Consider the following 115,343-nt stretch of genomic DNA (forward strand, 5'->3'; position numbering starts at 1 on the left):
CGGTGCAAGGACCATTGACGACCTCTGGAGGGCCATTGGAAACATATGCGACCTCTACGACCAAGACGAATGCTGGAACTACTTCAAGGCCGCAGGATATGCGTCCGATTAAAAGCACGTTGCTCTAGCCCGGATTATGCACCGGTGTCGTGTTGAGGGTTGGCGGGTGTAGCACAAGTCATTGATTGGGTTTAGGATTCAGTCGCCAAACACAAATCCGCCCGATCCAAGGACGCTGCACCCGCCATGCGAGAGAATACGCCGCTGCTGCCCGGCCTGTCACCCGTTTCAGGCAAGTCGGTGGAGGCCTGTTTCGATGGAGGCAGCCTGTCGTCCGATGCCGGTGTGCTGGCACTGCGCGAGATCGATATCCGGTTGAATGTGGCGGCGCGGCTAGCCGCCTGTATCGCCGATACACGTCAGCCTGATCGGGTCCGGCACAGTCTGGCCGACATCATCCGTTTTCGCCTGCTGATGATCGCCTGCGGCTATGAGGATGGCATCGACGCCGACAGTCTCCGCGGCGATCCAGCTTTCAAGATGGCGCTCGGCCGGTTGCCCTCGGCGGCGGATCTCTGTTCGCAATCCACCATCTCGCGTCTGGAGAACCGACCGGACACCCGCGCCCTGCTGCGCATGGGCCGGACCGTGGTCGAGCTTTACTGCACCAGTTTCCGCCAGGTGCCGCAGCGCATCGTGCTGGATATCGACGATACGTTCGACGCCACCCATGGCCACCAGCAGTTACGGCTGTTCAACGCCCATTACGATGAGTACGGCTTCCAGCCCATCATCGTGTTCGATGGCGAGGGCCGGTTCGTCGCAGCCTGCTGCGTCCCGCCCGCCGCCCCAGCGGTCGGGAGATAGCTTCCCACCTGCGCCGCCTGATCCGGACGATCCGGGCCCACTGGCCCCGGGTGGAGATCCTGGTTCGGGCCGACAGCCACCATGCAGCGCCGGAGGTGTTCAACCTCTGCCGGGCCAGGGGCGTGGATTTCATCCGCGGGCTGGCCACCAACGCCGCCCTGCGTGCCCATGTCATCCCGCTGGAGGCCAGCACCAGGGCACGGGCGACGGGACCGGACAAGGTCCGCCGCTTCAGCGAATTCCATGATGCCGCCCGCAGCTGGTGTCGGGTCGAGCGTATCATCGCCCGCGTCGAGGCGGGGCCCCAGGGCGTGGACACCCGCTTCATCGTCACCAGCCTGACCGGTGGGCGGGGCAAGTGGCTCTATGAACAGGTCTATTGCCGCCGGGGCGTGGCGGAAAACCATATCAAAAGCTGGAAAACCCATCTGGCCGCCGACCGCACCAGTTGCACCCGCGCCACCGCCAACCAGATGCGCCTGATGCTGCACGCCGGTGCCTATTGGCTGATGTGGGGCCTGCGCTCCCTCATGCCACGTCGATCCCCCTGGCGAACCGCACAGTTCGACACGCTGCGCCTGCGTCTGCTGAAAATCGCCGCCCGCATCGTCGAGATGAAGACCAGGCTGCGCGTCCATCTGCCAACCGCATGCACCGTCCAGCCCGTGCTCGCCATGGTCCTGACAAGGACAACCCGCCTCGTCACCTGAAACGCAGGGCAGCGTGCCCAGCCCAAACCCGTCCCGCCAACCCCAAAACCAGCATCCGGAAACTCGCCAAGCGGCGCGAACAAGGCGCTGTGACCGCACAACCCTGCCCAGAACAAACACTACCACGTGGCGGAACTATCACCTCCTCGGTGCATAATCCGAGTTAGCTTTCGTCAATCTTCGAAAGAAATTGAGCAAATTGGCGAGGAGTTGCGAGAGGGACCTTGCGTGGTCATATATATGGACGGCGAATTAGAGATGGATGCTATTTTGAGATTTGATGAAGGAATCGGACATTGGGTGGGTGTGCCAATTCCTAACACTATAAGATATATGAGAGCTGGTCCCCAATGACCGGACAGTTTTTGTTCGGCGTTAAGCATGGCCCTGTTCAGTTCACGCCGCCAAACACAGTTTGTCCGCCCTTTGCCTGTATGCCTCGTCGGGTGTTTGTCCCCCGAGCGCGGAATGAGGGCGTTGGGTATTGTAGTCATCGATCCAGCGTCCGATCCCGGCCCTGGCCTCGCCGCCGGTCTCGAAAGCGTGGAGATAGACGCGTTCGTATTTCAGTGACCGCCAGAGCCGTTCGATGAACACATTGTCCATCCAGCGGCCCCTCCCATTCATGGAAACCTTGATACTGGCATCGGTCAAGATGCCGGTGAACCTCGGGCTGGTGAATTGGCCGCCCCCTCCACTGAACACCGACACATAAATTTAGAAAGCGTGGAGCGTGCGGAGCTGGGAGGGAATTTGGTAGGGGGGGGGGAGGGGGGAGGGCAGATGGTTCTGGAGACGGGGGGATGAAGAAAAATTTCCCCGAATCGGTAGCCCCACCACATAACCGTAACCCGCCGAAAATGGAGCGCTGCAGTCTGCAAAAATGACCCGCAAAGATGCCAGATCAACAATCACACCAGCCGCCGTAACACCGCCCAGTCCGGAAATCCCCCCCGCAATAACCACCCTAACCCCAACCCCACCCGCAACCCGTACAGCCGCACAGATGTTGCGGCGGGCCGTGCCCGCGAAAAATGCCTTCATCTGATCAACGGAATAAAGCGCATGCATATAGGTTCATCCTGCTCGGCTGCGTCCCGTCGCCCGGCGCGACAGGAGGTGGTTGACAGCTGCGGAGGCCTGGACATGCGCGTGCCCGGTGCCAGAGGCGCCCAACCCCCGGCGCCATAGACCCTCCAGGCCTATGGCCTTTCGACCATATGCAAAAGGATAGGGGCGAATCAACCCCCTTCCTCCATAATTTTCATTGCATATTCCTTCATGCACTCTTCGCCGCAGGGGGGGCCATCAGGTTATGCAAATCTGCCACATTCTTATCATAAGTATTTAATATCATTGCACTTAGCTGCTCCGGCGTCAGCGTCACGCCCATCGACTCAGCCTGTTCCAGATGCACCTCTATCAAAGCCTGCATCAGGTTGCGGTTATAACCCGTCGCCAAACCCGGCAATCCGGCCGAATCTCCCCGCATCGGCCCCACACCCGCAATCAGCCAGTCCAGCGACACACCCGTGATCCGCCGGATCTTCTCCAGCATCTCCAGCGGCGGTTCAGAACGACCACGCTCCCAATTCCCCAATGTCGTCTTCGGCACGCCCAGATGTACGGCAAATTGTTCCCGCTCCATCGGCAGCCGCGCCTCTATCAACCGGGACGAAAACGCAGTTTCTGGTTTCAACGGGCGGGCCATAGCTGAAAACTCCCTTTCAGTGTCGGGGGCATAGTTTCAAAACGGCGCTTATCGCCTTGAAAATACGTATTTTCCGGTCGGTATTCGGCTAGAAAGAGTAAAAAATGCACCTATAACAGTTGAAAGCCTCTTTTCCGGTTGAATATGCGCCAATATGGCATTATTGTTTTTCTCATCCGTAGGAACTTCCACTCCTCCCGTGCCGGCCTGGCAGGACCAGCATCAACCTGAAGGACCAAATGCGATGGCCGCCACCCGGGGCCAGCACAAAGCAGATATCAAAAGCACGCTGGAAAAGCGTGGATTGACCCTGCGATGCCTGGACAGGGCCCATAATCTGCCCCTTGGCACATGCAGTTTCACGTTGCGTGAACCCCATGCGGTGGGTGAGCAGGTTATTGCCGCCGCCCTGGGGGTAAGCCCAGGGGAACTGTGGCCGCACCGTTACCGTACCGATGGCGTCCGCCTGCGACCGCAGCCCGCGGCCAACTATAGGACGCCCCCTCAAAAACCCAAAACGTCTGAAACGCTGCGCCGTTTTAACGCTAATACCATTGAACAGGTGTAAAAATGAAGGAATTGGGCCTTCAGACCATCCCCCTGGACCAGATCGATGATCAGGACCGGCTGCGCCCGGTGGATGCCGGCCAGGTGCGTTTTCTGGCCGAAAATATCCAGCAGACCGGCCAGCTGTTGCAGCCGATCACCCTGCGTTATCTGCGCGATGGCGCCTATAAGCTGATGGCCGGCGGCCACCGGCTGGCCGCCGTGCGGCAGCTGGGCTGGACCGAGATCGCCGCCTTTGTCTTTGAGGCCAATGGCGATGAGGCGCGGCTGGCCGAGATCGACGAAAATCTGGTCCGCCATGAGCTGAACCCGCTGGATCGCGCGGTTTTCCTGGCCGAACGCAAGGCGCTCTATGAAAAAATGCACCCGGAAACCCGCCATGGTGCCCAGGGCGGCCGGGGGGCGAAGCGCAATGAAGACGACACGCTGTCGTTTTCAAAGGAAACCGCCGCCCGCGTCGGCCTGGATGAACGCACCATCCAGCGCGCCGTGATGATTGCCAGCCGGCTGGCCCCCGATGTGCGCAGCCGCATCGCCGGCAGCGCCATCGCCCACACCCAGACGGAATTGCTGGCCCTGGCCCGGCTGCCGCCGGCCGAACAGCGGGCCATTGTGGACGAAATGCTGGCCGACAGCCCGCGTGCCCGCACTGTGGCCGCCGCCCGGCGGCTGGTGACCGGCGGCCAGCCGGAAGAGCTGGACCCGGAATCCAACAAGTTCGCCAAGCTTGTCGCGCTGTGGGGCCGCTGTGGCCCCGTGGCGCGGCGGGATTTTCTGACCCATCTGGCCGCCAGCGGAGACCTGACCCGCTTCGGCCCGATCAAAAGAGGAGGCAAGACCAGCCAGGATGAGGCCGCCTGATGAGCACGATCCCGCATCACCAGAACAGCGACTGGTACAGTGCCGCCGATATGGCCCGCTTGATGGGGATCAGCCATCAACGTTTCAACCAGATCGTCGCTGAACGGGGCTGGCGCAGCCCGGCAAATCTGCGCTGTACCGGCCACCCAACCGGTATATGGCGCCGTGAAAACGGCAAAATCCTCTACCATTATAGCCTTCTGCCAGCCCTGGTGCGCGCCAGGCTGGCAGCAGGCACCCAACTTGCAACCCCAACCGATGACAGAAAGGCGGTGAAGCAGCGATTGGCCCGCGACCAGCTCTGGGCCCTGTATGAAAAAGCCAGTGACAAGACCCGCGACCGCGCCCGCCGCAAGCTTGCCGCCCTGCAAGCCGTGCACACTTGTGTACAAAGCGGTATGGCCAAGGACGCATCGGTACGGATGATCGGCCAGGAACAGGGTTTTTCCGCCGCCTCTTATTATGGCTGGGAAACCCGCGTGGCCGGCATCGACAGGGCCGACTGGCTGCCCTATCTGCTGGACCGCTATACGGGGCGCGTCGCCGACCCGGAAAGCTGTTCGGATGAGGCGTGGGAATTCATCAAGGCCGATTACCTGCGGCCCGAGGCCCGCGCCTTTGAGGTGTGTTACCGCACGCTGGCCCATGTGGCCACGCAGAAGGGCTGGACCATTCCCAGCAGCCGCACCCTGTTGCGGCGGCTGGAACGGGAAATCCCGGTGGTGGTGCGGGTGCTGAAACGCGAGGGGCTGGACGCGCTGAAGCGTCTGTTCCCGGCGCAGGAACGCGACCGGTCCATGTTCCACGCCCTGGAGGCGGTGAATGTGGATGGCCACACCTTTGATGTGTTCGTGGCTTTCCCCGATGGCAGCATCGGCCGGCCCTGTCTGGTCGGGTTTCAGGATCTCTATAGCGGCCTGATCCTGTCCTGGCGGGTGGACCGGTCGGAAACCAAGGAGCTGGTGCGGCTGGCCATCGGCGACATGGTGCGGCGCTGGGGCATTCCCGACCATTGCTGGCTGGATAATGGCCGCGCCTTTGCCAGCAAATGGATCACCGGCGGCATCGCCAACCGCTATCGTTTCAAGGTGAAGGAGGAGGAGCCCTCCGGCCTGCTGACCGATCTGGGTGTGGCGGTCCATTGGACCACACCCTATCACGGCCAAGCCAAGCCGATTGAACGGGCCTGGCGGGATTTCTGCAACAATATCGCCAAAGACCCAAGGCTGGCCGGGGCCTATACCGGCAACAACCCCACGGCCAAGCCGGAGAATTATGCCAGCCGCGCCGTGCCGCTGGATGATTTCCTGAAGGTGGTGGCCTGGGGCATCCATGAGCACAATAACCGGCCAGGGCGGGATACCAAGGTCTGTGGCCGCCGCCTGTCCTTTCAGGCGGCGTTCGAGGCCAGCTATGCCCAGGCCCCCATCCGCAAGGCCACGCCGCAGCAGCATCGCTTATGGCTGCTGGCGGCCGAGGGGGTGAAGGCGCGTGACCGCGACGGTGCCGTGCATATCGAAGGCAACCGGTATTGGGCGGAATTCCTGACCCAGCACCGGGGCACCAAACTGGTCGCCCGTTTCGACCCGCAGGATCTGCACGGGGAGGTGCATCTTTACAGCCTGTCCGGCTCCTATCTGGGGGCGGCACCCTGTGTGGAGGCGGCCGGCTTTGCCGATATCGCCGCCGCCCGCGCCCATGCCGCCAAACGCAATGCCTGGCTGAAAGCCGTGAAACAGACGGCCAAGGCCGAACTGGCCATGTCCATCGAAGAGGTGGCGGCCCTGCTGCCCGAGGCACCGGAGGCCCCGCCGCCGCCCGCCCCCGGCATCATCCGCCCCGTCTTCGGCAATAATGCCTTGAAGCCGGCAGTGCCGGTGCCGGTGGCGGACAGCGATCCGGAGGCCGATGTGCTGGCCAGTTTCAGCCGCGCCGTGGCCCGGATGCGGCTGGTGGAGCGGGAGTAAAGGGGGCGAAGGGGTAAGGCTTCGAAAAGCACCCTGCATTTCCGGACAGAGACAAACCAAAAACAGGAGCAAAATGTGATCGTGCAACAGGATGCCGCCCCCTCCGGTGCGGCGGGGCGCAGCCGTGCGCCCGCCCCCCCGACCAACCGGGCCCCGCAGGCCGGCTTTATCAATACCCCCACCGCCGGCCGGATTATCCCCATCCTGCATTATGCGCAGATGGCGCCGGATTTCGCCGTGGTGGTGGGGGTGCCCGGTGTCGGCAAGACCGAAGCGCTGAAACATTATGCCGCCAGCAACCCCCATGTCTGGCTGGCCAGCATGGAACCGGCCACCACCAAACCCGGCATGATGATGCGGGAAATCGGCCGGGCCATGGGGCTGGATTTGAAATCGCTGGCCGATGCCTCGCTGGAAATCCGCCGCCGGGTGGAGGGCACGCAGGGGCTGATCCTGATCGATGACGGCCAGTTCCTCTCCACCCTGGCGCTGGACCAGCTCCGCACCATCCATGACAAGGCGCAGATCGGCATCGCCATCATCGGCAATGCCGCGCTCTATGCCAATATCAATGGCAGCGGGCGCAAGACCGAACTGGCACAACTGTTCAGCCGGGTGGGGATGCGGGCCAATATCCAGAAACCCAGCGATGGCGATATCACCGCCCTGCTGCGCGCCTGGGATGTTGCCGATGTGGAGGAAACCAAATGGCTGCGGGTGATCGCCCGCAAGCCGGGCGCCCTGCGCAGCCTGACCAAGCTGTTGAAACTGGCCACCCTGCTGGCCGATGGCGAAGACCAGCCCCGCCGCCTGAAACATATGCAAGCCGCCTGGGGCCAACTGGCCGGCGCGGAGATTGAGCCGCAGGCGGCGTGAGGGGGGGCGTTGCCCCCCTCACCGTCATTCCCGCCCCACCCCACCGTCATTCCCGCGAAGGCGGGAATCCAAAATCCGCGCTGTCGTATGGATTCCCGCCTTCGCGGGAATGACGGTGAGGAGAGCAGGCAGCGGGAATGACGGTGGGGACAGCGGGAGAGTCAATGACGGTGGGCCTGCCCGATGACACCCCCAAACACCCCCCCACTCCCCCGGATACCCCCATGACCAAACGCCCCCCCATACCGGCGGAAAGCCAGCGGGCCCGCGCCATCCGGGCCATCCAGAGCCGCCGCCGCCAGATCCCCGCTTTGGCAGAGGACGACACCTGGCGGGATTTCATTGAACGGGCCACCGGGCTGCGCTCCCTGCGCAGTATGCCGGTGCCGTTTCTGGCCCAGGTGCTGGATGCGCTGGCCGCCGCCGGGGCCAGCGCCGGACCGGGCCGCAGCGGTGACCGGCAGCTGGCCAAGCTGCGGGCCGAATGGATCAGCCTGCATGAAGAAGGCGCGACGCTGGATGCGTCCGACGGGGCGCTGCTGGCCTGGGCCGGGCGGCAACTGGCCCGCCCGGTGGATCGGCTGGACGATCTGACCAGCGCCGATAAACGCCGCCTGATCGAAGGGCTGAAATGCTGGGCCCTGCGCCTGGAGCAGGATTAAGCCATGGGCTGGCTGTTGTCTCAACCAGCTCATCACCGACCCTGGATACTGATATCCAGTGCGGCCCAGCCTCGTACCCGGACGCCCGCTGGGCTAGGAGGTTGTTGGTCAGGGCACCAAAATTGGCACGACCTCGCCAATTTTCTTATCCAGGGCGGCGACACCGCTTCGAAGCAGGGTGCTTCTTGTAAGAATTGTAACGACCGAGTTACCTTTTTCGGATTTTACCTGCTCTTCGTCCAAATCCTTCAGTTTCTGCAAGTCTTCCGCCTCTACGCCGATTTCCACCAGCTTATCATATATGGCGGGAAGACATTTTCTGAAGAGGAACTCGTCGCTGACCCCATTAGAGGGGCAGTGGAAATTATTGGCCCAAGCGTCATTAAGGGCTCGTCCAGCCTTCAGAACGCTATTGATGCGATCCATTTGTTCAACTGTGATCGCATTTTCCGGAACAGCCATCCGTGCTTGGGTGTCAATCTCCACCAGCATCTCTTCAAGTTTGGTTCGCGTTATGTCACTGGCGATCTGCGCCTGCAAGCGCACCAAACCTTCGCGTATGGCCGTCCGGCGCGGATTTTCTTGGTTCTGCGGCGGCGCGGGTGGAGTTGCTTCGGCTTCTGCCTTGGTGGGGGCTTCCGCAGCCCCGTCCTTCTTCTGATTGTCAAAACACCCGGTCAGTGCCAGCACCAGGGCCAGGGCGGTGGTAAGCTTCATCAAACGCATGGTTTTTCTCTCCACATACACAAGTGCGGCGCATCATGGCGAGGCAATTTCCGCCTGTCCACGGGAAAGCAACCGTGACGGCGCCGCCCATCGATACGCGCGGCTGGCCGCCGGGGCTGGTGGAGGTTGCCTCCCGGATCGGGGCGGAGGCGGCGTTGAAGCTGGCGCGCGAATATGGCGGCGTGCGGCTTTATGTGCCGCAAACCATGCGGTCCGGCCACCCGATTGCCCGGCTGATCGGCCTGGTGGCGGCACAGGCCCTGTGCGACTGGCGGCCGGGGGAACAGCTGGAACTGCCGACGCTCTATGCCATGCGGGCCAAGAAAGCCATGATCATCAAGGCCGAAGGCAGCAACCGCGCCATCGCGCGCAGCCTGGGTGTCAGCGAGCGCTATGTCCGCCAGGTGCGCAATGCCGGCCGCACCCGCGAGGGGGAGCCGGATTTGTTTGAATAAGTGTTTGCGGGAATGACGGTTAACATCAAATCCCGTTGATGCGAACGCACCGGGATTTGGCCCGGCGGCGACCGCCAGCCCCCCCCCGGAACAAATTCCCCCCGGATGGCGGGGGCCCCCCCTTCTACCATCCGGCCCCTGTACAACGGGGGAAAATCATGTTGCCCATCCATCTTGCACGTTATGTCGTTCAGCCCACCCTGGCCCATATGGGCGAAGGGTTGCGGGGGTTCGAAACGCTGCCGGCGGTCTGGCTGGTGGTGGGGACGGCGGCGGTGGAAAGCGGCTTTCGCGCCATCGATCAGCATAGCGGACCGGGCGACCGGACCTGGGGCCCCGCCTATGGGTTCTGGCAGATCGAACCGGCCACGGCCGAGGATATCCATAATAATTACCTGCATTTCCGCTCCGGCCTGGACCAGCGGCTGCAACGGCTGCTGGCCGCCCGGCCCGACCGCACGGCGCAACTGGCGACCAACCTGTCCTATGCGGCGGCCTTGTGCCGGCTGATCTATTGGCGGCAGGCGGATTGCGTGCTGCCCCAGACGGTGGACCCCGCCCGCTTCGCCGCCCTGTGGAAGCGGTTCTACAACACGCCGGCCGGGGCCGGCACAGAGGCGCAGTTTCTGGAAAGCTGGCAGCGGCTGGTCGCCCCCTGGCTGGAGCCTTTGTGATGGACCCTCGTTTCTGGCGCGCCCTGATCGCGGCCCTGGTGCCGCTGGCCCTGCTGCTGGGCTTTCTGGCCGCCGCCCTGGTGCTGCCGGCCCGCGCCGATGAACCCATCACCCTGCAACTCTCCCCCGCCCTGGCCGGGTTGGGGGAGGCGTTGTTATCCGCGCTGGTGCTGTTGCTGGCCTGGGCGATCCGCCGCCTGACCCGCTATCTATCCAGCCGCCAGGCCACCCGCCTGCGCCGCCTGGCCGAACAGGCCCTGGATGCGCAGTTGGATGCCGCCCTGTCGCCGCCGCCCCCGTCGCGCAAACGCGGGGGCCGGGGGCAGAAATAACGCGGGGGCAGGGGGGCGCTCCCGACACACTACCGTCACCCTTTTTCTCTCCACCGTCACCCTTTCTCTCCACCGTCACCCCGGCGCAGGCCGGGGTCCAGGTTCGTAGAGCAAAGCGCTTGTGGCCCCTGGACCCCGGCCTTCGCCGGGGTGACGGTAAGGAGAGAAAGGGTGACGGTAAGGAGAGAAGGGGTGACGGTAGTGAGAGAGCGGGAGCGGTGGGCGGTGGTGCTCTCCATCGTCATCCCCACTTTCCACCGTCATCCAGGCTGCGGCGCACGCGCAGGGGGCGTATAAGACGGGACGCCTCCCCTCTCTCCCCCGCCCAGCTCCCCCAAAAGAAAGCCGGCCGCGCAACACCCCTTGCGCGGCCGGCTTTTTTTGTCCCCCACCCGCAGGCGGAACTGCTTCCCGCTGTAGGGGGGAGGGCGGCCCCCTTACCTTCCGGCCATCGCGCTGATCACCAGCCAGCAGAACGGGGACCATCCATGGCCAGACAGCTCAGCGGAAACCAAGCTTTTGCCCCGGCGGCGGTGCTGTCATGAGCGGGCTGGTGGCCATCCGGGAGGCCATCGCCACCCGCCTGCTGTCCGTGCCGGAGATCGGCCGGGTGCATGATTGGGAACGGCCTTTTACCACAGCCGCCGGGTTGCAGCAATTTTACGGCTGGCCGGCGGAGACGGCGGAAGCCCCCATCCGGGGCTGGTGCGTTACGCTGCGGCGGTTCTGCGGCAGCCCGGCGCGTACCGGCCGGGGCCGGCGCATCACCTGCCAGTGGCGCATCACCGGTTACCTGTCGCTGCAAGATGCGGCGGCGTCGGAGATCACCCTGACCGGCCTGATCGACAACATCGCCGCCGCCTTTGATGCCGATCCCACCCTGGGCGGCACGGTGTCCCGCTGCGCCAAGGGGGAACCGCCCGACACGCTGGCCGGCATTCAGTTCCGCAAGATCACCGTGCTGCGCCTGCCCGAAACCCCGCCCTGCCACGAGGTGTGGCTGACCCTGCCCACGCAGCATTTCGCCTGAGGTCACCATGGCACCACCCTTCGCGGCGCAGAAGAGCAGGCCGGGAACCGGCCCGGCGGCGACGGCCGCCGCGCGGCACGTGCCGCGTGAAGCCAAGCTGCCGGAGGCAGCGCCCGGCACTTGAGGGAACAAAGAAACACACCCAACCGAGGGGGGCCGCAACAGGGGTGACCGCAACCACGGGCACCCCGGCACCCCTGGCCAGAAGAAGAACAAGAAGACCGGCCAACGGCCTCCCCACCCCCAACACAGCTTTGCTGAAACCAAAAACCCGGCCGCGCCCGCGATGTGCCCGCCGGTAAGGAGACACTCATGCCCATTCTCAGCAGCCCGAAGAATTACCGCGAGCAGATTCTGCTGGCCAAGGCGGAAGCCAGCTATGGCGTGGATGCCGGCCCGACGGGCGCCAATGCGCTGCGCTGCTATGACGTGCAGATCAAGCCGCTGCAGGCCGACAAGAAGACCCGCAGCTACATTCAGCCGCATCTGGGTGCGCGGCCCAGCCTGATGGCGATGCAGCGCAGCGAAATCAGCTTCAAGGTGGAAGCCTGCGGCGCCGGTGTGGCCGGCGAGCTGCCGCCCCACCATGATCTGCTGCGCGCCTGTGCGCTGAATTCCACCCAGGTGGCCGCCACGCCGACATCCACCATCGCCTCCATCGCCACCTATGGCGCTGGCGGCGGCGGCACCGTCACCTATACCCGCACGGCCGCCTATGCCGGCGTGCTGGCCCGCACGGTGACGGCCACCTGCACCACGGCGGGCGCCAGCGGTGCCGCCACGTTCACCATCGCCGCCCCGGCGGTGGGCCATCTGCCGGCCTATAATGTCACCAACGTCACCCTGACCGATGGCACGGCGCTGGCGCTGCCGGGCGGGGCCAGCATCACGCCGACGGTGGGCACTGCCTTTACCGTGGGCAATACGTTCTCCATCGCGCTGACCCCGGCGGAAACCCGCTACGAGCGCACGTCCGACCGCGCCACCCACGGTTCCGTCAGCCTGTACATGATGATCGATGATGAACGTCACAAGATCGTCGGCGCGCGCGGCACGGTGAAGCTGGTGCTGGGCATTGGCGAATTCCCCTATTTCGAATTCTCCATGACCGGTTATTTCGCACCGCCGGAACTGGCCGTGGCCCCGATCGGCGATTTCAGCGACTGGACCGATCCGCTGCATATCGCCGCCGACAGTTCCAGCCTGTGGCTGGCCAACAAGGAACTGGTGGCCAACAATGCCGAACTGGACCTGGCCAACACCTATGCCCTGAAGGAACGTATCGGCCGCCGCGCCGTGCGCATCAACGAATGGGCGACCAAGTTCACCAGCACGGTGGAAGCCCCGGCCCTGGCCGATCTGGACCTGTGGAACGTGTCGCAGAGCCGCACCCGCATCACCGCCCAGGTGCTGCATGGCAAGGTGCCGGGCAATGCGCTGTTCATCGATCTGGCCTCCATGCAGATCGACGCGCCCAGCCCGTCGGAAGATGAATCCGATTACATGCTGGGCATCACCGGCGACGTGCTGCCCGTGCAGGGCGATGACGAGCTGAAGCTCTGTTTCCGTTAAGTTTTTCCGGGTTTCCCGGAAAAATTTAACGGGGTTTTTTCCTGTTCCCTCAGGCGCCGGGCGGGCGCATCCGCGCCCTTGGCTTAACGCCGCACGTGCGGCGCGGCGGCAGTCGCCGCCGGGCTGGTTGCCGGTAAAGGCAACCAGCCCGGGTCGGGCCTGGGGGGCCGTTCTTCGCAATGGCCTCCCCGGGTCGGGCCGCTCTCTTTGGTGCTTTCTACGGTTCCCGCCTTCTCACCACCGTCACCCCACTCACCACCGTCACCCCACTCACCACCGTCACCCCACTCACCACCGTCACCCCACTCACCACCGTCACCCCCACTCACCACCGTCACCCCCACTCACTACCGTCACCCCGGCGAAGGCCGGGGTCCAGGTTCGTAGAGCAATGCGCCTGTGAGTCTGGATCCCGGCCTTCGCCGGGATGACGGTGGAGAGTGGGGATGGCGGTGGAGAGAGCACCACAGCCCACGTGAGCACCACAGCCCACGCGGGTACCACCACCCACGCAGGCACCAACCGCCTTCCCCCTCCACCCACAACCCTTTTTCCTATCTTCCAGGAGTTCCCACCATGGGTTTGAAAGTCGCTTCCGAAGTCACCGTCCGTCGCAAGGCCATCATCCGCGAGCCGCGCAACGACCATTCCTTCTATGACCACAGCGTGAAGATCGACTTCACCATCATGGCCAACAGCGAGGAAGACGAGCTGTACAAGCAGACCTTCGTGGCCCCGCTGCGCTCTGACTTCGTGACCGACGAGGATTACCGCCGCGCCGTGCAGGAACATGAAGCACAGGCCCGTGGCTATGCCCGCAAGCTGTTGACCAAGGTGGTCACCGGCTGGCCGTCGGACAAGAAGGAAAGCGGCCTGGAAGACGCCAATGGCGAGGCGCTGGCCTTCTCGGACGAGGCGTTGGCCCAGCTTCTGGAACTGCCCTACGCCGTCACCGGCCTGGTGAAGGCGTACCGTGAAGCGGTGGAAGGCAAGGGCGGTCAGCGGGGAAACTGATCGGGTTCGCCGAGGCCTGGGCGCGTGGGTTCCGGCCCGCGCGCCTGAGCGAGGCCGAGGCGGGCGATCAGCTGGCGCGGTTGACGGGGCAGGCGGATGCCCCGCCACCACCGCCCTCCGCTCCCCCCGCCCCGGAACGGCGGGAGGATTACCCGGTTCTGGAATGCCTGGTGCCGCTGGCCCTGCTGTTCCTGCGTGCTGCCAGCTCCATGCGCCGCCCCGCCATGGGCGGCCCGCCGCTGGGCATGGATTGGGTGCAGGTACAGGCCCTGGCCAGCATGACCGGTTTTCCCATCACCGCCTGGGACGTGGACACGCTGGACGACATGGCCGCCACCGCCTGCACCATCCTGCACGAACAGGCGGCGCGGCTGAGTGATTAAGCGGGGGGAGACGGCCAGGAACCCGGCGCGCCCTTGTTTTTCAATCCCTTGCCCTTTCTCCCCCCATCATTCCCGTCTTCGCGGGAATGACGGTTTAAGGCGCTGGAAAACATCAGGAAATCTCGCTCGGCGACTGCCGCCGTTTCCGGGAACATTTAACACCAAGGGGCATGTCACATGACCCTTGGAGGCCAGCGACTGCTGGCTCAGCACCTCGTGGCGCGCGAAGCCAAGGCGGCGGAGCCGCCGCCCGGCGCTTGAGGGAACATTTAACAAGGACACCCTGCCATGGCCCTGCGTGTGGAAGCCGAACTGACCCTGAATGATGCCGGTTTCACGGCCGCCATGAAAGAGGCCGCCCGCCAGATGCAGGGCCTGCGCGATGTCGCCATCGAGGCGGGCGCAACCATGAGCAGGATGGCGTCGGCGCAGCAGGAGGCCACGCAGGCCATGGCGGACAGCAACCGCCAGACCCAGGAAATGGCCCGCAGCATGACCGATGCGGTCAACGCCCTGGCCACCGCCAGTGCGGCCATCGCCAAGCTGGGTGCTGACAGCAAAGGCGGCATCGGTGACAGCATCCAGTCGCTGGTCGAATGGACCCAGACCGGCCTGGATGTGGTTGATCTGGTGAAAACCATGACGCCCCATATGGGTAGCCTTGGCGCCGCGATCACGCGCGCGGGTACCCGGATGCTGGCCCTGGCCGCCGCCGGCGCGCCCGTCATCGCGGTGGTGGTCGCCATCGGTGCGGCGATCGGTGCCGCCTACAAGGCCTTTTCCGATTACAATCAATCCGTTCAGGCGGTGGACCGCGCCAACAAGATGGCGGTGGTCTCCATCGGCATGACGCGCGGCGCACTGGAAGAACAGGCCGCCGCCTCTGCCGAACAGGCCGGTATCAGCATCAAGGCGGCCCGCGACCAGCAGGCCGCCTATATCGCTACTGGCAAGATCAGCGGCGAGATCATGGGCAAGATGATCGGCATCAGCCGTGACTATGCCCTGGCCACCGGGCAGGATTCCAAGGAAGCCACGGCCAGCCTTGCCCGCCTGTTCAGCGATCCGGCCAAGGGGGCCGATGAGCTGGCCAATTCCATGGGCCTGCTGGACGCGGCCACCCTGGCCAATATCAAGAACCTGGCCGACATGGGCAAGGAGACCGAGGCCCAGGGTCTGCTGCTGGATGCGCTGGCCAAGCGGGCGAAGGAAGGTGCCGGCGAGATGACGCTGCTGGGCCGCGCCGCAGAGGCCGTCAGCACCTCCCTGGCCAATGTCTGGGACTGGATGGGCAAGAAGGTCGGGCAGCTTCTTGGCGAGCAGGTCAGCCCGGAAGAACAACTGAAAGACGCCCAAAAAGCGCGGGAAGACATAGCCGCCGAACTGAAAGATTGGCAGGACAATCGCCGCACAGAACCCTTTGCTCGCATTAACATTGCTTCGCTGACGAAGAACCTTGCCGAAGCCGAGGCCCTGGTCAGCCAGCATCAGGCCAAGGTGGACAAGATCGCCAAGGAGGCCGCAGACAGGCGCGCCCTGCAGGATGCACAGCAGGGCGGGCGCGAGGCCATGGCCCTGCTGGATCGGCTGGACACCGTCGCCGCCCGCAAGAAGGAATTGGATACCCAGATAAACACCCTGAAGAAGGGGTTGGTGGAAAACGCCAATGTTGGCGATGGCAACGATAAACGCCTGCAAGAGCAGATCGCCCGGCTGGAGGGCGCCAAGAATAGCCTGATGACCGACCAGGAAAAGTCGGCAATGCGGGCCGAGGCCGAGGCGAAGGCCACGACCATGAGTGCCGAAGCGCATGAACAGCTGATGGCCTCTGTCCGGGCGAAGATTGAACTTTCCGGCAAAGCGCTGACCGATGATGAGCGGCAGGTGGAGATCGGCAAGGCTGTGGCCCAGGTCACCAAACGCCAGGCCGACGCCCACCGCGACCAGGCCGAGGCCCTGCGCGACAAGGCCAAAGCCCTGCGTGATCAGCAGACCGAACAGCGCCAGGCCGTGGAGGCGGAAAAACGGCGGGCCGATGCTGCCGGCAAGGGTGAAGCGGCCATGCGCGCGGCCGAGATTGAAAATCAGGTCGCCCCCGTCCGGGAGCGCGACAAGGCCGCCGGCGATGCGTTGGAAAAGAGCCTGAAGGAGAAGGAAGCCGCCCAGGTGCGCGGCATGGCGAACGAAGCCATTGCCGATATGGACAAGCAGATACAGGCCAATAATGATCTGGCGGCGTCACTGGAGGCGGGTGCCGAAGCGGCAACCGAGATGACGGTTGCGCAATTCCGACTGTTCGCTGAGTCCAAATATGGACCCGCTGCCGCCGCAGATGTGAATCGGGCTGTGGAAGCCTATGAGCGGCTGCAGGCCAGCGGGGCGAAGCTTGATGACGTAAGGAAGAAAATCGCCCAGAACGCTGCGGCCGAAAAGGCCAAGGCAGAAGCCGAAGCCGCCGTCGCCAAAACCGCCGGCGAACTGACCGATGCCATCTATAACCAGTTGACCGGCAAGGGCGACAGCATCGTCGGCTGGTTCAAGAACCTGTTCAAGACCATCGCCGCCGAGGCGGTGAAAAGCCGCATCATCCTGCCGATTGCCACCGCCGTGGTGGGATCGATGCCCAGCCTGTTCGGCCTGGGCATCGGTGATGAGAAGGACGAGAACGGCAAGCCCACCGGCAAACCCACCATGTCCGGCTTGCTGGAAATGGCCAATGGCGGCGGCCTGGCCAAGCTGGTCGAGGGCATGGACAAGATGACTGCCAAGCTGGGCGACCTGTTCTCCGGCGGGCTGGATGGGCTGTTCGGCAAGGGCGGGCTGTCCAGTGGCGGGGAAAAGCTGCGCGCTGCCATGTTCGGCGGCGAAGGCACCAGCGGTCTGTTCGGTTCCGGTGGCACCCTGTTCGGGTCCGCCAATGCCGCCATTGGCGTTTCCGGCGCGCTGTCGGGCATCGGCACCGGCATGATGGCCGGGTCGGTCATGGGCATGTTGGGCATCGGCAAGGGCAACAGCACCGGTTCCGCCATTGGCGGTGCCCTGGGGGGGGCCATCGGGTCGTTTGTGCCGGGCGTGGGAACCCTGCTCGGCTCCATCGCCGGCGGGGCGCTGGGCAGCCTGTTCGGCTCCAAGCCTTCCAACAAGGAAGGCAGCGCCATGATCGACCTGAACAGCGGCAACTATCAGATCGGCGGTTTCACCGGCAAGAAATACAGCCAGGAAAACCGCGATACGGCCGGTTCCATCGCCGACAAGGTGCTGTCCATCAAGGATGCGCTGGAAAAGCAGCTGGGCGCGCAGATCAAGGGGTCCATCGCCGTGGGGGCGGGCAGCCGCGACGGGCTGTTTGCCACCTCGCTGAACAGCTCCACCCGCACCAGCTTTGATTCCTCCGAAGCGGGGATGAAGCAGTTGATCAGCTATGTGACGCAGCAATTCGTCACCGGCATCCAGGATCAGTTGGCACCGGAAATCTCCGCCGCCTTGGGCCGGGTCAATTTCTCTGACATGGAAAAGGCGGGCGCTGATATCGACTTCATCACCGGTTTCCGCGACAGCCTGAAATCGCTGAAGGGTGATATGGGGCTGGTTGATCAGGCCACCGCCCAGGCCAGCGCCCAGGTGAAGGAACAGGTCAACGCCATCCGTGCCTTCCACGACACGGCCGCCCGCCTGTTCCCCGATGCCATGGGCGAGGTGGACAGCACCCTGCGTTCCTATGTCGACGGTCTGATCGGCGTGCGCGAGGCCGCCCCGGCCATGACGGAGCTGGAAAGCGCCATGGCGGTGCTGGAAGCGAAGTGGAAAGCCTATATCCCGCTGATGACCGAGGTGGGCTATTCCACCGCCGAGGCGCAGCAATTGATGGCCGACGGGCTGGCCAAGGCCAAGGAAGGCGCCAAGGGCGATTGGGTGGCCGGCATGGACCGCGAGTTCAATTCGCTGACCGGCAATGATTACATCAACAAGGTCCGCGACCTGAAAACCAACCGCGACACCCAGTATCGCAATGCCGATGCGCTGGGGGCCGACCGCAAGCTGGTGGATCGCAATACCAATGCCGCCCTGAAGGGCGTGCTGGAAAACGCCAATCTGCGCCCCGACCAGTTGCAGGAAGCCATCCGCCTGTTCGGCACCGATTTCCCCGAAGCCGCCAGCATCGCCCAGGGCGCCCTGGACAAGCTGACCGGCAGCGTGACCGACACCGGCAAGGCCGCCGCCACCGCCGCCGCCACGAAAGAGGCGCTGGAAGGCCTGAAGGACCGCATGGCCAAGGCCGATGGCAGCGCCGACACCCAGGCCGGCGCGCTGGATATGTTCGACCGCGCCCGCGCCCGGGAGCTGGAAAGCGTGCGCGAACGCATCAAGGCCGGCGAAATCGGGGCCGAAGTGCTGACCCGGACGGAGGAAGTGCTGGGCGCCGAACGCGTCGCCCTGGCCAAATCCTATGCCGACAAGGCCAAGGCCATCGACACCGGCCTGGCCGACCGCGAATTCGCCCTGGCCAATGCCGGCAGCAAAGACGAGCAGATCAACGCCCTCAAGCGCAAGCAGAAGACGGAATATGACGCCGCCGTGGCCGCCGGCTACACCGCCGACCAGCTAGTCCGGCTGGCCAATGTGCTGGATGGCGAACTGAAACAGGCGATCGGCAACGCCACCAAGTCAGCTAATGACAATATTGACGAGCGGCTGTTCAACGCCAGCACCGACAGCAATACGCTGGAAGGGGCTCTGGCCGCTTTTGACCGGAAGACCAAGAAAGAGCGGGAGGAGCTTGTCAAGATCAGCGGTGCCAATCTGGGTGACTTCGACAAGGCCACCCATCTGGAACGCGGCGGGATCCAGAAGCAGTTCGACCTGAAGAACAAGGCCATCAATGATGGCCTGGCCGACCGCAAATTCGCGGTGGACAATGCCGGCAGTGTTGATGAGCAGATCAACGCCCTGAAGCGCAAGCAGAAGGCAGAATATGACGCCGCCGTGGCTGCCGGCTATACCAGTGATCAGTTGACCAATCTGTCCTTGGTGCTGTCCGGTGAACTGGCCCAGGCCATCGATCAGGCCAAGAAGGCCGTCAATGATGGCATCGCCGACCGTCTGTTCAACGCGCGAACCGATACCAACACGCAAGAGGGGGCGCTGGCCGCGTTCGACCGCCAAGCCGCCAAGGATCTGGAGATCGCCGGCAAGAATTCGGGTGCCAACCTGAACGATCTTAAAACCGCCATTGGCCTGGACCGGAATAAGATTGTCGATCAGTTCAAGAAGAAGTCGGACGATATTTTTGCTGGCTTTGCCGACCGTCAGTTCGCGCTGGATAATGCCGGCAGCACGGACGAGCAGATCAACGCCCTGAAGCACAAGCAGGAAGCTGAACTGAAAGCCGCCAAGGCCGCCGGCTATACCGAAGACCAGATGTCCGGGCTGGCCCGTGTGCTGTCCGGTGAGTTGGCCCAGGCCATTGATCAGGCCAAGAAGGCTGTCAATGACAACATCGCCAACCGTCTGTTCAATGCTGAAACCGACACCAGCAAGCTGCCCGGCGCGCTGGCCGCGTTCGACCGCCAAGCCGCCAAGGACCGCAAAGAGGCGGCAAAGACCAGCGGCGCCGATCTGGTGAGCCTGGAAAAGGCCATCGGCCTGGAGCGGGAAAAGATCGTCGATCAGTTCAAGAAGAAGTCGGAAGAGATCAATGCCGGTCTGGCCGACCGTGAATTCGCGCTGGACAATGCCGGCAGCACGGACGAACAGATCACCGCCCTGAAGCGCAAACGGGATATCGAACTGAAGGCCGCCGAGGCGGCTGGCTATAGCCGCGAACAGTTGCAGCGGCTGGCCAATGTGCTGGATCGGGAGGTGGCCCAGGCCGCCAATCAGGCCGCCAAGGCCATCAATGACCGCACTGACGACCGGCTGTTCAATGCGCAAACCGACACCAGCCAGTTGGCTGGTGCGCTGGCCGCCTTCAACCGGCAGGCCGACAAGGACATACTGGAAGCGAAAAAGACCAGCGGCGCCGATATCCTGAAACTGGAACGTGCCATCGGGCTGGAACGCGCCAAGCTGATCAAGCAGTTCGTTGACCGCGATCTGGCGGCCCTGAACCAGGCCGGCGGCACGCTGCGGCAATGGGTGGACAGCGTGCGTGCCGGCAACAGCACGCCTGCCGTCAACCGCGACATGGCCCAGCGCCAGTTCGACCAGCAGATGGTCCTGGCCAAGGGCGGCAATCTGGAAGCCATCCAGGGCCTGCGCGATTACGCCCAGCGGCTGATCGATGCGCAAACCCCCTATACCGCCTCGGGTGCCGATCGCCGCGCCATGGTGGAAGGCATCCTGTCGCAGATCGAGGCGCTGCCCGCCGTCAAAAGCTATGACCAGCAAATCCTGGATGAGCTGAAAGGCCTGAAAGACGGCATCAAGGTCGGCATTGATCTGACCGTCATCCGCACCATCACCGAAGCCCTGAACGCGCTGACCGATGAAGAACGCGGTCAGCTGATCAAGGCCGAGGATGTCATCCGCGCCATTGAAGAAAAGCTGAAGCGCCCGCTGAGCAAGGAGGAGCTGGACGAACTGGTCGAAGGCGGCGTCATCGCGAGCTGGGTCGAACAGACCCTGAAGCGCCCCCTGACCAATGAGGAACGCAGCGCCCTGCTGAAGGCCGGTTCGGTGGAGCAGAAGATCGAACAGACCCTGAAGCGCCCGCTGACCGCCGAAGAAGCCGCCCTGCTGATCCATGGCGGGCTGATCGCCCGCACGGTGGAGCAGGAGGTGAAGGATGCCACGGGCCGCAACCTGCTGCTGGCCGCAGAGGAGATCACACGCACCATCGAACAGGTTGTCGCCAAGGCCAAGCTTGCCGAGGGCGCAGCCTTGCTGGCGACTGAGGCGGTGACACGCACCATCGAACAGGTTGTCGCCAAGGCCAAGCTTGCCGAGGGCGCAGCCTTGCTGGCGACTGAGGCGGTGACACGCACCATCGAACAGGTTGTCGCCAAGGCCAAGCTTGCCGAGGGCGCAGCCTTGCTGGCGACCGAAAAAGTTACCCGCACCATCGAACAGCAGGTGACCCTTCAGGGGGCTTTGCTGGACGCGACGAACGCCAATGCCAAGATCGCCCTGACCGTCGGCGAGGTGGAGTTCAAAGGCCAGTCCATTGCCAACCGCTATCTTGCCGCCATCGCCTGGAACACGGCGAGCCTCATCGGCAAGGATGGGGGGGGGCTGCAGATCACCGCCGGCCCCGGCACATATGGTTACGAACCCCAGAAGAATTATGAGGGCCCTGCCGCAAAGCTGAATGTCGGCACCGCCGCCAACAGCAACAGCGCCTATGACGGCAGCAATGTGGTGACGGCGATCAGCAATCTGCAGACCTGGCAGGATCAGGTCTGGACTGTGCTGCGCGGGTATTTTACGGGCAGCAGCGGCATCTTCCTGGACAAAATACGCCACAACACGGCCGAAACGGTGAAGATGCTGGGCGGAACGCCTGGATACGACACCGGCACCGACAATCACCCCGGCGGCTGGGCCTATGTCCACCAGGATGAGTTTGTCCGCCTGCCGGGCGGATCGCAGGTCTTCACCAAGGCGGAAACGCTGGAACTGGCGCGGCTCAGCGCCCGGCGGCCGCGTCTGGCCGAGGGCAAGGCCGGCAGCGGGGTGGATCACGCCCGGCTGGCAGCCGCCATCGACCGGCAGGCCCAGGCGGTGGAACGCCAGAATGCCCTGCTGGAGAAAATCGCCGCCAACACGGCCGACGGGGCCGATGCCGCCGCCCAGACGGCCGCCATTGTCAGCAAACCGGCCCGCGTCAAGGTCGGCACCATTGCCACGCTGCGGAGGGCTGGTTGATGACCCATTGGCTGATGCGCGCCTATCCCTTTGATCCGGCGCTGGGAACCACCCGTACCGTCTATGCCTCCCTGCGCGGCTGGGTCAGCGAGCCGGACGAGACAGCGGCCGCCCCCAACACCTATTGGGACCGGCGCATCGATGTGCCCATGTCCACCCATGCCAGCCTGTGGAGCGGCGATGCCATCGGGGGCCGGTCCAGCGCCAGCTATGGCGCGGTGCAGGTGGCCAATCAGGATGGCGGGCTGGATCACTGGCTGGACTGGGCCTGGGACGGGCGCCGCATCGAACTGTGGCGCAGCGATGCCGCCCGCCCCCGCCACCTGTCCGATTTCACCTTGATGACCCGGCGCACGGTGGAAGAAATCGTGCCTGGTGACATGATCGAACTGGTGCTGACCGATCTTCAGGCCCGCTTCACCGCCCCGGCCCGGCGCGGCACCTTTGCCGGCACCGGCGGGGCAGAGGGCGGCGACAGCCTGAAGGGCCGCGCCAAGCCCTTTCTGCTGGGCCGGGCCCGGCGCTTTGAACCGCTGCTGATCGATGCCGAATTCAATATCTATATGATCGATCCGGCCGGGTTCCACGCGTTGCTGGCGGCCGATGATGGCGGGGCGCCCTTCACCATCGGCCCCGATGTCGCCGATTATGCCGCGCTGAAGGCGCTCAGCATGGCCAGCCTGGATCTGGCCACCGCCAAGGGGGCCGGCCTGCTGCGCCTGTCGGAAAAGCCGCGTTTCCGCCTGCGGGTGGAAGCCGAAGGCGTGGCACCCGATGGCAGCTGGATCTACAGCGCCGCCCAGCTGGCCCGCCATGCCGCCATGGCCTTTGCCGGGCTGGGGGGCGGCGATATCGACCAGACCAGCATCAACGCCCTGCACGCCTTGCAGCCGGCGGTGCTGGGCCATTGGTCCGATGGCGGCGGGGAGCTGGGCACCGATGCCCTGATCGACCGCATCATGGAAAGCATCGGCGGCCATTGGGGCATTTCCGCCGAAGGGCTGTTCCAGGTCGGGCGTTATGATCTGCCGGCCGCCAATCCGGTGGCCCGCTTCACCCGGCGCGACATGCTGAATATCGTGCCGCAGCAGGCGGCGCGGCGCATCAAAAGCGTGCGGCTCTCCTATCGCCCTGGTCTGGCGCTGTCCGAACAGGAAATCGCCCAGAGCATTCCCGCCGCCGTGCGCGAACTGGCCACCCAGGACCGCGAATGGACCGCTACGGCCAGCAGCCTGGCCGTGACGGGCGAAAGCCTGCTGGCCGAAGCGCTGGAAAAGGAAACCGGTTTTGATGCCCCGGCCGATGCGCTGGCCGAACGGGACCGGCTTCTGGCCCTGCTGGGCGCGCGGCGTCAGCCCTTTGACATCACCTTGCCGCTGAACCCTGGCACCGAGCCGGTGCGCATCGGCGACACGATTGACATTCAGCACCCGCGCTATGGGCTGGCCACTGGCCGCCGCGTGGTGGTGCTGCGGCGGGATGCGGATACCGCCCCCGCCATCCCGACCCTGACCCTGACGGTGCTGTGACATGGCGAACCTGACCATCCTTTACGATCTGGCCAGCGACAAGGGCAGCCTTTCCGGCAGCGGCAGCGGCTGGTCCGGCACGCTGCCGCCGGCCAATCTGCGCAATGACGATCTGGCCGCCGTGGCGCGCTATCTGGATATCAAGAACAGCCCGGCCCGGCTGGTGGCCGGGTTCGACCGGGTGCGCCCGGTCAATGCCTGGGCGCTGATCGGCCATAATGCGTCCAGTCTGGCCACTATGCGGGTGGGGCTGGCCGATGCGCCATCGCTGTCGCCCGTGGTCTATCAATCGCCCACGGCCCCGGTCTGGGAACCCACCATCGTCTGGGGCACTCTGCCCTGGGGGGTGTGGCCCTTTGACGGGGTGGACAAGGAAACATTCCCTGGCGCGCCCATCGCCTTTCACCTGTCGCCGGAAACCCATTACGCCCAATATGCCTTTCTGGACGTCACCGATCCCGGCAATCCCGACGGCTATTTCCAGGCCGGGCGGCTGATGATCGGCCAGGGCTGGGTGGCCCCGGATGTGGAAAACCATGATTATGGCTCCTCCGTCCAGGTCATCGACATGGCGGAAAAGATCCGCACCAAGGGCGGCCGCCGGCTGGTGGGCGAGGCCCCGAAATACCGCCAATGGGAAATCAAGCTGTCCTACCAGAGCGAGGCGACGGCGCTGGGCGTCTATCACGATCTGATGTGGCGGGGGATCAAGGGAGACCTGCTGGTCATCTGGGACAGCGACAAGGAACCCGCCATCCGCAATCGGCTGACCCTTTATGGCGCGCTCGCCGGCACTTCCCCCATCACCATTGTGGAGCATGACGGCTGGGACGTCGTGCTGCAGATCGAGGAGTTGATCTGATGCCCGTTACCTTGAATGGCCGCACCTGGGCCTTGAGCGATTTCGCCCCCTGGGGTTTCCGGCAGAACTGGATGCCGTTCTTTGAAGATCTGGTGGCAGAGCTGTCCGGGTTCCAGGGCGGCACCCTGCGCGACCAGGCCGCCGCCAGTGCCGCCAGTGCCGCCAGCAGTGCCGCCCGCGCCCAGGCCCTGGTGGGCAGCGCCGGCACCGGCACGGCCACCGGTCTGGTCTATGGCGCGGGCCTGAAATCGCTGGTGACGGCCGGGGATGTGGTTTCGGTGTTCGTGTATGACACGCGGCGCGACAGCGATGGCGGGGCCTGGGTGGAAAAATGCCGCTCCACCAGTTGGTATAATGAACCGCTGAATACCGCCACGCGCGGTGCCACGCGGCGTTTTCCGCGTGTGGCATTGATCGTGGCGCGGCGAGTGCAGCTGGATATTTACGATGCGCATGACCTGGATGCAGACGGCAAGCCCCGGTTATGGATGCGCTTTGTTGGCGCGCGTGGTGCTGCTACCGACGGGGAGCACCGGCATGTCACCGCGTGCCAGGGAAGGATTTACCTCTGCGCCCACCTCGGCGTTTTTGTGCTGAATTTCACTGGGGATGGGGTGGTCTGGTACGCAGGTTACGAAGGTGGTTTCGCCAGATGGCCCCATGGTCTGGCGCGACGTAACGAGACATTATTCTACGGTGCCCTGGACTTACAGTACCAGATCGGCCCTCCCGTGCAGGTATCGGCCAGGGTGCTGCCCGGTGCCCCGCTGGATCGCGTCGGGCTGCCCATTCCCACCGTGGCCGTGGCGACCAGCAGCGGCATATCGGTGATCCATCCCTGGGGGGGGGGCGTTAATATAACCCCCTCTGCGGCCACCCAGGTGCTGCTGCAACCGGACGGGCGGCTCTGGGTCAGCTCGTCGGCGGGGATTTTCGCTTACGGGTCGGTGCCGTACAGCGACATGTCCTTCGGTGGCTGGGTGCAAAAACGCTTTGACGTGGCGGGCACTTATCCCCGCCACCCGGCCAACGAGGCCCGGATGGGGATCGTCCATACGGGCGGTCTCATCTATGCCTCGACCGCGCAGGATGACAAGGGCCTGTCGGTTCTCAGCCCTGATGGCGGCAATCCAGCCAACGGCATGGTCGCCTACCTCACCAATCAATATGCCACCGGCTGGCAGCCGGGCGATATTCGCGGCGCCTGGCTGGGGGACAGCGCGACGGGCAGTGTGGCAGGGTCGGGCGAACTGGTGACCAATGGCGATTTTGCCAGCGGCACCACGGGGTGGAGTGCCGGCAGCAATGGCGGCGCGGCGGCCGCCCTGTCCATCGTGTCCGGCAGGCTGCGGGTGACAAACCAGGCCACGACGGATGTCGGCTATGCGGCACAGACGATCTCCACGGTGATCGGCCAGACCTATGTCATCTCTGCCGATGCTGCGCCGGGGGACGGGTATCCTTGTGATATTTCAGTTGTTGATGCCACCGGCATCCTGCTGCTGGATGGGGTGAACGTCCTGGCGGCGCGGGATGGCGCGCAGTCGCAGTTCACCGCAACAACTGCGACCAGCGCGATCCGACTGCGTGTCATCACCGCGAAGAGCGGGGATTATTGCGATTTCGACAATGTCTCGGTCCGCGTCGCCATGCCCGACCGCAGCTATAAGGGCCGCGGCCTGCGGGTCAACGGCATCGTGCAACGCACGGGCCTGCCCTGCGGCCTTTCGGCGATCACTGGTTTCGTTGCGGGAAACTATCTGGAGCAGGCTTACAGCGCCGATCTTGATTTTGGTACGGGGGATTTCGCTGTCATCTGGTGGGCTAAAAGCAGCATCGGCGATGGCTATTACCTGGACCGCGACAGCCCGACCAGCGGGGCGCGCTGGTCGCTGATCTCCAACTGGTCCAAGCTGACCTTTGCGGTGCATGATGGCGGCAGCGGGGCCAACGTGGCCTCGCTGAGTGATATTGTCGGCGATACCTGGCGCCTCTGGTGCGCGGTGCGGCGCGGCGGGCAGCTGGAAATCTGGTGCAATGGCGTGCGGGAGGGCACGGGCAATGCGACCGGCATCGGCAGCCTGTCCAACGGGGCGGCCAAGCTGCGGGTGGGGGAGCGGGTGTCCGGTGCCCCTAGCCCGGCCGCCGGCCTGTCGGCCGCCCTGCTGCGCATCACCGCCTCTGCCCCAACACCGGCGCAAATCCGCCGGATCTACGATGATGAACGCGCGCTGTTCCAGGCTGGCCAGCCGGCCCTGCTGGGCGGCACGTCCAACAATGTTGCCGCCCTTGCCAGCACCCCCGATACCGGATCGCTGCTGGTGGGCACGGGCGATGGTGTTTCCGTCATCTCCGGCCTTTCCCGCACGGCCTATTATGACGGGGCCAATACGGCCGGTGCTCTGGGCTCCGACAATGTGACCAGCCTTTCCGCTGCGGGTCCGTATCTGCTGGTGGGCACGGCGGCCAATGCCGGTGTCATCACTGAGGCACGGATCGGGCGCGACCTGATGGGTGGCGATGCCGCCAGCGCTTCGCCGCCGGCACCATCGGCTGTCACCATTGATGCCACGCCCACCGATATCAGCCCCCGGCTTTATGTTGGTGAGGGGGAAACCCGTGCGGTGCGCAGCCTGATCACCGCCCGTCAGTATGGCGCCAGTGCCACCCAGGCGGCGGCTTATGAGCTGCGCTATCTGGTGCGGCGCGATCTGGGCGGATCGCTGGCCCTGCTGGGGTCGGTCAATGTGACGGTGGTGCACGAGACCGCCGCCGGCATGGATGCCACCGTGTCGGTGGATGCAACGGCACAGACAGTCACCGAACGGGTGACCGGCCTGGCCGCCACGCGGCTGGTCTGGACGGTGGAACGGCAGGTGCTGCCGCTGACGATGGGGGAACACTATGCTGCGTAGTGTGGATGTGGGGTGCGGCGCCTATGGCGGCGGCTGGGTTGCACGCTGGACCCTGGTGGATGGCTGGCCGCGGTGTGTGGAGGCACCGCTTTCCATCGCCGATACCGATCCGGCGGCCCTGGGCGGTCAGGTGGCGGTGAACCGCGCCATCACCGGCCTGCTGGAGCAGGTGGAACGGTACGAAGCGGCGCAGCGGCTGCTGGAAAGCAGCGGTGACCAGCCGCCGCCGGCCTGGATCGACAGTGGCCCCGACGGCGCGGCGGTACCATCACCGGCCAGGGCGGCCTGGCAGGCCGCGCAGGAGGTGGTAGCGGCAGCCGACCCCGGCCTGCTGCACCTGGCCCGCACGCGGGCGGGGACATTGGCGGATGATGAAGCAGCCTTTGTGCTGGCCCTGCCGCTGATGCCGACGATTGCCGATCCGTGCGAGATCGCCGCTGATTTCGTTGCTGGTGCCTGGGTGCTGCGTCCGCTGACGGCGGCAGAGGCGCATCTATGGCCTTTGCAGCGCCGCCCCGCGCTTGGCAAGTTGGCCTTTGCGCGGCTTCTGGCGTCGGTTGTGGGTGAGACGCACGCGACCAGCCTTCTGTCTCCTTTCAGCGGCACATTGAGTCTTGCCGCGGAGATCGGCTTTGCCGACATTTTCGCGGACACGCCATCCGGCCCTGGTTATGCGCAACAGCTTGTCTTGTCAGGTGAAGTGACGTTGGCGGCAGTAGAGGCGTTGAAACAATCCTGGCCCCTGACCCTCCCCCGCCCGCTCCAAAACCAACCGCCGTCTCTCCAGAACTAAATGGAGCGCTTCACTGGGGCGCATCGATGAACGACACCATCATTTCGACCGGCGGTCGAGCTCCGCCATCGCAAAATACACCGACGCCTTGCGCAGAATCGCGTTCGCCTGGCGCAGCCTCGGAGCGGTTCAAACACCATTGTGTGTGGCCACCGTCCCTTCATAAAAGGCCAGTAACTTCTGCAAGAGCTGCTCAGACGGCAGGGCCTCGCCGGTGATCTCCCCCAGTTCGGCCCGCAGTAACTGATGGATCACCTGTTCCGGGCCTTCCCGGGTCAGGTTCTCGCTGGTGATGAAGGCTTCAGCCCCGACCATCAGGTCCGCCGCCAGCGCCCGTTGGCCCAACCGGGTGGCGATCAGCGCGCCGCGATCCAGTGTCCAGCCGATGGAGTAAGTGTATTGATAGCGCAGTTGCAGACGCAGCGCTGTCAGCGCTTCATGCAGAGCGGCTACCATATCCCCCTTGACCACCAGATAGGAGGCGAGATTGGCATGGAGTGTCTGCTTGATTGCTTGAGTGAGTTGTGGTGCCTCCGTCAAGGTTCTCCTTGCCACCGCCACCGCCCGGTCATGGTCGCCAGCTGCAAATTCCATTTCCGCCATGCGCAGTGCCGCCAGGGAGTGATAGAAGCCGATCTCCTCCCCGATGGACAGGGCCAATTCAAAAGACCTGCGCGCCTTTTCGAAATCGCCCTTGTTTGCCGCTGCCCAGCCGATCATCGACAGGGTGCTGGAGCGCGTATAGTCAAACCCGTAAGCGGCACAGATGGCCTCCGCCTCTTCCCAAAGGGCTTGTCCGGCCTGAAAATCGCCATTGTAGCGCAACAACCAACCGGCGCTGACGGCGGAATTGATGAACCAGCGGTGGTGACTGTCAATATGGGCTCGCAAGCCTGCAAGGTTGCGGTCGAATTCATGCTTCAAATACCAGGGGCGCTGCTGATGATGCGGCAATTGCAGCGGCACACCCTCCCCATAAAGCAGCATACCGATGGCGCCTCGCAGGGCAGGATGTGTCGTGTCATCACAGGCCTCCCAGGCGCGGATAAAATAGCGCGCACTTTCCGTATAAAGTCCCTGTAAGTTCCAGATACGCAGCGTGTCGATCACCAGTTCCTGCGCCCGATGGATATCGTGGCCGGCGAAACCCCAATCCAGTATCTCCCTGATATCAGCCATATCAGCCAGCAGTTCCGCCCGTCCCGTCCCCACCCGTTCCGACAGGGTGTGATATTGGTCCAGGGCTACCAGCAGCCAACTCATCAGGGCATGGTTCAGCCCTTCGCGCGCAATCAACCCGGGATCGCGGGCGATCACATACTGGCGAATGGTTTCCAGCAGCCGGAGCCCCGGCGCTTGTCTTTGCAACGGTCCGGCCACCAGGGAACGGGAGACAAGGCCGGCAATCAGCCCCGGCACCATTGCCGGCAGCAAGGGCGGCTGGCCGCAGACCGCCACTGCCGCCGCCACTGGCCAGGAACCGTTGAATACAGCCAGCCGGGACAATAGCAGCCGTTCATCGTCGGACAGCAGGTCGAAGCTCCAATCCAACATGCGGGCCAGACTGTCATGTCGGTAGCGGGCTGTCCCTTCCAGGGGGAGATGCTGCAGCCGCCCTTCCAATGCCGCCGATACATCCACCACCGCGCAATCGCGCAATTGCGCGGCCAGCAGCACCAGGGCCAGCGGCAGGCCATCTAACTGGCGGCAAAGCTGTGCCAGGGCCGGCATCTGGTCATCCGTCAGGGGTGGCCAGCCGGCCTGGGCATGGTTGCGCAACACCAGGGCCACGGCCGGGTATGATCGGATGATGGCGGGTTCCGCCTCCCCCTCCGGCGGACAGGTCAGGGGGCAGAGATTAAACAGCAATTCGCCGCTGATATTCAGGGGTTCCCGGCTGGTCAGCAGCAGATGCAGGTCCGGACAGGTGCACAGCAGGTTTTCCGCAAACTCCCCCACCTCATCCAGCAGATGTTCGGCATTGTCCATCACCAGCAGGGTGGGCTGTGCGGCCAGCGCCTCGCGGATGCTGTCAATGACGTCAACCTTCTGCACCCGGATGGCCAGGGCTGCCGCCGTCACCACCGGCACCAGCCCTGGCTGGCGTACCGGCGCCAGTTCCACATGCGCGACGCGCAACCCTTCGCAGGCGGCAGCCCCGGCCAGGGCCAGACAGGTTTTGCCCACCCCGCCGGGTCCGACGATGCTGACCAGCCGTGACCGGGCCAGCAACTCGCGCAGGCGGTTCAGGTCGCCATCACGCCCGACCAGGGCCGGCACCGGGGGTGCGCCGGCGTCGGTTGACAAGGGGTCCAGCGGCAGGGTCAGGCGATAGCCTGCACCCGGCACATTCTCCACCGCTTCGTCACCCAGCGCCTTGCGCAGGGCCCGCACCTGAACCCGCAGATTGCCGGCGCTGACCGTCAGCCCCGGCCAGACAAGGGCCGTCAATTCATCTGCCGACAGGGCCTTGCCACCAGCACCTGCCAAGGCGAGCAACAGATCGAAGGCGCGGTCGCCCAAGGCAACCACCTCCCCATTGCGTAAAAGCCGCCGTCGGCCGCTATCCAGCAGATAATGATCAGGCTTCACGAAAGGCATACTCACTCTCGGCAGGGCGGTGGGGCCTGTGGTGGGGCGGATTTAGCTTATGTTACATTCCAGCGAGACTGATTTTATGTCTTTTAACACGCCGAAATTCTTTTTCCGCTGAATAGTTCCGCTTGTCGTAGAGGGGGCAGATATCGGGCTTCCCCCGCCGGCAGACAGCAACCAGCACAAAGGCGGAGAATGGCCATGGGTACGATCACCACCGATGATGGCACGCAGCTCTATTACAAGGACTGGGGCAGCGGGCGCCCTGTCGTGTTCAGCCATGGCTGGCCGCTGAATGCGGATAGCTGGGAAGCGCAGATGCTGCATCTGGCCTCCAACGGTCTGCGCACCATCGCTCATGACCGGCGCGGCCATGGGCGGTCCAGCCAGCCCTGGCATGGCCATGACATGGATACCTATGCCGACGATCTGGCCCAGGTGCTGGAGGCGCTGGATGTGCGCGATGCGGTGCTGGTCGGCTTTTCCACCGGCGGCGGCGAGGTCACCCGCTATATTGCCCGCCATGGTCGTGCGCGGGTGTCCAAGGTGGCGCTGGTCGGGGCTGTGCCGCCGCTGATGCTGAAGACGGATGCCAACCCGGCCGGCACCCCGATGGAAGTGTTCGATGGCCTGCGCACCGCCAGCTTGGCCGACCGGTCGCAGCTTTACAAGGATATCGCCAGCGGCCCCTTCTTCGGCTTCAACCGGCCAGGCGCCAAGCCGTCGCAGGGCATGATGGACAGTTTCTGGATGCAGGGCATGATGGCCAGCCACAAGGCGACATATGACTGTATCAAGGCCTTCTCTGAAACCGACTTCACCCAGGATCTGCAAAAGTTCGACGGGCTGCCCACCCTGGTCATCCATGGCGATGCCGATCAGGTGGTGCCCATCGATGCCGCCGGCCGGGCGGTGAAGAAGCTGCTGCCCCATGCCGAACTGAAGGTTTACGAAGGCGGGCCGCACGGCGTAACCGACACGCACAAGGACCGGCTCAGCGCCGACCTGCTGGCCTTCGTTTCCAATTAAGGTTAATCTGCCGGCCCTGTACCGTTGCGCACAGGGCCGGCATCAGGGCAGATGGGGGATGGGATGCTGCCGGAAGCAGGAACCGCGGAAATCGCCATCGGCGCCTTTCAATTCCAGCCGGCAAATGGTCGCCTGACCTGCCGCAACGGCGTGCCCGTGCCCCTGGGCAGGCGCGCCACGGCCATTTTGTCGGTGCTGGCGGAAAATATCGGGCGCGATGTTTCCGCTGCCCATCTGCTGGATCGCATCTGGCCGGGGCAGATTGTCGACCCGGCCAATGTGGCAGTGCAGATTTCCGGACTGCGCGCAGCGCTGGGGGACAGCAATGGCTCGCTGATCCTGACGGTGCATGGGCGCGGTTACCGGCTGGCCATACCGGCGGCCGGCAGCACCCGCCCGGTCGGCAATATTCCGCATATGCTGGGGCCGCTTTCCGGTCGGGAGGTGGAACTGGCCAATGTGTTGAAACTGATGCGCCGTGACCGGTTGCTGTTGATTGCCGGCCTTTCCGGCACCGGCAAGACGCGGCTGGCCTGTGCGGCGGCCCGGCTGCTGGCCGATGATTTTCCCGATGGCCAATGGCTGGTGCCGCTGTCAGGCCAGGGCCTTGCCGATGCGGATATGCTGGCCGCCCATATTGGTGGCCATCTGGGGTTGCTGGGTGGGGCGGTGGGACCGGTTGCCACCCTGCTGGACCGGATCGCCGACCGTGCCTGCCTGTTGCTGCTGGATGGTGCCGAACTGCTGGGTGATGGCGCGCTGGATCTGGTGCGCCGCCTGCTGGACGCCTGCCCCCAGGCGGGGGTGCTGATCACTTCCCACACGGCGCACCGGCGGCTGCGTCCCTTCTGTGTACGTCTGTCGCCTCTGGGGATACCGGTGGCAGGCGCGACACAGCCCAACGCCGCCACCGGCCTGTTTTTGGAGGCGGCAAGCGCTGCCGGGCTGGATTTCCAGGATGAGGTCGGGGCTGCGCCGGCCATCGCCAGCATCTGCCGCCATCTGGGGGGCGTGCCGCTGGGGGTGGAAATCGCCGCCCGTGCCTGTGGCCTGCTGGGCCTGTCCGCCACGGTGGAGGCCAGCCGCGACCCGGTGCGTGCCCTGCCCGGGATGCGGCGCCCCGGCCCGTCGCGGCATTATTCGGTGGGGGCCGCCATGGGCTGGGCTTTCAACCTGTTGAGTGGGGCAGAAAGGCGCGCCTTGCGCGTCCTGTCTGGCCTTGAGGATGAATTCAGCCAGGATATGGCCGATCATGCCCTGTCCGGTGACTGCACCATCCGACTGCCCGGCGGGCTCTCTGCCTTGCAGGAAAAATCCATGCTGGAACGGGCGGGCGACGGGTTCAGCCTGAACCCGCTGGTCCGCGCCTTCGCCCAGGGCCTGCGCGCGCCATCATGAAGAACATAGCGCTGGCCGCCCTGGCACTGGCGCTTGCCCTGGCCGGACCGGCGCTTGGGGCAGAGGTTCTGCGCATCGGCATCGGGCCGGAGCCGGAAACGCTGGACCCGCATCGCGGCCTGACCCTGGGGGCCGGGCGGGTCTTGCAGGAACTGTGCGAAGGGCTGCTGACCCGCGATGCGTCCGGCCATACGGTGCCGGGTGTGGCGGAACGCTGGGAGCGCAGCGCCGATGGGCTGGTCTGGACCTTCCATCTGCGCCAAGAGGCCCGCTGGTGGAATGGTGACCGGCTGGTCGCCGATGATTTCGTGCGCGGCTGGCGCCGGGCGGTGGACCCGGCCACCGCATCGGGCATCGCCGATCTGTTGGACGGCGTGGACAATGCCACCGCCATCCGCCAGGGCCGGCTGCCGCCGGAACAACTGGGCATCCAGGCGCTGGATGCCGACAGGGTGCAGGTACGGCTGGCCCGCCCGCTGGCCGATTTCGACATGGTGCTGGCCCACCGCATCACCTTGCCGATACATGGGCCCACCCTGGCCAGGGCGGCGGACGGGTTTGCAGCCATGGACCAACTGGTCTGCAACGGGCCATACCGGCTGGCCGGGCACCGGTTGCACAGCGCCTATCATTTGGTGCGCAACGATTTTTACCATCGTCCGGCCGCGATGGCAGCGGTGGAACTGGTGGTCAGCGACGGGCCGGAGATGGAACTGAACCTGTTCCGCACCGGTGCCTTGCACGCCACCAGCACCCTGCCCGGTGCCATGGTCGGTTGGGCGCGCCAGGAGATGCCGGAAAACCTGCATATCCACCCCTGGACATTGCTGACCTATCTGCGCGCCAGCCCCAACGGCCCGGTATGGCAGGAAAACCCGGCCTTTCTGGAGGCGTTGGCGCTGGCGCTGGACCGGGAGCAGTTGACCGCCCCCAGCCAAGGCCGTGCCGTCCCCGCCCTGGGGCTGGTACCGCCCGGCCTGTGGCGGGAGGAGGTGGCTGGTATGGTACAGGAAAGTGCCGCCAGCCGTCAGCAGGCTGCTCGTGCTGCCCTTGCCCGCGCCGGCTATGGCCCCAACCGGTCGCCGCCGAAGGTGGAAATCCTCCACGCGACGACCGAACCGGTGCGGCAACGCGTGGTGGCGATTGCCGCGCAGTGGAAGCAGGTGCTGGGGGTGGAAACAGATCTGGTGGGGCAGGAGTCCCGCATTGTCGCCCAGCGTGATTCAAACGGCGATTTCAGCGGCTTCGTGCTGAATGCCTGGGTTTCCTATGCCCCTTCCTACGCCCTGGCCCCCTTCGTGCCGCCCGACATGGCCATGCCGGCGGATGAGGCGGGGTTGCGTGCGCTGGAACGGAAAATCCTGGACAGCCACCGGATCATCCCAATCAGTTTCGGCAGTTCCCAGCGGCTGATTTCCCCCACCCTGCGTGGCTGGCGGGACAATGTCTACGACATCCACCCCGTCAGCCGCCTATCCCTGGCCAGGGATGGATCACGCTGACAGGGTGGGTTGCAGGCCCTGCGATCACCAGACGAAGCTGCCCGCCGCGCGGGGCGGCAGTTGCGTCTTGAAGCGTTTGGTCCCATCGGAGATGACAAACCGGGCCGGCTTGTCCCCATGGTTGTAGGCGACCAGCACCCGGCTGCCGTCCGGGTTTTCAAAGGCGACACTTTCCACGTCACCCACCTCCGCCGTGGCGGCAATGCGCACGGCCCCCGGTTTCACGAAGCGGCTGGCATGGCCGAAGGCGTAATATTCCTGGTTGCGGGTGATGGCACCCGTCTGGCTGTTGATGGTGACGATACCCCGGCAGGTATCGCAGCCGCCGGCATAGGGCCGGTTCTTCTCATCCAGTGCCAGATTCCACATCAGCACGCCCCGCGCGCCATAGCGGGTGGAGCCGATGATCAGCTTGCGCATCATCCAGGCGAAACTGTCGGCATAATCGGGCGCCCATTCCCCGCCGGAACATTCGGTCAGGAAGACCTCCTTCTCCGGTGCGGCTTGCTGCACGATGGCCTGGGCCGCCACCTGGCCATTATAGCAGTGCCAGGCCACGCCGCTGACATAGCTGTTCGCCTTGGCGTTGGCGAATACGGTCAGCGGCTGTTCCGGCTGGTCCCAATTATGATCCCAGTCCAGCAGCTTGGTCTTGATACCCTGCGCCGCCAGTTCCGGCCCCAGATGGTCAGCGAAGAAGCGTGCGCGGTCGACGGCCCGCCAGCGCATCCCCGGATAATCCTTCGGCTCAAAATCCGGTTCGTTCTGGATGGTCAGGTAATCGGTCGGCACGCCCTGGGAGGCGGCCTCTGTGATGTACCGGGCGAAGAAGCGGGCATAGACGGGGTACGCCTCATCCTTCAACTGCCCCTTGATCAGCGAACCGGTAGTTTTCATCCAGGCCGGCGCGCTCCAGGGGGAGGCGACGATTTTCAGGTCGCCATTGATGGACAGCGCCTGCCGTACCGTGGGGAAAACATGTTCGGCGGGCCGCTTCAGGGAGAAATGCTGAAGGTCCGGGTCGGGGGCGCCGCCCGGCGCATCATCCAGGCTGTAATGATCCAGGGAGAAATCGGACGCGCCGATGGTCAGCCGTGTCAGGCTGAACCCCAGCCCGCCCTCCTGCCGCCCGAACAGTTCCGCCAGCAGGGATTGGCGCTGGCTGTCCGTCAGTTTGGTGCGGATCAGCCAGGCCGAACTGTCGGTGATGGCCGCCCCGAACCCCACCATGGTCTGGAAGCGTTGGACCGGATCGACGGCGATAACCGGCAGGCCGGTGGCGGCGCCGGGGTTAACCGGCGCCTGTTCGGTGAGGGAGAAGCGGCGGTCGCCGCTGGTGATCCAGGCCCGCATCGGCTCCGCTGCTGCTGCCAGTTGCGGCAGCGACAGCAGGGCCAGGGCGGCGGCGATGGCGATACGGGTTTTCATGGCTTGCCCTTCCATGCATCCAGCTTGGCTTCCCCGGTCAGGGCCTTGTCGCCGGCATGGCCGCCGACATAAAGCCCATAGCTGCCCTGGGGCAAGCGCCAGCCGCCGGCCTTGACATCATAATCGGCCAGCACGCGCGGATCGACTGTCAGGCTGACGCGGCGCGTCTCTCCGGGGGCAAGGTCCAGCTTCTTGAACCCGGCCAGCCGCAGCATGGGCCGGCGTTCACCGGCCTGCACATAAAGCTGCGGCGTATCGGCCCCGGCCACCTGTCCCTTGTTGGTGACATCGAAGCTGACGGTCAGGCGAACGCCTCCCTCCACCTTCAATTTGCCATATTGGAAGCTGGTATAGGACAGGCCGTAACCGAAGGGGAACAGCGGTTTCTGCCCCTTTTCAGCGTACCAGCGGTAACCCGCGGCAGCCCCTTCGACATAATCCACGGCAAAGGGTTTGATCCTCCCCACCTTCTGGCCATTGCGCCCGGCCTCATCCAGGGTGGCCTGTTCGGCAAAGCCGGGGGCGGACGGGCGGGGGGCCTGGCTTTCAGCGGCAGGGAAGGTCATGGGCAGGCGACCGGACGGGTTTACCTCCCCAAACAGGATGCGGGCAATGGCTTCCCCGCCGCGCTGGCCGGGATACCAGGCGGCCAGCACCGCCTTTACCTTGTCCAGCCAGGGCATCAGCACTGGGCCACCACTTTCCAGCACCACCACCGTTTTCGGGTTGGCCGCCGACACCGCCTCAATCAGCGCATCCTGCCCATCCGGCAGGGCGATGGAGGGCGCATCCTGCGCCTCTGTCTGCCAGTGCCAGGCGAACAGCAGCACGGCATCGGCCCCGGCGGCTGCCTTGGCGGCGGCGGCCGGGTCTTTGCCATCCACATAGGTGACATCCGCCCCCGGCAGCATCGCCTTCACAGCGGCCAGCGGGGAAGAGGCGTGCCAGGTGACGCGCACGAAGGAGGCCGCTTCCCCGCCATTCAGCGGGATTTCCACCGGCGCCCCGCCGACCGAGCGCACCTGCGATGAACCACCGCCCGACAGCACGCCGACATCGGCATGGGCCCCGATCAGCACCACCTTGCGCGCCGATTTGGCCAGCGGCAGCAAGCCATCATTCTTCAGCAGCACGGAACCGCGTTCCGCCACCGCCTGGGCGATCTGGGCATGGGCGGGGTAGTCGATCTTCTGTTCGCTGGCGGGGATGGGGTTTTCCATCAGCCCGGTCTGGATCACGCCATAGAGTACGCGGCGTACCATATCATCCAGCCGGGCCGGCTTCACCTTGCCCTCGGCCACCGCCTTTTTCAGATCCTCGCCGAAGAAGATCTGTGTATCCAGTTCCTGGCCGGATTGCTGGTCCAGCCCGGCATTGGCCGCCTTCACCGTGCTGTGCACGGCACCCCAGTCGGACATGACAAAGCCGGGATAGGCCCAATCCTTCTTCAGCACCCGGTTCAGCAGGAAGTCATTCTCGCAGGCCCAATCACCATTCACCTTGTTGTAGGCGCACATGACAGAGGCCGGCTTGCCGCGTTCAATGGCGATCTGAAAGGCCAGCAGGTCGCTTTCCCTGAGATCGGCTTCACCGATGCGGGCATCCATGACATGGCGGCCGGTTTCCTGCGCATTCAGGGCGAAATGCTTGATGGTGGAGATGATGTTGTTGGATTGCACGCCGCGAATGCTCTCCCCGGCCAGCACACCGCCCAGCAGCGGGTCTTCCCCCAGATATTCAAAATTGCGCCCGGCCCAGGGGTCGCGGGTCAAGTTCACGCCACCGGCCAGCAGCACGTTGAAGGTCTTGGCCCGTGCCTCCGCCCCGATCATGGCACCGGACTTAAAGGCCAGTTCCGGTTCAAACGTGGCGGCCAGCGACAGGCCGGACGGCAGGGCGGTGGCCGTGTCGCCCTTGCGCTGTTCCACCTGATTGGCGACACCAAGGCTGGCATCGCTTTCCCGCAGAGTGGGGATGCCCAGACGCGGCACGCCCGGCACATAGCCGGCGGACGGGATCATGTCTGCCGGCGGGTTCTTGGTCTGCGGCGGGAACAGCCCGTGCAGATAGGTGATCTTCTCCTCCAGCGTCATCTGCCGCACCAGCGCATCGGCGCGTGCCCAGATCGGGTCATGGGCACGCGCGGCCAGCGGCGGGCTGTCAGCGGTGGGCTGGGGATTGCTGGCTTGGGCGAAACCCGCCGGGCTGAAGGCCAGCAGGGCGGCGATGGCGGTCGTCAGGCAAAGCTGGCGCGCGACCAGCGATGGCTGGCGGTAACGGGGCATGGTTCTCTCCCTCGGGGTTTATGGGGTGCCCGCCGGGGCGGGGTGAAAAGGCGGTTGGGGATTGCTGGAGTGGTTTTATTTTTGGTGGGGGCATGGGGCCTTCGCTTCCCGTCCCTTCCACCGTCACCCCGGCGAAGGCCGGGGTCCAGTATCGTAGAGCAAAGCGCCTGTGGCCCCTGGACCCCGGCCTTCGCCGGGGTGACGGTGCAAACAAGTAATGATGGGGAGGAGAGTGTCACCCCACCCCGCAAATCCGTTCCAGATAGGCCGCATGGCCCGGCATCACGGCGACGCATTTGCCGATGACGCCTGTGATATTGCTGAGATATTCCGCAATCTCCGCATCCTCCTGCACCCGCACCAGCGGGTCGGGGGAACGGGGGATGATGCCCTGGCCTAAGAAAACCTGAATCCAGCTTTCCTCGGCAAACAACTCCTCATCCTCACGGAAGATGCGGCCACAGGCGGCGAACAGGTCGATCTTGCGCTGCAGCGTTTCCGGTATGTCCATGTCCCGGCAATAGCGCCAGAACGGCGTGTCATCCCGCGCGGTCGCCTTGTAATGCAGGATGATGAAGTCGCGGATACGCTCATACTCAAAATCGCTCTGGCGGTTGAATTCCGCGATCACCGCCGGATCAAAACGGCCATCGGGCATCAACCGCACCAGCCGGATGGCGGCGGATTGGATCAGGTGCAGGCTGGTGCTTTCCAGCGGTTCCAGAAAACCACTGGCCAGCCCCACCGCCACGCAATTGCGGTTCCAGAGTTGCCGGCGCTTGCCGGTGGTGAACTGTATCCGCAACGGGTCGGCCAGGGCCGGCCCATCCAGGTTGGACAACAGGATACGCTCGGCCTCCGCCTCTTCCATGAAGGGGCTGGCATAGACATGGCCGTTGCCGGTGCGGTGGCGCAGCGGGATACGCCATTGCCAGCCGGCCCCGTGTGCGGTGGCGCTTGTATAAGGCGTCATCTCCCCCGGCTGGCGGGCGCAGGGAACGGCCAGCGCCCGGTCACAGGGCAGCCAGTGGCGCCAATCCTCGTACCCGGTTTTCAGCGCCTGTTCGATGATCAGGCCCCGGAAACCGGAACAATCGATGAAGAAATCGGCCGCCACTTCTCGCCCATCGGCCAGGGTGACCGATTGCACGAAACCATCCTCGGGCCGCAGATGCACCGCCCCGATGCGGCCTTCCAGCCGCTGCACGCCGGCCTTTTCCGCCATCTCCCGCAGATAACGGGCATAGAGCCCGGCATCGAAATGGAAGGCATGGGCGATGTGGGACAAGGGCGAATCCGGCAAATCCGGCCGGGCCCGCATGAATTTGCCGGCCCGCGCGGCAGCCGTATTAATGGCCAGCCCGTCGAAATCCGGAGCCTTACCCTGGGCCTGCTGGTGCAGCCAGTAATGGTGGCAGCGCAGCCAGCCCAGATCCTGGCCGATGGGGCCGAAACCATGGATATAGCTGTCACCCTGCCGGTGCCAGTTTCGAAACTCGATCCCCAGCTTGAAACTGCCCTGGGTGCGGCGCAGGAAATCATCCTCGTCCAGACCCAGCAGCTCATTAAACCGCTTGATGGCGGGGATGGTGGCCTCGCCCACGCCGATGGTGCCGATCTCATCGGATTCCACCAGCGTGATCTCATAAAGCCGTTTGAACAGGCGGGAGAACAGGGCGGCCACCATCCAGCCGGCCGACCCGCCCCCGACGATCAGGATTTTCTTGATCTGTTGCTGCACAGGGCAAACCTTCCAACTGCCAGAGGGAAGGGGGCCGGCATCCCCAATGCGCGGGATGCCGGCCCGATGATGGGGTCAGTAGCGGTAGCTGACGCCGAACAGGAATTCCCGCCCGTACTTCTCATAGGTTTCCGGCAGGCTGGACCCGTCACTGGTCTTGGTCCCGCCGCTATCCAGGCCCACACGGGTGCGATAGGGGCTGTCCGTCAGATTGTTCACCTGGAACAGGAAGCCCAGATTTTCAAACTGGCCTTCCTGGATGGTGTAACCGATCTGCGCATCCACCTGCTTGTCAGACAGGATTTCCGTGAAGCCACGGTTGGCGTAAAGCTGCACCACCTCGCCCTTGAAGGCGGAGCGATAGCGCTGGCTGATCCGCGCCTGGAACCCGTCACGTTCATAATAGGCGGTCAGGTTATAGACCGTCTTGGACAGGCCGGGAATGCGCACGGCCTGGCCCGGATCGTTCTTGTCCGTCGGGTTCAGGCTGGACCAGGTGAGTGACAGGCTGCCCTGCACGCCAAACCCTTCCAGCGGCTCATACAATTGGCCGAAATCCAGGGCACCGGAGAATTCCAGCCCCTTCAGATTGCCGCCATTGCCATTGGCCGGCAGGGTGATCTGGCCCATATTGCTGATCTTGACCCCGGCGGGGATGCTGGATGCCGTGGTGGGCAAGGGCAGGCCGCTGAAATCAAAGGGCTGGGTCTGGTTGTAGATGTAGGTCTTCAGCTTCTTGTAGAAGCCGGCGATCGAAATATAGGTCGTCGGCGCCACATACCATTCATAGGCCAAGTCGGCCGCATCGGCCTTCCAGGGCTTCAGGTTGGGATTGCCACCGCTGGCCGACCAGGGGTTGACCGTACTGCCCGCCGCGCAAGTCTGGCCGTTGCAGATTGTGCCGTTGAAGGAGGGCGTGACATTGGCGCGCATGTCATCCATTCGCGGCCGCGCCATGGTCTTTGACAGACCCAGCCGCAAACGGTGCCCATCGCCCAGATCATAGATGGCGTTCAGGCTTGGCAGCACATCGGTATAGGTTTCCTTGGCGCTGATGGCAGTGGGGACCACTTTGCCACTGGTGCCATTGATAATCACACCGCTGGATGATTGCTGCTGCCGCACCACCTGCACACCGACATTACCGGTCAGGTCGCCAAACCCATAATTGGCGCGGGCAAAGAAGGTGGTGACCTTTTCAGAGATGTCCCAGTTCTTGTCGTAATTGTTGGCATCGACCAGCGGCGTTTGATCAAAATATTTCCGCCAGACATTGCCGATATCCACGCTCAGCACATCGCCCATGCCGGCAAAGCCCAGCGAGGTGGGGGCCACCAGATCGGCGGGATCGACATAGACCTGCTGGTTATTCTTCAAGAACAGATCATATTCCACCACCCGCTTGGTCTTTTCACGGTTGGTGTAATTGACACCGACCGACAGCTTGTTGATGAAGCTGTCAAATTCCTGATCAACCCGGGCCTCGGCGGATTTCACCTCTTCCTTCACGTCCGGATAACGGACGGCGCCATCATGGCCCCAGCCGCCCCAGGGGGCATGGTCACCCAGCGACACCTTGGTCGCATCGGCATAGTTCAGCCCGGTTTTATACTGGGAGAAGCCGTCATCATTGATGTTGAAATCGATCTTGTCGAAGGTGCGACCGACATCAGGGGTGTTGCTGGTCACGCGCCCCACGCCACGGCCATAGCCGGCATAGGTTTCCATGATCTGTTCGCGCCGCTTGTTGCGCGAATAGGAAAGATCGGCGACCAGCTTGGTGCTGTCCGTCAGGTCGAATTCATTATTCAGCCCGATGGAGAACAGCTTATCATTGCGGGTGTTGAAGTCATTGCGCAGTTGCGGCACGCCATTATTCAGCGTGCCGCTGCGGGCGAACTGTGAGCCGCCGACAGTATCCGTCTTCAGGTTGGTGAAGGTGGCACCATCAGCCCAGCCATTGGAGAACCATTGCGCGCCGCGCGTCGTTTCTTCCTGCTCGAACTTGGAATAATAGACGTCCAGCGTGCTGTGGATCGTCTCGTTCGGCTGGAACTCGACAATGCCGATCACGGCATCGCGGGTATTGTTGCGGGAGGTGGCGAACACCTCCTGCCCGTTCAGCATCAGCGCATTCTTGGCGGCGGCATCTTGCACGGCGTCCGGGAAGGCCTCATAGCCATAGGCCTTGTAATGCTTCACCTGGGACGGGCTGTCCATATGGGCATAGCCGATGGCAATGCCCAGCTTGCCATCCAGGAACTGGTCGATATAGGAGGCGCTGGCCCGGTTGCCCCAGGTGCCGACATCGCTGTTCAGCTTGCCGCCGGACAGTTTCTCGCCCCGCACATTCACCGACGCCGCCCGCTTGCCAAACTCCAGCGGCCGCACGGTGCGCAGGTCGGCGGTGCCCGACAGGCCCATGCCGGAAACCTGCGCATCCGGCGTCTTGTAGATGACGACCGACGACAGCAGTTCGGACGGATACTGGTCGAATTCCACCGCGCGGTTGTCGCCAGAACTTGCCTGCTGACGGCCGTTCAGCAAAGTGGTGGTGAAGTCAGGCGCCAGACCACGGATGGAGATCACCTGGGCGCGGCCATTGACGCGCTGGGCCGCCAGACCGGGCAGACGGGCAATGCTTTCCGCGATGGAGATATCAGGCAGCTTGCCGATATCTTCGGCCGAAATCGCCTCCACGATGGAGGTTTCGTTCTTCTTGATATTGATCGAATTCTGGATGCCAGCGCGGATGCCGGTCACGACGATTTCGTCGACCACATCGCTGCTGCCCGCCTGTTGCTGGGCGGCTGCGGCACCGGACAGTGCCAAGCTGAGCGCCAGGCCCGACACGGTGCGGTACAGCACGCCGGACAGCGTCCAGCCTCCGCTGGAAACGCGGTTCGCCATCAACTCCTCCTCCCACACACCCCGGGCCGCAGCTGCGGCGGCCCTGATTTTTGTTGCCGCTGAAATGCCGTTGCGTTGCGGCATTGAAAGCGCTTCCAATCTGCGCGCCGCCCAGGGGCTTGTCAAGCGGCCTGGAACAGGTGACGGTCGTATGTTGGGTTTTTGCAACAGCGGGTAGCGGGGGTGGTAAACGCGCCTGGGTTAGAACGCCTTGGTGGTCTGGCGGCAGACCAGGGCATGGTCCAGTTGCTGGAATTGCGGGCCATCCATTACGGCACCGGTCAGCCGGCCGACCAGCAGTTCAACCGCCCTTTGGCCCAACAGCTTCACCGGCTGATGCACTGTGGTCAGCGGCGGCCAGACGATGGAGGCAACGGGCGCATCGTCGAATCCAGTGATGGCGATATCACCCGGTATATCCAGGCCGCGCGCATGGGCCGCCGCCAGGGCGCCCGCCGCCATATCGTCATTGGCGCAGACCAGCACGCTGGGCGGGTTGGCATCATCCAGCATTTCCGGCGTCAATCTTGTGCCGGATCGGAAGGTGAAATCGCCGCGCCGGATCAGGCAGGCATCATCGCCCAGCCCATGGTCGGCCAGGGCGCGGCGGAACCCGTCCAGCCGGCGTTCGGCGGAAAGATGTGCCTCCAGTCCCGCGATGAAACCGAAGCGGCGATGGCCCAGCCGGATCAGGGCGCAGGTCAGGTCATATCCCGCTGCTTCATCATCCACGCCCACCCCGTCGATCAGGGTGCGGGCGCTGGGGCCGGGGGAAACGGCCGCAACTTTGCAGCCCCGCGCCAGGGCGGTTTCCACCAGGGCCAGATCGTCGCTGAAGGGCGGGCAGAGAATCAGCCCCTCGCAGCGCTGGTCATCGATCAGCTCCAGAATGCGCCGCTGCTGGTCCGGCGCATCCAGCGGGATCTGGTGGATCAGCAGCTGATAGCCCAGCGTGACACAGGCCCGCAGCGCCCCCAGCTCCAGCGCCGCCTCGTAATAGGAATTGGGCTCGCTCTCCGGATCGGAATTGAAGACAAAGCCCAGGGTGCGGCTGGCCCCGCCGGCCAGACTGCGCGCCTGCGGGTTGACCTTGTAATCCAGCGCCTTCACTGCCTCCATCACCTTGGTGCGCACGGCGGGGCGGACATTGGGGCCGCCATTCAACACGCGGGATACGGTGACACGGGCCACGCCGGACAGGCGGGCGACATCGTCAATGGTCGGCTTCTTACCGTTCAACCCCGCCTCTCCCAGGCTTTGGCATTATGATTGCTGTGGCGATGTAGCATAGAAGACGTGGTTTCCCAATGGTGCAGCGGCACCGCTGGAACGATTGCCCCGGTTAAATGTTATAAAGCTGATGCATGGATGCGCGCGGGCAGGGGGTGCCGCAGCATAGGATGAGCAGGGTCCACCCCCGTTGCCATGCCTGCCTGCCCGATGTCCGATCTTGCGTTTGATGATGGTGGCGCCATTGCGCCAAACCCAAGCACCCCGCACCGGGGCGGGCTTGCCCCCTGGCAATTGCGCCGGGTGCTGCGGATGATGGGCAATCTGGCCGGCGATCATGGGCTGGCTGATCTGGCGCGGGAATGTGGTATTTCCGTCGGCCATTTTTCCCGCGCCTTCAAACAAAGTGCCGGGATGTCGCCGCATCAATGGCTGCTGGAGCGGCGGGTGGCGCAGGCGCGGCACCTGCTGGCAACCTCCCCATCCCCCATTGCAGAGATTGCGCAGCAATGCGGTTTTGCTGACCAGAGCCACCTGACCCGCGTTTTCGAACGCATCACCGGCACCACGCCTGGCCGCTGGCGCCGGCAATTACCGGGGGTGGTGCCTGAAAATGAACAACCGCCGGTCGGCTGACCGGCGGTTGTCATGCTGCTTTGCCGCTTGGGTTTATTCAGCGCCGGGAACCGGGGTGCGCCCCAACGCCCGTACATACAGGTGCCAGGTCGCATGGCCCAGCCAGGGCAGGGTGATGATCAGGGCCAGCAGGCCAGCGGCAATGCTGAACCCGATCACCACCGCCACCATGGCACCCCAGGCCAGCATCAGCGGCAGGTTCAGCAGCACCGCCCGCAGGCTGGCCAGGATGGCCGTCACAACATCCACATCCCGATCCAGCAGCATCGGTACGGAGAAAACCGACAATGCGAAGATGGTGGTGGCGATCAGCCCGCCGGCAATGATGCCGGTGGCGGCAAAGCGCAGCCCGGCGAAGCTTCCCGTCACGGCGGCCCAAAGCTGAGCCACCTCCATCGGGGCGGGGCCGAAATACAGCGCATAGATCAAGGTGGCGATCTTCAACCAGGCGATGGTGGCGAATACCAGGAACAGGCCCAGCATCCCGATCTGGCTGCCGCCATGCCGGCGAAACGCGAAGAACACCTTCAGCGGTTCCACCGGCCGGCCCAACTGCCGCCGACGGCTGATTTCGTAAAGGCCCAGGGCCGCGAACGGCCCGAACAGCAGGAAGCCGGTGATGGCCGGAAACATCAGATGCGGCTGATCTGCCATGGTCAGGGCCAGCAGCCCGCCCAGGCCCAACAGGGCATAAATGCCGCCAAAGGCCAGCCCATAGGCGGGGGCGGCCTTGAAATCGGCCCAACCGTCGGCCAGGGCCTCCTGCAAATCATGGTTGGTCAACCGGCGTGCGGTTGGCACCGGAACGTAATCTGCCGGGAGCGGCAATATGCGCTCCCCTTCGTGAAACGCCACCATAACGTCCTCCCTTACCTGTGTCGCACAGGGGGTGCCGATCTCTTCCGGGCGGTCACCCGGAAAAGATGGTGGCGCAAATTGTCGCGGCCCGCCAGTCAAAACGATGGATCGAATGGAGATATTTTTCGGTTGAATTCATGTGGCGCTGCAACCAAAAAATATGTGCATCGCAACAAAAAGAACCCCTGGCGACAGGGGCCAGGGGTGCAAGTGGGGACGGGTCAGGGAGGTCAGGTGTGTCTTAAATACCGCCGCCATCGCTGAAGGCGTAGATATCGTGCGAGGCCAGGGCCCGGCCGATATCGGCAATGGCGCGGTTGGCGGCCGACAGGCGGCCGCCCATGGTGATGAAGCCATGCACCATGTCGGCGTAACTGCGATGGATGACCGGTACACCGGCGGCAGCCAGCCGCCCGGCATAGGCGCGGCCTTCATCCAGCAGCGGATCGAACCCGGCGGTGATGATCACGGTCGGCGGCAACCCGTCGAACCGGGCTGCCCGCAGGGGCGACACGCGCCAATCATGCTCAACATCCTGGCCGGCCAGGTAATTGGCGACATAGGCCAGATATTGCTTGCGCGTCAGCAGATAGCCATCGGCATGGGCGAAATGGGAGGGCAGGCTGGCCGACAGGTCGGTGCAGGGATAGATCAATACCTGCCCCTTTAGGGACGGTCCGCCCTCATCCCGCGCCTTCAGGGCCAGCACGGCGGCGATGTTGCCGCCGGCGCTGTCACCCGCCACGCCGATGGCCAGCGGATCGATGGCCAGCAGCGGGGCGTAATTGGACAGCCAGCGCAGGGCTTCCCAGCCATCCTCAATCGGGGCGGGCCAGGGGTTTTCCGGGGCCAGCCGATAATCCACGGCGACGATGACATGGCCGGTGGCGATGGCCAGCTGGCGGCACAGCGTATCATGGCTGTCCAGATCGCCCACCGTCCAGCCGCCGCCATGGAAGAACAGCAGGGCCGGCAGCGGCCGGAACCCGAAGGACGGCCGGTAGAGCCGCAGGTTCAGCTTGCCCGCCGGTGTATTGATCACCTCCTCCCGGATGGAGGCGATGTCCGGCACTGTTGGCCCCAGCGCCCGGCGCACCTGGGTGAAGATACGGCGGGTTTCAGCCAGATTGCGCCCAGCCGTGGCGCTGCCGGCAATCAGGGTCACGACATCTGCCACCTCCGGCGACAGGCCGGGGCCGACCAGGAAATCCGGCACATCCGGCACCAGACGCAGGGAACTGTCGGCCGGAACGGGTTTGGAGAGCGGCAGCAGATTGGTAGACATGGGTTTTCCTCCGCCAGAAAGAGGAAGGTCGCCAGGGGAACGACGCTTTCTGACAAGGATGGTGTCGTTAATTTCCTATTGAGTCAATGGGAATTATATTTCAGTTTGTTAAATATATTTATAAACAAAATTAATATGTAAAAATGTATTCCTGTCGCAGCCCCGGCGCGGGGGCTAGCCGTGGCGGCAGGGGGCGCTTATCTTCTCCCCATGGGTTCCCCGCCCGCATGATGTGAGGAAAAGCCGATGCTGCTGCGCCATGCCCCGGATCTGGGCGAACGCGATGTGACGCCCCAGGCGCTCTATCTCAGCCGCCGTCATTTGCTGGCGGGGGCGGGTGGGCTGCTGCTGGCCGGCAGTGCCGCCGCCGCCCCGCTGACGGCGGCCAAAAGCAAGCTCTCCACCGACGAGACACTGACGCCGCTGAAGGACGTTACCAGCTACAATAATTATTACGAATTCGGTGTCGACAAGTCGGAGCCAGCGCGCAATGCGCACCGGCTGACCACCAGCCCCTGGACTGTGCAGGTGGATGGCATGGTGGCCAAACCCACCAACTTTGCCCTGGAAGATATCATCAAGCCGGCCAAGCTGGAGGAGCGGATCTACCGGATGCGCTGCGTGGAAGGCTGGTCGATGGTGATCCCCTGGATCGGCTTTCCCCTGGCCGATCTGCTGGCGCGGGTGGAGCCGCTGGGCAGCGCCAAATATGTGGCCTTTGAAACCGCGCTGCGCCCCAATGAGATGACGGGGGTGGGCGGTTTCCTGAAGGTGCTGGACTGGCCCTATCGGGAGGGGCTGCGACTGGATGAGGCGATGCACCCGCTGACCTTGCTGGCCGTGGGGCTGTATGGGGAGACGCTGCCCAACCAGAATGGGGCGCCGCTGCGTCTGGTGGTGCCGTGGAAATATGGTTTCAAGGGCATCAAATCCATCGTCCGCATCACCTTGACGGACAAGCAGCCGCAGACCAGCTGGAACATGCAGGCGCCGCAGGAATATGGCTTCTATTCCAACGTTAATCCGGAGGTCGATCATCCGCGCTGGAGTCAGGCGACGGAGCGGCGGATCGGGGAAGGCGGGCTGTTCGCCAAGCGCCGGCCGACCCTGCCCTTCAACGGCTATGCCGATCAGGTGGCCGGGCTTTATACCGGTATGGATCTGCGGAAATATTATTGATGGCCGCCCTGCCGCGCTGGCTGCGCCAGCCTGCCTTCCCCTCCTGGCCGTTCTATCTGCTGGGGCTGGCGCCGGGTGTCTGGCTTTTTGTCCAGGCGCTGACGGATAATCTGGGGGCCGATCCGGCCAAGGCGCTGGAACGCGGCCTGGGGGAATGGGCGCTGCGGCTGATCATCCTGGGGCTGGCCATCACGCCGCTGCGCCAGTCCTTGGGCATTAACTGGTTGCGCTATCGCCGGGCGGTGGGGTTGCTGGCCTTCTTCTATGTGCTGGCCCACCTGATCACATATATCCTGCTGGATCAGGGGCTGGATTGGGCGGCCATCGGGGCCGATATCCTGAAACGACCCTATATCACCATCGGGATGCTGGGCTTTGTGCTGCTGCTGCCGCTGGCGGTGACGTCCAGCAATGCCATGATCCGTCGGCTGGGGGGCGTGCGCTGGCGCCGGCTGCACCGGCTGGTTTATCCGGCGGCGCTGGCCGGCGCGGTGCATTTCCTGCTGCTGGTCAAGTCCTGGCCGCTGGAGCCCATCATCTATGCCGCCATCGTGGTGACCCTGCTGGGCTGGCGTCTGCTGCCCCGTGGCGGGCGTGAGCGACCCGCCACGGGGAGACTTTAAAAATCAACAGCCCACCACATTGACGGCCAGCCCGCCCAGGCTGGTTTCCTTATATTTTGAGCTCATCTCCACACCTGTCTGGCGCATGGTTTCAATCACCGCGTCCAGGGAGACGACGTGGCTGCCATCGCCGCGCAGGGCCAGATAGGCGGCGTTGATCGCCTTCACCGCCCCCATGGTGTTGCGTTCGATGCAGGGCACCTGCACCAGCCCGCCGATCGGGTCGCAGGTCAGGCCCAGATTATGTTCCATGCCGATCTCGGCGGCATTTTCGATCTGTTGGTTATTGCCGCCCAAGGCTGCGGTCAGCCCGGCGGCGGCCATGGAACAGGCGACACCGACCTCCCCCTGGCAGCCCATTTCGGCCGCCGAGATGGAGGCGCGGATTTTATAGAGAAAGCCGATGGCCGCCGCTGTCATCAACAGGGTGCGGGAACCAGCGCGGTTGGCGCCGGACACAAAGGTCTCATAATATTTCAGCACGGCGGGTAGGATGCCGGCAGCCCCGTTGGTGGGGGCCGTCACCACCCGGCCACCAGCTGCATTCTCCTCATTCACGCTCAGCGCGTAGAGGCTGACCCATTCGAACACGTGGGACGGCTCGATCCGGGGCATACTGGCCATCAAGGTCTGATGCAGGGAACGGGCGCGGCGGCGCACCTTCAGCCCGCCGGGCAGGATGCCATCCTGCCGGCAGCCGCGCTCGATACAATCCAGCATGGCCTGGCGTACCTTGTCGACAAACTCCACCGTCTCGGCCCGGCTGCGGAACGCCTCCTCATTGGCCCAGACGATATCGGCGATGGAAAGGCCCTGCTGTTCCCCGATGGCCAGCAGTTCCGCCCCGGAGTTGAACAGGTGGGGCAGGGTGACATTGGGCCGGTCGCCGGCATGGGCCCCTTCCATGCGGATGGCTCCGCCGCCCACGGAATAAAATATCTGCTCCAACTGCCGCCCATCGGGATAATGCGCGGTAAAGCGCATGGCATTAGCGTGGAAGGGCAGGAATTCCCCCATGCGGAAGCGCAGATGCTCGGCTTCCACAAAATGCACCGGCGTACCCCCGCCCAGCGGCAGTGACTGGTCGCGCGCAATGGCGGCGATCAGATCGGGCACCGCATTGGGGTCGATCCGGTCCGGCAGCCAGCCGGACAGGCCCAGCAGCACGGCATGGTCGGTGGCATGGCCCTTGCCGGTCAGCGCCAGCGAACCATAAAGATCGCAGGTGACCATGTGCGGCTGGCCATGTGCGGTGGCCATGGCGGCAAAGGCGGCCCCCGCCCGCATGGGCCCCACGGTGTGGGAACTGGACGGGCCGATGCCGATGGTGAACAGATCGGTCACCGAAAGGGAAGGGAACAGCGGGGCGGCGGCAATGGTCACGATGGCGGACACTCCTGGCGTGGCGGCTTTTCTGCCGCCCGGTTGTGCCCGCTCTGTCTGTTTGCCTGAGATCGCTATCCCTTCGGCGGGCGCGCGGAGCGCCACTTTCCAGATATTATGTCCGACGGGTCCTTTTGCCTGAGAGTTTCCGGGGCGGTTGCTCCTTCGGCGCTGGCGCAGGGCCAGTCTCTCCCTCGTCGGGTAGCATCCATTCCATTGATGCAGGGCAGCTGTCAAGCCATGCCGTTCGCCCAGCGAACCGCCTGTTCCACCTGATCCCCTTCCAGCACCCGCAACAGGGCGACCAGCCCGCCGCTGCGCCCCGGCTGGCGCTGCACACGGTAAATATGCGTCCACAGCCCGCGGCTGCGATGCAGCACCACGAACAGGGCCCGGTCGCCCTCGGTGGGGCCGACCGGCTGCACCTGATCGCCAGGGGCCGCGATCAGGTCACGCAACCATTCATCACCCGGATAAAAGGGGGCGGGGGCCAAGGGTGCGGTCACAAACATCATGCACTCCACAAAAGGCACCAACAGGGCCAGGGAGGCAGGCGTGACGGGACCAAGCCAAAGGGTGGAGAGGGAATCGCCGCCCGCTTCGTTGCCGGTGAACCGGCCGCATCGCCCCGTCAGAGGCCGCCACCTTGCCCGGGTCGGCAGGTTGGCGCCGGACCCAAGTCCGGCTCTGGATGCTGGAAGAAATCTTCCTGATGCCGCTTTTATACCAGCTGGGTGATGAGTGCAAGGCCATGAAAAAACCCCGCCCGGCTTATACCGGGCGGGGCCACAGAACCTATCCGGTGCGAGCGGAAGGATCATTCGGGGTTGGCAGCATCCCCATCCGTTTCCGGCGTGCCCATCATGGCGCCCGCCACGATGCCGGCATTGGCGCGGATTTTCTGTTCGATACTGTCCGCTACGGCCGGGTTGTTGCGCAGGAAGGTCTTGGCGTTCTCACGCCCTTGCCCAATGCGCTGCCCGTCATAGGAGAACCAGGAGCCGGACTTGTCCACCACGCCGGCCTGGATACCCAGATCCAGCAGCTCACCAACCTTGGAGACGCCTTCGCCATACATGATGTCGAATTCGACCACCCGGAAGGGCGGGGCCATCTTGTTCTTCACCACCTTCACGCGGGTCTGGTTGCCGGTGACGGTCTCCCGATCCTTGATGGCGCCGATGCGGCGGATATCCAGGCGGACAGAAGCATAGAATTTCAGCGCGTTACCGCCGGTCGTCGTTTCCGGATTGCCGAACATGACGCCGATCTTCAGACGAATCTGGTTGATGAAGATCACCAGACAGCGCGACTTGGAGATGGAACTGGTCAGTTTGCGCAGCGCCTGGCTCATCAGGCGGGCGTGCAGGCCGACATGGCTGTCGCCCATTTCGCCTTCCAGTTCGGCGCGCGGCACCAGGGCCGCCACCGAATCCACCACCAACACGTCGATGGCGCCGGAACGCACCAGCGTATCAGCGATTTCCAGCGCCTGTTCGCCGGCATCGGGCTGGGAGATCAGCAGTTCATCGACATCCACGCCCAGCTTGCGGGCATAGGAGGGGTCCAGCGCATGTTCGGCATCCACAAAGGCGCAGACGCCGCCATTCTTCTGCGCCTGGGCGATGGCGTGCAGGGCCAGCGTGGTCTTGCCCGAGCTTTCCGGCCCGTAAATTTCAACGATGCGGCCACGTGGGAGACCGCCGATACCCAGGGCGATATCCAAACCCAGCGAACCGGTGGACACGACTTCCATTTCGGAAATCGCCTCCTTGGCACCGAGCTTCATGATGGAGCCCTTGCCAAAGGCGCGTTCGATCTGGCCGAGTGCTGCGTCCAGAGCTTTTTGCTTGTCCATGGGTGTTTCAACCAGACGAAGTGGAGCTGCCGACATAATTGTCCCCTTCCTTCTCGCACGGATAGGTGTCCGCGTTCAACTGAACCTGTTGTACGTGATTTGTTCTCTATCGCCAAGCGGAAATGTTCTCATTCCGTTCGCTTGCGTTGAATCCCTGTTGCGGCATCCCGAAAGGCGCTAGGATCATCCGTATGATATTGCCCCGTCGCCCCCTGGCATTGCCCGCCCTTGCGCTGCTGACCGCTGTTGCCACAGCAGGGGCGGAGCCATCAGCCGCGCCGGAAAAGGAGGCGTCGCCCCCCGTGGCGGATGAGGTGATCGTTACTGGGCGGCGCAATGGGGAGCCCGGCTTTCAGGAACAGCAGGAATATCACGATCAGGAATATCGCCGCCTGAGACAGATTTACGATCCTGATCCGCCGCCGATTCCGCGCAGCGATCAACTGACGCGGATGCCGGAGGCGGTATCCTCCACCGTGCAGGGCCAGCCCACGCTGATGGAACGGTTCTGATGGCCGCTGGCGTGAAGGATTTGATCGCCGCTGCTGGCCGGGCAGAGGCGCGGGGCGATGGGCCGGGTGCGCTCGCCCTGTGGGAACAGGTGCTGACCCTTGATCCCGATCATGCCATTGCCCTGCTGGCCCTGGGGGACGCGGCGAGGCGGGCCGGCGACAAGGGGCGGGCGGAAAGCCTGCTGCGCCGTGCCCTGGCCGCATCCCCCGCCCTGGTCCCCGCCTGCTGTGCCCTGGCCAACCTGTTGCTGCATGATGGGCGGGAGGTGGAGGCCGGCACGCTGCTGGCCAAGGCGGCGGAGATGGCCCCCGACACGGCCTATGTCTGGCGCGATCTGGGCCTGTTCCACCGGGTGACGGGTGATGCTGAGGCCGCCCTGGCCGCGTTTGAACGCGGCCTGGCCCTGGCACCGGATGATAAACCCTCGGCCCTGGGCCGCGCCCTCTGCCTGTTGCGGCTGGGCCGCTGGGGGGAGGGGTTTGCCGCCTATCATCACCGCTGGTCGGTTTCCGCCCGCCCGCCCCGGCACCTGCATATCCCGTCCTGGCAGGGGGAGGAACTGGCGGGAAAGCACATTCTGGTCTGGGATGAACAGGGGGCCGGTGACACCATCATGTGCGCCCGCCTGATCCGCCAGCTGGAGGCGCTGGGCGCACGGGTGACGTTCGAACTGCCGCCGGCCCTGCTGCCCTTGTTCCTGGATGGGCGGTTCGGCCGCCCCCTGGCGCGGGGCAAGCCCTTGTCGGCGGTGGATTTCCAGGTAGCCCTGCTGGACCTGCCGGGCCGGCTGGGCCTGCTGCCGGAGAGCATTCCCTGGGACGGGGCCTATCTTGCCGCCGATCCGGCCATGGCCGCGCTCTGGGCTGCGCGCCTGCCCAAACGGCCGGGGCGACTGCGCATCGGGTTCAGCTGGGCGGGCAACCCCGCCCATCCCGGCGACCGCTGGCGCAGCCCCGGTCTGGCCGCTTTTGCCCCGCTGCTGCAACAGCAGGCGGTGGATTGGTATGCACTGCAGGTGGCCAGCGGGCGGGAAGAACTGTCCGCGCAGCCGTTGCCCCCCCATGTCACCGACCTGGGCGGGGCCGTCAGCACCTGGATGGACAGTGCCGCCATCCTGTCCCACCTGGACCTGCTGATCACCCCCGACAGCGGGCTGGCCCATCTGGCCGGGGCCATGGGGCGCCCGGTCTGGACCCTGATCGCCACCGATACCGATTGGCGCTGGCTGGCGGGGGAGGGGAAAACCGGCTGGTACCCCACCATGCGCCTGTTCCGGCAGGCGCGTTGCGGCGGTTGGGCGGGGCTGCTGAACCGTTTGTTCCATGCACTTCCTGCGTGAAATGGTTGGACGTTAACAACGTATAAATAAAGCATTTCTTGCGAACCTCGTCGGGACTGGGCAAAATCCACCCGTCTCTTATTCCCCGTTTTTGCCGGAGGGTCGCCATCGTGGCCGCAACCACCCTTTCCGCTGTGCTGGACCTGCTGCCAGATGGCGTGGCGATCTATGATGCGCAGGAACGGCTGGTGCTGACCAATCCCGCCTTGCGGGCGATGTTTCCCATTCTGACCAACTTGATGGAGCCCGGCATTTCGTTCGAGGTGCTGCTGCGCGCCAGCATTGAGGTGGGGGATAATCCCCACGCGCTGGGCCATGACCGGGAGGAGTATGTTGCCCAGCGGTTGCGGGAATTCCGCGACCCTGATCCGGCACCACAGGAAATTCTGCTGGCCGATGGGCGTTGGGTGCGGGTGCAGGATCAGCGCCTGCCCGACGGGGGCATACTTTGCCTGCGAACGGATATTTCCCAGAAGAAGCGGCAGGAACTGCGGTTGCAGGAAAGCGAACAGCGTTATCGCCAGCTGGTGGACCTGACGCCTGACGGCATTGTCGTGCATGACAGCCAGGGCTTGTTCCGCTTCCTCAACAAGGCCGGCCGTACCATCATGGGCATGTCGCCCGATGAAAGCCTGGACGGCCTGCATGTACTGGATCATGCAACGGAAGAATCCCGCCCGCTGGCCGAACTGATGCTGCGCCGGCTTAACAGCGGGGAGGCGTTGCGCCAGTTGCGCCAACCTGTGCAACGCAAGGATGGCACACACCTGCTGCTGGAATTGTCGGCCGTGCCATTTGACAGCGCCGGTGAACGGCTGGTGCTCTGCCTGTTCCGTGACATTACGGCAGAGGCGGCGGCCAGCCTGCGCCTGCGGGAGAGCGAGGCGCGTGCCCGTTCGATCCTGGAAACCGCGCTGGATGCCATCATTACTTTCAATGATGCGGGTCTGGTGATGGAACTCAACCCGGCGGCGGAACGCATTTTCCAGCGCAGCCGGGGGGCGGCGCTGGGCGCGTCCCTCGCCGATATGGTGCGCCTGCCGGAAGGCAGTGAGCTGCCGGAGTGGTTGGAAGGGGTTGGGGCCGGGGGCCAGCGGCTGGTGGTGCAGGGGCTGCGCGCCGATGGGCAGGCCTTCCCGGCGGAACTGGCCGTTACCGCCGTTCCACTGGGGCCAGGCCGGCGCTATACCGCCTATCTGCGGGAGATTGCGGACTGACCGGTTGGGCGTGCAAATAGCGTCCCCCTTTTGTTCCCTTCTGTGCGTCAGCCTGCTATAAACCCGGCTTCCATCATTGCCGCATGATCGAAGAGCCGGTTCCCATGACTGTCATCCCCGCGCCCGATATCGCGCTGAACCTTGGCCATCCGCGCCGGATGCTGCTGTCCGGTGCGCCCGATGGGCAGGATTCCCGTCTGCTGGCGGCGCTGGCGAAAAAGGGGGGCGGGGCCGGGCTGCTGCATGTCGCCACCGATGATGCGCGCGCCGCCCGGCTGGCCGAACAGGTCGCTTTCTTCGATCCAGGCGTAGAGGTGCGGTTGTTCCCGGCCTGGGACTGCCTGCCCTATGACCGCGTGTCCCCCAATGGGGAGATTGTGGCCACCCGCATTTCCACCCTGACCCGGCTGTTGCAGGTGGCAAAGGGTGGGGCGGTACCGGGTGGGTTGCTGGTTGTCACCACGGTGAATGCGCTGGTGCAGAAGGTGCCGCCGCGTCTGGCCTTCCGCAATGCCAGCTTCACCGCCAAGGTGGGCGACCGCATCAATGTGGCAGAGCTTCAGCGTTTCCTGTCGCAGAACGGCTATATCCGCGCCCAGACGGTGCGGGAGCCGGGGGAATTCGCCGTGCGCGGCGGTATCATCGACCTGTTCCCCCCCGGCAGCAATGATGCGCTGCGCCTGGACCTGTTCGGTGACGATCTGGAAGGTGTGCGCAGCTTTGATCCGATGACCCAGCTGACGGTGGAGAAGCGCGATAATTTCGTGCTGACACCCATGTCAGAGGTGTTCCTGGATGAAATGTCGATCCAGCGCTTCCGCACCGGCTACCGGGAACATTTCGGCGCCGTCATGGATGACGATCCGCTCTATGTGGCGGTGAGTGCGGCGCGCAAACATGCCGGCATGGAACATTGGCTGCCCTTGTTCCACAGCGGCATGGAAACCCTGTTTGATTACCTGCCCCATGCCGCCCTGAGCCTTGACCCGAATGTCGAGGAAGCCCGCGATGAGCGACTGGAACAGGTCCAGGATTTCTATCAGGCCCGCCGCACCATGGTGGAGGCGGAAAAGAAATCCGGCAACCCGGCCTATAAGCCGGTGCCACCCTCGCTGATGTTCCTGGATGGCGACACGTTCGACCGGCATCTGGCGACCCGGGCGGTGGCCCAGCTATCGCCCTTCGCCGCCGTGGAAGGGGAGGTGGCCAACAAGGATCTGGTCGATGGCGGCGGGCGCAAGGGCCGCGATTTCGCCGATGCCCGCGTGCAGTCCGGCGTGAATGTGTATGAGGTGCTGCGCGACCATATCAACGCCCTGGCCGAGGAGGGCAGCGTAACGGTCATCGCAGGATATTCCGCCGGCTCCCGCGACCGTCTGCTCTCCGTGTTCAAGGAACATGGGCTGGCGAAGCTGAAGGCGGTGGAAAGCTGGGCCGATGTCACGGCGCTACCGAAGGGCACCACGGCGCTGGCCGTGCTGCCGCTGGACCATGGCTTTACCGCGCCGGGCCTGGCCATCATCACCGAACAGGATATTCTGGGTGACCGGCTGGTGCGCGCCGGCACCCGCAAGAAGCGGCGCAACGCCAATTTCATTGCCGAGGCGGCATCCCTCAACCCCGGTGATTTTGTCGTCCATATCGATCATGGCATCGGCAAATATGATGGGCTGGAAACGCTGGACGTCGGCGGCGCCCCGCATGATTGCCTGCGCCTTATCTATGATGGTGGCGACAAGCTTTATGTCCCGGTGGAGAATATCGAAGTCCTTTCCCGCTATGGCAGCGAGGAGGCGGGGGCGACGCTGGACAAGTTGGGCGGGGCCGGCTGGCAGTCGCGCAAGGCCCGCGTCAAGCGCCGGCTGAAGGATATGGCCGATGCGCTGTTGCGCATCGCGGCCGAACGCGCGTTGCGCCGGGCCGATGCCATTGCCATCCCCGATGGCGCCTGGGATGAATTCTGCGCCCGCTTCCCCTATGCCGAAACCGATGATCAGTTGCGGGCCATCGAGGATGTGATTGAGGATTTGGGTTCCGGCAAGCCGATGGACCGGCTGATCTGCGGCGATGTCGGTTTCGGCAAGACGGAGGTGGCCTTGCGTGCCGCCTTCCTGGCGGTGATGGCGGGCCATCAGGTGGCCGTCGTGGTGCCCACCACCCTGCTGGCCCGCCAGCATTCCCGCACCTTTGAGGCGCGTTTTGCCGGGCTGCCGGTGCGCATCGGCCAATTGTCCCGCATGGTGACGACGAAGGAGGCCAACCAAACCAAGGCCGGGCTGGCCGATGGGACGATTGATATCGTCATCGGCACCCATGCCCTGCTGGGCAAGTCGCTGGAATTCAAGCGCCTGGGCATGGTGATTGTGGATGAGGAACAGCATTTCGGCGTGAAGCAGAAGGAGCGGCTGAAGGAACTGCGCGCCGATCTGCATGTGCTGACCCTGTCGGCCACGCCCATTCCGCGCACGCTGCAACTGGCCTTGTCGGGCGTGCGCGAACTGTCCGTCATCGCCACGCCGCCGGTGGACCGGCTGGCCGTGCGCACCTTTGTGCTGCCATTTGACCCGGTGGTGATCCGCGAAGCGATCATGCGGGAGCATCATCGCGGCGGCCAGACCTTCTATGTCTGCCCGCGCGTGGAGGATTTGGCCAAGGTGCGGGTGCGGCTGGAAGAGCTGGTGCCGGAGGTGAAGCTGATCACCGCCCATGGCCAGATGGCGGCGACCGATCTGGAAGACGTCATGACTGCCTTCGATGATGGCAAATATGATGTGCTGCTAGCCACCAACATCATTGAAAGCGGCCTGGATATCCCCAGCGCCAACACCATGATCGTCCACCGCGCCGACCTGTTCGGCTTGGCCCAGCTTTACCAGATCCGGGGCCGCGTCGGCCGGTCCAAGGTGCGCGGTTACGCCTATCTGACCTATCAGCCCAAGACGGTGCTGTCAGCCACGGCGCAGCAGCGCCTGCATGTGCTGGAAACGCTGGATAATCTGGGGGCGGGCTTCCAGCTTGCCAGCCACGATATGGATATCCGGGGTGCCGGCAATCTGCTGGGCGAGGAACAATCCGGCCAAATCCGCGAGGTGGGGGTGGAGCTTTACCAGCAGATGCTGGAAGAGGCGGTGGAGGCCGCGAGAGGGGGCCGGACAGAGGCGCAACGGGCCGAAGATAGCTGGTCACCGCAGATCGCCCTGGGGATGCCGGTGCTGATCCCGGACAGCTATGTGCCCGATCTGGGCGTGCGGCTGACGCTCTATCGTCGCCTGTCCGATCTGGCCGACAAGGCGGAGGTGGAGGCGTTCGGCGTGGAGCTGATCGACCGCTTCGGCCCCCTGCCGGACGAGGTGGAAAACCTGCTGCGGCTGATGGAAATCAAGCGCCTGTGCAAGGAAGCCGGGGTTGGCAACCTGGATGCCGGGCCCAAGGGGGCGGTTGTCGGCTTCCGCAACAATAACTTCAAGAACCCGGCCAAACTGGTTGAGTTCATTCAAAAACAGGCGGGAACGGCCAAGCTGCGCCCCGACCAGAAACTGGTGCTGCTGCGCCCCTGGGACAGCACCCAGACCCGGATGGACGGCGTGCGCACCCTGATGCGGGCGCTCGCACAGATGGCAGCCGGTGAAAAGGTCACCGTCGAACTCACTCCCCCGCCACCGCCGCCCCCACCACCCCCGCCGCCGAAACCGCTGGTGAAACGCCCGCCGTTCGGGGCGGGGAAAAGGCGGTGGTGAGGGGGGAAAGGAATGTCTGATAAGGGGCCGGAAGCGGACGGGCGGGTTTATGGCGGCAAATCTAGGATTCCGGACATTCCCGCCCGCCCTAACGCCGTCACTTTGCTCCCCCCCTGTATATCTGCGTCGTCTCAATCTTGGTGTGACCTAGCAGGATCTGCACGGCGCGCAGGTTGACGGTCTGTTTGTAAATGAGGGCAGCCTTGGTTCGTCGCAGGGAATGGGTTCCATAGTCCTCGCGGCGCAGGCCGACCCAGATCACCCATCCCTCAAGGAGGCGCGCATACTGGCGGGTGCTGATGGGTTTTGCATGGTCGATCCGGCTGGGGATGACGTAATCAGCAAGCGTCTCGCCCCGACGTTTCAGTCAAGCCTGCAGGCTTTTGCGGGCTGTCTCCAACAGTTCGAACTGTACCCGGTCGACCTGTCTTCTTCTGAACAACCAGCGCGCGGTCACGCACCCGCTGCTGGTGGTTCAACCAGAACCGGATGGCCCACAGACCTGATGTAGCTTCAGGGCCCATTTAGCGCCAATCCGCCGACCTGCATTCCAGGGCAGACGACCTTTGGCCCGTGGGTCGAACTGTGAGCGTCCCGTAGCATCCTCCCTTCGAGCCGGAATTGGCTCAATGGGGAGAATGGGCACCGGTTCTGGTCGGGCACCGACGAAACCATGATCAAGGCGTCAGGCGATCCCCACATCTTGGCATGACAGGCCGACGCTGGTCGATTGCTTGCACCCGGCTGTGTCATGGACATGGGTGCGCACCGTCGTCGCCCCGCCTGCTCCGCCACCACCCGGCCCAGGATGTCCAGCCTGTAGCTGTCACTTCTGTGCTGAGCCAGTAATGACCTGACAGTTATGGCCACACCGGCCCCCGCGGGGGCCGGTGTGGCCATGTCGCCTCTGGTGCGTTTTGGTGGAGTTGCGAGCGACGTCACCCCTGAGATCGGGGCACGTCATGACCACGGCTGGGAAGGCAGCACGACGCAAGCTGAGCCTGCTGCAACTTGCGTCGGAGCTTGGGAATGTCAGCAAAGCCTGCAAGGTAATGGGCTACAGCCGACAGCAATTTTACGAGATCCGCCGGAACTATCAGACCTATGGGGAGAAATGTCTGATCGACCAGCTGCTCGGTGCGCGTGGCCAGCAGCACAATCCGGTTTCTTGGGACGTGTTACTCATTACGTTTGATACCCTATATCGGTCACATTTTTATGCCTAAATATGCGATAAAAAGTGTATTGACTCTTGTTAAAAGTGTAATTAATGAATCCGTTGCCACCGTTTCAGAAAACCACATGCTATCGGTGGTACTTAAAATACTCGCAACATTTGTCAAGAGGGGTAAGATGCCAAGCTTACTAGTGGTAGACCTGGAGTGCGAGGTGTCCATGACGGGAGTGTCAGACGCCGTTGGTGGTTTCCCGTGCGGTGCGATCATCGGCATTATTCTGGCGCTGTCGTGAAGTTCTGAAAAATCATACCGTATATAGAGGTAATCATGCTTATCGAGCCGATCAATCTCGAAGTTGAAATATCTATGACCGGTATGTCTGATGCTGTAAGCGGGATTTACTGCGCGATGGAGATTTTCATCGGATTAATCCTGTCGTAATCATAAACAGAAAGTACTGTTGCCAAGGAAGTCTATATTTAGACCTCCTGCTATCGTAACGCCATGATCAAGTGAAACTTGTTCATCTGAAAGGAAAAGAGAAATGCAGAACAACATCAAGATTGAAATCCAGGACCTGGAAATGGACGTGTCTTTGACCGGCATGAGCGAAGCCGTGGGCGGACTGCCCTGCGGCGCGGTCTGGGCTGTCATTGCCATCTATGCGGCCACCAACTGATATTGCCCTTCAAGGCCCACCCCCACCGGTGAAACGGCGGGGGTGTTTCTCAAATATTTCATTCGGACGAAAGATAATGAAAGAATCTTTGTCAGCAATAATAAATCGCATACAAGATAAGTTAATTCCAGAAATACAAGATTTTATTGAGGAATGCAAGAAACGCATCGACCCAACCTCACCAGATAGTTGCTTTGATTGCATCGATATCGTGCGCGGTATCATCGACAGCGGCGCGCTATCCAGGCAGGTCAATGCGTACCTACTGACGATGATGGATGGAGGAAGCAGGGAGTCGTTCGTCTCCGACGGGACAATGTTGCTCTATTTCCAAGGCGGATTTTCGGTGACGGTCACCAAAATCCAACGTCGTCCGGCCCATATCTATCTGCATCCAACGCATCTGCTTGGATCCTCCATCGGTAGAAACACCATCCGGTTGCATCGGTACAATGTCGATCCGATCCCAGACAACCATGTGTTCTCGCCCGAGCATCGGGTCATCAAGACGCAGTGCGTTGATCTGGAGCGCGGCGACGTATTCATGCGGAATGGGCACCATGAGTGCCTCGACTATGAGGCCGTTGACGGCAAACCGGCCCTGCTGTTTCGCTTGATATCGACAAATGTCGGAGCGCTGGAATGGGCCTTCGACCGGGACAGCGGTCGTCCCTGGAATGTCATGGCCGTCAACCCCGTCAGCAGCAAATTGTGCAGTGTCATGAATGTCCTGGCCGCACTGGGGTCATCGACATCGGTGGAGCCGCTCGACGCCCTCACCAATCATCCTGATCATTTTGTCCGCTGGAAGGCGCTGCAGACCATCGCGGAGATCAGCCCGGAGACCGCCGCGAGCATCATCGGTCGGTTTGAGGACGACCCCCATCCGCATGTGCGGGCGGCGGCACGTAAGACTATTGAAAATATGAAGGTGGCATGAGGGACGACATGGCAAGAACACTCCTAAAGTCCGTCGAAGATTGTGGCGTCATGGAGTTGGATGAATTCGTCGATTATGCTGAAACCCATATAGACAATCGTGACTATGACAGCATCTGCGAGGGAGCCAGGGTGCTGGGTGCCCTCGCCAACAACAGGAAATTCCTGGTCAACGCCTACAATGAAGACCTGGTTCGGTATTCGCGCAGCGAATTGCTGGGCTCCTATACGCCGCAATCCATCCGGCTTTCGGCGACGGAGCGATTCATCATCCGTGCCAACATCTGGATCCCGCTGTCCGGCGACGCCAAACGGCGGCCGCTGGAAGAATCACTTTACTCTTACCAGACGGCCCACGACCACAATTTCGATTTCTTGACGGTCGGCTATCTTGGAAGCGGATATCGCACCCAGATTTACGAGTATGACAGGCAGGGGATCGAAGGCTATCCCGGAGAGGCGGTTGATCTCCGCTTCCTGGAGGATACGAAACTGCCGCATGGGAAAGTCATGGCTTTCGAAGCGGCCAGGGACATACATACTCAGCTACCGCCCGACGAAGTCTCGATTTCCATCAATCTCCTGCCGCTCAATCCAGAGAAGGCGGCGCGCCAGCAATTCTTCTTTGACATTGAGCGCCGATGCATAGAGAAGTTTGCCGACGATATCAATAACAAGAGGGTTAGTCTCGTCACAATGGCTGGACTGCTCCATGACGACAATACAATCGACATATTGACGGACATTGCAGGTCGTCATAGTTGTGCCCGTACCCGGGCAGCGGCCTATGCCGCATTGATGGAGGCGTGTGGAGACGCCGACGGCCAGCTTGCCGACGCTATCGGTCGCGACCCCGACCAGCGGCTTGCCAGCAAGGTGGAAACTCAACGGAAGGAATTTCAATGACCGTCGTAAATATGGGGACGCCGGCGCCGATCGAGTATGTCGTTCCCATGTCGGAACCCCCTGGGCTGGTCCGTGTCATAGCCACTGAGGCCGACCGGCGTTCCGCGCCGGGCGGTCCGCGCATCGACCCCGTTTCCGTGCTGCCGGCCCTGCGCTTCCGCAATGTCAGCAAGACCTTCCGGGAGCATGGCAGGGTGATCCCCGCCCTGTCCGATGTCAGCATCGAGGTTGGACAAGGGGAGATTGTGGCGCTCATTGGCCCCAATGGCGCCGGCAAGACGACGTTGATCAAGATTCTTTGCGGCCTGGTTCTGCCCGACCAGGGATCGGTCCTGCTCGATGGTTGCGACACGGGCACCACCCCCCTGGCGCGGCGGTCGCTCGGCGTCGTCATGGAGGGCGACAGGGATTTCTACGGCATGCTGTCGGTGGCGGAGAACCTGACCTATTTCGCCGGCCTGATGGGCGTGCCGGGTCGGGAGATCGGCGGGCGCGTGGCGGCCGCGCTTGCGCGGTTCGGCTTGGTTGACCTGGCAGGCCGGCAGGGGCGCCGGCTGTCGCGGGGACAGAAGCAACGGCTTTCGCTGGCGCTCGGCATGTTGCACGACCCCCGCTATCTCATTCTGGATGAACCGACGCTGGGCCTGGATCCCCTGGCGCTGGAGGAACTGCTGGCCTTGATGAAAGACCTGCGCGGCGCCGGGGTCGGTATCCTGGTCGCCTCGCACGACCTCGCCGCGCTCGAGAAGGTAGCCGACCGGGCCATCATCCTCAGCGGTGGAACCATACGGCACCAGACGCGCCTGGACGTACCGGAATTGAAGGCCGGGGGCCATGATGGCCTGCTGGACATGTTCAAGCGGCATGTGGGTATGCCGCAGGGGGAGGTGGGGCAATGGTGAGTGGCTTCCAGGCGGAACTTTATCGCGGGTTCCACATCGTCCGGCGCGAACCTCTGCAGTTCCTGGTGGGTACGGCGTTGCTCGTGGTGTTCTTCTTCGCCTATCGCGCCGGATTGCATTTCACGTCGAGCGATATGGAACCCCTGCGGTTCGTCCGGAGCGCCACCACCCTTTATGTGATGTGGATCATTATTTCCAATGGCCTGACCTATGCCGCCGGAGAGATCGAGAAGGATGTCAATGCGGGCGTCATCGAGCGGATATTCATTTCCGGCCGCAGCCTGCACTCAATTATCTTCTTCCGGTCGATACTGGGCATCGCGCATACGGTCCTGACGACCTGCGTGCTCTATCTCGGCCTATGGCTGGTGACGGGGGTGGGAGTCGAGTTCTCGATAGAACTGTTCGTCGGGGCCATCATTACCACCATGGTGGGTGTCGGGCTCGGCTTCCTGGCAGCCGGCCTGGCTTTGCATGTACGGCCGGTCTTCGCTGTCCTGATGCCGTTGCAACTCCTGCTGCTATTCATGCTCTCGGTCCCCCTGATGCTACCCGACGGATCGGTGAAGCAGATCCTGTCCCTGGCCCTGCCGGCGGGGCCGCTGGCGATGGCACCGGGGGGCATCCATGCGGGAACCCTGCCGGCGGCGGTCGCGAACGCCGCTGGCTATCTGGCGATAGGCTGGCTGGCCTTTCACCGTCTGGAACAGCGGGCTCGGCTGTGCGGAAATATGGGTCGGTAAGGACGTCCTGACGGCCGGTTGCGCGTCATGAAGGGCGGCTTCACCGGGCAGCAAAAAAGCCGGGGTTACCCGCGCCTTTTTTGCTGCCGATCCAACCCGGCCAAATCCTCCGCGTTACAAGACGGCGAAGGACACCGGCACGGGCGGGGAGGACACCAGCGGTACCGCTGTCGGGCAAGGCAAACCCGCTTGCGCTTTGGAATCTGTCGGTTAACATCCGCTTTCAGATGCCGCAATTACTCCCGGTACGACCAAACGGGCGCGCAAAGCTGTAGAAGGTATGTACCGCCTCGCAGCCTCGCCACATCCCCCGCAACAAAAGCCCCCGCCGGAGCGTTCCCCGGCGGGGGCTTTGTCATTCCCGGGCCCCGATGGCTGAACGGCCCGGGGATGGCGCGCCTTACTTGGCGGCGATGGTGACGGTGATGGTGTCGGAATAGTCGCCGGCAATGTACTGGTCAGAGGCCGGGACGGTGACCTTCAGGTCGGACTTCTTGTTGAACTGGGCGTTGGCGCGGTCGACCACCATCTGGGAGGTCAGGCCGCCGCCCTGGTTGTCGTAATTGACCTGATAGGTGATCTCGTTATTGCCGGACTTCAGCTTGCCGGCATTGGTCGACGCCAGCGTGATCTTGTAGCCGTTGCCGGAATTGCAGGTCTCGGTAACGTTGCCGACTGTCTTCTGGTTCTCACCATTCTTCAGGGAGAGCGACTGCGACAGGTCGGTGACGGCGATGGTGCAGGACAGGGCGACATTGCTGCGCAACTGGATGGTGCCATTGGCATTCTGCGCCAGGGCCGGGGCGGCGAAGGCAGCGGCGGTGGCAACGGTCAGGGCAAAAGCGCGGGCGAAAGTCTTCAGCATTGTCGGCTCCATCGGTTCGGTTCGTCAGAGGCGTTGTCGCCTTCATACCGAGGAAGGAAAGCACGTACCGTGCCAAGTGGAGGTGATGCTTATAATGAGCTGAAAACAAAGGAATCATCGAATTATCAGCTGGCAAAAGCAGTCACTGCATTATGCAACTCTATAATCATGCAATTGCATATTTCAATTTTTCGCCTTTTGCAACATGAGGAGGCGGCGGAACCGAGCCAAAGGTCAACCTATGCCTGACGCCAAAGAAAAAGGCCGCACCCTTTCGGGTGCGGCCTTGATCATTCCGGCTGGAATGAACCTTAGCGGGAATAGAATTCCACGACCAGGTTCGGTTCCATCTGGGTCGGGTACGGAACGTCTGACAGGCCCGGGGCGCGCAGGAAGGTGCCCTTGAAAGCGCCGGTGTCGACGGTCACGTAATCCGGGAAGTCACGCTCGCCGGACTGGATGGATTCCATGATCAGGGCGAAGTTCTTGGCCTTGGCCCGCACTTCCACCACGTCATTATCCTTGACCTGGTAGGAGGGGATGTTCAGGCGCTTGCCATTCACCAGGATGTGACCATGGTTGATGATCTGGCGAGAGGCGAACGGGGTCGGCGCAAACTTCATGCGGTAGACAACGGCGTCCAGGCGGCGCTCCAGCAACTGGATCAGGTTCTCGCCCGAATCGCCCTTGCGACGAACGGCTTCCTGGTACAGCTTGCGGAACTGCTTCTCACCGATATTGCCGTAGTAGCCCTTCAGCTTCTGCTTGGCCATCAGCTGCAGGCCGTAATCGGACGGCTTCTTGCGGCGCTGACCATGCTGGCCGGGGCCATATTCACGCTTGTTGACCGGGGACTTGGCACGGCCCCACAGGTTCACGCCCAAGCGGCGGTCAATCTTGTACTTGGCTTCTTGACGCTTGCTCATAACAAACTCCACGGCACCGCCATGATCGGCGGCTTGTTGTCCCGGTAGTTCCCCGCCCTTTGTCTTCACCGGTTGGAAAAGACAAAAACGGGGACGGGGCGCCGAACCATCCGGCACCCGCCTTCCCAGGAATTCGGGGGGTATATTGGATCAGGCCGCCCCTGTCAAACCCGGTTTGGGGGCCTGCCTGCAACCCTGATCATCATTCCGCCGTCAGCGGGCTTTCACCTGCTGGCAGCAGCACGCGCCCCAGTTCCACCATGCGGAAATAGCCGGGGCGACCGGGATAGGGGCAGGCGGCGGAGAGATAGCGCACCACCTGTCCGCTGCTCAACATCCGGTCCCAGGCGTAAACGGCGCAGGGGCCATCCGGGCTGTCATGGATGTCGCCGGTTACGAAGGTGGGGTAATTGCCCCGCTGGCTGCCCTTGCCGCCACCCACGGTCAGGGGCAATTGCGGGGCTGCCTTTGCTGGCGGCTGGGCAGGAGGTGCCGACCCGCAGGCAGCCAGCAATAACAGCGCCGGCAGAGCCGGCAGCATCCCCCATCCCCGCATTATCCCCGTTCCCACAATTCAGGTGGTGAAACCAGTCAGTTTTTCCCCCTGAATTGTGGCGGATGCGGGGCGTTGTGGTCAGCGCTTGGTCTTTGCCTTGGCGGCCAGGAAGGCGGCGGCGAAGGCATTGTCTTCCGGTGCCGGCTTCTGCTTCGGCGGGGGGGCGCTGTTGCGCGCGGCCTGCGACGGGGGCGGGCCGCGCCGGTCGTCGCGGCGATCATCACGCCGCTCGGGCCGCTGCGGCTGGCCGGCGGCGGGTTTGGTGGGGGCCGGGCGTTCGTCCAGCTTCATGGTCAGGCCCACGCGCTTGCGCTTCAGGTCCACTTCCATAACCTTGACCTTGACGATATCGCCAGCCTTCACCACCGCATGGGGGTCTTTCACGAAGCTGTGCGACAACTGGCTGATATGAACCAGCCCATCTTGATGCACGCCAACATCGACAAAGGCACCAAAGGCGGTGACGTTGGTGACAACCCCTTCCAGCACCATGCCGGGCTGAAGGTCTTTCAGTTCCTCCACCCCATCCTTGAACTGGGCGGTCTTGAATTCCGGGCGCGGGTCACGGCCGGGCTTCTCCAGCTCTTTCAGGATGTCGGTGACGGTGGGGATGCCGAATTTATCATCGGTGAAATCCGCCGGGTCCAGCGATTGCAGGAAGGCGACATCACCGATCAGCTTGGACAAGGGGCGGCCGGTCTTCTTCAGGATGCGTTCCACCACCGGATAGGCTTCCGGGTGGACTGAGGAGCCGTCCAGCGGGTTTTCCCCATCGCGGATGCGCAGGAAGCCGGCGGCTTGTTCAAACGCCTTCGGCCCCAGGCGCGTCACCTCCAGCAATTGCCGGCGGGAGCGGAAGGCCCCCTTCTCATCCCGGAAGGCGACGACATTCTTGGCGACGGTTTCCGACAGGCCGGAAACGCGGGCCAGCAGCGGCACAGAGGCGGTGTTCAAATCCACGCCGACGCCATTCACGCAATCCTCCACTACCGCATCCAGGGTACGGGAGAGCTTGGCGGGGCTGACATCATGCTGATACTGGCCGACGCCGATGGATTTCGGGTCGATCTTCACCAATTCGGCCAGCGGGTCTTGCAGGCGCCGGGCGATGGAGACGGCCCCACGCAGGGAGACGTCCAGCTTGGGGAATTCCAGCGCCGCCACTTCAGAGGCGGAATAGACGGAGGCGCCGGCCTCCGACACCATCACCTTGGTCAGTTTCACATCGGGCAGGCGGGCGATCAGGTCGGCGGCCAGCTTGTCCGTCTCCCGGCTGGCGGTGCCGTTGCCGATGGCAATCAGGTCCACATCATGGCGTATCACCAGCGCCCCCAGTGCGGCCAGGGAGCCTTCCCAGTCGCGCTTGGGTTCGTGGGGATAGATGACGGCGGTGTCCAGCAGCTTGCCGGTGGCATCCACCACCGCCACCTTCACACCCGTGCGGATGCCGGGGTCCAGGCCCAGGGTGGAACGCTGGCCGGCGGGTGGGGCCAGCAGCAGATCCTTCAGATTGCGGCCAAAGACGTGGATGGCCTCATCCTCCGCCTTCTCCCGCAGCACATTCATCAGGTCCAGTTCGATATGCAGGGCGATCTTGGTGCGCCAGGCCCAGCGGCAGGTATCCAGCAACCAGCGATCCGCCGCGCGGCCCCGATCCATTATAGAATAGGTAGCGGCAATCATCTGTTCGGCTGGGTGCGGGCCACCGGTGGCGGCCTGATCCTCACCGACCACCAGCTTCAAATCCAGCACACCCGCCGCGCGACCCCGGAACAGGGCCAGGGCGCGGTGGGAGGCGATCTTCGACAAGGGCTCGCTGAAGGCGAAATAGTCGGAGAATTTGGCCCCTTCCTCGGCCTTGCCGTCCACCAGGCTGGCGGCCAGCACGCCTTGATTTTGGGCGAACTCGCGCAGGCGGCCAACCAGGGTGGCATCCTCGCCCATGCGTTCCACCAGGATGGACCGTGCCCCGTCAAGTGCCGCCTTCACATCGGCCACACCCTTTTCAGCATCGACAAAGCGGGCCGCCTCCACCTCCGGCGTCAGGGCCGGGTTGGCCAGCAGCGCATCGGTCAGCGGTTCCAGCCCCGCCTCCCGCGCGATCATCGCCTTGGTGCGGCGCTTGGGTCGGTAGGGCAGGTACAGGTCTTCCAGCCGGGTCTTGGTGTCGGCCTCTTCGATCTGCTTTTCCAGATCGGCGGTCATCTTGCCCTGTTCGGTGATGCTGGCCATTATGGTGGCGCGGCGTTCCTCCAACTCCCGCAGGTAACGCAGCCGCTCATCCAGGGTGCGTAACTGCGTATCATCCAGACCGCCGGTCACTTCCTTGCGGTAACGGGCGATGAAGGGGACGGTCGAGCCCTCGTCCAGCAGGGCGATAGCCGCTTCCACCTGCTGCGGGCGGGCGGAGAGTTCCTGGGCGATACGGGCGGAGATACTGATCATGATGTCTCGATTGCGGGGACAGGCCGGAAGTACGCTGCATAGCGCATCCGGTGCAGGGCTGCCAACCGCTGAACGCAGGTTACATATTGGATATATATTGGTCTGTTAACGGATTGTTAGTTTGTGGCCGATATAAAGACACCCGCAACCATGTTGCGTTTCCTCCCTTATTAAACTTTCCATCCCCGCGCCGCATGTCGGTCGCGGGGATTTTTTTGCCTAAAAAGGGGGCCGATGTCTGCTGCTATTAAAGGTGATTGAATTCCTTCAACAGGGACTGGTTGTTCCCCCGTGAAACGGCGCGGAAATAGGCGACCAGGAAAGCCCGGATCGTGGCCGTCAACGATGCATTCTGATGCTGGCGCCGGGATACAACGCTGATCACCTGATGGATGGACATGGCCTCCCGCTCGGCAATCTCATGCAGCGCCTGCCACATGACGGCCTCAAGCCGAACGCTGGTGCGATGGCCCTCAACCCAGACATTATGGCTGATCAGTTGACCATCTACCTCCAGATCATGGGGTTCATAGACGCTGATGTCACTGGTGCCGTGGATGATGTTCATGGGCGGCCTCGCCTGGACTGGATTGCTTACGATCAATTTGTGACGAACGACGCCGTCACCATAGTCGATCGGATGCATACAGTGCTGTGAAGCACTTCACATTTCAAAACGTCCGTTTCGGATTACGGTCTGTGGCGAGGCATGGCTAACATTCCTTGCCCACACTTGTAACCTTACAACTATTTACCTGCACAGGAGATGCACATGTTCATCCGTGGCGCTGATGGTCGTCTGTATCGTGTCGGTCCCAATGGGGCGGAAGTTGTTGCTGGCGCTGCTATTGCAGCGGCACCGGTTCGTGTGGCGGCACCCCGTCTGGCGATGGATGTCGGTGCCAGTGCCGAGTTGCACAGCGCCCGCAGCTGACGGGCTTGCCGGCCCAAACCAACCGGTTTGGGCCGGCCCGGCTTTCGTTCAGGAAGAAAGCGGGTGGAAAAATGCCGGTGGAGGATGCGATGGGACAGGTACGGGTGGCGGAATGGGACGGTATCGCCTCGCCGCAATGGCGGCGGCTGGCCACACCGGAGGAAACGCTGGCGCGCGTGACGCCGCTTTTCGGCCTGTTCGGTATCACCCGGGTGGCAAATGTCACCGGGCTGGACCAGGTTGGCATCCCCGTCGTCATGGTCAACCGGCCCAACTCCCGTTCCCTGGCGGTTTCCCAGGGCAAGGGGCTGACCCTGGCCGCCGCCAAGGCGTCGGCCGTTATGGAAAGCATCGAGTCCTGGCACGCCGAACGTCCGCAACTGTCTTTGCGTCATGGTTCTTATGAGGATCTGCGCTACAGCCTGCCACTGGTCGATCCTGCTCTGCTGCCCTGCCAGATGGACAGCATTTTCACGCCCCATACCCAATTGTTGTGGGCGGAGGGCACCAATCTTGCCGATGGCACGAGCAGCTGGGTGCCTTACGAGATGGTGCATACGAATTACACGCTGCCATTGCCGACCGGCCATGGTTGCTTTCAGGCCACCTCCAACGGGTTGGCCTCGGGCAATCATTGGATTGAGGCGGTGATCCATGGCCTGTCAGAGGTGATTGAGCGCGACGCCCGCACCTTATGGAACCTGCTGCCGGTGGAGGCACAGGAAGACACGCGGCTGGATCTGGAAACGGTGGCCGATCCGGCCTGCCGCAGCCTGCTGGCGCGCTTTGCCCGCGCTGGCGTGGCGGTTGGTGTCTGGGATATGACAGCGGATACCGGTGTCCCCACCTTCATCGCGCGCATCGCCCAGGCCGATGGCGGGGCGGCCCGCCAAATACGCCCTGCTAGTGGCTATGGCACGCATCTGGTGCCGGAGATCGCCCTGGCCCGTGCCTTGACGGAGGCGGCGCAGAGCCGGCTGACCTTCATTTCCGGCGCGCGTGACGACATGCAACGCGAAGAATATGAGCGTTTCCTGACCGAGCAGGAGCAGTGCTTGTGGCTGGACCGCATTCGTCTGGGTGCGCCTGTCCGCGATTTCAACCAGATCGCTGGCTGGCGCGGCACCTCGCTGCGCGCCGATCTGGCGGAACTGCGCCTGCGTCTGGGTCAGGTTGGGGTGGAGGACGTCATCGTCGTCGATCTGTCCCGGCCAGAGATCGGCATTCCCGTGGTGCGGGTCATCGTGCCCGGCCTGGAAGGGGTGGATGGCAGTCCCAACTACTGCCTTGGTCCCCGTGCCCGCTGCGTCGCCGGCCTGTGATTTCTGGCGGCGTCGCCGGGCTGCGGATGTAGCGCCGACGGTTGAGATTCTGAGAATGTCAAGAGCTTAGGGCGTGTTTTCGGTCAGCAGAGTCAGGCTCCAGCAAACATGCTTCATCCGATCAACCCTGATCTGGATGGATGGGTCACAGGAGAAGCCGCATGTCCAATCCCGTCATCGTTTTTCTTGGTCCCACCTTGGCAGTGGCCGCTGCCCGTCGGGTGCTGGCAGCGGATTACCGAGCGCCGGTGGCACAAGGTGACGTGCTGCGCGCGGTGACGGAGCGGCCGGCCGCTATCGCCATTATTGATGGGTATTTCGCCAATGTGCCATCGGTCTGGCACAAGGAAATCCTTTACGCTCTGTCGCAGGGCATTCCCGTTCTGGGGGCGGCCAGCATGGGGGCGCTGCGCGCCGCTGAACTGCACCCGTTCGGGATGCAGGGGGTGGGTGCGATCTTCCAGGCCTATGTTGATGGCCGATTGGAGGATGATGACGAGGTGGCGGTGACCCATGGTCCGGCAGAACTGGGTTATCCGCTCCTGTCCGAAGCAATGGTCAATATCCGCCGCACCCTGTCAGACGCCATGGCGGCCGGGGCGTTGACGCCGCATGACCGCCAGCATCTCCAGCGCATCGCCAAGGAACTGCCCTATCAGGACCGGTCCTATGGCCGCCTGCTGCGTGATGCGGTGGAGGAGGGGCTGGATGCTGCCGCCATGGAGCATTTCCGCTGCTGGCTGGCCCATGGCCGGGCGGACCAGAAGCGGGAAGATGCCCTGGCCTTGCTGACGGATCTGTCGCATGGCCTGCGTGAAGGCAGCCTGAAGGTGCAGCCCGGCTTTGCCTTCGAGCATACTTTCATGTGGGAAAAAGTGGCAGGGCCCTTGTTGTCGATGCGCGCATGACTTGCATTTTTCAACAATAGCATCAATCATTTTGTGGTTGCCTGGTGCTGCTGCCGGGTGTGATGGCGGGAAAAATCTTGTGTCGCTGACCGTTGATCCGGCGTTGCTGCGTCGGAACCAGCTCTTCAGCATTCTCAGTGATGCCGAAATGGAGGCGATACTGGGATTTGCCCGTCCACGGCGGGTGCAGGCCGATGAGCGTATCTTTGCCAAGGGCGATCCGGGCGACAGCCTTTATGTGATTCTGCGTGGACGCGTCGCCGTCCAGACGGAGTCGCGGGAGGCCAAGCTGATGTTGCTGAATATCCTGGATGCCGGCGCTGTGTTCGGGGAGATCGCCATGCTGGATGGCGGGGAACGCACCGCCACCGTCATGGCGCAGGAGCCGGGGGAGTTGCTGCGCATCGACCGGCGCGATTTCATGCCTTTCCTGTTGCAGCACCCCGATCTCTGCATTCGCCTTATGGGTGTGCTGTGCCAGCGGGTGCGCTGGACCAGCGCCATTATCGAGGATACCGTTTTCCTCAATGTCACCCGGCGTCTGGCCAAGCGCATCTTGATACTGGCGCGGGATTTTGGCCGGCGGACGGAGAAGGGCATCCGCATCGCCGCCTTCATGAGCCAGGAGGATCTGGCCAATATGCTGGGCGTCTCCCGCGAGATCGTCAATAAGACGTTGAAAAGCTTTCAGGCATCGGGGGCCATCACCTACCGAAACGGCTATATCGTCGTGCAGGATGAAAGCTTTCTGGAACAGCTGGCGCGTTGAGCCTAGGTTGGTGGCTTCAAGGACGGGCTGTTTTCAGGGGGCGCACGATGCGGGGTTGGACATGCGGGCGGCCGTGGGCGGCGCTTCTGCTGCCAGCGTTGGCCTTTGGCCTCGCGGGCTGTGCCAGCCATGAGGATCAGGTCACGCGGAACTTCATGTTCGTGCCATCCATGCCATCACCACCACCGGAACCCGAGATGCCGGCCGGTGCCGCTGCACCGTCGGCGCCGGTCGCACCAGCGGTGGTACAGGCGCCGCTGCCACCCCCGATATTGAAGCCGCCGCCGGCCCCACCCGCTCCCCTGGTTCCGCCCACCAAGGCGACGGGATCGGCTACCGGTAAGGCAAAGGTCGGATCATGAGTGATCTGAACACAATGCTGGATCAGGCCATCGCCCTGCATCGTGGGGGCGACCCGGCGGCGGCGGAGTTGACGTACCGTCAGGTTCTGGTGGCTGTTCCCAGCCTGGCGGATGTGCATTACCTTTTGGGGATGGCCTGTCTGCAGCAGGGGAAAGCGGCCAAGGCGGTGCGCAGTTTGCGCACCGCCTTGGCGCAGAAGCCGGACAGGCAGGACTGGCGATTCAATCTGGGGGTTGCCCAACGCCAGTCGGGTGATCTGGCCGGGGCTGCGGCCAGTTTTGCCACGGTCACAGCGCAGGAGCCGGCCGGCAGCCCGGCGCAGGCGGCGGCGCTGGCTGAACATGGGGCCGTTTTATTGGCCCTGGGCGATCTGCCGGCAGCGGAAGCAACGTTGCGCCGGGCAGTGGCGGCGGGTGCCGCCGATGCAGCGCGTAATCTGGCGATCTGCCTTTACAATCTGTCCGCAGATCCGGCAGCCCCAGGCAGTCTGGCGCGGCTGGAAGAGGCGGTTATGCTGTTTGCTGAGCGGATTGAAATCCGTGAGCGGTTGGGGTTTGCCCTGCTGCGGGTTGACCGCGCGGCGGAGGCAGCCGAGCAGTTCCGCCTTGTGCTGGCGCGGGGGCCGACGGAACAGGACAGCCGGCTTGGACTTTGCGACGCGCTCTCCACGCTCGGCCGATTTGATGAAGCGGTGTCTGAGGCGCGTACTCTGCTGGCGCAGCAACCCGGCTTGCCGGCGGGGCTGGTGGCGTTGGCCAACGGTCTGCACGGTCAGGGGCAACTGGCGGCGGCGTCCGCCGCGCTGGAACAGGTGCTGGAACAGTCTCCCCAGTCGCTGCCGGCCCTGGTCAATCTTGGAACCGTGAGGCGTGACCAGGGGGATGATGCCGGGGCGGAGGCCTGTTATCAGGCAGCGCTTGCCTTGTCACCCTCTGATCCCATCATCCATTGGCAGCGGGCACAGGCTCGTCTGCTGGCCGGGGATATGGCCGAAGGGTGGCGGGAATATGAATGGCGCTGGCAGGTTCCGGGCTTCCCGCTGAGTGCGGCCCTGGCGGCGCTTCCATTATGGAATGGGGGGGGATTGCCGACTGGCCAGCGTCTGTTGGTCCATGTCGAACAGGGGCACGGCGATACATTGCAATTCGCGCGCTATGTCTGGCCCCTGGTGGCGCGTGGCTTGCCGGTTCTGCTGCAGGTTCAGCCTGCCTTGCGGCGTCTGTGCCGGGAGAGCCTGCCGCCGGTGGTGGAGATCGGTGTTCTGGGGGAGGCGGTGCCCGCCGATATCGCCTGCCGCATCCCCTTGCTCAGCCTGCCACTGCATGTTCAAGGCACACCAGGGGATGAGGTGGCCCAGGTGCCTTATCTGCAGGTGCCGGATGAACGGCGGGACTTCTGGGCACGGCGTCTGGCGGCCCTGCCAGGGGTGAAGGTGGGGCTTGTCTGGGCAGGGGATGCCAGGGCCGGCGATCCAAGGGCCGCGGCCACGGACCGCCGCCGCAGCTTGCCTTTGGCGCAACTGTCTGCGTTGCGCGACCTGCCGGGGATCAGCTTCATCAGCCTGCAGAAGGGCGCGCGGGGCGCTGAAGCCCAGGGGCCGGATGCACCGCTGGATATGGTGGACTGGACCGGCGAACTCTGCGACTTCGCCGATACCGCTGCCCTGGTGGCCGGTCTTGATCTGGTGATCGGCGTGGATACAGCGGTAATCCATCTGGCGGGGGGGCTGGGTGTGCCCGTATGGGTATTGTCAAGATTTGACGGCTGTTGGCGTTGGTTACGCAACCGGAATGATAGTACCTGGTACCCCACCCTTCGGTTGTTTCGCCAATCCGCGTGGGGGAACTGGGAACCTGTGCTGACGGGACTGGCCGAACGGCTGCGCCATTTTATAGACGAAAGGATAGGGTCGTGAGGAATTCCCCTCTATTTCGGGGGTGCCAGTAATATCGACGGCCTTTCCGCAGATACATACAGATATGCCGTTTCCCTTCATGGGGATGATTTGGGTCGAATTTTTGAATTTTTACAATATGTTAAGATTTTGTTTGCGTCACGGTTTTTGTTGTGGCATTATTGAATTACCTAAAAATAGGCCCAGACCATGCTGATTGAGGGGATTCGAAACGTAGCGACATCTTATGTGCCGGCTGCCAGTCCGACAGCCGCCAATAAGGTGGAGTCTACCCCGGCCCCTGTGCCCGCTTCAGCAAATACCGGTACTCCCTATGTCTCCCCCGTCATTCAGTATGACAGCGACGCGGCCATCGCAGTGTTGATGTTCCGTGACGGCGATAGTGGGACTGTGGAAACTCAATATCCTTCCGAGCGGGTGGTGCGGGAATATCGCCTGCGTGGGCGCGAGGGGGGGGAGGCTGCTGTTGCATCTCAATCAGCCGAGTCGAAGGGAAGGTCGGGCGCTCCGGCCTTTTCAACGCCCGGCTATGCAGGTGCTGCTGCTTCCCCAGTGCCTTCTGCCGCATCTGCGCCGGCCGTTGCGGCTGGGTCGGTCGGGGGAAGCGGTGGTTCAGGTGTGAATCTGGTCGCTTGACCAGGGGTTTGTCCCATCCGAATTGCTTTATATCAGGCCAGTGTCCCCCCTCACTCTATCCTGATGGTCTTTGGGATATTGGCCGTTTGGCTTTCCGCGATTTTAGCGTAGTTTATCTGCGTAAATAGCGCCTGGGTCGTGCTGACGTCCCTAACCAGACGAATAGGGTTGGCCCGATGCGGGAACAACCTGCTTGACAGTACGACGGCCCCGGTGTTTGCTGGGGATAGCCCGAAAAATTCGGGTACTCAGGCCTCCAAAGGAGAGATCAAATGTCTTCCAGTGATGTGAACCTTACCTCCAACATGCGTTCCAACCTTCTGCTTTTGCAGAATACGCAGAAGCAGGTATCTTCGATCCAGAACAAGCTGGCCACCGGCAACAAGGTGAACAGCGCCCTTGACGGCCCCAATGCCTTCTTCGCGGCCAAGAGCCTGACGACGCGCGCGGCCGACCTGACCAGCCTGAAGTCCCAAATGGGGCAGGCCATCAGCACGATCCAGGCTGGTGACAAGGGTATCTCCGCCATCGACAAGCTGATTGATCAGGCCAAGGGTCTGACCACGTCCGCCTATTCCAGCCTGGGCAATGACGCTGCTTCGATCGCCACGCGCAAGTCGCTGGCGCAGCAGTTCAATGCCATCAAGGACCAGATCGACAAGGTTGCGGGTGATAGCGGTTACGCTGGTAAGAACCTGCTGTCGGGTAATGGCTTGACCTTGGATACGACAGCGTCCAGCCGCAGCAGCGTCAACAGCATCGCCGGTCTGTCCGCCAGCCGTGTGACCAACGTTGTTTCCTCGGATACTTATTCGGTCAGTGTAAGCGGAACGGGTGCCATTTCGGGGAATCTGGAAGACATTGCCGGCGCCGAAGGCAAGCGCGGCGTCAGCAGCCTGAAGGTTTCCGGCAAGCTTTCCAACACTTCCGGCAATTTCTCCGACATCTCGATCGAGATGCGGGGGGCCCAGGGTAAGGAACGCACCGTCGTGGTGACGGAAGGCAGCGAGAGCCGTACCTTCAAGTTCTTTGATAACAGCCAGTCGGCGTCCGCCAGCACGGGAACTGCCGGTAAGGAGGGGACGGCTCAGGTTTCCAGTGTTGAAATTGGTGGGGCGATTGAAGAAGGTGATACTTTCACCGCAACGGTGAATGGTCAATCGTTCAGCTATACGGCACAGGCTTCTGATCTCTCTGCCAGCGGCACGGATCTCAGCCCGGAGGCCCGTCGCCAGAAGATAGCGGAAGGTTTGCAGGCGGCAGTTGCCGGTGGCATTGACACCAGCCGCTTTACCATTGGTACGGCCACGGCAGATGCCACGAAGGGTACCAGCTCCTTTACGATTACCTCTAATGTCACGACAGGCACCGGCGTCAGCTTTAACGTGGGTGCGACCACGACCAATGCTGAGAGCAAGTCGGTGTCCGTCAGCTTCTCGTCGGGTACAACAGTATCTTTCAGCGTTGACCGTGCTGATCTCAATTCTCTTGGGACGGCCGCCAATGGTAAGTCCACCATTGAGAAGAGCGTCGATATTGAGATTTCGGCGACCAACCTCAATGGTGTCACCACCAGCCGCTCGGCAGGCAATGCCCGCGGTAGCAGCAAGCTGACAGATGGCGAGAATTCGCTCAGCTTCGACAGCGGTACTGTTCGTGTGTCAGTGAACTCTGCGACGATCATGGCTGCTGCCAGTGCGCAGTCGTCGGCCAACCTGACGACGGTGCAACGTTCCGACGCCAACACGGAAAATGATCTGAATGTGCAGCTGAACGAATCCAACACCAACAATATCGGTGTGGCTTCGATCAATGTGAAGACGGACGGTCAGGGCCTGCGTATCGATTATGCGCAGAATGATTTCCTGGATCGTGCGGATATCGACAAGGCTGCCGCCAGCCTGGATGCTGCAAAGAGCACGCTGCGCAGCGCTTCCCAGTCGCTGAGCACCAATCTGAACATCATCCAGAACCGTGAGAGCTTCACCAGCGACTTCTCCAACGTGCTGGTTGACGGCGGTAACAAGCTGACCCAGGCCGACCAGAACGAGGAAGGTGCAAACCTGCTGCTGTTGCAGACGCGTCAGCAGCTGGGCACCATCAGCCTCTCGCTGGCCAACCAGTCTCAGCAGTCGATCCTGCGTCTGTTCTAAGCCGCAGGCCCCAATGGGTAATGGGAACGGCGGGCTTTGGCCCGCCGTTCTTGTTTCCGGGCCAGCAGTCCTAGGCGTGCGGCATAAAAATGTCGCCTATGCGCATATTTTCCCGTGACCTGCGGGGGGCTGGTGGCTTACCTCATAGAGCGGACGCCGAACGATCGCGCTCCAACATTGTGCTGGGATTGATATCGTGCCACTGAAACTTGTCTTGCGTCCGGGTGAGAAGCTGATTGTGAATGGTGCCGTTATCGGTATCGGCGATCATCCTGTTTCGCTATTTTTTTATAACAAGGTAAATTTCCTTCGTGGTCGTGAAATCATGAAGGAAGAAAATTGCGATACAATTGAAAAAAAGCTCTATTTTATTATTCAGCTTATTTATATTTTTCCTGAAGATGCGCAGCTTAATCTGGTAAAGTTTGGTCTTATTCTGGAGGAGTCCCGTTTGGCTCATCCAGGTGAGGCCCAATTGTTTAACGATATTGAAATGTTGGTCCGCGACGGCAATTATTATCGCGCTTTGAAGATTTGCCGTCGGCTTTTCGCGGACGTGCCGGTAAATGCAGGGGCAACGCCGGCGGAAAACCCGCCGCGGCCGCCGGTGATTGTCACCAAGGTCCGGCGCAAACCCACGACAGAACCGGCTGGTTGAGGGTCAATCGACTGTTATGGTGCGGCAGGGGCCTATGACCGGCCCCAGAGTCCAGACCGCCGTGCCCCATGACCAGCCGACACCAAAGCCGCTTAGTAATAAACGCTGTTGCTGCTGTGCCAGCGCGTTGCCCAACCTGTCGCTGATGGCCAGTGGTATGCTGGCTGAGCTGGTATTGCCGCGCTCCCGCAGGGCCAGCACCAGCTGATCGGCGCTGGCGCCGATCTTCTGTCCTAACCGCTTCAGCATCATCTCATTGGCTTGGTGCAACACCACATGGTCGATCTCGGCCATGGTCAGTCCCGTCGCCGTCAGGGTGGCGGTGATGGCCTTGGGTACCTCCCGCAGGGTAAAGGCGAAAACCTGGGTGCCATCCATGAACAGGGGCGGCCCGTCCGGGGAGCGCTGGCCGCCCTGTTGTTTGATCAGATAGGGGGCACCGGCCCCGTCAGTGCCCAAATCCACCGCCAGTGATCCCGCAGCCGGATCATATTCCAGTGCCGTCACCGTGGCGGCATCGCCGAACAGTGGGGCTGTGCTGCGGTCATCAGCATCCAGCGTGCGGCTGGTAATGTCGCCGGCCACCAGCAGGGCGCGGCCCCTCCCCATGCCGGCCAGCAGGCTGGCGGCATTCCACAGCCCATAGATATAGCCGGAACAGCCCAGCCCCATATCAAAGGCGGCACAGTGCCGGCCCAAACCCAGCGCGTTCTGCAACAGGCAGGCCGTGGCGGGCAGCGGATGGTCCGGCGTCTGTGTCACCACGATCAGCAGGTCGATACTGTCCGCTGCCCAGCCGAGCCCGCCCAGCAATTCCCGCGCGGCGGGCAGGGCCAGATCGGACAGGCACTGATCGGGCCTGGCGATGTGACGACGATAGATCCCGGTGGCGCTGGCAATACGCTCTGCCTGTTCTGCCCCGAACCGCCTGGCCAGATCGCTGACATCCTGTATATGGGCGGGCAGGGCGGAGACGATGCCACGCAACGCGATGCCCTGGATGCGCGCCTGCGCCATGATGTGTCCGCCCCTCTATTCAGCAACCGATCCCGCCATCAATGGTCAGCGTCTGGCCGGTGATGAAACCGGCCGCATCGCCCAGCAGGAACAGGATCAGCGGTACCACATCCGCCGCCGTGCCCAGCCTGCCCAGCGGGGTGCGGCGCACGATCTGGTCACGCTGCCCTGCCGACAGGGTACCCGACATTTCGGTGTCCAGATAGCCCGGTGCCACGCTGTTGACGGTGATCTGCCGCCGCCCCACCTCCCGCGCCAGGGCGCGGGTCAAGCCATCCAGCCCGGCCTTGGTGGCGGCATAGGCGGCCAGCCCGGTATAGCCGCGCTGGCCGATGATGGAGGAGATATTAATGATCCGCCCACCCCCGGCCCGGCCCAGCATCTGGCGCAGCACCCCGCGCGCCATCTGGATGGAACCGGTCAGGTTGGTCTGGATCAGCCGATCCACCTCCACCAGCGGCAGGGTGGCCAGAATGCCATCGCGTGCGATGCCGGCATTGTTCACCAGCCCCCAGGGCACGCCCAATCGGGCAACGGCCGCCTGGATGAAGCTATCGGTGCTGTCACTGTCGCCAATATCGGCCTGTTGCCAGAACAGGTCTTCACCGGCCTGTTCCAGCAAGGCGGGCAGGGCATCGCCCTGGTTGCGGCTGCATGTGGAGACGCGATATCCTGCAGCCAGCAGCGCCGTCACGATGGCAAGGCCCAGCCCACGGCTGCCCCCGGTGACGATGACATGGCGCTTCATGCTTCCTCCGCGATGCGTCGCTTCTTGCCTGATGGCAACAAGGCAATGTGATCCACCCGCCGCAGCCGGCGGGGGCGGGCGGGTGGCGGCAGGTCGGCCAGGACGCCCGCCACCGCCGCCCGCCACTCTCCTGCCGCCAGTTCTGGTGATAATAGCAGATCGGCAGCCAGCAATTGCCCGGTGATCGGGCTGGGGATGGCATAGACCACGGCATCACGCACACCGGGCAGGGCCAGCAGGCGGCCCTCCGCCAGTAACGGGTCTACCTTCGTGCCGCCGACATTGATGGCCAGGTCTGCCCGGCCCTGGAACAGCACCCGGTCCCCGACCTGCGCCACGCGGTCGCCAGTATCCACCCCGCCGACATGCAGGGTGCCATCCTGGATGGACAGGGGCGGGCTCTCCAACCACCGGGCGGGGAAGCCCGCCTTGCCATCGGCCACGCTGAACAGGCGGCCCTGTTCGGTGCTGGCATAGATATGCCGGATGCGCGCCTGCGGGAACTGGTTGGCCAGCGCATCCAGCAGCGGCTGGTCGGCGGCTTCCCCGCCCAGGGTGATGGCGGCCAGCGGCGGGCGCTGGCCGCTCAACAGCAGGCCGCGCCAGAAACTGGGGGTGGCGGACAGATGTGTCACCCCTTCCTGCACCGCCAGCCGCGCCAGGGTGGGCAGGTCCGCCCCGGTTGCGGCCACCAGCGTACCGCCGCCGGCCAGCACGGTCAGCAGCACCTGCAGCCCGGCAAAGCCACAGGCATCATAGGTCAACAACCAGCGCCCGCCGCCGCTGTCCCCCGCCTTGCCGATGCCGGCCAGCACCCCCGAAAGCGGCTTGGCAATCCGTTTGGGCGTGCCGGTGGTGCCAGAACTTTCCAGCAGCAGCACCGCACCGGTTTCGCCGGTGGTATCGGGTGCCGCCAGCCCACCGCGCAGCAGGGCCAGCGGACAGGCATTTTGCCAGGCGGCAATCAGGTGGGCCGCTACCGTGCCGATATCATGCCCTTCCACCGCCAGGGGCTTTCCGCCATCCGCTCGGATGGTCCCCGCCAGCGCCAGCAGGTCGGCACTGTCCAGCACCTGCCCATCCTGAATCAGGCGGGCATCGGGGTGCAGCCAGGGCAGGGCGGGGAGAGCGGCCATGTCCTATCCTTTCAGCGCGATCCAGCCCCAGATCACGCCGCCGATGATGCCGATGATGCCAATCACAATCACCAGACCCCAGAGGAATTGCTTGAACTCCCCCTGTTTCCGGGCACTGCGGGCCAGCAGCAGCAGATAAAGCAGGACGGCCCCGCCGACCATTTCACCCGGTCCGGGCATCCAGTCAGGCATCGGCGTAAAGCGCCGCCAGTTCGCCGGCCTTGCTGAACTGGCGGAACCCGCTGCGGAACGGGTCTTTGCCCGTTACCCCTTCCAGCGCCACGATCAGCGTGGCCAGATCCAGCGAATCAAAGGGCAGGGGGCCGTCCAGAAAGGCGGTGTCCGCCGTGATGGCCACCGCCGCTTCCCCCTTTTCCGTCAGGATGCGGTTGGTCTCCTGCGCGATCAGGGCCAGTAATTCCGCGTGACGCTCACTCATGCATGGAAACTCCGAACCAGTTCATTGACGCGGCTGGCCGCTTCCACATGCGGCATATGGCCAGCCCCTGGCAGCAGATACAGCGGGATGCGGGTGGGGATCAGCTCTGCCGCCGGCGGCGGCACGATACGGTCTTCCGCCCCCCAGATCAGTTGTAGGGCGACACCGGGCGGTGCCCAGTCGCGCGCCACCAGCTTTTCACCCAGATCGTCGCGGTTGGCGGCCAGAATGACCCCCACCGCCTGCCTTGCCGCCGCATCCGTCATGCGCAGGGCCAGCGCGCGGGCCAACGGCTCCACCAGCTGATCGGGCTGGGCGAACAGGGCGGCGGCCACGGCGCGGGCCTGTGCAATATCCGCCGCACCGGCCAGCCGGTCCAGGAAACCATAATCCAGATCGCTGCCCAGCCCGGCACAGGCCAGCAAGCTGGCGCGGCGCACCCGGCCGGGCCGGTGGGCCAGATCCAGCGCCACCCGCGCGCCCAGCGAATGACCTACCAGATCAACCCGGCCCAGGCAGCACTGATCCAGCAGATTTTCCACCCAATCCGCCAGATCGCGCACCCGCGCGCCCCCGACATCCAGCGTGGAGGCGCCGTGCCCTGGCAAATCCAGCGCCAGTACCTTGCGTTCGCCCCCGGCGAAGGCGGTGACATTGAACTGCCAGGTCAGCGCGTCACCGCCCAACCCATGCAGCAGCACCAGCGGCACGCCGCCCCCCTGTTCGGTTTCCAGCCAGGAGGCGGGGCCGTCTTCCAGCATCACCTTATGCCGGCGCGGACGCATCCCGCCACGGCTGCGCCCGGTTTCACCGGGGGCGGGCAGGGGCGTATCAGGCGACACCGGCCAGCGCCAGCAGGTCGTTGATGGTCTTGGCCTTGGCCAGATCCTCGCCGGCCACCACCTTGTCGAAATGTTCATCGACGAGCGCGATGAAGCTGATCACGGCAAGGCTGTCCCAGCTATCCAGGCCCTCCAGCGCCTCTTCCCCAGTCAGGGTGCCGGGGTCCAGCTCCAGCATCTCGTCCAGGGCGTTCAGAAAATCGGCACGGTTCATCATTCTTCTCCTTCAGCGGGCAGGGTTTTCTGCACCACATCGCGGTTCAGCGCCACCCATTCCGGATGGGTCCGCATCAGCGCGTCGGCATCCTGCCAGCCGAAATCCGGGCGGGTGGCTGACAGCGTCTCCAGCAAGCGGCATACCAGGGCATAGTCGCTGGCGGTGTCCACACACCAGCGCCATGGCGTCCGCCCGTCGCCCACACTATCGGGGCGGGTCAACAGGCCCAGGCGGAAGCGTTCGGGCCGGCGCCAGAGGAAGGGCATGACATGTTCGCGCTCGACATCGGCCCTGGCCTCTTTCCAGGCGGTTTCCAGCACATCCAGGTGGGTGATTTCCGCATCCAGCCCGCGTGGAAAGCGGGACACATCAATGCCGGCATAATCCAGCGGCTGGCCCTGAAAATAATCGACCAGATCATCCACCAGCGCCGGGTCGATCAGCGGACAGTCGGCGGTGAAGCGCAGCACGATATCCGCCCCCCCGGCAAGGGCTGCCCGGTAGAAACGATCCAGCACATCGGTTTCGCTGCCCCGGAAGACTGGCACGCCCAGCCCGGTGGCATGGTCGGCCAGGGCATCATCGCCGGGCAGGTCGCTGGTGGCCACCATCAGCGCATCCAGCCGCCGGCAGCGCTGCAGCCGCGCCACCTGCCAAGCCAGCAGGGAGCGGCCGGCGGCCGGCAGCAGCACCTTGCCCGGCAGCCGGCTGGAGCCCAGCCGCGCCTGGCTGATGCCGACGATGCGGGGCCGGGCCGCCATCAGCCCTTCGGCCCCAGCATGGCCCAGTCCAACGGTTCACCGCGTGTCAGGTTGCGCGCTGCAACGCGGCCCAGCACATCGGGCAGGTGCTTGGGCGGCAGGCCCAGACCGGGGCGGATGGAACGCACATTGGCCCCCGTCAGCATCTCCCCCGCTGCGATATCGGCGGTGATGTAGAGGGAGCGGCGGAAGCTGCGCCCCCCCGCCTCGCTGGGTTTCAGGGCATAGGAGATGCTGCCCAGGGCGGCGTGGGCGGCGGCGCAGGCATCGGCCATGGCGCGAAATTCCGCCGGTTCCAGGGAGAAAGCGGCATCCGGCCCGCCATCGGTGCGGGCCAGCGTGAAATGTTTCTCGATCACCACTGCCCCCAGCGCCACGGCGGCCACCGGTACGGCGACACCCATGGTGTGGTCCGACAGGCCGGCGGCCACGTCGAAGGCCTGGGCCAGATGCGGGATGGTGCGCAGGTCGCAATCCTCCACCGGGGTGGGATAGCCGGAGACGCAGTGCAACAGACAGATATTATCGTTGCCGGCCACCCGCGCGGCGGCCACCGCCTCTGCCACCTCCCCCAGGGAGGCCATGCCGGTGGACATGATCAGCGGCTTGCCGGTGCGGGCGGCCTTTTCGATCAGGGGCAGGTCGACCAGTTCAAAACTGGCGATCTTGTAGGCGGGTGCACCCAGGCTTTCCAGCAGGTCAATGGCGGTGGGGTCAAACGGGCTGGAGAAGAGGGGGATGCCGATCTCGGCAGCATGGGCGAACAGGGCGGGGTGCCAATCCCACGGTGTATGGGCTTCCTGATACAGCTCATACAGCGTGCGCCCGGCCCATAACCCGCCTTCCAGCCGGAATTCCGGCCGGTCGACATCCAGCGTGATGGTGTCGGCGGTGTAGGTTTGCAGCTTCACCGCATCGGCACCCGCCGCCTTGGCGGCATCGATCATCCGCCGCGCGCGATCGATATCGCCATTATGGTTGCCCGACAGCTCCGCAATCAGGAACGGTTTCTGGCCTGGGGTAAAGCGGGCGGGAAATGCGGTCATGGGCGGATGTCCGACAGGGTTTGTTCTTTAATATCATCCGCATGGGGTCCGGTGGAAGGGAAAGGCCAGGAATAGACCGGATTTGTATTTTGGCCGTCTGCGCCGCCGCCATTGTTTTCGGTCAACTAAAGCGTTGGCAGGCTGTGCCAACCGCTCCAGCAGACATAAAGCCCGACCAGCAGGATCAGCCCGGCGGAGAAATAGGGGGCGCGGCGGGCCAGCGCGTTGAAGCCGGGCCAGCGGCTGGCGGCATGACGCACCGACAAAGCCGCCGCCACCCCCACCAGCACCAGGGTCAGCGCCAGCCCGATGCTGAAACACAGCACCAGCGCCACGCCCAGCGAGAATTCCTTCAATTGCAGGCAGAGCAGCAGCACCGTGATGGCGGCGGGGCAGGGGATAAGCCCGCCGGTCAGGCCGAACAGGATGATCTGCGATGTGGTCACCGCGCGCCCGGCGAAGCGCTGCTCAATCTCCATGGCGTGCTGGCGTTCATGGGCGCCCTGGGGCGCGTCTTCATCATGGTCATGATGGTGGTCATGCCCGTGATGATGCCCGCCATGATCGTGGTGGCCGTGATGATGGTGCTGTCCCTGCGGGTGCAGGTCGCGCCAGGTGCGCCACAGCATCCACAGCGCCACCAGCAGGATGATCACGCCGGAAGCGAGCTGGAACCAGCCCTCATTGGCCTCCACATCCATATTCTGGCCGAAATGCAGGCCGATCAGAGCCACACCCCACACTACCAGCGTATGCGAAAGGGTGGCCGACAGGCCCAGCAGCACCGCCTGGGTGACGGTGCCCCGCACCGCCACGATGAAGGCCGCCATCATGGTTTTGGAATGGCCCGGTTCCAGCCCGTGCAGCGCCCCCAGCAGGACGGCCGTGGGGGCGAACAGCCAGGCATGGGCCGTTCCTTCGCGCAACAGGTCGGCAAAGGGCGTCATGATGCGTAACCTTCAGAGATATTTGGTGATTTCGGCAATGCTGGCCATGCGCTCCCGCGCCTCCTTCGGCAGTGGGCCGGTCACTTCCTCCAGATGATGTTCGATATGGTGCAGCACCAGTTCGGTCTTGGCCTTGTCCAGCGCCTTCAGCACGGCCTGAAGCTGCTGGGCGATGGTCAGCGCGTCGCGCCCTTCCTCCAGCATCCGCAGGGTGGCGCCCAAATGCCCATGGGCACGGCGCAGGCGGTTCATGATTTCGGGGTCTTGTGCATGGCTCATGGGATGGAGCCTAGCACCCGCTGGGACAGTGGGCGAGTCCTATCCCCCTGGAGGGGATATGCAGTTGATAAACTGATGGATTCGATTTGAATTATGCGCTTTTCTTATTGCCGGTTCCGGCCCACCTTTGCCGTCATCCCCCTCACTGGCGGCGGCTGCCGCCCGATTGAAAGGTTCGCCTGTCATGAAAGCCGTTGGTTACCAGAAGGCCGGCCCCGTGGATGGCGCTGGCGCGCTGGCCGATATCGAATTGCCGGTGCCCACCCCTGGCCCGCATGATCTGCTGGTGCAGGTGGCGGCCGTCTCCGTCAACCCGGTCGATACCAAGGTGCGCCGCAACGCGGCGCCTGCGGAAGGCCAGCATAAGGTGCTGGGCTTTGATGCCGCCGGTACCGTCACCGCTGTCGGGTCGGCGGTGACCCTGTTCAAGCCCGGTGATGCGGTGTTCTATGCCGGCGATCTGACGCGGGCCGGCACCAATGCCGAATATCATCTGGTGGATGAACGCATCGTCGGGCCGAAGCCGGCCAGCCTGGATTTCCCGGCCGCTGCCGCCCTGCCGCTGACCGCCATCACCGCCTGGGAAATGCTGTTCCACCGGATGCGCGTGCCCTATGGCGTGAAGAACCAGACGGGCACGCTGCTGGTGATCGCCGGCGCTGGCGGTGTGGGGTCCATCCTGATCCAGCTGGCCCGCCGGCTGACCGGGCTGACGGTGATCGCCACCGCGTCGCGCCCGGAAACGGTGGCATGGGTGCAGAAGATGGGCGCCCACCATGTGATCGATCATCGCCAGCCGCTGGCGGAGGGCCTGCGCGCCATCGGCATCCAGGCGGTGGATTATGTCGCCGCCCTGTCCAACACCGACCAGCATATGCCCTCGATCGTGGAGATGATCGCCCCGCAGGGCCATTTGTCGGTGATCGACGATCCGGCGACGTTTGACGTGCTGCCCTTCAAGCGGCGCAGCGTGACGATTTCCTGGGAATTCATGTTCACCCGCTCAATGTTTGCCACGGCGGACATCATTGAACAGCACCGGCTGTTGGGCGAGGTGTCATCCCTGGTGGATGCGGGCCTGCTGCAAACCACGCTGACCGGGGTGGAAGGCACCATCAATGCCGCCAACCTGACGCGGCTGCACCAGTTGCTGGAAAGCGGCCGCTCCTTCGGCAAGAAGGTGCTGGCTGGGTTCTGAGGGGACGAAACAGTATCGGCCTTCTCCACCGTCACCCCGGCGAAGGCCGGGGTCCGGCATCGTAGAGCAAAGCGCCTGTGGCCCCTGGACCCCGGCCTTCGCTGGGGTGACGGTGGGTGCAGGTTTGAAACGTACCCACCACCGGAGCCCCCCGATGCGTCATCCTGATCTGGAAATCGACCTGTTGCGGGCCTTCGTGGCGGTGGTGGATGCGGGCAGCTTCACCGCCGCCGCCGATCTGGTGGGCCGGTCGCAATCCGCCGTCAGCCAGAAGGTGCTGCGGCTGGAGGAAATCCTGCAACTGCGTCTGTTCGACCGCACCAGCCGCAGCCTGCGCCTGACAGCCCAAGGGGAAAGGCTGCTGGCCTCGGCCCGGCAGATGCTGGAATTCAATGACCGGCTGGTGGCCGACCTGCGTTCCCCCCTGGCGTCGGGCACGTTGCGGCTGGGCATATCGGAAGATTTCATCCCCCAGCAATTGCCCCGCCTGCTGGCCCGGTTCAGCCGGCTGTACCCGGCGGTGCATCTGGAGCTGATGACCGGCCTGTCTTGTGCCCTGCTGGCGGCCTATGATGAGGGGCGGCTGGATGCGGTGATCGCCAAGAAGGATGGCACTGCCCAGCGGGGCCGGGTGATCTGGCGCGAACAACTGGTCTGGATGGCGGCAGCCGACCAGCCGTTGGACCTGTCCGGCCCCTTGCGGCTGGTGATGCTGCCGGCCCCCTGCACCTATCGGGAACTGATGGTGTCTGCCCTGGGGCGCAATGGCCGCAACTGGGTGGCCGCCTGCACCGCCAGCAGCCTGATGGGGGTGCAGGCCGCGGTGGCGGGCGGGCTGGGGGTGACGGTGCTGGGCCGCTGTTTCCTGCGCGATGGGTTGCGGATATTGCCCGAAGGGCCGGATTGGCCGGCGCTGCCCCAGACGGAAATCACCGTGGTGGGGGAGGACCGCGCCGGCGATCTGGTCCGCCCGCTGGTCGGCTTTCTCACCGAAAGCCTGGCCAGCGGTGCAGGGATGCCGGTGGCGGCCTGACCAACCTTATACCAATCCCCCTTGATCGTGACCGATCCAGGGGGATTTCGTGTTCCCTCATGCGCCGGGCGCTGCCTCTGGCAGCTTGGCTTACGCCGCACGTGCGGCGGGCCGGCAGTCGCCGGCCTCCAATCCGCCGAAAGGTCAACCTTTCGGCGGATTGGTATTACTGCGACAGCAGCAGCGGCAATTCCGCCTTGTCCAGCAGCTTGCGCGTGGCCCCGCCGAAGACGAATTCGCTGATCCGGGAGCGGCCAACCGCGCCCATCACCAGCATGTCGGCATGAAGTTCACGGCAGCGTTCCATCAGAATGGCCCCGGCATCATCGCCCGGCCGCTGGTCCAGCACGGCGCGCACGCCATAACGGGCCAGATGGGCGGTGATATCGGCCCCTGGCTCCTGACCATACAGCCGGCGCAGGCGGGCATCGGGGGCCACCACCACATGCACCTCCTCTGCCGCGATCAGGAAGGGCATAGCGGCGGCAATGGCGCGCGTCGCCTCCCGGCTGGCATTCCAGCCCACGACAATCGGGCCGCCGATGCGCGCCGCTGACCAGTGGGCAGGCAGGCAGAGGGTAGGACGCCCGGAAGCAAAGATGACGTCATTGGCCAGCCCCAACAGGCTGGGATTGGCGATATCAGGCTTCAGCGGTGGCCCGACGATGGCCAGCCCGGCATGGCGGGCGTGCAGCATCAACCCTTCGCCCGTTTCATCCTCTGCAACCCGCCATTCCGCCGTGAAGCTGCGGCGCTGGCACAGGGTTTCAAACCGGGCACGGTTGTCCAGCATCGCCGCCTGGGTGCGCAGACGATGCTGGTTCAACATTTCCGTCAGACCGACCCCGATGGCGAAGCCAGCATGGCGGTCCAGATGCAGCGGATTGATGACATAGGTGGCAATCAGATGTGCCTGCCAGCGCTTGGCCAGTGCAGCGGCGTAGTTCAACCTGCCGTCGCTTCCCTCGGTCTCTTCCAGAAAAACGACGATATCCTTGGGTTCCATGGCGTGTGTGCCCCTGACCGATCATGTGTCAACCGGAAGCATCATGCCGTCGGATGCAGGCGGTTTCCTTGATCTTGGTCAAAGGTTTCCCGGCAAGATCATCAAAATACGCCAAACAGGTAAAGCAGGATGATGATCGGGATGGGCACACCAACGGCCCAGAGCAGAATACCACGCATTGCACCCTCCATATTTTGTTTCCAAAGTGAGAACAGTGCGGAGGGCATACGGGTTCCCGCCCGCAAACCCTTTAGCGCCCGGCGCATAGAAGGGCGGGCACGCGCAAATAGGCCGGTCGCGGTAGGTTTTCGGCACACCATCACCACCCACCGGAGGACAACACGATGAGTGCCGAACCCTTCCCGATGCGCAAGGCGCGCGACCACGCCGTGGCATCCATTATCGAACGGGCCGAGGCCGACCCGGAATTCCGCGCCCTGCTGCTGGCCAATCCGCATGAAGGGGTGAAGCGCACCCTGGGCATCGACCCCATCCCCGGCTTCAAGATCAATGTGGTTGAGGAAAAGCCCGGTGAAGTGACCATCGTGCTGCCGGCCGCCCTGGAAGAAAGCGAATTGTCGGACGAGCTGCTGGACCTGGCCTCCGGCGGCACTTCCTTCAGCGCCTTCATCCTCTATGGCCCGCCGTACCCGGACAGGAAGCCGAAGAACCGCTGATCTGTTTTACATCATTCCATCTGCCCAATCAGTCGGGTAGAGACGTTGGTGGCCGCCGGGTACAATACCGGCGGCCATTTTTTGGTATTTTCATGAGTTGTTATTAAAATTATTTAAAATAGTGCACTAATTTTCGTTTAAATTTCCGTTTTACAGAGCTTTTTGAGTATTTTTCATAGAAATTTAGGCAATTTTCTTTCAGCGGTTGCCGATAATAATGCGGCCTATTTGTTACACTCTTTATCAAAGGTGCCAGGATGACCGCTGAAATTTCCCCCCTGAGCAAGGCCCGTGCGCATGTGACCGCCGGCCTTATTGAACGTGCCGAGACCGATCCGACCTTCCGTGCCCTGCTGCTGTTCAACCCGCATGAGGCGGTGAAGAGCCTGCTGGGGGGCGATCCGATCCCTGGTTACAAGATCACTGTGGTGGAAGATCAGCCGGGTGAAGTGACCATCGTGCTGCCCGCCGCCCTGGATGAAAATGAACTGTCCGACGAACTGCTGGATCTGGCGTCCGGGGGGATCAGCTTTAGCGCCTTCGTTGATTGGGAAACCTGGTACGGCACGAAGAACAGCAACCAGAAGTCCAATAAGGACCGTTGATCTGATCTTTGTTCCCGCACAGGGGGCATTGCATCAATCACACAGGCCGCCGTTCCCCATGGACGGCGGCCTATTGTCTTTCATCCGCTTGTCTGGATTGCCCCAGCGTCTTGCGACATGTTGGTTACCATATGATTGGCAGACCAGGATTTGATCTATCGCAAAGCGGGGGCGGGGCAGGGGGCATAGGGTGCCCTCACGGGTGGCTTGCCGCCCGAACTATTTTGATGCCCCAACCCCCGAGAGACCCCCCATGACCGGGCCGAACACATTGCTGGAAAAGGCTGCTGCCGCCGATGCGGCCCAGGCTTCTTTCGAGAATGGCAGCAAGGACAAGCCGGCCCCTGGCGGCCGCAAGCCGCGTCCGAAGGGCAATCCCAGCGATTCCAACTCGCTTTATGCCGACCATGTGAAGGTCTATCCCAAGGCGGTGAAGGGCAAGTATCGCACCATCAAATGGGCGGTGCTGATCTTCTGTCTGGCCTTCTATTATCTGGCGCCCTGGCTGCGCTGGGACCGGGGAGCAGAAGCGCCGAACCAGGCGCTGCTGATCGATATCGGGGCGCCGCGCGCCTATCTGTTCAATATCGAGATCTGGCCGCAGGAGGTCTATTTCATCACCGGCCTGCTGGTGCTGGGGGCCTTGGGCCTGTTTCTGGTCACCTCGCTGTTCGGCCGGCTCTGGTGCGGCTATACCTGCCCGCAGACGGTCTGGACCGACCTGTTCATGCTGGTGGAACGCTGGATCGAGGGTGATCGCGGCGCCCGGATGCGGTTGGACAAGGCGCCGCTGTCTTTCGAGAAGGTCTGGCGTAAAACGGTCAAGCACACTGTCTGGTTTGCCATTGCGCTGGCCACCGGTGGAGCCTGGGCGCTCTATTTCAACGATGCGCCGACCTTCCTGGTGGATTTCTTCACCGGTACCGCGACCTCCATGCAGTATTTCTTTGTCGGCCTGTTCACGGCGACCACCTACGTGCTGGCCGGCTGGGCGCGCGAACAGGTCTGCACCTATATGTGCCCCTGGCCGCGTTTCCAGGCCGCTATGCTGGACGATCAGTCCATGGTGGTGACCTATGAATCCTGGCGGGGGGAAAAGCGCGGGCCGCACAAGGCCGGTACCAGTTGGGAAGGCCGGGGCGATTGTATCGATTGCGGCCAGTGCGTCGCTGTCTGCCCCACCGGCATCGATATCCGCGACGGTATTCAGCTTGAATGTATCGGTTGCGGCCTGTGCATCGATAGCTGCAACGAGATCATGGCCAAGGTTGGCCGTCCGCAGGAACTGATCACCTTCGACACCGAGGCCCGCCAGCGCGCCCGTGCCCAGGGTGGCCGCGCCAAGTGGCAGATCATCCGCCCCCGCGTGCTGATCTATGCCGCCTTGTTGCTGATCGTCAGCGCCATCATGCTTGTGGCCCTGCTGACCCGCACTACGGTTCAGGTCAGTGTGCTGCGCGACCGGGCACCGCTGTTCGTTACCCTGTCCGATGGCGGCGTGCGCAATGGCTATACGCTGAAAATCCTCAATAAGCGGCGGGAGCCGGTGGATTTCCAGCTGTCGCTGGAGGATATGCCGCCCGGTGCCCTGCTGACCGTGCAGGATGTGGGGGAGGTGCGCGATGGCCAGCCGGTGGTGTTGCCCACCAAGGGCGACAAGGTGGCCACCTTCCGCGTCTTCGTCACCCTGCCGCCCGACCGCAAACGTGATGAGAAGACTGAGTTCGAATTCCTGCTGCACAATCCCGTCCGTGGCGAAGGCGATGAATATCACGCCGTCTTCGTCGGCCCCCACCCTGTCCGCCGGTGATGCCATGACCATGATTGAGACACCCCGCAAGAGCTTGTGGATTCCCTGGGTTTTCGTTGGTGCCATGCTGGTGGTCATCGCCGTCAATGGCGTGCTGGTGACCTATGCGCTGAAATCCTTCTCCGGTCTGGCGGTGGAAAAGCCCTATGAACGGGGCGTACAATATAATCATGTGCTGGCCGCGAAGGCCCACCAGGACGCGCTGGGCTGGAAGGTGGAAACCAAGGTCCAGGGCCGGATGCTGGAAATCCACCTGACCGGCCGTGACGGTCTGCCGATGGACCGGGCTACGGTGACGGGCGATCTGGAACGCCCGCTGGGCGGGCTGGCCCCGGTGGCCCTGTCCTTCACCGGTATCGGCAATGGCCGCTATGTCGCCAATCTGGATGCGGTGCCGCAGCATGGGCAGTGGGATGTCAATGCCACGCTGCTGAATGGCGGCGAACGCTATCTGTTGGTGGAAAGGGTGTTCGTCCCGTGACCGACCAAGCCGCCCTGCAGCCCCGGATGCCGGGTGAAACGGTGCTCTGTGCCCATTGTGGCCAGCCGGCCTTGCCGGGCAGCCGCTTTTGCTCCCCCGGCTGCGAGGGCGCGCATGGCCTGATCCATGATCTGGGCCTGGACGCCTATTACGCAAGGCGCGATGTGGCGGCCAAGCCGGTGGGCGACCTTTCAGAGGAAGCGCCGCTGGATCTGGCATCGGCCACGGAGACGCTGCCGGGGGGCGATTGCCAGATGCGGCTGGTGCTGGACGGGCTGACCTGCGGCGCCTGCGTCTGGCTGATTGAAAGCGTGCTGCGGCGGGAAGCAGAGGTTGTGTCCGCCCGCGTCAACCTGACCAGCAGCCGGCTGGCCCTGCGCTGGCATGGCGATGCCGGGCGGGCCGGCCGCTTTGTCGATATCCTGCGCCGGCTGGGCTATCGCCCCGCCGTGCCGGGGGCTGACGGGGCGGATGACCCGCAAAAGCGCGGCGAGCGGGAACTGGTGCGCGCCATGGCGCTGGCGGGCTTTTCCGCCATGAATATCATGCTGTTGTCAGTCTCCATCTGGTCCGGCCATGCCGGCAGCATGGGGGAGGCGACGCGCACCATGATGCATTGGCTCTCAGCATTGATCGCCATTCCCACGGTGGCCTATGCCGGGTGGCCCTTCTTCCGCTCGGCCATCGGGGCGCTGCGGGCGCGGCGGTCCAACATGGATGTGCCGATTTCCATCGGCGTCACCCTGGCCACTCTGACATCGCTGTGGGAAACGCTGCGCCATGGCCAGCACGCCTATTTCGATGGCGCGGTCATGCTGCTGTTCTTCCTGCTGATCGGCCGCTTTCTGGATGCGCGCGCCCGTGGCCGTGCTCGGTCGGCGGCCGAACATCTGCTGGCGCTGGGCCGCGCCCCGGTGATGATGCTGGGGCCGGATGGCAGCGCCGTGCCGACGCCGCCGGCCCAGGTGCCAGTGGGGGCCATAGTGCTGGTGGCGGTGGGTGAAAGGATCGGTGTGGATGGCGCCATCGCCGCCGGCACATCGGATATCGACACCTCTGTCGTTACCGGCGAAAGCAATCCCCAGCCGGCCGGCGTGGGGGACAAGGTATTTGCCGGCATGGTGAACCTGTCGGCCCCGCTGCGCGTCACCGTGACGGCGCGCGGGGAAGATACGCTGCTGGCGGAAATCGTCCGGCTGATGGAATCGGCCGAACAGGGGCGGGCCCGTTTCGTCGCCCTGGCCGAGCGGGTGGCCCGCAATTACACGCCCGTGGTGCATACCGCCGCCATCGCCACTTTCCTGGCCTGGACGCTGGGTGTGGGGCTGGCCTGGCAGCCGGCCTTGTTCATCGCCGTGTCCGTGCTGATCATCACCTGCCCCTGCGCCCTGGCGCTGGCCGTGCCGGCGGTGCAGGTGGTGGCCACGGGCCGGCTGATGCGCCAGGGCGTGCTGCTGAAATCCCCCACCGCGCTGGAACGGCTGGCCAAGGTCGATCTGGTGGTGTTCGACAAGACCGGCACCTTGACCCTGGGTCGCCCGGAATTGCTGGCCGATCCGGCGCGCAGTGCTGCCGATCTGGAACTGGCGGCCAGTCTGGCCCGGTTCAGCCGGCACCCGCTGTCGCGCGCCATCGCCCGGGCCGCCGGGCCGGGGCCGGTGGCGCATGATGTGCGCGAAGTGCCGGGCGCCGGGCTGGAATGGGATGGGCCGAACGGTACCGTTCGGCTGGGCCGTCGCGGCTTTGTTGGCCCGGTGCCGGCCCCCTTGGTGGAAAATGCCGCCGGGCCGGAGCTGTGGCTAGCCCAGCCGGGCCGCGCGCCGCTGCGCTTCAGCTTTATCGACGCGCCGCGCCCGGATGCGGCGGCCACCGTGGCCACCCTGCGCCAGCGCGGCTATGGCGTGGCGCTGTTGTCCGGCGACCGGGAAGGGGCGGTGGCGGCCCTTGCCGATCAGTTGGGCATCCAGGACTGGCGCGCTGGGGTGGACCCGGCCGGCAAAGCCGCTGCCCTGGCTGCCATGCGGGCAGAGGGGCGGCGGGTGCTGATGGTGGGGGATGGCTTGAACGATGCCGCCGCCCTGGCCTCGGCCGATGTCTCCGTCTCCCCCAGCACGGCGGTGGATGTGGCGCAGACGGCGGCGGACAGCATTTTCCAGGGCGATCATCTGGCCCCGGTGGCCGAATTGCTGTGGGTCGCCAAACGGTCGGAACGGCTGGTGACGCAGAATCTGGCTTTTTCCCTGCTTTATAATCTTTGCGCAGTGCCCATTGCCATGCTGGGCCATGCCACGCCGCTGATCGCGGCTTTGGCCATGTCCTCTTCCTCGCTGGTGGTGCTGGTCAATGCGCTGCGCCTTTCCCGCGCTAAACGGAGCCTGCCATGACGGCCCTGTTATTCCTCATCCCCCTTGCACTGCTGCTGGGTCTGGCCGGGTTGGCCGGCTTCATGTGGTCGGTGCGCAGTGGCCAGTTCGACGATCTGGACGGTGCGGCCGTCCGCGTCCTTTACGACGACGGCAAACCCTTGCCGGCCGTCCCTGATCAAACCGCCCCATCCAAGGAGAAGTGACATGGGCAAGTGGATTTTCGGTATTTTCGCGGTGCTGCTGGCCCTGCTGGGCATGATCCTGGCCGCGAATGCCCATGATACCGGCATGTTTGTCGGCGGCATGTTGTTCACCCTGTTCGGCGTGGGGGTGAATTTCTGGCTGATCGGCTATGACGAGGATACCAGCAGCGAAGTGGGGTGAGGCAACGCCCTTCCCCATGAAAAAGGCCACCGGTACCCACGCCGGTGGCCTTTTTCATGGGGCGGTCGCTTCCCGCCGGTGGCGGGCGCGGCGGCGGGCATCTTCCTGCTGGCGGGCCATGCGCTGCACAGCCACCCCCTGGAAATGGCTGATGCCGGCTTGCCGGCCGGCCGACACGGCGTCCGTCCGGGTGCAGCGGGTCAGGATGCAGCGGCTGGGGTCAATACCCGTCAGCCAGCCCATGGCATCCACCACATTGATGAAATGGCCCTGCCCATCGTGCCAGGGGATACGGTACCAGTCGACCGGCGGCAGGGCGCGGTCTTCCGGCGGGGTGGCCGGCACATGGTCCAGGGCGATGGCGATATCCTCCCGCTTGGCGGTCTGCAGCGCCTCATTGAAGGCGCGTCGCGCCGCTTCCCATTCCAGGAAGGGCAGTTCCACCACCAACTGCCCGTGCAGCCGGGCTGGAAAGCGGGCGACGATGCCACGGAATTCCTCGCTGGTCACCGTGGCGGCGTGCAGTTTTACGGCGATGGGCAGGCTGTGCGCCTGCTGGTCGCGCAGCAGGTGATAGAGCATCCGGCTGTCCAGCACATCTGTCACCTTGTCGAACAGCCAGGGGTTCTGGCGCAGGCTGGTGGAAAACAGCCGGTCCAGAACCTCCAGCGCCACGGTGCGCTCCGCCATGACGGGCACCAGCCTTCCATTCGGCTCCATCCGGTAGACAAACTGCTCCCGCAGCAGGGAGGAAATATCCACCGCGTGCAGCGCCCGCTCCAACATCATGAACTGGTCAAGCTGTTCTCCGTCCGGCGGGGCATGGGGGAACAGGTTGCGCCCGGCCTCTGCCGCCAGGGTCTGCACGGCAACCTGAAAGGCTTCCGCCTCTCGGGACAGGTTGAACCAGCGGGCCCCGATGTTGCCGGCATGTTTCTCGCCCAGTACCTGCGCCACCCGGCCCAGCCGGGTGCGCCGGTCGGCCAGTTGCGCCTCCGGGATGATCAGCACGATACGGTCGTGGGGAAGCTGGAAAAGCTGAATGGAAGGGCCGCTGCCGGGTTGCGGCTTTTCCAGCGGCTCGCCCTCACCGGCCAGCCAGCGCACCAGGGAGCGTTTAAACACCGGCTCCTCGATATGCAGCACGCGTGACAGGTCCAGCAGCAGCCCATATTCGGGTGGCCGGTCACGCAGATAGCGCGCCGCCAGTGTGATCAACCGGGATTCATCATTGGCCATATGCCAACCATCCCCCCCACCAGGCCTTCATATGCTCCCCCTTTTTTCGGTAGTTTAAGGGGGATTACCGGTGCTGGGAAGGGCAGGACAGAGGCCCCGCATTTTCATGGTGCTTATACCAAGTTGCGATGAGGTGAACTCATCGCAACTTGGTACGGCGGCGACTGCCGCCGCGCGGCCCGTGCCGCGTGAAGCCAGGCCAACGGATGCGCCCGCCCGGCGCCCGAGGGCCATGATCAGAACCGATAGGTTCTGATCATGGCAAAAGAATATTATCAGGCGACCTTCAGGCTTTCGATCTGGGTCTTGGCACCGCTGACAGCGGCGGCCTTGGCCTCATCCCCCATGGCTACGCCCTCGGCGATGATGAATTCAACATTGGTGATGCCCAGGAAGCCGAAAATGGCCTTCAGATAGGTCTCACCATGTTCAAAATCGGCGGCGGGGCCGCTGGAATAGACACCGCCACGGGCCAGGGCGACGATCACGCGCTTGGCCCCGCACAGACCTTCCGGCCCATTGGCACCGTAGCGGAAGGTCTTGCCGGCCACGCAGATGCGGTCGATCCAGGCTTTCAGCTGGCTGGGGATGGTGAAATTGTAAAGACCGGCACCGATCACCAGCACGTCGGCGGCCAGGAATTCTTCCAGGATGCTGCCGCTCAGCGCCAGATCGGCCTGGGTGGCCGCATCGTTGCTGGCATCATAATTGCCCATGCCGGCGGCCAGCGTCAGCCCCGACAGGTGCGGCACCGGGGTGGCGGCCAGGTCACGGTAGCTGACATCCACGCCGTCGGCGGCGCTCAGCTTCTTGGTGATGTCGGCGCTCAGGTCACGGCTGACGGAATAGGGGCCGAGAACGCTGGAATCGAGGTGCAAAAGCTTCATGGTCTGGGCCTTCTTGCATGGTATAAAATGAATACCGGGACACATAAGGTAACTGCCGATGTCCGCGCAAGGAGGCACATGGATGGAACCCAGTAACAGTAATGTGACTGAACAACCTGGGGAAATGCACGGTGGCGATGATTTCCACGGCCGCTGCGCCATGGTCAACAGCGTGCTGACGCGCATCGGCGACAAGTGGAGCGTGCTGATTGTCGTGCTGCTGGCAGACGGGCCGTGCCGCTTCAACGAGTTGAAGCGGCGCATCGGCGGGATTTCCCAGCGGATGCTGACCCTGACCCTGCGGGGGCTGGAGCGTGATGGGCTGGTCAGCCGCACCATCTATCCCACCATCCCGCCGCGGGTGGATTATCAACTGACCGATCTGGGCCATTCGCTGCGCGAACCGGTGGAGGCGCTGAGCAAATGGGCCTTCAGCAATTCCGACCGGATTTTCCAGTCCCGCTCCGCCTATGACCGCGATTCTGCCAATGCGCAGAACAAGGAGACGCCGGTCGGGATGATGGCGTCGTTGAAATCATAGTGGGGATGGTGCAGCGGGGCCGACGCCCCGCCCTGACCCAGCCAGAGATAGGCGCCCTTGCAGGCCTGCAACATGAAGGCGAAATCTTCTGAGGTGAAGGCCGGCTCCGGCGCGCGCACGGAAGTGCAGACGCCGGCGGCAATGCGCAGCGCCTCTTCCGCCGCCTCGGCATCATTGATGGTGGCCGGGTAATAGCGGTCATAGGTGATGTCGGCTTCTGTCCCGCTGGCCAGGGCCACGCCGGCCGCCACCTGGCGCAGGGCGGCCTCAATCGTGTCCTGCACGGGGGGATCGAAACTGCGCACCGTACCGCCCAGCGTTACAGCCGCCGGCAGCACATTATGGGCGTGGCCGCCCTGGATACGCGTGACCGACAGCACGGCCGACGATGTGGGCGGGATGCGGCGGGAGATGATGCTGTTCAACTGGCCGACCAGATCGCTGGCCGCCAGCACGGCATCGGGGGTGACATGCGGCATGGCGGCGTGGCCGCCTTTGCCGCGCAGGGTGATTTCAAACTTGTCCGCCGCCGCCATGATCGGGCCGGGCCGGGTGGCCACGGTGCCGGCGGGCAGGTCCGGCCAGTTATGCAGGGCGAAGACCCGTTGGCTGGGGAAGCGCTGGAACAGCCCATCCTGCACCATGGCACGTGCCCCGCCCAAGCCTTCCTCGGCCGGCTGGAAGATGAAATGGATGGTGCCGTCAAACCGCCTGGTGCGGGCGAGGTGCCGGGCCGCCCCCAGCAGCATGGTGGAATGCCCGTCATGGCCGCAGCCATGGAACACGCCGGCATGGCAACTGGCATGGGGCAGGCCCGTCTGTTCCTGGATGGGCAGCGCATCCATATCGGCGCGCAGGGCAATGGCCCGACCCGACGATCCGGCCTTCAGCACCCCGACAATGCCGGTGCCGCCGATGCCTTCATGCACCTCCAGCCCCGCCTCGCGCAGGGCGGCGGCGATGCGGGCGGCGGTGCGATGTTCCTTGAACCCCAGTTCCGGATGCGCATGAAGGTCACGGCGGAAATCCACCAGGGACGGCAGAAGGTCAGCAATGCTGTCAGGCATGGGCAGGGGTCCGGTTGGGGGGCTGCATTCACTTACCTTGCCTTCCCCGCGAAAGCGGGGAGCCAGGGGCCGGGAGCACGGAGCTGTGGTTCCCCGTGGCTCCTGGATCCCCGCTTTCGCGGGGAAGGCAGGGGATTACGTTCTACTGAAAGCAATCCCCCTCACTCATGCCGATCGCCGAACAGGGTCTGGATCGGGTAATGGTGTTTGATGAAGGGGGATTTGATCACGACATAGCTGAAATATTTCTCGATGCCGAAATCGCCTTCCAGCATCCCTTCGATGATTGTCTGATAATGCGCCACGCCATGGGTGACGAATTTCAGCAGATAGTCATAGCCGCCGCTGACCAGATGGCATTCCACGATCTCATCGATCTTGCGGATTTTGGTCTCGAAGCGGGAGAAATCGCCGCTGCGATGTTCGGTCAGCGTCACCTGGGTGAAAACGGTGAGGAATTCACCCAGCTTGTTCAGGTTGATATGGGCGCCATAGCCGGTGATGTAGCCCGCCTTTTCCAGCCGCTTCACCCGCGTCAGGCACGGGCTGGGCGACAGGCCCACGGCATCGGCCAGTTCCACATTGGTGATGCGGCCGGCTTGCTGGAGTTGCGCCAGGATCTTCAGGTCGATCCGGTCTAGCTTCGGTCCCGGTAACATCTGCCGAACACCTATCTCGAATATGCCAGGGGCGCAGGGGAAGGCGGGGTGGGCGGTACTGGTCTCAGCGCATGGCGGCCCGGATGTCCGGCTCTTCCAGCAACTGGTCCAGCGTCTGCCGGATACGGTTGAAAATCAACGACATTTCATCGGGGTTGCAGCACAGCGCCGGGGCCAGCCCGATGATACCATCGGCAAAGGCGCGGAAGATCACGCCATTCGCATAGGCCTTGGCGAACAGCCGGTCGGGCAGCTTCAGGTCATTGTCAAACCGGGCCTTGTTTTCCTTGTCGGCGACCAGTTCGATGGCACCCAGCAGGCCCAGGCCGCGCGTATCACCCACCAGCGGATGATCGGCCAAGCTGGCCAGCCCGGCGGCGAAATCGGCCCCTACGGCCTGCCCATTGGCCAGGATGCCGCCCTCCGTATAAAGCCGCATCACCTCCAGCCCCACGGCGGCGCTGACCGGGTGGCCGGAATAGGTGAAGCCATGGCCGATGGGCAGGTCGGGGGCCGCCCCATCGGCGATGCCCTTGAATATCTGTTCGGACATCAGCACCGCCCCCATCGGGGCATAGCCGGCGGTCAGCCCCTTGGCCACGGTCATCAGGTCCGGCTGCACCCCTTCATGTTCGCAGGCGAACATGGGGCCGGTGCGGCCGAAACCGGTGATCACCTCGTCGGCGATGAACAGGATATCCAGTTCCCGGCAAGCCTCGCGCATGGCCTTCAGCCAGCCCTTGGGCGGCACCACCACCCCGCCAGAGCCCTGGATCGGCTCACAGAAGAAGGCGGCGACATTGTCCGCCCCCAGTTCGGCCACCTTGGCGCGCAACTGGGCCACCGACAGGTCGATCACCGCCTGGGCATTGCCGCCGACCGGGCTGCGATAGGGGTAGGGGGAGGGGATATGGTGCTGCCAAGGGCGTGGCACATCGAAGAAGCGATGGAAGTTACCCAGCGCCGTCAGCCCCGACCCGACGGTGGAGGAACCGTGATAGCCCCGCTCCAGCGCGATGAAGTGCTTCTTGGCCGGTTTGCCGATGGCGTTGAAATAATGGATGATGTAGCGCACGGCAGAATCCACCGCGTCCGACCCGCCCAGGGTGAAATAAACCCGCGTCAGATTGGCCGGGCTCAACTCCACCAGCTTTTCCGCCAGCTTCACCGCCGGCTCGCTGCCGAAATGGAAATAGCCGGTGGCATAGGGCAGGCGGCGCATCTGTTCGGCCGCCACTTCCACAATGCTGTCATGGCCATAGCCGACATTCACGCACCACAGGCCGGCAAAGGCATCGATCAGTTCCTTGCCATCCACGTCCGTCAGGAACATGCCCTTGCCGCTTTGCAGCAGGGTGGCCCCGCGCGCCTCGTGCCCGCGGAAGGAGGTGACCGGGTGGATCAGGTGGTCGCGGTCAATATCCAGAAGGGAACGGTTGCGCTTCAGCATTGGGGTCTGCCTTTGGGGGGGGGGATGAACCAAGCCAAAGCATAGGCCCGTCCCGCCGGGGTGTGTCGCCGATCTGGTCCCCGTAAAGCGGGTGGGGGCAGGGATTCGCCCCGGCGGGACGGCAGAATATGCTGCGGTTTGCTTTGGCTCCATTTTGTTGCGTTGCAATATGGACAAGCTGTCGCAGCGACATATCGAAGCAACCTATTTGATCGCTACCCCTTGCGTGCTGCGGCCCTTGGGATTCCGGCACCCTGGCATTCCCGCCATGCTGCAATGCGATGCTGCGACACTTGCGCCGTCGACAAAACGCCGCCCGCCATGGCAGAAGCGTCACCCCATGAATGGTTGCTTGTCTCACAAGCTGGCTGAATGCATGGCTCTGCCAAACATTCAGCCGTGTGAGTCACACCAACCGCAGCCCGCTGGCCTGTCATCCGCCCCTTAAAGGCGGGTGGCGGGCTGTCGTCTTTGTCGCGGGCCCCAGCCGGAGCCTTGCCGGGACGGGTGGGAAAAGCAGTTTGTCCGGCGAGTTTGTTCCAGCCCCTGAAAACGGGACCAGAAGCATGAGCACCGCATCCACCAGCCTGGCCCCGGCCGGGTCCATTCCCGGCCTGAATGAGGCGATTGTCCGCCGCTTCACGCTTGCCACCGTTATCTGGGCGCTGTTCGGCTTTGCCGCCGGCACCTGGGTGGCGACCCTGCTGGCCTTTCCGCACCTGAATATGGGGCTGGAAGGCAGTTTCGGCCGCCTGCGCCCGGTTCACACCACCGGCGTCATTCTGGGCTTCGGCGGCAATGCGCTGATCGCCACCTCGTTCTATGTTGTGCAGCGTACCTGCATGGTCGGGCTGTGGGGCGGCAAGCGTCTGGCCAACCTGTTCTTCTGGGGCTATCAGGCGTTCCTGGTCATCGCCATTTCCGGCTATGTGATGGGTATTACCCAGAGCAAGGAATATGCGGAACCGGAATGGTATGCCGACCTGCTGCTGCTGGTCGTCTGGGTGACGTACTTCGCCATCTTTGCCGGCACCATCGCCCGCCGGCGGGAACCGCATATCTATGTGGCCAACTGGTTCTATCTGGCCTTCATCATCACGGTGGCCGTGCTGCACATCGTCAATAACCTGGCGATGCCGGTGGCGATCACGGGCACCAAGAGCTATTCCGCCTTCTCCGGCGTGCAGGATGCGCTGATCCAGTGGTGGTACGGCCATAACATGGTCGGGTTCTTCCTGACCGCCGGCTTCATCGGCATCATGTATTATTTCGTGCCCAAGCAGGCGGAACGGCCCATCTATTCCTATCGCCTGTCCATCGTGCACTTCTGGGCGCTGATCTTCCTCTATATCTGGGCCGGTCCGCACCATCTGCACTTCACCTCCCTGCCGGACTGGACGCAGACGCTGGGCATGGCCTTCTCCATCATGCTGTGGATGCCATCCTGGGGTGGCATGATCAACGGCATCATGACCCTGTCGGGCGCCTGGGGTAAGCTGCGCACCGATCCGATCCTGCGCTTCCTGGTGGTGGCCGTGGCCTTCTATGGCATGGCCACGTTCGAAGGCCCGCTGATGGCGCTGAAGTCGGTCAATGCCCTGTCGCATTACACCGACTGGACCGTCGGCCATGTGCATTCCGGTGCCTTGGGCTGGGTGGCCTTCGTGGCGTTCGGCGCGCTCTATTACATGGTGCCGCGCCTGTGGCGCCGGCCGCTCTGGTCCATCCGTCTGGTCGAATGGCACTTCTGGATCGCCTCCATCGCCATCGTGCTCTACATCACCGCCATGTGGGTCAGCGGCATCACCCAGGGCCTGATGTGGCGCGCCTATGATGCCATGGGCTTCCTGCAGTACTCGTTCGCCGACAGCGTGGCGATGCTGCACCCCTATTACGTCATCCGTGCGCTGGGCGGGGTTCTCTACCTGACCGGCGGCATCCTGATGACCATCAACTTCGTCATGACCATCCGCCAGCCGGCCAGCCGCGAAGATAAAGCGGCTGTGTCCCCGGCCGTGACGGCCTGATCGGCGGGAGGGAACTAGAGAATGCCCAATCACGCGACTATCGAACGCAGCCTCTCGCTGCTCTCCATGCTGGCCCTGCTGGTGATTTCCATCGGCGGTCTGGTGGAGATCGTGCCGCTGTTCCGCATTGAAACGACGGTGGAAAAGGTGGCCGGGATGCGGCCCTACAGCCCGCTGGAACAGATGGGCCGCAATATCTACACCCGCGAGGGCTGCTATCTCTGCCATAGCCAGCAGATCCGCCCCTTCCGCGATGAGGTTGACCGGTACGGCCATTACTCCATCGCGGCGGAGAGCATGTATGACCACCCGTTCCTCTGGGGGTCCAAGCGCACCGGTCCCGATCTGGCCCGCGTTGGCCTGAAATATTCCAACGCCTGGCATCTGGCCCACCTGGAAGACCCGCGCAGCGTGGTGCCGGTGTCGATCATGCCGGCCTATGCCGAACTGAAGAACCGCGACCTGGACCTGACCAGCATTCCCGACCATCTGACGGCCCTGCGCAAGGTGGGCGTGCCCTATACCGATACGCAGATCAAGACCGCCATCGATGACGCCAAGGCCCAGGCCAGCGGCGTGGATACCGATGGGCTGCTGGCCCGCTATCCCAAGGCCCGCCTGGGTGATTTCGATGGCCAGCCGAACCGCGTCACCGAAATGGATGCGCTGATCGCCTATCTGCAGGTGCTGGGCACGCTGGTTGATTTCCGCGATGCCCGCCTGGATCCGGGGGCCAAATAATGACGGAAGAGGCAATCCTGTCGCTGCTGCGCCAGGCCTGGCTGGTGATGGCCGTGGTGGTCTTCTTCGCCCTGCTGTGGCGGAACCTGCGAACCAGCAACGGCAAGACCATGCGCGATCACGCGCTTATTCCTTTCCAGATCAAGGATGATGATCATGGCGCAGCGTGAGCGCGATGCATTGACCGGCCGTCTGACCACGGGTCACGAGTGGGACGGTATCAAGGAACTCTCCACGCCGATTCCCACCTGGTGGATCACGACCTTCCTGATCTCCATCATGGTGGCGCTGATCTATCTGTGGCTGATGCCCTCCTTCGCCACGACCAAGAGTCTGGAGCCGGGCCTGCTTGGCTGGTCGTCGAGCGGGGAGCTGCGGGAGGACCAAGCCATCGCCGCGGCTGCCCAGGCACCCTGGCGCCAGCGCCTGATGGCCGTGCCGCTGGAGGAAGTGACCAAGGACGAGGAACTGCGCCGTTTCGTGCAGGCCGGCGGCCGCGCGCTCTTCAATGAAAATTGCGCGCCTTGCCATGGTGTGGGTGGTGGCGGCCAGCAGGGCCAGTTCCCGGCGCTGCTGGACGATGACTGGTTGTGGGGCGGCAAGCCCGCCGATATCGTGCAGACGGTGCGCCACGGTATCCGCAACGAGGATGCGGATAGCCGTCAGTCGGCCATGCCGGTGTTTGGCGACAGCCTGTCCAAGGAACAGATCGGCAATGTCGCGGATTATGTGCTGACGCTGGCCGACAAGTCCAAGGCGGACAGCCGCGCCGCCTTGCCGGGTGCCGCCCTGTTCAAGGATAATTGCGCCGGCTGCCATGGGGAGAATGGCGAGGGCGGGCGTGATTTCGGTGCGCCGCGCCTGAACGATGCCATCTGGCTTTATGGTGGCAGCCGCGACGCCATCATCCACCAGATCACCAGCCCGCGCATGGGCTCCATGCCCAGCTTTGCCAGCCGCCTCAATGAGGAATCGCTGCGGATGCTGGCACTCTATGTCCATGGCCTGGGCGGGGGTGAGTGATGAAGGGCGTCCCCGCCACAGCCAGCGGCCGCTATCGCCGCATCAAGACGGGGCTGGCCAGCCTGCTGCTCGGCTGGTTTTTCCTGGTGCCGTTCCTGCGCTGGGACCGGGGGCCTGACCTGCCGGGTCAGGCAATCCTGTTCGACCTGCCGGGCCGGCGGCTGTTCCTGTTCGGCTGGGAATTCTGGCCGCAGGATCTACCGATCGCCGTGGGCCTGCTGGTGGGGGCCGCCTCTCTGTTGTTTTATGCCACAGCGCTGGCAGGCCGCGTCTGGTGCGGCTTTGCCTGCCCGCAAACGGTGTGGACCGACCTGTTCTTCGCGGTGGACCGGTTCTGTGAACATCGCCGCATCCCGCCGGTGCTGGTGAAGATCACCATCGCCCTGCTGACCGGGTTCGGTTTTGCCTGCTGGTTCACCGATGCACCGACGCTGGCTGGCCGCCTGCTGGGCGGGTCGGCCGCCCCCGGTTCCTATGGCGCGGTGCTGATCATTGGCGGCCTGACCTGGCTGCTGGGTGTTTATGCCAAGCAGCGCGTCTGCCTGCATATGTGCCCCTGGCCGCGCTTTCAGGCGGCCTTGCTGGACCGTGACAGCCAGGTGGTCACCTATCAGGCCTGGCGCGGTGAAAGCCGGGGCCGTAAGCGCATTCCCCTGCGGGAGGATCTGGGCGGGGAGCCGGGCGGCACGCGCGGCGACTGTATCGACTGCACCCGCTGCGTCGCCGTCTGCCCCACCCTGATTGATATCCGCGATGGGCTGCAGATGGGCTGCATCGGCTGCGGCCTCTGTGTCGATGCCTGCGATACGGTGATGGAAAAGATCGGCCGCCCCAAGGGCCTGATCCGTTTTGACAGCGAAACGAATGCCAACGCCAAAAGCTGGACCAAGACGCTGCCGCGTCCCCTCGCGGCCAAGCCGATGCTGTTTTTGTCGGTGGCGCTGCTGGCGCTGGGGGCGGCCCTGTTCGCCATGCTGACGCTGAGCCCGTTGCGCGCCGATCTGGACCCGCAGCGCAACCCGCTGTTCGTGCGCCTGTCCGACGGCGGCATCCGCAATGATTTCCTGCTGCATATCCAGGCCCGTGAACCGGGCCTGTCCACCCTGCGCCTGCGTCTGGCGGAAGGGGAGGCGGGTTTGCTGAGACTGGCCAGCAGTGGGGATCATGCCGGTTCCGAAACGGTTGAGGTGACGCTGGATCAGCGCGAGTTGCGCGAACGCCTGCTGATCACCCGCCCGGCGGGGGCCGACGCCAAGGGCCGCTCTCCGTTGCATCTGCTGGTGCAGGATGCGCGGGACGGGCGGTTGCTGGGCACGGTGGAAACCCAGTTCTGGGGGCCGGAATCATGAAGCGGGACCGTTGGATTCCCTTTGCTTTCGTGGGTTTTTTCCTGCTGCTCTTCTCGGTACAGGGCGTCTTCGTATCCATCGCGGTGAAGACCTTCCCCGGTCTGGTGACGGACCAGCCCTATGCCACCGGTATCGGTTATAATGAGGTGCTGAAGGAACAGGCAGCCGAGGCCGCCCTGGGCTGGCAGGTGCAGACCCGGTTTGAACCGACCGGCCCGCTGGCTGGGCGGCTGACCCTGCAGGTGACCGATGCCAACGGGGAGCCTGTGGAAGCACATATCGTTGCGCAGGCGGAACGGATGACCAAGTTCCCGCAGATCGTCGAACTGGCGACGGAAACCACTTCTCGTGGTGAAGCGGTGCTGCCGGTGAAGCTGCCGCTGGCCGGCCGCTGGTTCGTGCGCCTGACGGTGAACCGGGGCAGCGATCATGTGGCCCGCATTGTCGAAATTGAGGTCTGGCCGTGACAGCGCTGGCCGGCACCTTCCCGTCCGATCAGCGGACCCTGCCGGAACAGGGTTCCGTGCTGGGCTTCGTTGACCGCGACGGGGTGGAATGCCGGCTGAATTTGCTGGTGGAGGGGGCGCATTGCGCCGCCTGCATCCAGGCTGTGGAAGGGGCGGTGGCGGCCGAACCGGGGGTGACCGAGGCGCGGTTGAACCTGACACTGCGCCGCCTGAGCCTGCGCTGGCAGGGCGATGCTGCTGAGGCGGACCGGTTGGCCGCGCGGATTGAGGCGGCGGGCTACAAGGTGGTGCCCTTCGATCCGGAATTCCTGGAAAGCAGCGACCAGCAGAGCTGGCGCAACCTGTTGCGCGCCCTGGCCGTGGCCGGCTTTGCCGCCAGCAATGCCATGATGCTGTCCATCCCGGTCTGGGTTGGTTTCGCCACCGATATGACCGACGGAACCCGCCTGTTGCTGCAGGCGATCAGCGGGCTGGTGGCGGTGCCGGCGGTGCTTTATGGCGGGCGGCTGTTCTACCGCTCCGCCTGGAATGCGCTGCGCGCGGCGCGGACCAATATTGATGTGCCGATCACGCTGGGCCTGCTGCTGACGTTGGGCATCTCTGTGGTGGAGCTGCTGCGCGGTGGCCCGCATGTCTATTTCGACAGTGCCGCGTCGCTGCTGTTTGTGCTGCTGCTGGGCCGGGTGCTGGAATTCCGCGTGCGGGCGCGGGCGCGGCAGACGCTGGAACAGTTCCTGCTGATGCAGTCGCGCGGGGCGACACGAGTGATGGAGGATGGCACGCTGGCGCATCTGCGCGCGGCTGACATCCTGCCCGGCATGGTGCTGCTGGTGCGTCCTGGCGAACAGGTGCCGGTGGATGGCACCATCCTGTCCGGCCATAGCGAGATGGACCGCGCTGCCGTGACGGGGGAGCCGGTGCCGCTGTCCGTGGCCCCCGGCGATGTGCTGGTGGCCGGCATGATCAATGGCGGTGGGGCGCTGCATTTGCGCGCCGACCGTGCCATGGCCGACAGCCATCTGGCGGAAATGGCGCGTCTGGTGGAGGCGGCGGAAACGCGCCGGGGCCATCTGGTGGCGCTGGCCGACAAGGTGTCCGCCATCTGGACGCCGATCATCCATGCCTGCGCGGCAGGCACCTTCCTTTACTGGCTGTTCCTGGGCGGGGCGGGTTTTGCCACCTCGCTGCTCTATGCCGTCGCGGTGCTGATCATCGCCTGCCCCTGCGCCATCGGGCTGGCGGTGCCGGCGGTGCAGGTGGTCAGCCGGGGGGCGTTGCTGCGCCGGGGCATTCTGCTGCGCGGCGGCGATGTGCTGGAACGGCTGGCCGTTGTGGACCGGGTGGTGCTGGACAAGACCGGCACCCTGACAGAGGGCCGGCCGCGCCTGCTGCGCGACCCGTCGCGCGATCCGGCGGCGCTGGCCCTGGCGGCGGGGCTGGCCGCGCACAGCCTGCACCCGCTGGCCCGCGCGCTCGCCGCGGCGGTTCCCGCCGGATCGGCGGTGGAACTGACGGGCGATGTGCAGGAGGTGCCGGGCGCCGGCTTGGAATGGCAGGGGCCACAGGGTGCGGTGCGCCTGGGCTCGGCCGGCTTCTGCGGGGTGCCGCCGGGTTTTGGCGCAGGCGAGATGGAGGCGGCATCGACCGTCTGGCTCTCCCGTCCCGGCCTGCCGCCCGTCTGTTTCCGCTTTGCCGATACGGTGCGGGCAGAGGCGGCGGGGCTGGTGGCTGACCTGAAACGCGCCGGCCTTGCCCCCTCCATCCTGTCCGGCGACGCGCAGGGGCCGGTGATGGACCTGGCCAAGCGGCTGGCGGTACCGGCCGTGGCCGCGGCCGACCCGGCCGCCAAGCTGGCAGTGCTGGAGGCGTTGCGCGCCCAGGGTGCCCATGTGCTGATGGTGGGCGACGGGGTGAATGATGCGCCGGCGCTCGCGGGCGCGCATGTTTCCGCCAGCTTCACCCATGGCGCCCCGGTCAGCCAGTGCGCGGCGGATATCGTGCTGCCGGCGGGCCGGCTGACGCTGCTGCCGGAAGCGATGCGGATTTCCCGCCGGGCGCTGGGCCTGATGCGGCAGAACATGATCATTGCGGCCATCTATAATGCCGCCCTGGTGCCGGTGGCGATGACGGGGCATGTCACGCCGCTTGCGGCCGCCATTGCCATGTCGGTCAGTTCCCTGACCGTGACCTTGAACGCGCTGCGCGCGGGGTGGGGCCGATGGACGTGATCCTTTTCCTGATACCACTGGCCCTGGGGCTGGGCGGATTGGGCCTGGTGGGCTTTTTCTGGAGCCTGGATAATGGCCAGTATGATGACCTGGATGGCGCTGCCCAGCGCATTCTGAATGAACCGGACGATAAGGTTGGAGGGGTTGAAAGATGAATGAGTTGCTGCGCGGGGCGATCAATCTGGTCATGGCCGCACTGGCGGGCTATCTGATGGGTGGGCTGATCGGCACGGCAGTGGCGGTGGCCCTGCTGGCCCTGGCCTATGGCGTGTGGCTGGCCATCCGCAGCCTGCCCAAGAATCCCGGTGACAGCGCCCCGGCCAAGCTGGCCGGTGAAGGCCTGGGCCTGCTGGGCAAGGCGCTGGCCATTCCGCTGGGGCTGGTCGGGGCCGCTGTCGTCATGGGCATCGGTGTTGCGCTCAGCATCGCCCAGCCGCTGCTGCGCCCCTTGGCCGCGCTCAGCGTGCTGGCAACGGTGCCCGGCCGGCTGTATCGTTTCGGGGCCAGCCTGTTCAGCGACCAACTGCTGCCCTGGACGCTGGGCAATGTCATCCTGCTGCTGATCGGCGGCGTGGTGGTAATCGGTATCGATGTGGCCTTCTATGCCGCGCTGATCGCCGTACCGCTGCTGATCCTGGCGCTGGCCCTGCTGGCGCTGAAGGGTGGCGAAGACCCGGAGGCGCAGGGGGCGGGGGACCATCACTGACCCCTGCGGTCCCATTCACTTGTTTTAGGTTCCTATGGAAGAAGTCAATTTCATCGGCGGGTTTCTGTTGGGGCTGGCCAGTGCGCTGCACTGTGCCGCCATGTGTGGCGGTATCGCCGGCAGCCTGCTGATGGCATTGACACCGGGGCGGGAGACATCCCGCCCCTTGCTGCCCCTGCTGGGGCTGCAGGCCGGCCGGGTGCTGGCCTATATGCTGGCCGGGGCCGTGGTCGGGGCCTTGGGCTCCAGCTTTTACGGCATGTTCGACCAGCGGGAGGCCTATCGCGTCATGCAATGGGCCGCCGCCGTCACGCTCGGCTGGATCGGCTTTTCGCTGACCGGTCTGGCCCCGCCGCTGTCCATTTTCGACCGGCTGCTGGCCCCCATCGGCAAGGGGCTGGAGATGCTGCGTCGCCATGGCCGGATTGCCGGGCCGCTGGCCGGCATCCTCTGGGGTTTCCTGCCCTGCGGCATGGTCTATGCCGCCCTGTTCTATGCCATGCTGGCCGGCAGCGCCCCGCAGGGAATGCTGGTGATGGCTGGTTTCGGGCTGGGCACGCTGCCCGCCGTCACGCTGGCCGCCATCGGCTATGGCCGCATCGTTGCCTGGGCCCGCCGCCCGGCCCTGCGCCGCGCCATGGGGGTGCTGTTGATTCTGCTGGCCCCCTTGTCGCTGCTGGTGCCGGCCTCGCTGATTGAGGCGATCTGCCGGGTGGTTTGACACCGCGCACCGGCTGAATTCCGTCCCGTCTGAAGCGTCTGTGATGCCAAGGGGCATTGTCCCTATACCCCTTGGCATCACAGGCTCAATCGGCGTCGCCCGTTATCGGCAGCACCGGCGCCACGTTCCAGATCTCTGTCGCATAATCCATGATGGTGCGGTCAGACGAGAACCAGCCCATGCCGGCCGTGTTCAAGATGGCCTTGGCCGTCCATTCGTCCTGGCTGCGATACAGTTCCGCCGCCGTTGCGTGGGTGTTGCAGTAATCCTCGAAATCCGCCGTCACCAGGAAATGGTCGCCATTCAGCAGGCTGTCGACAATGGGCTGGAAACGGCGCGGATCGTCGGGGGAGAAGATGCCAGACCCGATCATGTCCAGCGCCCGTTTCAGGCGCGGATTGGTGGCCACCACCTGGCGCGGGTCAAAGGCGCCACCCTGGCGCAGTTCCTGCACCTCTGCCGCGTTCATGCCGAAGATGAAGATATTCTCCGCCCCCACATGATCGCGCATTTCCACATTGGCCCCGTCCAGGGTGCCGATGGTCAGCGCCCCATTCAGGGCCAGCTTCATGTTACCGGTGCCTGATGCCTCCATCCCCGCCGTGGAAATCTGTTCGGACAGGTCGGCCGCCGGCATGATCAGTTCGGCCTGGGTGACATTGTAATTGGGCAGCATCACCAGCCGCAGCCGCCCCTTCACCACCGGGTCTTGATTGATCACCCGTGCAATGTCATTGGCCAGCTTGATGATCAGCTTGGCCTGGGTATAGGCGGGGGCCGCCTTGCCGGCCAGGATCTTGGTGACAGGCACAAATTCGCGGGTGGGATTGTCGCGGATGTCATTATACAACGCCACCGTCTGCAACAGGTTCAGCAACTGGCGCTTATATTCGTGGATGCGCTTCACCTGCACATCGAACATGCTGTCAATATCGATATCCACCTTCAGGTGCCGGGCGATATAGGCGGCCAGCCGCTTCTTGTTCTGGCGCTTGGCGCGCCGGAATTCTTCCCGGAAGACGGGATCGTCCGCCCGCTCCCGCAGGGCGCCCAACTGTTCCAGATCCATCACCCAGCCGGCACCGATGCGGCTGGTGATCAGGGCCGACAGGGCCGGGTTGGCCTGCAACAACCAGCGGCGCGGGGTGATGCCATTGGTCTTGTTGGTGATGCGGTCGGGGAACTCGCGGTGGAAATCCGCGAACACCGTCTTGCGCATCAGGTCCGTATGCAGGGCCGAGACACCATTGACCTTGTGGCTGCCCAGAAAGGCCAGATTGCCCATGCGCACCCGCCGGTCGCCATTCTCATCAATCAGCGACAGGCGCTGGATGGTGGCCACATCAGCGTGGGCCTTCACCTGATTCAAGAACCGGGCATTGATCTCGTAAATGATCTGCATATGGCGGGGCAGCACCCGTTCCAGCAGCCGCACCGGCCAGGATTCCAGCGCCTCCGGCAACAGGGTGTGATTGGTATAGCTGAAGGTGCGGCGGGTGACATCCCAGGCATGTTCCCATTCCAACCCGTGCTGGTCGATCAGCAGCCGCATCAGCTCGGCAATGCCGATGGCGGGATGGGTGTCGTTCAACTGGATCGCCGCCTTGTCCGGCAAGCTGTCAAAATCGCGGTGATGCTGCAGGTAACGGCGCAGGATGTCCTGGATGCTGGCGCTGGTGAAGAAATATTCCTGCTTCAGCCGTAGCTCCCGCCCCACCTCCGTCGCGTCATTGGGGTAGAGCACGCGGGACAGATTCTCTGACAGAACCTTGCCTTCCACCGCCTTCAGATAATCACCGTCGTTGAAGTCGCTGAAGCTGAAATCATGCGCGGCACGGGCGGACCAGAGGCGCAGCGTGTTGATCGTCTCCCCGCCATAGCCGACCACCGGCGTGTCGAAGGCCATGGCGTGCACCATGTCGGTGCCGGTCCATTGGGCGCGCTCAATCCCGCGCCCATCGCGCACCCGCTCCACATGGCCATAGAAATGCACAGGGTACAGCACTTCCGGTCGGGCGAATTCCCACGGATTGCCAAAGCGCAGCCAGTTGTCCGGCGTTTCCACCTGCCAGCCATGATCGAATTCCTGTTCGAACAGGCCATATTCGTAACGGATGCCATAGCCATAGCCGGGCAGGTTGCGGGTGGCCATGCTGTCCAGGAAACAGGCGGCCAGCCGGCCCAGCCCGCCATTGCCCAGCGCCGGGTCCGGCTCCATCTCCAGCACCTCTTCCAGGCGCAGGCCCAGCCGGTCCAGCGCTTCGCGCGCCTCCTCCACCAGCCCCAGATTGGAGAGGTTGTTATGCAGCAGACGCCCGATCAGGAATTCCATGGAGAAGTAGTAGATACGCTTGGCGTCGGCGGCATAGACGGCGCGGGTGGTGTCCATCCAGCGATCCACCACCCGGTCCCGCACGGCCAGGGCGGCACTGTTGAACCAGTCGCGCCGGGTGGCGGCGCGGGCATCCTTGCCGACGGAATAGACCAGCCATTCAACAAAGGAACGTTTCAGTGCATCGACATCCAGCGCCTTGCGACCGATCTCACGGGATTTGAAACGGGCATCCATAGGTAACTGTCTTTCCCATACCATCCGGCCGGCCGCGCCGGTCACGCTTCCCGACTTGGGGGAGAAGGGCATTTTCTCTGTCTAATATTGATTTTGTGTCAACAATACGCAACGAAACGCTTTGTTACCCCTGTCGCAACCCCGCCGCGCCGGGGAAGTGGATGGCGCTGGCCGCCGCGCTGATATACCATATCCGACCGGGGTACCCCGGCTCAGACAAGGCGGGTAAACGGGCACGGAACATACGGGCCGGGCATATGTTGTTGAACAGGCCGCTGATCGATGTGCAAGGCACGGCCACTGGTGATTGTTTCGTTCCAGATATAGTGATGACATGAAACGGCTGACCATGAGCGATATCAACGCCTATATGGATGGTGCCCTTTCCCAGGCCCAGCGCCGGGAGGTGGAAGCCGCCCTGGCAGCCGACCCGGCCGCCGCCGAGCTGTTGAAGCGCTATCAGCGCAACACGGAAGCCCTGCATCAGCTTTATGACCCTGTGCTGGAGGAGACGGTGCCGGAACAGATGTTGAGCCTGCTGCGCCGGCATAGCGGCCCGCGCGCCCATTGAAAGGGCGGCCGGACGCCACAATATGGCCTTTCCTGCCGGCCATTGTTCCGGCCATGATGCGCCGCCCCATCCCGTCTCCCACGCAACAGCCTTGATGAACCCCACCCCGCCGCGACGGAAACGGCCGCCCCCGCGCCCGCAGGTGATCCTGCTGGGGCCGATCCTGCACGCGCGCGGCAGTGGTGGGGCCACCGGGTCGGCCGCGCGCTGGCGGGTATCGGCCACCTTCCTGCTGGAGGGTGATCAGGAGCCGCCTGATCTGCTGGTGGAGGGCGTGCTGCTGTCCGTGCCGCCGCGCTTCCTTCATGCCTGGGCCGAGATGCCCCCGTTGGGGCCGAACCTGTCCGACGCCCATGCCCAGCCCTGCCCCAGCGGACCAATGCAGCTTTGGCGGTATGATTTCGCCGTGCCACGCGGCTTGCAGGATGGCCATGCCGCCTATGGTTTCCAGGGGGAGGAACGGCGCTGGCGTTTCACCGTGCCCGGCACCGCCATGGCCCCGCGCATCGCCTATAATGCCTGCGGCGGTTGTGAGGATGAAAGCACCATCCAGGCGGAAGGCCTGTCGCGGAATGCCATGTGGGGCCATCTGCTGGGCCGCCACCGGGCCAACCCGTTCCATCTGATGCTGATGGGCGGCGATCAGGTCTATGCTGATGGGTTATGGGAGCAGCTACCCGCCTTGAAGGAGGCCGCATCCCGCCCCCTGATGCGCCGGGTGGATGCCAAGGAGTCGCCGGATCTGGAGCGGGAGCTGGATGCTTGGTATCTGGCGACATACCGTCATGCCTGGAACCAGCCGGAGGCCGCCGCCATGCTGGCCAGCGTGCCGGGCCTGCGCATGTGGGATGATCACGATATCATTGATGGTTGGGGTTCCCACCCCGACTCGCTGCTGCAAAGCCCGGTCTATCAGGCGATTTACCGCGCCGCCCGCCGCGCCTTCCGGCTGTTCCAGATCGGCATGACGGATGATGACCCGATTGAAACCCTGATGGCGCCGGAGCCGCCGGGCTTCACCCAGGGCATCATGGTCAATGGCATCGGCATTCTGGCGCCGGATCTGCGCAGTGAGCGGCGGCCCGATCAGGTCTTTTCCCCGCGCAGCCTGCGGCATCTACCCCGCTGGCTGGAGCATTTTTCCGCCTGCGGGCATCTGCTGGTGATGTCCAGCGTGCCGCTGATCTTCCCCTC

Annotated in this window: 99 protein-coding genes, 3 pseudogenes and 2 riboswitches (1 of these 104 running past the window's edge); of the genes and pseudogenes, 63 read left to right on the forward strand and 39 right to left on the reverse strand. The window is 63.9% G+C overall.

Translation table 11 applies throughout. From position 1 onward, the window contains the following. Window positions 1-246: 246 nt before the first annotated feature. A pseudogene (locus GE253_RS19485) lies at window positions 247-1,577 on the forward strand (IS1380 family transposase). A 396-nt stretch (window positions 1,578-1,973) separates the two neighbouring features. Here GE253_RS19485 and GE253_RS19490 read toward each other — a convergent pair. Both GE253_RS19490 and GE253_RS19495 read right to left on the reverse strand, forming a co-directional pair. After that, window positions 1,974-2,261, reverse strand: a pseudogene (locus tag GE253_RS19490) (integrase core domain-containing protein); the annotation flags it as partial. Between the two features lie 595 nt (window positions 2,262-2,856). Then, complete coding sequence (locus GE253_RS19495) at window positions 2,857-3,288, reverse strand: helix-turn-helix transcriptional regulator (RefSeq protein WP_153205823.1); 432 nt, start codon at window positions 3,286-3,288, stop codon at window positions 2,857-2,859. Between the two features lie 244 nt (window positions 3,289-3,532). On the opposite strand from GE253_RS19495, the gene GE253_RS19500 reads away from it, so the two are divergent. The 5 genes from GE253_RS19500 (at window position 3,533) to GE253_RS19520 (ending at window position 8,221) form a co-directional block, all read left to right on the forward strand. Next, complete coding sequence (locus GE253_RS19500) at window positions 3,533-3,856, forward strand: helix-turn-helix domain-containing protein (protein WP_153205824.1); 324 nt, start codon at window positions 3,533-3,535, stop codon at window positions 3,854-3,856. A gap of 2 nt (window positions 3,857-3,858) precedes the next feature. After that, the gene (locus GE253_RS19505) at window positions 3,859-4,716 is read left to right on the forward strand and encodes a ParB N-terminal domain-containing protein (protein ID WP_153205825.1); all 858 of its coding nucleotides are present in this window, start codon (window positions 3,859-3,861) and stop codon (window positions 4,714-4,716) included. Further along, window positions 4,716-6,683 (forward strand): transposase domain-containing protein, encoded by a 1,968-nt coding sequence (locus GE253_RS19510; RefSeq protein WP_153205826.1) that lies wholly within the window; start codon window positions 4,716-4,718, stop codon window positions 6,681-6,683. Before GE253_RS19505 ends, GE253_RS19510 begins: the two co-directional genes overlap by 1 nt. 75 nt (window positions 6,684-6,758) lie before the next feature. Further along, complete coding sequence (locus tag GE253_RS19515) at window positions 6,759-7,559, forward strand: AAA family ATPase (RefSeq protein WP_153205827.1); 801 nt, start codon at window positions 6,759-6,761, stop codon at window positions 7,557-7,559. Window positions 7,560-7,783: 224 nt separating this feature from the next. After that, a complete protein-coding gene (locus GE253_RS19520; RefSeq protein WP_173012740.1) occupies window positions 7,784-8,221 on the forward strand; it encodes a regulatory protein GemA in 438 nt (145 codons plus the stop codon). 108 nt (window positions 8,222-8,329) lie between these two features. Here GE253_RS19520 and GE253_RS19525 read toward each other — a convergent pair whose 3' ends face one another. Further along, complete coding sequence (locus tag GE253_RS19525) at window positions 8,330-8,947, reverse strand: hypothetical protein (RefSeq protein ID WP_153205829.1); 618 nt, start codon at window positions 8,945-8,947, stop codon at window positions 8,330-8,332. Window positions 8,948-9,021: 74 nt separating this feature from the next. On the opposite strand from GE253_RS19525, the gene GE253_RS19530 reads away from it, so the two are divergent. From GE253_RS19530 to GE253_RS19585, 12 genes are all read left to right on the forward strand, one after another. Then, window positions 9,022-9,402 (forward strand): hypothetical protein, encoded by a 381-nt coding sequence (locus GE253_RS19530; protein WP_153205830.1) that lies wholly within the window; start codon window positions 9,022-9,024, stop codon window positions 9,400-9,402. A gap of 158 nt (window positions 9,403-9,560) precedes the next feature. After that, complete coding sequence (locus GE253_RS19535; RefSeq protein WP_153205831.1) at window positions 9,561-10,076, forward strand: hypothetical protein; 516 nt, start codon at window positions 9,561-9,563, stop codon at window positions 10,074-10,076. Then, window positions 10,076-10,408: a hypothetical protein gene (locus tag GE253_RS19540; protein WP_153205832.1), complete on the forward strand. Its 333-nt coding sequence runs from the start codon at window positions 10,076-10,078 to the stop codon at window positions 10,406-10,408. The genes GE253_RS19535 and GE253_RS19540 overlap by 1 nt, the downstream gene beginning before the upstream one ends. Window positions 10,409-10,949: 541 nt before the next feature. After that, a complete protein-coding gene (locus GE253_RS19545) occupies window positions 10,950-11,438 on the forward strand; it encodes a hypothetical protein (protein ID WP_153205833.1) in 489 nt (162 codons plus the stop codon). 312 nt (window positions 11,439-11,750) lie between these two features. After that, complete coding sequence (locus GE253_RS19550) at window positions 11,751-13,010, forward strand: hypothetical protein (protein ID WP_153205834.1); 1,260 nt, start codon at window positions 11,751-11,753, stop codon at window positions 13,008-13,010. Window positions 13,011-13,586: 576 nt separating this feature from the next. Next, window positions 13,587-14,024 (forward strand): hypothetical protein, encoded by a 438-nt coding sequence (locus tag GE253_RS19555; protein WP_153205835.1) that lies wholly within the window; start codon window positions 13,587-13,589, stop codon window positions 14,022-14,024. 80 nt (window positions 14,025-14,104) lie between these two features. After that, window positions 14,105-14,407: a hypothetical protein gene (locus GE253_RS19560; protein ID WP_153205836.1), complete on the forward strand. Its 303-nt coding sequence runs from the start codon at window positions 14,105-14,107 to the stop codon at window positions 14,405-14,407. Between the two features lie 288 nt (window positions 14,408-14,695). After that, the gene (locus GE253_RS19565; protein ID WP_153205837.1) at window positions 14,696-22,270 is read left to right on the forward strand and encodes a phage tail length tape measure family protein; all 7,575 of its coding nucleotides are present in this window, start codon (window positions 14,696-14,698) and stop codon (window positions 22,268-22,270) included. After that, complete coding sequence (locus GE253_RS19570; protein WP_153205838.1) at window positions 22,270-23,799, forward strand: hypothetical protein; 1,530 nt, start codon at window positions 22,270-22,272, stop codon at window positions 23,797-23,799. Before GE253_RS19565 ends, GE253_RS19570 begins: the two co-directional genes overlap by 1 nt. Window position 23,800: 1 nt before the next feature. After that, window positions 23,801-24,661, forward strand: coding sequence for a hypothetical protein (locus GE253_RS19575; protein WP_153205839.1), 861 nt, complete (start codon window positions 23,801-23,803; stop codon window positions 24,659-24,661). Next, window positions 24,661-27,576 (forward strand): LamG-like jellyroll fold domain-containing protein, encoded by a 2,916-nt coding sequence (locus GE253_RS19580; protein ID WP_153205840.1) that lies wholly within the window; start codon window positions 24,661-24,663, stop codon window positions 27,574-27,576. Before GE253_RS19575 ends, GE253_RS19580 begins: the two co-directional genes overlap by 1 nt. Beyond that, window positions 27,566-28,369 (forward strand): hypothetical protein, encoded by an 804-nt coding sequence (locus GE253_RS19585; RefSeq protein WP_153205841.1) that lies wholly within the window; start codon window positions 27,566-27,568, stop codon window positions 28,367-28,369. The genes GE253_RS19580 and GE253_RS19585 overlap by 11 nt, the downstream gene beginning before the upstream one ends. Window positions 28,370-28,498: 129 nt before the next feature. Here the strand turns inward: GE253_RS19585 and GE253_RS19590 are convergent, their stop codons facing one another. Next, a complete protein-coding gene (locus GE253_RS19590; RefSeq protein WP_153205842.1) occupies window positions 28,499-30,970 on the reverse strand; it encodes a winged helix-turn-helix domain-containing protein in 2,472 nt (823 codons plus the stop codon). A gap of 195 nt (window positions 30,971-31,165) precedes the next feature. On the opposite strand from GE253_RS19590, the gene GE253_RS19595 reads away from it, so the two are divergent. From GE253_RS19595 to GE253_RS19605, 3 genes are all read left to right on the forward strand, one after another. After that, on the forward strand, window positions 31,166-31,993 hold the full coding sequence (locus GE253_RS19595) for an alpha/beta hydrolase (protein WP_153205843.1): 828 nt from the start codon (window positions 31,166-31,168) through the stop codon (window positions 31,991-31,993). Between the two features lie 63 nt (window positions 31,994-32,056). After that, entirely contained in the window at window positions 32,057-33,391 is a 1,335-nt protein-coding gene (locus GE253_RS19600; RefSeq protein ID WP_173012741.1) for a winged helix-turn-helix domain-containing protein, read from the forward strand. After that, the gene (locus GE253_RS19605) at window positions 33,388-34,893 is read left to right on the forward strand and encodes a peptide ABC transporter substrate-binding protein (RefSeq protein WP_153205845.1); all 1,506 of its coding nucleotides are present in this window, start codon (window positions 33,388-33,390) and stop codon (window positions 34,891-34,893) included. Before GE253_RS19600 ends, GE253_RS19605 begins: the two co-directional genes overlap by 4 nt. Before the next feature lie 24 nt (window positions 34,894-34,917). On the opposite strand, the gene GE253_RS19610 is transcribed toward GE253_RS19605, so the two are convergent. The 5 genes from GE253_RS19610 to GE253_RS19630 form a co-directional block, all read right to left on the reverse strand. Beyond that, on the reverse strand, window positions 34,918-36,321 hold the full coding sequence (locus tag GE253_RS19610) for a glycoside hydrolase family 30 beta sandwich domain-containing protein (RefSeq protein ID WP_153205846.1): 1,404 nt from the start codon (window positions 36,319-36,321) through the stop codon (window positions 34,918-34,920). Continuing rightward, window positions 36,318-38,606 carry a glycoside hydrolase family 3 protein gene (locus tag GE253_RS19615; RefSeq protein WP_153205847.1) on the reverse strand — a complete coding sequence of 763 codons (2,289 nt, stop codon included), beginning with the start codon at window positions 38,604-38,606 and terminating at the stop codon, window positions 36,318-36,320. Before GE253_RS19615 ends, GE253_RS19610 begins: the two co-directional genes overlap by 4 nt. Window positions 38,607-38,841: 235 nt before the next feature. Next, window positions 38,842-40,347: a tryptophan halogenase family protein gene (locus GE253_RS19620; RefSeq protein ID WP_348770902.1), complete on the reverse strand. Its 1,506-nt coding sequence runs from the start codon at window positions 40,345-40,347 to the stop codon at window positions 38,842-38,844. A gap of 75 nt (window positions 40,348-40,422) precedes the next feature. Next, the gene (locus GE253_RS19625; protein ID WP_153205848.1) at window positions 40,423-43,257 is read right to left on the reverse strand and encodes a TonB-dependent receptor; all 2,835 of its coding nucleotides are present in this window, start codon (window positions 43,255-43,257) and stop codon (window positions 40,423-40,425) included. Window positions 43,258-43,458: 201 nt separating this feature from the next. Further along, window positions 43,459-44,496: a LacI family DNA-binding transcriptional regulator gene (locus tag GE253_RS19630; protein WP_153205849.1), complete on the reverse strand. Its 1,038-nt coding sequence runs from the start codon at window positions 44,494-44,496 to the stop codon at window positions 43,459-43,461. A gap of 201 nt (window positions 44,497-44,697) precedes the next feature. On the opposite strand from GE253_RS19630, the gene GE253_RS19635 reads away from it, so the two are divergent. Then, window positions 44,698-45,123, forward strand: coding sequence for an AraC family transcriptional regulator (locus GE253_RS19635; RefSeq protein ID WP_211101524.1), 426 nt, complete (start codon window positions 44,698-44,700; stop codon window positions 45,121-45,123). Between the two features lie 33 nt (window positions 45,124-45,156). Here the strand turns inward: GE253_RS19635 and GE253_RS19640 are convergent, their stop codons facing one another. Together GE253_RS19640 and GE253_RS19645 are read right to left on the reverse strand one after the other, a co-directional pair. Continuing rightward, window positions 45,157-45,981 carry a DUF2189 domain-containing protein gene (locus GE253_RS19640; protein WP_153205851.1) on the reverse strand — a complete coding sequence of 275 codons (825 nt, stop codon included), beginning with the start codon at window positions 45,979-45,981 and terminating at the stop codon, window positions 45,157-45,159. Between the two features lie 241 nt (window positions 45,982-46,222). Continuing rightward, on the reverse strand, window positions 46,223-47,266 hold the full coding sequence (locus GE253_RS19645) for an alpha/beta hydrolase (RefSeq protein WP_153205852.1): 1,044 nt from the start codon (window positions 47,264-47,266) through the stop codon (window positions 46,223-46,225). A 246-nt stretch (window positions 47,267-47,512) separates the two neighbouring features. Between GE253_RS19645 and msrP the strand changes: the two genes are divergently transcribed. Further along, window positions 47,513-48,445 (forward strand): protein-methionine-sulfoxide reductase catalytic subunit MsrP, encoded by a 933-nt coding sequence (gene msrP / locus GE253_RS19650; protein ID WP_153205853.1) that lies wholly within the window; start codon window positions 47,513-47,515, stop codon window positions 48,443-48,445. Beyond that, window positions 48,445-49,068, forward strand: coding sequence for a protein-methionine-sulfoxide reductase heme-binding subunit MsrQ (gene msrQ, locus GE253_RS19655; protein ID WP_153205854.1), 624 nt, complete (start codon window positions 48,445-48,447; stop codon window positions 49,066-49,068). Before msrP ends, msrQ begins: the two co-directional genes overlap by 1 nt. Before the next feature lie 3 nt (window positions 49,069-49,071). On the opposite strand, the gene GE253_RS19660 is transcribed toward msrQ, so the two are convergent. The 3 genes from GE253_RS19660 to recA all read right to left on the reverse strand — a co-directional run bounded on the left by GE253_RS19660 (window position 49,072) and on the right by recA (window position 52,309). Then, window positions 49,072-50,451, reverse strand: coding sequence for an L-serine ammonia-lyase (locus tag GE253_RS19660; RefSeq protein WP_348770903.1), 1,380 nt, complete (start codon window positions 50,449-50,451; stop codon window positions 49,072-49,074). 117 nt (window positions 50,452-50,568) lie between these two features. Beyond that, a riboswitch (glycine riboswitch) is annotated at window positions 50,569-50,656 on the reverse strand. A gap of 28 nt (window positions 50,657-50,684) precedes the next feature. Next, window positions 50,685-50,966, reverse strand: a complete 282-nt coding sequence (locus GE253_RS19665) for a hypothetical protein (RefSeq protein ID WP_153205855.1) — start codon at window positions 50,964-50,966, stop codon at window positions 50,685-50,687. Window positions 50,967-51,040: 74 nt separating this feature from the next. Then, window positions 51,041-51,151: riboswitch (SAM-I-IV-variant riboswitch) on the reverse strand. Between the two features lie 117 nt (window positions 51,152-51,268). Then, the gene (recA, locus tag GE253_RS19670) at window positions 51,269-52,309 is read right to left on the reverse strand and encodes a recombinase RecA (protein ID WP_173012742.1); all 1,041 of its coding nucleotides are present in this window, start codon (window positions 52,307-52,309) and stop codon (window positions 51,269-51,271) included. Between the two features lie 191 nt (window positions 52,310-52,500). Here recA and GE253_RS19675 point away from each other — a divergent pair, with 191 nt between their 5' ends. The 4 genes from GE253_RS19675 (at window position 52,501) to mfd (ending at window position 59,115) form a co-directional block, all read left to right on the forward strand. After that, on the forward strand, window positions 52,501-52,821 hold the full coding sequence (locus tag GE253_RS19675) for a hypothetical protein (protein WP_153205857.1): 321 nt from the start codon (window positions 52,501-52,503) through the stop codon (window positions 52,819-52,821). Further along, window positions 52,821-54,161, forward strand: coding sequence for a tetratricopeptide repeat protein (locus tag GE253_RS19680; RefSeq protein WP_153205858.1), 1,341 nt, complete (start codon window positions 52,821-52,823; stop codon window positions 54,159-54,161). Before GE253_RS19675 ends, GE253_RS19680 begins: the two co-directional genes overlap by 1 nt. 110 nt (window positions 54,162-54,271) lie before the next feature. Then, window positions 54,272-55,378, forward strand: a complete 1,107-nt coding sequence (locus tag GE253_RS19685) for a PAS domain S-box protein (RefSeq protein WP_173012743.1) — start codon at window positions 54,272-54,274, stop codon at window positions 55,376-55,378. A gap of 104 nt (window positions 55,379-55,482) precedes the next feature. After that, a complete protein-coding gene (gene mfd / locus GE253_RS19690; protein ID WP_153205860.1) occupies window positions 55,483-59,115 on the forward strand; it encodes a transcription-repair coupling factor in 3,633 nt (1,210 codons plus the stop codon). 97 nt (window positions 59,116-59,212) lie between these two features. On the opposite strand, the gene GE253_RS26340 is transcribed toward mfd, so the two are convergent. Beyond that, window positions 59,213-59,482: a tyrosine-type recombinase/integrase gene (locus tag GE253_RS26340; RefSeq protein ID WP_247878767.1), complete on the reverse strand. Its 270-nt coding sequence runs from the start codon at window positions 59,480-59,482 to the stop codon at window positions 59,213-59,215. A gap of 595 nt (window positions 59,483-60,077) precedes the next feature. Here GE253_RS26340 and GE253_RS19700 point away from each other — a divergent pair. The 6 genes and pseudogenes from GE253_RS19700 to GE253_RS19720 form a co-directional block, all read left to right on the forward strand. Continuing rightward, a pseudogene (locus tag GE253_RS19700) lies at window positions 60,078-60,248 on the forward strand (helix-turn-helix domain-containing protein); the annotation flags it as partial. 589 nt (window positions 60,249-60,837) lie between these two features. Then, window positions 60,838-60,972 carry a hypothetical protein gene (locus GE253_RS26585; RefSeq protein WP_282183248.1) on the forward strand — a complete coding sequence of 45 codons (135 nt, stop codon included), beginning with the start codon at window positions 60,838-60,840 and terminating at the stop codon, window positions 60,970-60,972. Window positions 60,973-61,048: 76 nt separating this feature from the next. Next, a complete protein-coding gene (locus tag GE253_RS19705) occupies window positions 61,049-61,912 on the forward strand; it encodes a HEAT repeat domain-containing protein (RefSeq protein WP_173012744.1) in 864 nt (287 codons plus the stop codon). A gap of 50 nt (window positions 61,913-61,962) precedes the next feature. Then, entirely contained in the window at window positions 61,963-62,817 is an 855-nt protein-coding gene (locus tag GE253_RS19710) for a transposase (RefSeq protein ID WP_153205862.1), read from the forward strand. Then, window positions 62,814-63,719 (forward strand): ABC transporter ATP-binding protein, encoded by a 906-nt coding sequence (locus GE253_RS19715; protein WP_153205863.1) that lies wholly within the window; start codon window positions 62,814-62,816, stop codon window positions 63,717-63,719. The genes GE253_RS19710 and GE253_RS19715 overlap by 4 nt, the downstream gene beginning before the upstream one ends. After that, window positions 63,713-64,462: a hypothetical protein gene (locus GE253_RS19720; RefSeq protein ID WP_153205864.1), complete on the forward strand. Its 750-nt coding sequence runs from the start codon at window positions 63,713-63,715 to the stop codon at window positions 64,460-64,462. Before GE253_RS19715 ends, GE253_RS19720 begins: the two co-directional genes overlap by 7 nt. A gap of 400 nt (window positions 64,463-64,862) precedes the next feature. Here the strand turns inward: GE253_RS19720 and GE253_RS19725 are convergent, their stop codons facing one another. The 5 genes from GE253_RS19725 to GE253_RS19745 form a co-directional block, all read right to left on the reverse strand. After that, the gene (locus GE253_RS19725) at window positions 64,863-65,327 is read right to left on the reverse strand and encodes a spore coat protein U domain-containing protein (RefSeq protein WP_247878761.1); all 465 of its coding nucleotides are present in this window, start codon (window positions 65,325-65,327) and stop codon (window positions 64,863-64,865) included. Between the two features lie 311 nt (window positions 65,328-65,638). Beyond that, on the reverse strand, window positions 65,639-66,253 hold the full coding sequence (gene rpsD / locus GE253_RS19730) for a 30S ribosomal protein S4 (protein ID WP_153205865.1): 615 nt from the start codon (window positions 66,251-66,253) through the stop codon (window positions 65,639-65,641). Window positions 66,254-66,455: 202 nt separating this feature from the next. Beyond that, complete coding sequence (locus tag GE253_RS19735; protein WP_153205866.1) at window positions 66,456-66,794, reverse strand: hypothetical protein; 339 nt, start codon at window positions 66,792-66,794, stop codon at window positions 66,456-66,458. A 93-nt stretch (window positions 66,795-66,887) separates the two neighbouring features. Beyond that, window positions 66,888-69,254 (reverse strand): Tex family protein, encoded by a 2,367-nt coding sequence (locus tag GE253_RS19740; RefSeq protein WP_153205867.1) that lies wholly within the window; start codon window positions 69,252-69,254, stop codon window positions 66,888-66,890. A gap of 247 nt (window positions 69,255-69,501) precedes the next feature. Beyond that, window positions 69,502-69,822 (reverse strand): ribbon-helix-helix domain-containing protein, encoded by a 321-nt coding sequence (locus GE253_RS19745; RefSeq protein ID WP_173012746.1) that lies wholly within the window; start codon window positions 69,820-69,822, stop codon window positions 69,502-69,504. A gap of 204 nt (window positions 69,823-70,026) precedes the next feature. On the opposite strand from GE253_RS19745, the gene GE253_RS19750 reads away from it, so the two are divergent. From GE253_RS19750 to GE253_RS19765, 4 genes are all read left to right on the forward strand, one after another. After that, on the forward strand, window positions 70,027-70,188 hold the full coding sequence (locus tag GE253_RS19750) for a hypothetical protein (RefSeq protein ID WP_153205869.1): 162 nt from the start codon (window positions 70,027-70,029) through the stop codon (window positions 70,186-70,188). 71 nt (window positions 70,189-70,259) lie between these two features. Next, window positions 70,260-71,510 carry a YcaO-like family protein gene (locus GE253_RS19755; RefSeq protein ID WP_247878762.1) on the forward strand — a complete coding sequence of 417 codons (1,251 nt, stop codon included), beginning with the start codon at window positions 70,260-70,262 and terminating at the stop codon, window positions 71,508-71,510. Between the two features lie 161 nt (window positions 71,511-71,671). Then, window positions 71,672-72,418, forward strand: a complete 747-nt coding sequence (locus GE253_RS19760; RefSeq protein WP_153205870.1) for a TfuA-like protein — start codon at window positions 71,672-71,674, stop codon at window positions 72,416-72,418. A gap of 79 nt (window positions 72,419-72,497) precedes the next feature. Continuing rightward, a complete protein-coding gene (locus GE253_RS19765; protein ID WP_348770904.1) occupies window positions 72,498-73,187 on the forward strand; it encodes a Crp/Fnr family transcriptional regulator in 690 nt (229 codons plus the stop codon). Window positions 73,188-73,323: 136 nt separating this feature from the next. Here GE253_RS19765 and GE253_RS19770 read toward each other — a convergent pair whose 3' ends face one another. Beyond that, entirely contained in the window at window positions 73,324-73,506 is a 183-nt protein-coding gene (locus GE253_RS19770) for a hypothetical protein (protein WP_153205871.1), read from the reverse strand. Between the two features lie 39 nt (window positions 73,507-73,545). Here GE253_RS19770 and GE253_RS19775 point away from each other — a divergent pair, with 39 nt between their 5' ends. The 3 genes from GE253_RS19775 (at window position 73,546) to GE253_RS19785 (ending at window position 78,912) form a co-directional block, all read left to right on the forward strand. Continuing rightward, on the forward strand, window positions 73,546-75,465 hold the full coding sequence (locus GE253_RS19775; protein WP_153205872.1) for a tetratricopeptide repeat protein: 1,920 nt from the start codon (window positions 73,546-73,548) through the stop codon (window positions 75,463-75,465). Window positions 75,466-76,373: 908 nt separating this feature from the next. Then, entirely contained in the window at window positions 76,374-78,254 is a 1,881-nt protein-coding gene (locus GE253_RS19780; protein WP_153205873.1) for a flagellin, read from the forward strand. 196 nt (window positions 78,255-78,450) lie between these two features. Further along, window positions 78,451-78,912, forward strand: a complete 462-nt coding sequence (locus tag GE253_RS19785; RefSeq protein ID WP_348770905.1) for a flagellar biosynthesis repressor FlbT — start codon at window positions 78,451-78,453, stop codon at window positions 78,910-78,912. A 3-nt stretch (window positions 78,913-78,915) separates the two neighbouring features. Here the strand turns inward: GE253_RS19785 and GE253_RS19790 are convergent, their stop codons facing one another. The 11 genes from GE253_RS19790 to GE253_RS19840 all read right to left on the reverse strand — a co-directional run bounded on the left by GE253_RS19790 (window position 78,916) and on the right by GE253_RS19840 (window position 86,344). After that, entirely contained in the window at window positions 78,916-79,929 is a 1,014-nt protein-coding gene (locus tag GE253_RS19790) for a ketoacyl-ACP synthase III (RefSeq protein ID WP_153205874.1), read from the reverse strand. Window positions 79,930-79,948: 19 nt separating this feature from the next. Then, complete coding sequence (locus GE253_RS19795) at window positions 79,949-80,677, reverse strand: SDR family NAD(P)-dependent oxidoreductase (protein ID WP_153205875.1); 729 nt, start codon at window positions 80,675-80,677, stop codon at window positions 79,949-79,951. Then, window positions 80,674-81,813, reverse strand: coding sequence for an AMP-binding protein (locus GE253_RS19800; protein WP_153205876.1), 1,140 nt, complete (start codon window positions 81,811-81,813; stop codon window positions 80,674-80,676). The genes GE253_RS19795 and GE253_RS19800 overlap by 4 nt, the downstream gene beginning before the upstream one ends. A gap of 3 nt (window positions 81,814-81,816) precedes the next feature. Continuing rightward, a complete protein-coding gene (locus tag GE253_RS19805; protein WP_153205877.1) occupies window positions 81,817-82,005 on the reverse strand; it encodes a hypothetical protein in 189 nt (62 codons plus the stop codon). Continuing rightward, window positions 81,998-82,252, reverse strand: coding sequence for an acyl carrier protein (locus GE253_RS19810; RefSeq protein ID WP_153205878.1), 255 nt, complete (start codon window positions 82,250-82,252; stop codon window positions 81,998-82,000). Before GE253_RS19810 ends, GE253_RS19805 begins: the two co-directional genes overlap by 8 nt. Continuing rightward, window positions 82,249-83,094: an alpha/beta fold hydrolase gene (locus GE253_RS19815; RefSeq protein WP_173012747.1), complete on the reverse strand. Its 846-nt coding sequence runs from the start codon at window positions 83,092-83,094 to the stop codon at window positions 82,249-82,251. The genes GE253_RS19810 and GE253_RS19815 overlap by 4 nt, the downstream gene beginning before the upstream one ends. After that, on the reverse strand, window positions 83,084-83,311 hold the full coding sequence (locus GE253_RS19820) for an acyl carrier protein (RefSeq protein ID WP_247878763.1): 228 nt from the start codon (window positions 83,309-83,311) through the stop codon (window positions 83,084-83,086). The genes GE253_RS19815 and GE253_RS19820 overlap by 11 nt, the downstream gene beginning before the upstream one ends. Then, the gene (locus GE253_RS19825) at window positions 83,308-84,072 is read right to left on the reverse strand and encodes a glycosyltransferase family protein (RefSeq protein ID WP_153205880.1); all 765 of its coding nucleotides are present in this window, start codon (window positions 84,070-84,072) and stop codon (window positions 83,308-83,310) included. Before GE253_RS19825 ends, GE253_RS19820 begins: the two co-directional genes overlap by 4 nt. After that, complete coding sequence (gene pseI, locus GE253_RS19830) at window positions 84,072-85,118, reverse strand: pseudaminic acid synthase (RefSeq protein ID WP_153205881.1); 1,047 nt, start codon at window positions 85,116-85,118, stop codon at window positions 84,072-84,074. The genes GE253_RS19825 and pseI overlap by 1 nt, the downstream gene beginning before the upstream one ends. A 125-nt stretch (window positions 85,119-85,243) precedes the next feature. Then, the gene (locus GE253_RS19835; RefSeq protein ID WP_153205882.1) at window positions 85,244-86,065 is read right to left on the reverse strand and encodes a nickel/cobalt efflux transporter; all 822 of its coding nucleotides are present in this window, start codon (window positions 86,063-86,065) and stop codon (window positions 85,244-85,246) included. Window positions 86,066-86,077: 12 nt separating this feature from the next. Further along, window positions 86,078-86,344 (reverse strand): metal-sensing transcriptional repressor, encoded by a 267-nt coding sequence (locus tag GE253_RS19840; RefSeq protein ID WP_089289074.1) that lies wholly within the window; start codon window positions 86,342-86,344, stop codon window positions 86,078-86,080. A 184-nt stretch (window positions 86,345-86,528) separates the two neighbouring features. Here GE253_RS19840 and GE253_RS19845 point away from each other — a divergent pair, with 184 nt between their 5' ends. Both GE253_RS19845 and GE253_RS19850 read left to right on the forward strand, forming a co-directional pair. Then, a complete protein-coding gene (locus tag GE253_RS19845; protein ID WP_153205883.1) occupies window positions 86,529-87,542 on the forward strand; it encodes a zinc-binding alcohol dehydrogenase family protein in 1,014 nt (337 codons plus the stop codon). Window positions 87,543-87,696: 154 nt separating this feature from the next. Beyond that, window positions 87,697-88,575, forward strand: a complete 879-nt coding sequence (locus tag GE253_RS19850) for a LysR substrate-binding domain-containing protein (RefSeq protein ID WP_153205884.1) — start codon at window positions 87,697-87,699, stop codon at window positions 88,573-88,575. A gap of 166 nt (window positions 88,576-88,741) precedes the next feature. On the opposite strand, the gene GE253_RS19855 is transcribed toward GE253_RS19850, so the two are convergent. Further along, window positions 88,742-89,581 carry a universal stress protein gene (locus GE253_RS19855; RefSeq protein ID WP_153205885.1) on the reverse strand — a complete coding sequence of 280 codons (840 nt, stop codon included), beginning with the start codon at window positions 89,579-89,581 and terminating at the stop codon, window positions 88,742-88,744. A 344-nt stretch (window positions 89,582-89,925) separates the two neighbouring features. On the opposite strand from GE253_RS19855, the gene GE253_RS19860 reads away from it, so the two are divergent. From GE253_RS19860 to GE253_RS19890, 7 genes are all read left to right on the forward strand, one after another. Further along, entirely contained in the window at window positions 89,926-90,258 is a 333-nt protein-coding gene (locus GE253_RS19860; protein WP_089289078.1) for an NHLP leader peptide family RiPP precursor, read from the forward strand. 257 nt (window positions 90,259-90,515) lie between these two features. Then, the gene (locus GE253_RS19865; protein WP_153205886.1) at window positions 90,516-90,863 is read left to right on the forward strand and encodes an NHLP leader peptide family natural product precursor; all 348 of its coding nucleotides are present in this window, start codon (window positions 90,516-90,518) and stop codon (window positions 90,861-90,863) included. Window positions 90,864-91,116: 253 nt separating this feature from the next. Then, window positions 91,117-92,673, forward strand: a complete 1,557-nt coding sequence (gene ccoG, locus GE253_RS19870; RefSeq protein ID WP_153205887.1) for a cytochrome c oxidase accessory protein CcoG — start codon at window positions 91,117-91,119, stop codon at window positions 92,671-92,673. Beyond that, on the forward strand, window positions 92,627-93,154 hold the full coding sequence (locus tag GE253_RS19875; protein WP_247878764.1) for a FixH family protein: 528 nt from the start codon (window positions 92,627-92,629) through the stop codon (window positions 93,152-93,154). The genes ccoG and GE253_RS19875 overlap by 47 nt, the downstream gene beginning before the upstream one ends. Beyond that, entirely contained in the window at window positions 93,151-95,538 is a 2,388-nt protein-coding gene (locus tag GE253_RS19880) for a heavy metal translocating P-type ATPase (protein WP_348770906.1), read from the forward strand. The genes GE253_RS19875 and GE253_RS19880 overlap by 4 nt, the downstream gene beginning before the upstream one ends. After that, entirely contained in the window at window positions 95,535-95,723 is a 189-nt protein-coding gene (gene ccoS / locus GE253_RS19885; protein ID WP_153205888.1) for a cbb3-type cytochrome oxidase assembly protein CcoS, read from the forward strand. Before GE253_RS19880 ends, ccoS (GE253_RS19885) begins: the two co-directional genes overlap by 4 nt. 1 nt (window position 95,724) lies before the next feature. Continuing rightward, entirely contained in the window at window positions 95,725-95,904 is a 180-nt protein-coding gene (locus GE253_RS19890) for a hypothetical protein (RefSeq protein ID WP_153205889.1), read from the forward strand. A 54-nt stretch (window positions 95,905-95,958) separates the two neighbouring features. Here the strand turns inward: GE253_RS19890 and GE253_RS19895 are convergent, their stop codons facing one another. Both GE253_RS19895 and GE253_RS19900 read right to left on the reverse strand, forming a co-directional pair. Further along, on the reverse strand, window positions 95,959-97,143 hold the full coding sequence (locus tag GE253_RS19895) for a hypothetical protein (protein WP_153205890.1): 1,185 nt from the start codon (window positions 97,141-97,143) through the stop codon (window positions 95,959-95,961). Window positions 97,144-97,418: 275 nt separating this feature from the next. Beyond that, window positions 97,419-98,030, reverse strand: a complete 612-nt coding sequence (locus GE253_RS19900; RefSeq protein ID WP_153205891.1) for an FMN-dependent NADH-azoreductase — start codon at window positions 98,028-98,030, stop codon at window positions 97,419-97,421. A gap of 124 nt (window positions 98,031-98,154) precedes the next feature. Here GE253_RS19900 and GE253_RS19905 point away from each other — a divergent pair, with 124 nt between their 5' ends. After that, the gene (locus tag GE253_RS19905; RefSeq protein WP_211101526.1) at window positions 98,155-98,571 is read left to right on the forward strand and encodes a helix-turn-helix domain-containing protein; all 417 of its coding nucleotides are present in this window, start codon (window positions 98,155-98,157) and stop codon (window positions 98,569-98,571) included. Here the strand turns inward: GE253_RS19905 and GE253_RS19910 are convergent. From GE253_RS19910 to GE253_RS19920, 3 genes are all read right to left on the reverse strand, one after another. Then, a complete protein-coding gene (locus GE253_RS19910; protein ID WP_153205893.1) occupies window positions 98,499-99,638 on the reverse strand; it encodes a M20 aminoacylase family protein in 1,140 nt (379 codons plus the stop codon). The two genes, GE253_RS19905 and GE253_RS19910, sit on opposite strands and share 73 nt — an antisense overlap. A 161-nt stretch (window positions 99,639-99,799) precedes the next feature. Further along, window positions 99,800-100,297, reverse strand: coding sequence for an Lrp/AsnC family transcriptional regulator (locus GE253_RS19915; protein WP_089289087.1), 498 nt, complete (start codon window positions 100,295-100,297; stop codon window positions 99,800-99,802). A 64-nt stretch (window positions 100,298-100,361) separates the two neighbouring features. Then, the gene (locus GE253_RS19920; protein ID WP_153205894.1) at window positions 100,362-101,747 is read right to left on the reverse strand and encodes an aspartate aminotransferase family protein; all 1,386 of its coding nucleotides are present in this window, start codon (window positions 101,745-101,747) and stop codon (window positions 100,362-100,364) included. 566 nt (window positions 101,748-102,313) lie between these two features. Here GE253_RS19920 and ccoN point away from each other — a divergent pair. The 10 genes from ccoN to GE253_RS19970 are packed head-to-tail and all read left to right on the forward strand — an operon-like array spanning window position 102,314 to window position 111,009. Further along, the gene (ccoN, locus tag GE253_RS19925) at window positions 102,314-103,774 is read left to right on the forward strand and encodes a cytochrome-c oxidase, cbb3-type subunit I (RefSeq protein WP_153205895.1); all 1,461 of its coding nucleotides are present in this window, start codon (window positions 102,314-102,316) and stop codon (window positions 103,772-103,774) included. Between the two features lie 21 nt (window positions 103,775-103,795). Then, window positions 103,796-104,515, forward strand: coding sequence for a cytochrome-c oxidase, cbb3-type subunit II (ccoO, locus tag GE253_RS19930; RefSeq protein ID WP_153205896.1), 720 nt, complete (start codon window positions 103,796-103,798; stop codon window positions 104,513-104,515). After that, a complete protein-coding gene (locus GE253_RS19935) occupies window positions 104,515-104,685 on the forward strand; it encodes a cbb3-type cytochrome c oxidase subunit 3 (protein ID WP_153205897.1) in 171 nt (56 codons plus the stop codon). The genes ccoO and GE253_RS19935 overlap by 1 nt, the downstream gene beginning before the upstream one ends. Then, complete coding sequence (gene ccoP / locus GE253_RS19940) at window positions 104,672-105,538, forward strand: cytochrome-c oxidase, cbb3-type subunit III (protein ID WP_153205898.1); 867 nt, start codon at window positions 104,672-104,674, stop codon at window positions 105,536-105,538. Before GE253_RS19935 ends, ccoP begins: the two co-directional genes overlap by 14 nt. Further along, window positions 105,538-106,887, forward strand: coding sequence for a 4Fe-4S dicluster domain-containing protein (locus tag GE253_RS19945; protein ID WP_153205899.1), 1,350 nt, complete (start codon window positions 105,538-105,540; stop codon window positions 106,885-106,887). Before ccoP ends, GE253_RS19945 begins: the two co-directional genes overlap by 1 nt. Continuing rightward, a complete protein-coding gene (locus GE253_RS19950; RefSeq protein WP_153205900.1) occupies window positions 106,884-107,354 on the forward strand; it encodes a FixH family protein in 471 nt (156 codons plus the stop codon). The genes GE253_RS19945 and GE253_RS19950 overlap by 4 nt, the downstream gene beginning before the upstream one ends. Continuing rightward, window positions 107,351-109,582, forward strand: a complete 2,232-nt coding sequence (locus tag GE253_RS19955) for a heavy metal translocating P-type ATPase (RefSeq protein WP_211101525.1) — start codon at window positions 107,351-107,353, stop codon at window positions 109,580-109,582. Before GE253_RS19950 ends, GE253_RS19955 begins: the two co-directional genes overlap by 4 nt. Then, a complete protein-coding gene (ccoS, locus tag GE253_RS19960) occupies window positions 109,573-109,737 on the forward strand; it encodes a cbb3-type cytochrome oxidase assembly protein CcoS (protein ID WP_089289095.1) in 165 nt (54 codons plus the stop codon). Before GE253_RS19955 ends, ccoS (GE253_RS19960) begins: the two co-directional genes overlap by 10 nt. Then, window positions 109,734-110,288 (forward strand): hypothetical protein, encoded by a 555-nt coding sequence (locus GE253_RS19965; protein ID WP_153205901.1) that lies wholly within the window; start codon window positions 109,734-109,736, stop codon window positions 110,286-110,288. The genes ccoS (GE253_RS19960) and GE253_RS19965 overlap by 4 nt, the downstream gene beginning before the upstream one ends. Before the next feature lie 34 nt (window positions 110,289-110,322). Then, on the forward strand, window positions 110,323-111,009 hold the full coding sequence (locus tag GE253_RS19970; protein ID WP_153205902.1) for a sulfite exporter TauE/SafE family protein: 687 nt from the start codon (window positions 110,323-110,325) through the stop codon (window positions 111,007-111,009). Window positions 111,010-111,094: 85 nt separating this feature from the next. Here GE253_RS19970 and GE253_RS19975 read toward each other — a convergent pair whose 3' ends face one another. Beyond that, window positions 111,095-113,578: a glycogen/starch/alpha-glucan phosphorylase gene (locus GE253_RS19975; RefSeq protein WP_153205903.1), complete on the reverse strand. Its 2,484-nt coding sequence runs from the start codon at window positions 113,576-113,578 to the stop codon at window positions 111,095-111,097. Window positions 113,579-113,927: 349 nt separating this feature from the next. Here GE253_RS19975 and GE253_RS19980 point away from each other — a divergent pair, with 349 nt between their 5' ends. Both GE253_RS19980 and GE253_RS19985 read left to right on the forward strand, forming a co-directional pair. Next, window positions 113,928-114,149 (forward strand): zf-HC2 domain-containing protein, encoded by a 222-nt coding sequence (locus GE253_RS19980; protein ID WP_247878765.1) that lies wholly within the window; start codon window positions 113,928-113,930, stop codon window positions 114,147-114,149. Window positions 114,150-114,171: 22 nt separating this feature from the next. Continuing rightward, a protein-coding gene (locus GE253_RS19985; protein WP_153205905.1) for an alkaline phosphatase D family protein crosses the window boundary here: on the forward strand, window positions 114,172-115,343 show its 5' portion. The gene runs 493 nt beyond the window's last position; only the first 1,172 of its 1,665 coding nucleotides appear in the window; the start codon lies at window positions 114,172-114,174; its stop codon lies beyond the right edge, outside the window.

Source organism: Niveispirillum sp. SYP-B3756 (genome assembly GCF_009495745.1).
Lineage (GTDB): Bacteria > Pseudomonadota > Alphaproteobacteria > Azospirillales > Azospirillaceae > Niveispirillum.

Bases quoted from the DNA above. Each gene is read 5' to 3' on its own strand.
- GE253_RS26585 (WP_282183248.1), top strand. From the start codon at position 60,838: ATGCAGAACAACATCAAGATTGAAATCCAGGACCTGGAAATGGACGTG.
- GE253_RS19865 (WP_153205886.1), top strand. From the start codon at position 90,516: ATGACCGCTGAAATTTCCCCCCTGAGCAAGGCCCGTGCGCATGTGACC.
- GE253_RS19790 (WP_153205874.1), bottom strand. From the start codon at position 79,929: ATGGCGCAGGCGCGCATCCAGGGCATCGCGTTGCGTGGCATCGTCTCC.
- GE253_RS19890 (WP_153205889.1), top strand. From the start codon at position 95,725: ATGGGCAAGTGGATTTTCGGTATTTTCGCGGTGCTGCTGGCCCTGCTG.
- GE253_RS19540 (WP_153205832.1), top strand. From the start codon at position 10,076: ATGGACCCTCGTTTCTGGCGCGCCCTGATCGCGGCCCTGGTGCCGCTG.
- GE253_RS19680 (WP_153205858.1), top strand. From the start codon at position 52,821: ATGGCCGCTGGCGTGAAGGATTTGATCGCCGCTGCTGGCCGGGCAGAG.
- ccoN (WP_153205895.1), top strand. From the start codon at position 102,314: ATGAGCACCGCATCCACCAGCCTGGCCCCGGCCGGGTCCATTCCCGGC.
- mfd (WP_153205860.1), top strand. From the start codon at position 55,483: ATGACTGTCATCCCCGCGCCCGATATCGCGCTGAACCTTGGCCATCCG.
- ccoS (WP_089289095.1), top strand. From the start codon at position 109,573: ATGGACGTGATCCTTTTCCTGATACCACTGGCCCTGGGGCTGGGCGGA.
- GE253_RS19835 (WP_153205882.1), bottom strand. From the start codon at position 86,065: ATGACGCCCTTTGCCGACCTGTTGCGCGAAGGAACGGCCCATGCCTGG.
- GE253_RS19600 (WP_173012741.1), top strand. From the start codon at position 32,057: ATGCTGCCGGAAGCAGGAACCGCGGAAATCGCCATCGGCGCCTTTCAA.
- GE253_RS19910 (WP_153205893.1), bottom strand. From the start codon at position 99,638: ATGCCTGACAGCATTGCTGACCTTCTGCCGTCCCTGGTGGATTTCCGC.
- GE253_RS19565 (WP_153205837.1), top strand. From the start codon at position 14,696: ATGGCCCTGCGTGTGGAAGCCGAACTGACCCTGAATGATGCCGGTTTC.
- GE253_RS19500 (WP_153205824.1), top strand. From the start codon at position 3,533: ATGGCCGCCACCCGGGGCCAGCACAAAGCAGATATCAAAAGCACGCTG.
- recA (WP_173012742.1), bottom strand. From the start codon at position 52,309: ATGGACAAGCAAAAAGCTCTGGACGCAGCACTCGGCCAGATCGAACGC.
- GE253_RS19735 (WP_153205866.1), bottom strand. From the start codon at position 66,794: ATGCTGCCGGCTCTGCCGGCGCTGTTATTGCTGGCTGCCTGCGGGTCG.
- GE253_RS19590 (WP_153205842.1), bottom strand. From the start codon at position 30,970: ATGCCTTTCGTGAAGCCTGATCATTATCTGCTGGATAGCGGCCGACGG.
- GE253_RS19825 (WP_153205880.1), bottom strand. From the start codon at position 84,072: ATGGCGGCCCGGCCCCGCATCGTCGGCATCAGCCAGGCGCGGCTGGGC.
- GE253_RS19545 (WP_153205833.1), top strand. From the start codon at position 10,950: ATGAGCGGGCTGGTGGCCATCCGGGAGGCCATCGCCACCCGCCTGCTG.
- GE253_RS19915 (WP_089289087.1), bottom strand. From the start codon at position 100,297: ATGTTACCGGGACCGAAGCTAGACCGGATCGACCTGAAGATCCTGGCG.
- GE253_RS19595 (WP_153205843.1), top strand. From the start codon at position 31,166: ATGGGTACGATCACCACCGATGATGGCACGCAGCTCTATTACAAGGAC.
- GE253_RS19905 (WP_211101526.1), top strand. From the start codon at position 98,155: ATGCACGGTGGCGATGATTTCCACGGCCGCTGCGCCATGGTCAACAGC.
- GE253_RS19800 (WP_153205876.1), bottom strand. From the start codon at position 81,813: ATGGCCGCTCTCCCCGCCCTGCCCTGGCTGCACCCCGATGCCCGCCTG.
- GE253_RS19935 (WP_153205897.1), top strand. From the start codon at position 104,515: ATGACGGAAGAGGCAATCCTGTCGCTGCTGCGCCAGGCCTGGCTGGTG.
- GE253_RS19615 (WP_153205847.1), bottom strand. From the start codon at position 38,606: ATGCCCCGTTACCGCCAGCCATCGCTGGTCGCGCGCCAGCTTTGCCTG.
- GE253_RS19610 (WP_153205846.1), bottom strand. From the start codon at position 36,321: ATGAAAACCCGTATCGCCATCGCCGCCGCCCTGGCCCTGCTGTCGCTG.
- GE253_RS19965 (WP_153205901.1), top strand. From the start codon at position 109,734: ATGAATGAGTTGCTGCGCGGGGCGATCAATCTGGTCATGGCCGCACTG.
- GE253_RS19645 (WP_153205852.1), bottom strand. From the start codon at position 47,266: ATGTCTACCAATCTGCTGCCGCTCTCCAAACCCGTTCCGGCCGACAGT.
- GE253_RS19570 (WP_153205838.1), top strand. From the start codon at position 22,270: ATGACCCATTGGCTGATGCGCGCCTATCCCTTTGATCCGGCGCTGGGA.
- GE253_RS19675 (WP_153205857.1), top strand. From the start codon at position 52,501: ATGATATTGCCCCGTCGCCCCCTGGCATTGCCCGCCCTTGCGCTGCTG.
- GE253_RS19875 (WP_247878764.1), top strand. From the start codon at position 92,627: ATGAATATCACGCCGTCTTCGTCGGCCCCCACCCTGTCCGCCGGTGAT.
- GE253_RS19845 (WP_153205883.1), top strand. From the start codon at position 86,529: ATGAAAGCCGTTGGTTACCAGAAGGCCGGCCCCGTGGATGGCGCTGGC.
- msrQ (WP_153205854.1), top strand. From the start codon at position 48,445: ATGGCCGCCCTGCCGCGCTGGCTGCGCCAGCCTGCCTTCCCCTCCTGG.
- GE253_RS19970 (WP_153205902.1), top strand. From the start codon at position 110,323: ATGGAAGAAGTCAATTTCATCGGCGGGTTTCTGTTGGGGCTGGCCAGT.
- GE253_RS19950 (WP_153205900.1), top strand. From the start codon at position 106,884: ATGAAGCGGGACCGTTGGATTCCCTTTGCTTTCGTGGGTTTTTTCCTG.
- GE253_RS19585 (WP_153205841.1), top strand. From the start codon at position 27,566: ATGCTGCGTAGTGTGGATGTGGGGTGCGGCGCCTATGGCGGCGGCTGG.
- GE253_RS19715 (WP_153205863.1), top strand. From the start codon at position 62,814: ATGACCGTCGTAAATATGGGGACGCCGGCGCCGATCGAGTATGTCGTT.
- GE253_RS19495 (WP_153205823.1), bottom strand. From the start codon at position 3,288: ATGGCCCGCCCGTTGAAACCAGAAACTGCGTTTTCGTCCCGGTTGATA.
- msrP (WP_153205853.1), top strand. From the start codon at position 47,513: ATGCTGCTGCGCCATGCCCCGGATCTGGGCGAACGCGATGTGACGCCC.
- GE253_RS19665 (WP_153205855.1), bottom strand. From the start codon at position 50,966: ATGATGTTTGTGACCGCACCCTTGGCCCCCGCCCCCTTTTATCCGGGT.
- GE253_RS19820 (WP_247878763.1), bottom strand. From the start codon at position 83,311: ATGATGAACCGTGCCGATTTTCTGAACGCCCTGGACGAGATGCTGGAG.
- GE253_RS19850 (WP_153205884.1), top strand. From the start codon at position 87,697: ATGCGTCATCCTGATCTGGAAATCGACCTGTTGCGGGCCTTCGTGGCG.
- GE253_RS19505 (WP_153205825.1), top strand. From the start codon at position 3,859: ATGAAGGAATTGGGCCTTCAGACCATCCCCCTGGACCAGATCGATGAT.
- GE253_RS19860 (WP_089289078.1), top strand. From the start codon at position 89,926: ATGAGTGCCGAACCCTTCCCGATGCGCAAGGCGCGCGACCACGCCGTG.
- rpsD (WP_153205865.1), bottom strand. From the start codon at position 66,253: ATGAGCAAGCGTCAAGAAGCCAAGTACAAGATTGACCGCCGCTTGGGC.
- GE253_RS19855 (WP_153205885.1), bottom strand. From the start codon at position 89,581: ATGGAACCCAAGGATATCGTCGTTTTTCTGGAAGAGACCGAGGGAAGC.
- ccoO (WP_153205896.1), top strand. From the start codon at position 103,796: ATGCCCAATCACGCGACTATCGAACGCAGCCTCTCGCTGCTCTCCATG.
- GE253_RS19720 (WP_153205864.1), top strand. From the start codon at position 63,713: ATGGTGAGTGGCTTCCAGGCGGAACTTTATCGCGGGTTCCACATCGTC.
- GE253_RS19740 (WP_153205867.1), bottom strand. From the start codon at position 69,254: ATGATCAGTATCTCCGCCCGTATCGCCCAGGAACTCTCCGCCCGCCCG.
- GE253_RS19975 (WP_153205903.1), bottom strand. From the start codon at position 113,578: ATGGATGCCCGTTTCAAATCCCGTGAGATCGGTCGCAAGGCGCTGGAT.
- GE253_RS19810 (WP_153205878.1), bottom strand. From the start codon at position 82,252: ATGAGTGAGCGTCACGCGGAATTACTGGCCCTGATCGCGCAGGAGACC.
- GE253_RS19805 (WP_153205877.1), bottom strand. From the start codon at position 82,005: ATGCCTGACTGGATGCCCGGACCGGGTGAAATGGTCGGCGGGGCCGTC.
- GE253_RS19555 (WP_153205835.1), top strand. From the start codon at position 13,587: ATGGGTTTGAAAGTCGCTTCCGAAGTCACCGTCCGTCGCAAGGCCATC.
- GE253_RS19920 (WP_153205894.1), bottom strand. From the start codon at position 101,747: ATGCTGAAGCGCAACCGTTCCCTTCTGGATATTGACCGCGACCACCTG.
- GE253_RS19840 (WP_089289074.1), bottom strand. From the start codon at position 86,344: ATGAGCCATGCACAAGACCCCGAAATCATGAACCGCCTGCGCCGTGCC.
- GE253_RS19795 (WP_153205875.1), bottom strand. From the start codon at position 80,677: ATGAAGCGCCATGTCATCGTCACCGGGGGCAGCCGTGGGCTGGGCCTT.
- GE253_RS19725 (WP_247878761.1), bottom strand. From the start codon at position 65,327: ATGCTGAAGACTTTCGCCCGCGCTTTTGCCCTGACCGTTGCCACCGCC.
- GE253_RS19775 (WP_153205872.1), top strand. From the start codon at position 73,546: ATGAGTGATCTGAACACAATGCTGGATCAGGCCATCGCCCTGCATCGT.
- GE253_RS19510 (WP_153205826.1), top strand. From the start codon at position 4,716: ATGAGCACGATCCCGCATCACCAGAACAGCGACTGGTACAGTGCCGCC.
- GE253_RS19625 (WP_153205848.1), bottom strand. From the start codon at position 43,257: ATGGCGAACCGCGTTTCCAGCGGAGGCTGGACGCTGTCCGGCGTGCTG.
- GE253_RS19705 (WP_173012744.1), top strand. From the start codon at position 61,049: ATGAAAGAATCTTTGTCAGCAATAATAAATCGCATACAAGATAAGTTA.
- GE253_RS19605 (WP_153205845.1), top strand. From the start codon at position 33,388: ATGAAGAACATAGCGCTGGCCGCCCTGGCACTGGCGCTTGCCCTGGCC.
- GE253_RS19535 (WP_153205831.1), top strand. From the start codon at position 9,561: ATGTTGCCCATCCATCTTGCACGTTATGTCGTTCAGCCCACCCTGGCC.
- GE253_RS19580 (WP_153205840.1), top strand. From the start codon at position 24,661: ATGCCCGTTACCTTGAATGGCCGCACCTGGGCCTTGAGCGATTTCGCC.
- GE253_RS19755 (WP_247878762.1), top strand. From the start codon at position 70,260: ATGCCGGTGGAGGATGCGATGGGACAGGTACGGGTGGCGGAATGGGAC.
- ccoP (WP_153205898.1), top strand. From the start codon at position 104,672: ATGGCGCAGCGTGAGCGCGATGCATTGACCGGCCGTCTGACCACGGGT.
- ccoS (WP_153205888.1), top strand. From the start codon at position 95,535: ATGACGGCCCTGTTATTCCTCATCCCCCTTGCACTGCTGCTGGGTCTG.
- GE253_RS19575 (WP_153205839.1), top strand. From the start codon at position 23,801: ATGGCGAACCTGACCATCCTTTACGATCTGGCCAGCGACAAGGGCAGC.
- GE253_RS19640 (WP_153205851.1), bottom strand. From the start codon at position 45,981: ATGGTGGCGTTTCACGAAGGGGAGCGCATATTGCCGCTCCCGGCAGAT.
- GE253_RS19745 (WP_173012746.1), bottom strand. From the start codon at position 69,822: ATGAACATCATCCACGGCACCAGTGACATCAGCGTCTATGAACCCCAT.
- GE253_RS19780 (WP_153205873.1), top strand. From the start codon at position 76,374: ATGTCTTCCAGTGATGTGAACCTTACCTCCAACATGCGTTCCAACCTT.
- GE253_RS19750 (WP_153205869.1), top strand. From the start codon at position 70,027: ATGTTCATCCGTGGCGCTGATGGTCGTCTGTATCGTGTCGGTCCCAAT.
- GE253_RS19635 (WP_211101524.1), top strand. From the start codon at position 44,698: ATGTCCGATCTTGCGTTTGATGATGGTGGCGCCATTGCGCCAAACCCA.
- GE253_RS19980 (WP_247878765.1), top strand. From the start codon at position 113,928: ATGAGCGATATCAACGCCTATATGGATGGTGCCCTTTCCCAGGCCCAG.
- GE253_RS19710 (WP_153205862.1), top strand. From the start codon at position 61,963: ATGGAGTTGGATGAATTCGTCGATTATGCTGAAACCCATATAGACAAT.
- GE253_RS19760 (WP_153205870.1), top strand. From the start codon at position 71,672: ATGTCCAATCCCGTCATCGTTTTTCTTGGTCCCACCTTGGCAGTGGCC.
- ccoG (WP_153205887.1), top strand. From the start codon at position 91,117: ATGACCGGGCCGAACACATTGCTGGAAAAGGCTGCTGCCGCCGATGCG.
- GE253_RS19550 (WP_153205834.1), top strand. From the start codon at position 11,751: ATGCCCATTCTCAGCAGCCCGAAGAATTACCGCGAGCAGATTCTGCTG.
- GE253_RS19945 (WP_153205899.1), top strand. From the start codon at position 105,538: ATGAAGGGCGTCCCCGCCACAGCCAGCGGCCGCTATCGCCGCATCAAG.
- GE253_RS19520 (WP_173012740.1), top strand. From the start codon at position 7,784: ATGACCAAACGCCCCCCCATACCGGCGGAAAGCCAGCGGGCCCGCGCC.
- GE253_RS19525 (WP_153205829.1), bottom strand. From the start codon at position 8,947: ATGCGTTTGATGAAGCTTACCACCGCCCTGGCCCTGGTGCTGGCACTG.
- GE253_RS19900 (WP_153205891.1), bottom strand. From the start codon at position 98,030: ATGAAGCTTTTGCACCTCGATTCCAGCGTTCTCGGCCCCTATTCCGTC.
- GE253_RS19895 (WP_153205890.1), bottom strand. From the start codon at position 97,143: ATGGCCAATGATGAATCCCGGTTGATCACACTGGCGGCGCGCTATCTG.
- pseI (WP_153205881.1), bottom strand. From the start codon at position 85,118: ATGACCGCATTTCCCGCCCGCTTTACCCCAGGCCAGAAACCGTTCCTG.